The organism is Acinetobacter puyangensis (assembly GCF_900096995.1).
GTDB classification, from domain to species: domain Bacteria; phylum Pseudomonadota; class Gammaproteobacteria; order Pseudomonadales; family Moraxellaceae; genus Acinetobacter; species Acinetobacter puyangensis.
On record NZ_OANT01000004.1, the window covers coordinates 230,686 to 346,028 of the forward strand.

Annotated in this window: 105 protein-coding genes, 7 tRNA genes and 1 other RNA gene (2 of these 113 only partly in view); 74 read left to right on the forward strand and 39 right to left on the reverse strand. The window is 40.9% G+C overall.

The genetic code is table 11. The features are described from left to right. Both CRO21_RS09600 and CRO21_RS09605 read left to right on the forward strand, forming a co-directional pair. Positions 1 to 819 carry the end of a hybrid sensor histidine kinase/response regulator gene (locus tag CRO21_RS09600; protein WP_097079096.1) on the forward strand. The gene continues 4,494 nt to the left of window position 1, outside the view, so only the last 819 of its 5,313 coding nucleotides appear in the window; its start codon lies off the left edge, out of view; it ends in the stop codon at positions 817 to 819. A gap of 30 nt (positions 820 to 849) precedes the next feature. Next, a complete protein-coding gene (locus CRO21_RS09605; RefSeq protein WP_097079097.1) occupies positions 850 to 1,305 on the forward strand; it encodes a hypothetical protein in 456 nt (151 codons plus the stop codon). Positions 1,306 to 1,366: 61 nt separating this feature from the next. Here CRO21_RS09605 and dapE read toward each other — a convergent pair whose 3' ends face one another. The 3 genes from dapE to CRO21_RS09620 form a co-directional block, all read right to left on the reverse strand. Continuing rightward, the gene (gene dapE, locus CRO21_RS09610; protein ID WP_097079098.1) at positions 1,367 to 2,500 is read right to left on the reverse strand and encodes a succinyl-diaminopimelate desuccinylase; all 1,134 of its coding nucleotides are present in this window, start codon (positions 2,498 to 2,500) and stop codon (positions 1,367 to 1,369) included. Between the two features lie 149 nt (positions 2,501 to 2,649). Continuing rightward, complete coding sequence (locus CRO21_RS09615) at positions 2,650 to 2,793, reverse strand: entericidin A/B family lipoprotein (protein WP_087621623.1); 144 nt, start codon at positions 2,791 to 2,793, stop codon at positions 2,650 to 2,652. Between the two features lie 149 nt (positions 2,794 to 2,942). Then, the gene (locus CRO21_RS09620) at positions 2,943 to 3,803 is read right to left on the reverse strand and encodes a DUF1853 family protein (RefSeq protein ID WP_097079099.1); all 861 of its coding nucleotides are present in this window, start codon (positions 3,801 to 3,803) and stop codon (positions 2,943 to 2,945) included. A 99-nt stretch (positions 3,804 to 3,902) separates the two neighbouring features. On the opposite strand from CRO21_RS09620, the gene CRO21_RS09625 reads away from it, so the two are divergent. The 7 genes from CRO21_RS09625 (at position 3,903) to CRO21_RS09655 (ending at position 5,274) form a co-directional block, all read left to right on the forward strand. After that, positions 3,903 to 4,289: a YbaN family protein gene (locus CRO21_RS09625; protein ID WP_097079100.1), complete on the forward strand. Its 387-nt coding sequence runs from the start codon at positions 3,903 to 3,905 to the stop codon at positions 4,287 to 4,289. Positions 4,290 to 4,453: 164 nt separating this feature from the next. Further along, positions 4,454 to 4,529: transfer RNA gene (locus tag CRO21_RS09630), tRNA-Val, on the forward strand. Between the two features lie 26 nt (positions 4,530 to 4,555). Next, positions 4,556 to 4,632 (forward strand) — tRNA-Asp (locus CRO21_RS09635). Positions 4,633 to 4,669: 37 nt separating this feature from the next. Next, positions 4,670 to 4,746, forward strand: a tRNA-Asp gene (locus CRO21_RS09640). 141 nt (positions 4,747 to 4,887) lie between these two features. Then, a tRNA-Val gene (locus CRO21_RS09645) sits at positions 4,888 to 4,963 on the forward strand. A 61-nt stretch (positions 4,964 to 5,024) separates the two neighbouring features. Further along, positions 5,025 to 5,101 (forward strand) — tRNA-Asp (locus tag CRO21_RS09650). 97 nt (positions 5,102 to 5,198) lie between these two features. Continuing rightward, positions 5,199 to 5,274: transfer RNA gene (locus CRO21_RS09655), tRNA-Val, on the forward strand. Between the two features lie 448 nt (positions 5,275 to 5,722). On the opposite strand, the gene CRO21_RS09660 is transcribed toward CRO21_RS09655, so the two are convergent. From CRO21_RS09660 to yccS, 3 genes are all read right to left on the reverse strand, one after another. Then, positions 5,723 to 8,413, reverse strand: a complete 2,691-nt coding sequence (locus tag CRO21_RS09660) for a PepSY domain-containing protein (protein WP_097079101.1) — start codon at positions 8,411 to 8,413, stop codon at positions 5,723 to 5,725. A 138-nt stretch (positions 8,414 to 8,551) separates the two neighbouring features. Next, a complete protein-coding gene (locus CRO21_RS09665) occupies positions 8,552 to 9,109 on the reverse strand; it encodes a hypothetical protein (protein WP_097079102.1) in 558 nt (185 codons plus the stop codon). 71 nt (positions 9,110 to 9,180) lie between these two features. After that, the gene (yccS, locus tag CRO21_RS09670; protein WP_097079224.1) at positions 9,181 to 11,307 is read right to left on the reverse strand and encodes a YccS family putative transporter; all 2,127 of its coding nucleotides are present in this window, start codon (positions 11,305 to 11,307) and stop codon (positions 9,181 to 9,183) included. Positions 11,308 to 11,602: 295 nt separating this feature from the next. Between yccS and CRO21_RS09675 the strand changes: the two genes are divergently transcribed. Beyond that, positions 11,603 to 12,817 carry a multidrug effflux MFS transporter gene (locus CRO21_RS09675; protein ID WP_097079225.1) on the forward strand — a complete coding sequence of 405 codons (1,215 nt, stop codon included), beginning with the start codon at positions 11,603 to 11,605 and terminating at the stop codon, positions 12,815 to 12,817. Positions 12,818 to 12,915: 98 nt separating this feature from the next. Here the strand turns inward: CRO21_RS09675 and CRO21_RS09680 are convergent, their stop codons facing one another. Continuing rightward, entirely contained in the window at positions 12,916 to 13,620 is a 705-nt protein-coding gene (locus tag CRO21_RS09680) for a nitroreductase (RefSeq protein ID WP_097079103.1), read from the reverse strand. Between the two features lie 446 nt (positions 13,621 to 14,066). On the opposite strand from CRO21_RS09680, the gene CRO21_RS09685 reads away from it, so the two are divergent. Beyond that, positions 14,067 to 15,359 (forward strand): DcaP family trimeric outer membrane transporter, encoded by a 1,293-nt coding sequence (locus tag CRO21_RS09685; RefSeq protein ID WP_097079104.1) that lies wholly within the window; start codon positions 14,067 to 14,069, stop codon positions 15,357 to 15,359. A gap of 130 nt (positions 15,360 to 15,489) precedes the next feature. Here the strand turns inward: CRO21_RS09685 and CRO21_RS09690 are convergent, their stop codons facing one another. Continuing rightward, entirely contained in the window at positions 15,490 to 16,779 is a 1,290-nt protein-coding gene (locus CRO21_RS09690) for a L,D-transpeptidase family protein (protein ID WP_097079105.1), read from the reverse strand. Positions 16,780 to 16,969: 190 nt separating this feature from the next. Between CRO21_RS09690 and hemE the strand changes: the two genes are divergently transcribed. The 3 genes from hemE to CRO21_RS09705 all read left to right on the forward strand — a co-directional run bounded on the left by hemE (position 16,970) and on the right by CRO21_RS09705 (position 19,606). Continuing rightward, positions 16,970 to 18,043, forward strand: coding sequence for a uroporphyrinogen decarboxylase (gene hemE / locus CRO21_RS09695; protein ID WP_097079106.1), 1,074 nt, complete (start codon positions 16,970 to 16,972; stop codon positions 18,041 to 18,043). A 19-nt stretch (positions 18,044 to 18,062) separates the two neighbouring features. Further along, a complete protein-coding gene (locus CRO21_RS09700; RefSeq protein ID WP_228150411.1) occupies positions 18,063 to 18,860 on the forward strand; it encodes a DUF817 family protein in 798 nt (265 codons plus the stop codon). A gap of 125 nt (positions 18,861 to 18,985) precedes the next feature. Then, positions 18,986 to 19,606, forward strand: a complete 621-nt coding sequence (locus CRO21_RS09705; protein WP_097079108.1) for a phosphoadenosine phosphosulfate reductase domain-containing protein — start codon at positions 18,986 to 18,988, stop codon at positions 19,604 to 19,606. Positions 19,607 to 19,700: 94 nt separating this feature from the next. On the opposite strand, the gene CRO21_RS09710 is transcribed toward CRO21_RS09705, so the two are convergent. Together CRO21_RS09710 and CRO21_RS09715 are read right to left on the reverse strand one after the other, a co-directional pair. Continuing rightward, complete coding sequence (locus CRO21_RS09710) at positions 19,701 to 21,896, reverse strand: TonB-dependent siderophore receptor (RefSeq protein WP_097079109.1); 2,196 nt, start codon at positions 21,894 to 21,896, stop codon at positions 19,701 to 19,703. A 140-nt stretch (positions 21,897 to 22,036) separates the two neighbouring features. Further along, positions 22,037 to 23,446, reverse strand: a complete 1,410-nt coding sequence (locus CRO21_RS09715) for an aminotransferase-like domain-containing protein (RefSeq protein WP_097079110.1) — start codon at positions 23,444 to 23,446, stop codon at positions 22,037 to 22,039. Between the two features lie 217 nt (positions 23,447 to 23,663). Here CRO21_RS09715 and CRO21_RS17570 point away from each other — a divergent pair, with 217 nt between their 5' ends. Further along, complete coding sequence (locus CRO21_RS17570) at positions 23,664 to 23,816, forward strand: hypothetical protein (protein ID WP_171294023.1); 153 nt, start codon at positions 23,664 to 23,666, stop codon at positions 23,814 to 23,816. An 88-nt stretch (positions 23,817 to 23,904) separates the two neighbouring features. Here the strand turns inward: CRO21_RS17570 and CRO21_RS09720 are convergent, their stop codons facing one another. Beyond that, positions 23,905 to 24,528 carry an arylesterase gene (locus CRO21_RS09720; protein ID WP_213064418.1) on the reverse strand — a complete coding sequence of 208 codons (624 nt, stop codon included), beginning with the start codon at positions 24,526 to 24,528 and terminating at the stop codon, positions 23,905 to 23,907. A 40-nt stretch (positions 24,529 to 24,568) separates the two neighbouring features. Here CRO21_RS09720 and CRO21_RS09725 point away from each other — a divergent pair, with 40 nt between their 5' ends. The 4 genes from CRO21_RS09725 to hemL all read left to right on the forward strand — a co-directional run bounded on the left by CRO21_RS09725 (position 24,569) and on the right by hemL (position 29,843). Then, the gene (locus CRO21_RS09725; RefSeq protein WP_097079111.1) at positions 24,569 to 25,342 is read left to right on the forward strand and encodes an ABC transporter ATP-binding protein; all 774 of its coding nucleotides are present in this window, start codon (positions 24,569 to 24,571) and stop codon (positions 25,340 to 25,342) included. 2 nt (positions 25,343 to 25,344) lie between these two features. Further along, positions 25,345 to 27,774, forward strand: coding sequence for an ABC transporter permease (locus CRO21_RS09730; protein ID WP_097079112.1), 2,430 nt, complete (start codon positions 25,345 to 25,347; stop codon positions 27,772 to 27,774). A 146-nt stretch (positions 27,775 to 27,920) separates the two neighbouring features. Next, entirely contained in the window at positions 27,921 to 28,532 is a 612-nt protein-coding gene (thiE, locus tag CRO21_RS09735) for a thiamine phosphate synthase (protein WP_097079113.1), read from the forward strand. Positions 28,533 to 28,547: 15 nt separating this feature from the next. Continuing rightward, positions 28,548 to 29,843 carry a glutamate-1-semialdehyde 2,1-aminomutase gene (gene hemL, locus CRO21_RS09740; RefSeq protein WP_097079114.1) on the forward strand — a complete coding sequence of 432 codons (1,296 nt, stop codon included), beginning with the start codon at positions 28,548 to 28,550 and terminating at the stop codon, positions 29,841 to 29,843. Positions 29,844 to 29,960: 117 nt separating this feature from the next. On the opposite strand, the gene CRO21_RS09745 is transcribed toward hemL, so the two are convergent. From CRO21_RS09745 to mrdA, 3 genes are all read right to left on the reverse strand, one after another. After that, positions 29,961 to 32,396 (reverse strand): membrane-bound PQQ-dependent dehydrogenase, glucose/quinate/shikimate family, encoded by a 2,436-nt coding sequence (locus CRO21_RS09745; protein WP_097079115.1) that lies wholly within the window; start codon positions 32,394 to 32,396, stop codon positions 29,961 to 29,963. A gap of 321 nt (positions 32,397 to 32,717) precedes the next feature. Beyond that, positions 32,718 to 33,263, reverse strand: a complete 546-nt coding sequence (gene rsmD / locus CRO21_RS09750; protein WP_097079116.1) for a 16S rRNA (guanine(966)-N(2))-methyltransferase RsmD — start codon at positions 33,261 to 33,263, stop codon at positions 32,718 to 32,720. Further along, positions 33,260 to 35,239: a penicillin-binding protein 2 gene (gene mrdA / locus CRO21_RS09755; protein WP_097079117.1), complete on the reverse strand. Its 1,980-nt coding sequence runs from the start codon at positions 35,237 to 35,239 to the stop codon at positions 33,260 to 33,262. Before mrdA ends, rsmD begins: the two co-directional genes overlap by 4 nt. 238 nt (positions 35,240 to 35,477) lie before the next feature. On the opposite strand from mrdA, the gene CRO21_RS09760 reads away from it, so the two are divergent. The 3 genes from CRO21_RS09760 to adk all read left to right on the forward strand — a co-directional run bounded on the left by CRO21_RS09760 (position 35,478) and on the right by adk (position 38,147). Beyond that, on the forward strand, positions 35,478 to 36,011 hold the full coding sequence (locus tag CRO21_RS09760; RefSeq protein ID WP_378234987.1) for a hypothetical protein: 534 nt from the start codon (positions 35,478 to 35,480) through the stop codon (positions 36,009 to 36,011). 52 nt (positions 36,012 to 36,063) lie between these two features. Beyond that, positions 36,064 to 37,380, forward strand: a complete 1,317-nt coding sequence (locus CRO21_RS09765; protein WP_097079118.1) for a hypothetical protein — start codon at positions 36,064 to 36,066, stop codon at positions 37,378 to 37,380. Between the two features lie 107 nt (positions 37,381 to 37,487). After that, a complete protein-coding gene (adk, locus tag CRO21_RS09770; protein WP_097079119.1) occupies positions 37,488 to 38,147 on the forward strand; it encodes an adenylate kinase in 660 nt (219 codons plus the stop codon). Between the two features lie 287 nt (positions 38,148 to 38,434). Here the strand turns inward: adk and CRO21_RS09775 are convergent, their stop codons facing one another. Together CRO21_RS09775 and CRO21_RS09780 are read right to left on the reverse strand one after the other, a co-directional pair. Then, complete coding sequence (locus CRO21_RS09775) at positions 38,435 to 39,556, reverse strand: phospholipase A (RefSeq protein WP_228150412.1); 1,122 nt, start codon at positions 39,554 to 39,556, stop codon at positions 38,435 to 38,437. 72 nt (positions 39,557 to 39,628) lie between these two features. Then, positions 39,629 to 42,568, reverse strand: coding sequence for an insulinase family protein (locus CRO21_RS09780; RefSeq protein WP_097079121.1), 2,940 nt, complete (start codon positions 42,566 to 42,568; stop codon positions 39,629 to 39,631). 286 nt (positions 42,569 to 42,854) lie between these two features. Between CRO21_RS09780 and CRO21_RS09785 the strand changes: the two genes are divergently transcribed. The 3 genes from CRO21_RS09785 to CRO21_RS09795 all read left to right on the forward strand — a co-directional run bounded on the left by CRO21_RS09785 (position 42,855) and on the right by CRO21_RS09795 (position 44,890). Further along, positions 42,855 to 43,850, forward strand: a complete 996-nt coding sequence (locus CRO21_RS09785) for an adenosine kinase (protein ID WP_097079122.1) — start codon at positions 42,855 to 42,857, stop codon at positions 43,848 to 43,850. A 72-nt stretch (positions 43,851 to 43,922) separates the two neighbouring features. After that, positions 43,923 to 44,255: a Rieske (2Fe-2S) protein gene (locus CRO21_RS09790; RefSeq protein ID WP_097079123.1), complete on the forward strand. Its 333-nt coding sequence runs from the start codon at positions 43,923 to 43,925 to the stop codon at positions 44,253 to 44,255. Continuing rightward, positions 44,255 to 44,890, forward strand: a complete 636-nt coding sequence (locus CRO21_RS09795; protein ID WP_097079124.1) for an OB-fold-containig protein — start codon at positions 44,255 to 44,257, stop codon at positions 44,888 to 44,890. The genes CRO21_RS09790 and CRO21_RS09795 overlap by 1 nt, the downstream gene beginning before the upstream one ends. A gap of 59 nt (positions 44,891 to 44,949) precedes the next feature. Here CRO21_RS09795 and CRO21_RS09800 read toward each other — a convergent pair whose 3' ends face one another. The 3 genes from CRO21_RS09800 to ilvA form a co-directional block, all read right to left on the reverse strand. Continuing rightward, entirely contained in the window at positions 44,950 to 45,174 is a 225-nt protein-coding gene (locus tag CRO21_RS09800; RefSeq protein WP_097079125.1) for a DUF1653 domain-containing protein, read from the reverse strand. Positions 45,175 to 45,187: 13 nt separating this feature from the next. After that, positions 45,188 to 45,556 (reverse strand): diacylglycerol kinase, encoded by a 369-nt coding sequence (locus tag CRO21_RS09805; protein WP_097079126.1) that lies wholly within the window; start codon positions 45,554 to 45,556, stop codon positions 45,188 to 45,190. A gap of 85 nt (positions 45,557 to 45,641) precedes the next feature. Continuing rightward, on the reverse strand, positions 45,642 to 47,183 hold the full coding sequence (gene ilvA / locus CRO21_RS09810) for a threonine ammonia-lyase, biosynthetic (RefSeq protein ID WP_097079127.1): 1,542 nt from the start codon (positions 47,181 to 47,183) through the stop codon (positions 45,642 to 45,644). Positions 47,184 to 47,302: 119 nt separating this feature from the next. Between ilvA and rpiA the strand changes: the two genes are divergently transcribed. Continuing rightward, entirely contained in the window at positions 47,303 to 47,974 is a 672-nt protein-coding gene (gene rpiA / locus CRO21_RS09815; RefSeq protein WP_097079128.1) for a ribose-5-phosphate isomerase RpiA, read from the forward strand. A gap of 3 nt (positions 47,975 to 47,977) precedes the next feature. Continuing rightward, on the forward strand, positions 47,978 to 48,667 hold the full coding sequence (locus CRO21_RS09820; RefSeq protein WP_097079129.1) for a M48 family metallopeptidase: 690 nt from the start codon (positions 47,978 to 47,980) through the stop codon (positions 48,665 to 48,667). Between the two features lie 60 nt (positions 48,668 to 48,727). Here CRO21_RS09820 and CRO21_RS09825 read toward each other — a convergent pair whose 3' ends face one another. Further along, entirely contained in the window at positions 48,728 to 50,227 is a 1,500-nt protein-coding gene (locus tag CRO21_RS09825; protein WP_097079130.1) for a hypothetical protein, read from the reverse strand. Between the two features lie 190 nt (positions 50,228 to 50,417). Here CRO21_RS09825 and argC point away from each other — a divergent pair, with 190 nt between their 5' ends. The 6 genes from argC (at position 50,418) to CRO21_RS09860 (ending at position 56,299) form a co-directional block, all read left to right on the forward strand. Next, positions 50,418 to 51,467: an N-acetyl-gamma-glutamyl-phosphate reductase gene (argC, locus tag CRO21_RS09830; RefSeq protein WP_097079131.1), complete on the forward strand. Its 1,050-nt coding sequence runs from the start codon at positions 50,418 to 50,420 to the stop codon at positions 51,465 to 51,467. 97 nt (positions 51,468 to 51,564) lie between these two features. Continuing rightward, positions 51,565 to 52,320 carry a DUF6776 family protein gene (locus tag CRO21_RS09835; RefSeq protein WP_097079132.1) on the forward strand — a complete coding sequence of 252 codons (756 nt, stop codon included), beginning with the start codon at positions 51,565 to 51,567 and terminating at the stop codon, positions 52,318 to 52,320. Positions 52,321 to 52,333: 13 nt separating this feature from the next. Beyond that, on the forward strand, positions 52,334 to 52,789 hold the full coding sequence (gene clpS / locus CRO21_RS09840) for an ATP-dependent Clp protease adapter ClpS (protein WP_097079133.1): 456 nt from the start codon (positions 52,334 to 52,336) through the stop codon (positions 52,787 to 52,789). A 10-nt stretch (positions 52,790 to 52,799) separates the two neighbouring features. Beyond that, positions 52,800 to 55,073, forward strand: coding sequence for an ATP-dependent Clp protease ATP-binding subunit ClpA (gene clpA / locus CRO21_RS09845; protein WP_097079134.1), 2,274 nt, complete (start codon positions 52,800 to 52,802; stop codon positions 55,071 to 55,073). A gap of 3 nt (positions 55,074 to 55,076) precedes the next feature. Continuing rightward, positions 55,077 to 55,424: a YnfA family protein gene (locus CRO21_RS09850; protein WP_097079135.1), complete on the forward strand. Its 348-nt coding sequence runs from the start codon at positions 55,077 to 55,079 to the stop codon at positions 55,422 to 55,424. A gap of 467 nt (positions 55,425 to 55,891) precedes the next feature. Further along, a complete protein-coding gene (locus CRO21_RS09860; protein ID WP_097079136.1) occupies positions 55,892 to 56,299 on the forward strand; it encodes a VOC family protein in 408 nt (135 codons plus the stop codon). Positions 56,300 to 56,347: 48 nt separating this feature from the next. Here the strand turns inward: CRO21_RS09860 and argF are convergent, their stop codons facing one another. From argF to glnL, 5 genes are all read right to left on the reverse strand, one after another. Continuing rightward, entirely contained in the window at positions 56,348 to 57,274 is a 927-nt protein-coding gene (gene argF, locus CRO21_RS09865) for an ornithine carbamoyltransferase (RefSeq protein ID WP_097079137.1), read from the reverse strand. Between the two features lie 103 nt (positions 57,275 to 57,377). Further along, on the reverse strand, positions 57,378 to 58,025 hold the full coding sequence (locus CRO21_RS09870) for a TetR/AcrR family transcriptional regulator (RefSeq protein WP_097079138.1): 648 nt from the start codon (positions 58,023 to 58,025) through the stop codon (positions 57,378 to 57,380). A 109-nt stretch (positions 58,026 to 58,134) separates the two neighbouring features. Then, positions 58,135 to 58,755: an aminotransferase gene (locus CRO21_RS09875; RefSeq protein ID WP_097079139.1), complete on the reverse strand. Its 621-nt coding sequence runs from the start codon at positions 58,753 to 58,755 to the stop codon at positions 58,135 to 58,137. A 120-nt stretch (positions 58,756 to 58,875) separates the two neighbouring features. Then, complete coding sequence (gene glnG, locus CRO21_RS09880) at positions 58,876 to 60,357, reverse strand: nitrogen regulation protein NR(I) (protein ID WP_097079140.1); 1,482 nt, start codon at positions 60,355 to 60,357, stop codon at positions 58,876 to 58,878. Continuing rightward, complete coding sequence (gene glnL / locus CRO21_RS09885; RefSeq protein ID WP_097079141.1) at positions 60,354 to 61,460, reverse strand: nitrogen regulation protein NR(II); 1,107 nt, start codon at positions 61,458 to 61,460, stop codon at positions 60,354 to 60,356. The genes glnG and glnL overlap by 4 nt, the downstream gene beginning before the upstream one ends. A gap of 346 nt (positions 61,461 to 61,806) precedes the next feature. Here glnL and rimO point away from each other — a divergent pair, with 346 nt between their 5' ends. The 12 genes from rimO to lpxA all read left to right on the forward strand — a co-directional run bounded on the left by rimO (position 61,807) and on the right by lpxA (position 74,178). Then, on the forward strand, positions 61,807 to 63,144 hold the full coding sequence (gene rimO / locus CRO21_RS09890; protein ID WP_097079142.1) for a 30S ribosomal protein S12 methylthiotransferase RimO: 1,338 nt from the start codon (positions 61,807 to 61,809) through the stop codon (positions 63,142 to 63,144). A gap of 126 nt (positions 63,145 to 63,270) precedes the next feature. After that, on the forward strand, positions 63,271 to 64,008 hold the full coding sequence (gene pyrH, locus CRO21_RS09895; RefSeq protein WP_097079143.1) for a UMP kinase: 738 nt from the start codon (positions 63,271 to 63,273) through the stop codon (positions 64,006 to 64,008). 71 nt (positions 64,009 to 64,079) lie between these two features. Then, on the forward strand, positions 64,080 to 64,634 hold the full coding sequence (gene frr, locus CRO21_RS09900; RefSeq protein ID WP_097079144.1) for a ribosome recycling factor: 555 nt from the start codon (positions 64,080 to 64,082) through the stop codon (positions 64,632 to 64,634). 22 nt (positions 64,635 to 64,656) lie between these two features. Then, positions 64,657 to 65,400 carry a polyprenyl diphosphate synthase gene (gene uppS / locus CRO21_RS09905; protein WP_265734861.1) on the forward strand — a complete coding sequence of 248 codons (744 nt, stop codon included), beginning with the start codon at positions 64,657 to 64,659 and terminating at the stop codon, positions 65,398 to 65,400. A gap of 4 nt (positions 65,401 to 65,404) precedes the next feature. Next, on the forward strand, positions 65,405 to 66,238 hold the full coding sequence (locus CRO21_RS09910) for a phosphatidate cytidylyltransferase (protein WP_097079145.1): 834 nt from the start codon (positions 65,405 to 65,407) through the stop codon (positions 66,236 to 66,238). Beyond that, positions 66,238 to 67,446 carry a 1-deoxy-D-xylulose-5-phosphate reductoisomerase gene (gene dxr, locus CRO21_RS09915; RefSeq protein WP_097079146.1) on the forward strand — a complete coding sequence of 403 codons (1,209 nt, stop codon included), beginning with the start codon at positions 66,238 to 66,240 and terminating at the stop codon, positions 67,444 to 67,446. The genes CRO21_RS09910 and dxr overlap by 1 nt, the downstream gene beginning before the upstream one ends. Further along, on the forward strand, positions 67,443 to 68,798 hold the full coding sequence (rseP, locus tag CRO21_RS09920) for an RIP metalloprotease RseP (RefSeq protein WP_097079147.1): 1,356 nt from the start codon (positions 67,443 to 67,445) through the stop codon (positions 68,796 to 68,798). The genes dxr and rseP overlap by 4 nt, the downstream gene beginning before the upstream one ends. Positions 68,799 to 68,886: 88 nt before the next feature. Further along, positions 68,887 to 71,274, forward strand: coding sequence for an outer membrane protein assembly factor BamA (bamA, locus tag CRO21_RS09925; RefSeq protein WP_409449483.1), 2,388 nt, complete (start codon positions 68,887 to 68,889; stop codon positions 71,272 to 71,274). Positions 71,275 to 71,312: 38 nt separating this feature from the next. Further along, complete coding sequence (locus CRO21_RS09930; protein ID WP_097079149.1) at positions 71,313 to 71,819, forward strand: OmpH/Skp family outer membrane protein; 507 nt, start codon at positions 71,313 to 71,315, stop codon at positions 71,817 to 71,819. A gap of 10 nt (positions 71,820 to 71,829) precedes the next feature. Continuing rightward, on the forward strand, positions 71,830 to 72,906 hold the full coding sequence (gene lpxD, locus CRO21_RS09935; RefSeq protein WP_097079150.1) for a UDP-3-O-(3-hydroxymyristoyl)glucosamine N-acyltransferase: 1,077 nt from the start codon (positions 71,830 to 71,832) through the stop codon (positions 72,904 to 72,906). Further along, complete coding sequence (gene fabZ / locus CRO21_RS09940; protein ID WP_378234996.1) at positions 72,899 to 73,390, forward strand: 3-hydroxyacyl-ACP dehydratase FabZ; 492 nt, start codon at positions 72,899 to 72,901, stop codon at positions 73,388 to 73,390. Before lpxD ends, fabZ begins: the two co-directional genes overlap by 8 nt. Beyond that, positions 73,390 to 74,178, forward strand: coding sequence for an acyl-ACP--UDP-N-acetylglucosamine O-acyltransferase (lpxA, locus tag CRO21_RS09945; RefSeq protein WP_097079229.1), 789 nt, complete (start codon positions 73,390 to 73,392; stop codon positions 74,176 to 74,178). Before fabZ ends, lpxA begins: the two co-directional genes overlap by 1 nt. Positions 74,179 to 74,238: 60 nt before the next feature. On the opposite strand, the gene CRO21_RS09950 is transcribed toward lpxA, so the two are convergent. After that, positions 74,239 to 75,033: a tetratricopeptide repeat protein gene (locus tag CRO21_RS09950; protein ID WP_097079152.1), complete on the reverse strand. Its 795-nt coding sequence runs from the start codon at positions 75,031 to 75,033 to the stop codon at positions 74,239 to 74,241. 219 nt (positions 75,034 to 75,252) lie between these two features. On the opposite strand from CRO21_RS09950, the gene ffs reads away from it, so the two are divergent. Then, positions 75,253 to 75,349, forward strand: an RNA gene (gene ffs / locus CRO21_RS09955) — signal recognition particle sRNA small type. Positions 75,350 to 75,359: 10 nt separating this feature from the next. Here the strand turns inward: ffs and CRO21_RS09960 are convergent. From CRO21_RS09960 to CRO21_RS09975, 4 genes are all read right to left on the reverse strand, one after another. After that, positions 75,360 to 75,845, reverse strand: coding sequence for a regulatory protein RecX (locus tag CRO21_RS09960; RefSeq protein ID WP_097079153.1), 486 nt, complete (start codon positions 75,843 to 75,845; stop codon positions 75,360 to 75,362). 70 nt (positions 75,846 to 75,915) lie between these two features. Continuing rightward, positions 75,916 to 76,971, reverse strand: coding sequence for a recombinase RecA (gene recA / locus CRO21_RS09965; RefSeq protein ID WP_097079154.1), 1,056 nt, complete (start codon positions 76,969 to 76,971; stop codon positions 75,916 to 75,918). 204 nt (positions 76,972 to 77,175) lie between these two features. After that, positions 77,176 to 77,628 (reverse strand): RNA-binding S4 domain-containing protein, encoded by a 453-nt coding sequence (locus CRO21_RS09970; protein ID WP_097079155.1) that lies wholly within the window; start codon positions 77,626 to 77,628, stop codon positions 77,176 to 77,178. A 14-nt stretch (positions 77,629 to 77,642) separates the two neighbouring features. Continuing rightward, positions 77,643 to 78,350 carry an HAD-IA family hydrolase gene (locus CRO21_RS09975; protein ID WP_097079230.1) on the reverse strand — a complete coding sequence of 236 codons (708 nt, stop codon included), beginning with the start codon at positions 78,348 to 78,350 and terminating at the stop codon, positions 77,643 to 77,645. 19 nt (positions 78,351 to 78,369) lie between these two features. Between CRO21_RS09975 and CRO21_RS09980 the strand changes: the two genes are divergently transcribed. Further along, positions 78,370 to 79,245 carry a 3'(2'),5'-bisphosphate nucleotidase CysQ family protein gene (locus tag CRO21_RS09980; RefSeq protein WP_228150409.1) on the forward strand — a complete coding sequence of 292 codons (876 nt, stop codon included), beginning with the start codon at positions 78,370 to 78,372 and terminating at the stop codon, positions 79,243 to 79,245. A 90-nt stretch (positions 79,246 to 79,335) separates the two neighbouring features. Continuing rightward, a complete protein-coding gene (locus tag CRO21_RS09985) occupies positions 79,336 to 80,064 on the forward strand; it encodes a phosphoglycerate mutase family protein (RefSeq protein WP_097079232.1) in 729 nt (242 codons plus the stop codon). 63 nt (positions 80,065 to 80,127) lie between these two features. Here CRO21_RS09985 and rpsT read toward each other — a convergent pair whose 3' ends face one another. The 4 genes from rpsT to CRO21_RS10005 form a co-directional block, all read right to left on the reverse strand. Beyond that, the gene (gene rpsT / locus CRO21_RS09990) at positions 80,128 to 80,403 is read right to left on the reverse strand and encodes a 30S ribosomal protein S20 (RefSeq protein ID WP_087621565.1); all 276 of its coding nucleotides are present in this window, start codon (positions 80,401 to 80,403) and stop codon (positions 80,128 to 80,130) included. Positions 80,404 to 80,541: 138 nt separating this feature from the next. Next, positions 80,542 to 81,273 (reverse strand): hydroxyacylglutathione hydrolase, encoded by a 732-nt coding sequence (gene gloB / locus CRO21_RS09995; protein WP_097079156.1) that lies wholly within the window; start codon positions 81,271 to 81,273, stop codon positions 80,542 to 80,544. A gap of 46 nt (positions 81,274 to 81,319) precedes the next feature. Beyond that, entirely contained in the window at positions 81,320 to 82,018 is a 699-nt protein-coding gene (locus CRO21_RS10000; RefSeq protein WP_097079157.1) for a putative quorum-sensing-regulated virulence factor, read from the reverse strand. Between the two features lie 20 nt (positions 82,019 to 82,038). Beyond that, entirely contained in the window at positions 82,039 to 82,659 is a 621-nt protein-coding gene (locus CRO21_RS10005) for a rhomboid family intramembrane serine protease (protein WP_097079158.1), read from the reverse strand. A 202-nt stretch (positions 82,660 to 82,861) separates the two neighbouring features. Between CRO21_RS10005 and CRO21_RS10010 the strand changes: the two genes are divergently transcribed. Beyond that, positions 82,862 to 82,938, forward strand: a tRNA-Met gene (locus CRO21_RS10010). An 84-nt stretch (positions 82,939 to 83,022) separates the two neighbouring features. Here the strand turns inward: CRO21_RS10010 and CRO21_RS10015 are convergent. After that, positions 83,023 to 84,045 (reverse strand): hypothetical protein, encoded by a 1,023-nt coding sequence (locus CRO21_RS10015; protein ID WP_141398127.1) that lies wholly within the window; start codon positions 84,043 to 84,045, stop codon positions 83,023 to 83,025. Beyond that, positions 84,038 to 85,663 carry an NAD+ synthase gene (locus CRO21_RS10020; RefSeq protein ID WP_097079160.1) on the reverse strand — a complete coding sequence of 542 codons (1,626 nt, stop codon included), beginning with the start codon at positions 85,661 to 85,663 and terminating at the stop codon, positions 84,038 to 84,040. Before CRO21_RS10020 ends, CRO21_RS10015 begins: the two co-directional genes overlap by 8 nt. Before the next feature lie 262 nt (positions 85,664 to 85,925). Here CRO21_RS10020 and CRO21_RS10025 point away from each other — a divergent pair, with 262 nt between their 5' ends. Continuing rightward, positions 85,926 to 86,396 carry a type IV secretion protein Rhs gene (locus CRO21_RS10025; protein WP_097079161.1) on the forward strand — a complete coding sequence of 157 codons (471 nt, stop codon included), beginning with the start codon at positions 85,926 to 85,928 and terminating at the stop codon, positions 86,394 to 86,396. Between the two features lie 84 nt (positions 86,397 to 86,480). Here the strand turns inward: CRO21_RS10025 and gltA are convergent, their stop codons facing one another. Beyond that, entirely contained in the window at positions 86,481 to 87,755 is a 1,275-nt protein-coding gene (gene gltA / locus CRO21_RS10030) for a citrate synthase (RefSeq protein WP_097079162.1), read from the reverse strand. A gap of 626 nt (positions 87,756 to 88,381) precedes the next feature. Between gltA and sdhC the strand changes: the two genes are divergently transcribed. The 10 genes from sdhC to CRO21_RS10080 all read left to right on the forward strand — a co-directional run bounded on the left by sdhC (position 88,382) and on the right by CRO21_RS10080 (position 101,375). After that, complete coding sequence (sdhC, locus tag CRO21_RS10035; protein WP_171294025.1) at positions 88,382 to 88,783, forward strand: succinate dehydrogenase, cytochrome b556 subunit; 402 nt, start codon at positions 88,382 to 88,384, stop codon at positions 88,781 to 88,783. After that, a complete protein-coding gene (gene sdhD, locus CRO21_RS10040) occupies positions 88,783 to 89,148 on the forward strand; it encodes a succinate dehydrogenase, hydrophobic membrane anchor protein (RefSeq protein ID WP_087621556.1) in 366 nt (121 codons plus the stop codon). The genes sdhC and sdhD overlap by 1 nt, the downstream gene beginning before the upstream one ends. Before the next feature lie 12 nt (positions 89,149 to 89,160). Further along, positions 89,161 to 91,059: an FAD-binding protein gene (locus CRO21_RS10045; protein WP_097079163.1), complete on the forward strand. Its 1,899-nt coding sequence runs from the start codon at positions 89,161 to 89,163 to the stop codon at positions 91,057 to 91,059. A gap of 14 nt (positions 91,060 to 91,073) precedes the next feature. Continuing rightward, the gene (locus tag CRO21_RS10050; RefSeq protein WP_097079164.1) at positions 91,074 to 91,784 is read left to right on the forward strand and encodes a succinate dehydrogenase iron-sulfur subunit; all 711 of its coding nucleotides are present in this window, start codon (positions 91,074 to 91,076) and stop codon (positions 91,782 to 91,784) included. A 579-nt stretch (positions 91,785 to 92,363) separates the two neighbouring features. Beyond that, complete coding sequence (locus CRO21_RS10055; protein ID WP_213064419.1) at positions 92,364 to 95,204, forward strand: 2-oxoglutarate dehydrogenase E1 component; 2,841 nt, start codon at positions 92,364 to 92,366, stop codon at positions 95,202 to 95,204. Then, complete coding sequence (gene odhB, locus CRO21_RS10060; protein WP_097079166.1) at positions 95,204 to 96,433, forward strand: 2-oxoglutarate dehydrogenase complex dihydrolipoyllysine-residue succinyltransferase; 1,230 nt, start codon at positions 95,204 to 95,206, stop codon at positions 96,431 to 96,433. Before CRO21_RS10055 ends, odhB begins: the two co-directional genes overlap by 1 nt. A 140-nt stretch (positions 96,434 to 96,573) precedes the next feature. Beyond that, on the forward strand, positions 96,574 to 98,016 hold the full coding sequence (lpdA, locus tag CRO21_RS10065) for a dihydrolipoyl dehydrogenase (RefSeq protein ID WP_097079167.1): 1,443 nt from the start codon (positions 96,574 to 96,576) through the stop codon (positions 98,014 to 98,016). 159 nt (positions 98,017 to 98,175) lie between these two features. After that, positions 98,176 to 99,342, forward strand: coding sequence for an ADP-forming succinate--CoA ligase subunit beta (gene sucC / locus CRO21_RS10070; RefSeq protein ID WP_097079168.1), 1,167 nt, complete (start codon positions 98,176 to 98,178; stop codon positions 99,340 to 99,342). Between the two features lie 12 nt (positions 99,343 to 99,354). Beyond that, positions 99,355 to 100,245 (forward strand): succinate--CoA ligase subunit alpha, encoded by an 891-nt coding sequence (gene sucD / locus CRO21_RS10075; RefSeq protein WP_097079169.1) that lies wholly within the window; start codon positions 99,355 to 99,357, stop codon positions 100,243 to 100,245. A gap of 95 nt (positions 100,246 to 100,340) precedes the next feature. Beyond that, positions 100,341 to 101,375, forward strand: coding sequence for a hypothetical protein (locus CRO21_RS10080; RefSeq protein ID WP_097079170.1), 1,035 nt, complete (start codon positions 100,341 to 100,343; stop codon positions 101,373 to 101,375). A gap of 565 nt (positions 101,376 to 101,940) precedes the next feature. Here CRO21_RS10080 and trpS read toward each other — a convergent pair. Next, entirely contained in the window at positions 101,941 to 102,954 is a 1,014-nt protein-coding gene (gene trpS, locus CRO21_RS10085; RefSeq protein WP_097079171.1) for a tryptophan--tRNA ligase, read from the reverse strand. 157 nt (positions 102,955 to 103,111) lie between these two features. Between trpS and CRO21_RS17575 the strand changes: the two genes are divergently transcribed. From CRO21_RS17575 to CRO21_RS10135, 11 genes are all read left to right on the forward strand, one after another. Continuing rightward, positions 103,112 to 103,285: a hypothetical protein gene (locus tag CRO21_RS17575; RefSeq protein ID WP_171294026.1), complete on the forward strand. Its 174-nt coding sequence runs from the start codon at positions 103,112 to 103,114 to the stop codon at positions 103,283 to 103,285. After that, positions 103,242 to 103,514, forward strand: a complete 273-nt coding sequence (locus tag CRO21_RS10090) for a hypothetical protein (RefSeq protein ID WP_141398128.1) — start codon at positions 103,242 to 103,244, stop codon at positions 103,512 to 103,514. Before CRO21_RS17575 ends, CRO21_RS10090 begins: the two co-directional genes overlap by 44 nt. A gap of 92 nt (positions 103,515 to 103,606) precedes the next feature. After that, a complete protein-coding gene (locus CRO21_RS10095) occupies positions 103,607 to 104,551 on the forward strand; it encodes a DUF808 domain-containing protein (RefSeq protein WP_097079173.1) in 945 nt (314 codons plus the stop codon). A 21-nt stretch (positions 104,552 to 104,572) separates the two neighbouring features. Next, complete coding sequence (gene ypfJ / locus CRO21_RS10100; protein WP_097079174.1) at positions 104,573 to 105,481, forward strand: KPN_02809 family neutral zinc metallopeptidase; 909 nt, start codon at positions 104,573 to 104,575, stop codon at positions 105,479 to 105,481. A 67-nt stretch (positions 105,482 to 105,548) separates the two neighbouring features. Then, positions 105,549 to 106,283, forward strand: coding sequence for an HAD family hydrolase (locus CRO21_RS10105; RefSeq protein ID WP_097079175.1), 735 nt, complete (start codon positions 105,549 to 105,551; stop codon positions 106,281 to 106,283). A gap of 304 nt (positions 106,284 to 106,587) precedes the next feature. Beyond that, positions 106,588 to 107,241, forward strand: a complete 654-nt coding sequence (locus CRO21_RS10110) for a YqiJ family protein (protein ID WP_097079176.1) — start codon at positions 106,588 to 106,590, stop codon at positions 107,239 to 107,241. A gap of 54 nt (positions 107,242 to 107,295) precedes the next feature. Next, positions 107,296 to 108,996 (forward strand): flotillin family protein, encoded by a 1,701-nt coding sequence (locus CRO21_RS10115; protein ID WP_097079177.1) that lies wholly within the window; start codon positions 107,296 to 107,298, stop codon positions 108,994 to 108,996. A 251-nt stretch (positions 108,997 to 109,247) separates the two neighbouring features. Then, entirely contained in the window at positions 109,248 to 109,493 is a 246-nt protein-coding gene (locus CRO21_RS10120) for a type II toxin-antitoxin system prevent-host-death family antitoxin (protein ID WP_213064420.1), read from the forward strand. Then, positions 109,490 to 109,924: a type II toxin-antitoxin system VapC family toxin gene (locus tag CRO21_RS10125; protein ID WP_097079179.1), complete on the forward strand. Its 435-nt coding sequence runs from the start codon at positions 109,490 to 109,492 to the stop codon at positions 109,922 to 109,924. The genes CRO21_RS10120 and CRO21_RS10125 overlap by 4 nt, the downstream gene beginning before the upstream one ends. Before the next feature lie 45 nt (positions 109,925 to 109,969). Continuing rightward, entirely contained in the window at positions 109,970 to 111,997 is a 2,028-nt protein-coding gene (gene ligA / locus CRO21_RS10130; RefSeq protein ID WP_378234978.1) for an NAD-dependent DNA ligase LigA, read from the forward strand. A gap of 10 nt (positions 111,998 to 112,007) precedes the next feature. Beyond that, the gene (locus CRO21_RS10135; protein WP_097079181.1) at positions 112,008 to 112,559 is read left to right on the forward strand and encodes a DUF2799 domain-containing protein; all 552 of its coding nucleotides are present in this window, start codon (positions 112,008 to 112,010) and stop codon (positions 112,557 to 112,559) included. A 54-nt stretch (positions 112,560 to 112,613) separates the two neighbouring features. On the opposite strand, the gene CRO21_RS10140 is transcribed toward CRO21_RS10135, so the two are convergent. Beyond that, entirely contained in the window at positions 112,614 to 113,666 is a 1,053-nt protein-coding gene (locus tag CRO21_RS10140) for an SDR family oxidoreductase (RefSeq protein ID WP_097079234.1), read from the reverse strand. A gap of 373 nt (positions 113,667 to 114,039) precedes the next feature. On the opposite strand from CRO21_RS10140, the gene ftn reads away from it, so the two are divergent. From ftn to CRO21_RS10155, 3 genes are all read left to right on the forward strand, one after another. Continuing rightward, complete coding sequence (gene ftn, locus CRO21_RS10145) at positions 114,040 to 114,504, forward strand: heteropolymeric bacterioferritin subunit Ftn (protein ID WP_087621520.1); 465 nt, start codon at positions 114,040 to 114,042, stop codon at positions 114,502 to 114,504. A 146-nt stretch (positions 114,505 to 114,650) separates the two neighbouring features. Next, on the forward strand, positions 114,651 to 115,172 hold the full coding sequence (locus tag CRO21_RS10150) for an RNA polymerase sigma factor (protein WP_097079182.1): 522 nt from the start codon (positions 114,651 to 114,653) through the stop codon (positions 115,170 to 115,172). A gap of 4 nt (positions 115,173 to 115,176) precedes the next feature. Next, on the forward strand, positions 115,177 to 115,343 hold the 5' portion of the coding sequence (locus CRO21_RS10155; protein WP_097079235.1) for a FecR family protein. It continues 724 nt past the right edge of the window; 167 of the gene's 891 nt are visible here — the first part of the coding sequence; it begins with the start codon at positions 115,177 to 115,179; its stop codon lies beyond the right edge, outside the window.

The following is a 115,343-nucleotide window of genomic DNA, read 5'->3' on the forward strand; positions in this document are numbered from 1 at the left end:
GCTTTACCCCTTGCACAAATTGAACGTATTGTTCGGGTATCACCAGTGGCATTGGCCGAATATTACGACAGCAAGGCTGAACAGTTTGAACTGGATCAGACTTCTTATCGCTTACGTTATGTCGGTGAGTTTGTGACCGGACAAGCAAAACCTGTATTTAATAATATGGGTTCATCCGTCCCGGTAATTATTTTTAATAGTGCTGGTCGTTCGGTTGCATTACAAGTGGATCAACTGGTCGGTTCTCGTGCGCAAATTGTAATTAAACCTATTGGTAAGCAAATGTCATCTGTCGGTTCAGTCGGCGGTGCAACCATTCTTGCCGATGGTCGTGTCTGTCTGATTCTGGACGGACAGAATATTGCACGACTGGTATTGACTACTGCCCGGGCACATCGGGTTGAACAGATTGTGCAACAGCCTGCGGAAATTCGAGCATCTCGTAGAACCGTGATGGTAGTCGATGATTCGGTGACTGTACGTAAAGTGACATCACGCTTGCTAGAACGTAATGGCTTTGATGTTGTGACGGCTAAAGATGGTGTAGAAGCGATAGAAAAACTGGCATCGATTACACCAGACTTGATGCTATTGGATATTGAAATGCCACGTATGGACGGTTTTGAAGTGGCAAATTACATCCGTCATGATTCACAACACAAGCATTTACCCATCATCATGATTACTTCACGTACTGGTGAAAAACATCGTGAACATGCCTTTAGTCTGGGTGTAAATGATTATATGGGCAAACCTTTCCAGGAAGCAGAACTTCTGGACAATATCCATAAAATTTTGGGTATGGAAAAAGTTTTTTAATTTAAAAGATTTATTTGAAAGGAGCCGATAATGCAACAGGATATTGTGCATGATTCAGCACTGGATTTAACACAGGAACAGATTCAGCGTCTGATTGCGACATCGACAGGGTTTATCGAAGCTTATGTCATTCCTGCGTACGGCGATGCAGCAATCCTTTTACCACAGAATATGGTGCTATCCGCAATGAATGTGCCGGCAAATGTGAATGAGGTTGAGTGGCATGATAAGCATCTGCCTACGTATATAGTGCACCGTCCAGAGCTACATGAAGTGACTGCACTGGTGATTGAGGGGGAAGATGAGTCGACACGTTTTGCGATCCTATGTGATGCAATGCCGGAGAGTATGCGCTTGCGTATTTCAGGGGTATTGGATGTGGAGAGGGAAACACCAAAATTTGTTTATCAATACGTTAAAGTGGATGAGCAACAATATCAAATTCCACATTTAAGCAATATTCAAAAAGATTTGTTTCAGGGCTAAAACTAAATAAAAACTTGCTGGTGTATTGATACTACCAGCAAGCGCTTTAAAACAAATTCTATTAAGTGAGTAAGTTGATTAGGATCTGTTCATAGATTTCGGCTAATGGTTCCAGATCATTGACATTAACATGCTCATTGATCTGATGGATTGTGGCATTTAATACACCGAGTTCAATCACCTGTGCGCCTGTGGGTGCAATAAAACGACCATCAGAAGTACCGCCACTAGTGGAAAGCGTGGTTTGTCTGCCTGTTATGGTTTCAATTGCCTGTTTCGCTGCATTAACCAATTCGCCCACAGGGGTTAAAAATGGCAGTCCCGATAAAGTCCAGTCAATATGATAATCCAGTTGGTATTGATCTAAAATAGCATACACACGTTGTTGCAAGACATCTGATGTGACTTCGGTAGAATAGCGAAAGTTAAATGTCACTGTTAATGTATCTGGAATGACATTGGTTGCACCAGTTCCTGCCTGAATATTGGAAATCTGGAAACTGGTGGCAGGAAAGTATTCATTGCCATTGTCCCATACTTCTTTGCACAGTGTGTCCAGTGCACTTGTCGCCAGATGGATTGGATTGCGCGCCAGATGAGGATATGCGACATGCCCTTGTTTGCCTTGTACCGTTAATACGCCATTGAGCGAACCACGACGACCATTTTTGATAATATCGCCCAATTCATTGGTGCTAGAAGGTTCACCCACTAAACACCAGGTGATTTTTTCTTGTCGTGCTTCTAGTGTTTCGACTACCTTCACTGTGCCATTAATTGAAGGGCCTTCCTCATCAGAGGTAATTAAATAGGCGATGGAACCTTGATGATCTGGATATTTTGCGACAAAGCGTTCAGTTGCGACTACCATTGCGGCCAATGCAGTTTTCATGTCTGCACTGCCACGTCCATATAATTTTTGATCTCGGATTTCCGGTTCAAACGGCGCAGAATCCCATGCTTCCAGTTTTCCGGTCGGGACAACATCGGTATGTCCTGCAAAACAAAAGAGAGGTGATGTGGTGCCTTTGCGTGCCCATAAATTATCGACATCTTCAAAACGCATGGGTTCAATCTCAAAACCGATCTGAGTCAATCGATCTGCAATGATGGTTTGGCAATGGTGATCTACAGGTGTAACGGAAGGCTGTTTGAGGAGTTCTAAACTTAAAGCAAGCGTATCTGAATGTTGCATGGAGAAAGGCTATATATAATGAATTATTGTAATAGTATAACAATTTTAAGCTGGAAATAACGAAAACTGCATAAAAAAATACCCCTTACAATGAATGTAAGGGGTAATGCATCTACGATGTTATCAAAGATTACTAGATCACATGTAGATTACAGTTTTTTCTGAGTATCCGTTGCAGCTTGTGAAACTTTATCACCAGCTTTTGAAACGTCTTCTCCAACACCTTTAAATGTGTTACAACCAGTAATTACAACAGCAGATAGAATTGCGAAAGTTGCTAGCATTTTCTTCATCAGCTTACTCCATATATTTCAATATTTGTTTGTTATGCGGATTTGTCTAGGACATGATTAGAATGCTTGATTTAATGCGATTTTTCAGTGAAGAATAGGTTATATCTTGTTGCTTTACTGTGTAAAACACAGGTTTTATGCAAATGTCACTATACTTTTATATTAAAAAGTGATTTACGGTTTGCTAACCGTAGCATTAAAAAATGATTTTGTGCGGCGTCATAATATAATCCGTCTGTCCACCAGCGAATTAAATCTATATCGCTATGATGAATTTCCTGGAAAGGGCATAGCCACTCCTGTCTATACAACCGTCGCCATTTGCCATTATCAGGAATATGATCTAGCCATTTTCCCAACTGACGAGCGCAGTTTAACCAACTTGGAATATTGGCATGATGCGGAGGTAAATAGAGTTGACCTTTAACAATGGCATAGCGATCTTCAATCGGATAACCGAGTGCATGATCAAACTGAAATTGCTTTTGAGTAAGATGATTGAGTTTATGTACAAAAGTATCTTGTGGATTTAAACCAACCCATTGATTTAAACTTAAATCGGGTGCAGCCAAATAATATTTTAAACAGACTTCCCAGTGTTCAATACGATGATTCATTTTATTTTTTAATAAAAAATCGATTTCTCCCAGCGTTTTTCCACCGCAATGACTTTGAATGCTATGTCCTAATAACTCGAAATAATGATTTTGAGCATCCTGTAACCAGAACCATAGTAATGCTTCAAATCTTAAACCGAGTCGGGTACTTTTAATTTTTGACAAAAATGCAATTAATTCCTGCGGGTGATGATCTAAATCATGGAGACGGGGCTGATAGGCAGCATAGTAATCCTGCCATGCCTGATCGTCATGGAGATCAATGGTACGGCTGGAGGTAATTTCTTCTGGAAAATGGTGAATAAGGTTGGGACTGGCAATTGCAAATGCCAATTGCCTAACAACAGGCGTTTTGAAATTGAGCCAAGGCTCAAAATAATGGGAGGAAGACATGAGTAAAAGGACTTTTTGAGAAAAATCTCATTCGGAAAATATACATACTATAGGATGAAAAACTTTATACTAGCATCATTCCTCTTTTGAGCAACTTTCATGCGTGTAATTTTTTGGCGATGCTTGGTGATTATTTTTATCACACTGGGTGTGATAGGCGCAATTTTACCGGGAATGCCAACGACAGTATTTTTAATTCTGGCCGCATGGGCAGCATCAAAAGGGTGGCCAAAAATGGATGCTTGGTTGCTCAATCATCCTAAATATGGCCCTACGCTAAAAGACTGGCGGGAAAATGGTACTGTACCCAGACGGGCAAAATGGATTGCTTCTAGCATGATGTTGATCAGCGGTGTAATCATGTTATTTACCACTGCGCCATGGTGGGTCAAATTGTTTACAAATACGGTAATGCTGGTTGTTGCCATCTGGCTATGGTGTCGTCCGGAACCGCAAGCACAAAAGAATGGGCAAATTGAACGTTAAATTTTACTGCTAAATTGGGGTTGTTTAAAAAAACAACGAAAGCAAACTATTTGATCTTTAAAATATTTATTTTTTAGACAATTGAACTGAAATTTAAAAAAAATGCGTAAAAGCGTTTGACAGGCGATAAAGATTCTCTATAATGCACCTCACAAACACGCTATGGGCGCTTAGCTCAGTTGGTAGAGCGTCTGCCTTACAAGCAGAATGTCGGCGGTTCGATCCCGTCAGCGCCCACCATAGTTTGTTTGAGTACAAGACTAAATGCAGCGGTAGTTCAGTTGGTTAGAATATCGGCCTGTCACGCCGAGGGTCGCGGGTTCGAGTCCCGTCCGCTGCGCCATTTGAGTTTTGTATGTGATTTAAGTTTTTTGTGAAGTGCAGCGGTAGTTCAGTTGGTTAGAATATCGGCCTGTCACGCCGAGGGTCGCGGGTTCGAGTCCCGTCCGCTGCGCCATTTTATAAAGACTTAAATTGATGAGTCGAATGTAAGTCTGAAAATTAAAATTTTCACTTATATTCAAAAAAGTGTTACAGCATATGCTACGCACTTTGTTTGTCTTGCACTTCGTTTAAAACAATGTTTTAAACTCGTTCAGGGCGCTTAGCTCAGTTGGTAGAGCGTCTGCCTTACAAGCAGAATGTCGGCGGTTCGATCCCGTCAGCGCCCACCACTTATCCTTTGAGTGGTTAAATAAAAGGGAATGACCTGAATTTATGCAATAAATTCGAGATGCAGCGGTAGTTCAGTTGGTTAGAATATCGGCCTGTCACGCCGAGGGTCGCGGGTTCGAGTCCCGTCCGCTGCGCCATTTTATAAAGACTTAAATTAATGAGTCGAATGTAGGTTTGAAAATTAAAATTTTCACTTGCGCTCGGGCAAAACAATGTTTTGCTAATCCTCGCTCAGGGCGCTTAGCTCAGTTGGTAGAGCGTCTGCCTTACAAGCAGAATGTCGGCGGTTCGATCCCGTCAGCGCCCACCATATTCGAATTAAAATCATAAAAAATTATATCTTCGATTTCCTAAGTCTATTAAAATCTCATGTTCAAAATAAACAATATTTGTTTTTTATCAAGCAAACTGTCTAGTAATAGCTTTTATAGTATTTCGATAATACGTTGGTCTTGACGGTTTCGATGTGGCAGTATATGACATCTTTTCCAGCATGCTTTCCTGGTTAGTCGAGTGAAATCAATGCTAAATGATGTTTCTTTAGGAAGAGCAGGATCTCAAACTACTAAAAATAATTTTGCAGTTTTTTATACAAAAGATTTCTCCTGATATGATTCATCGTGATGATGCTCCAACAATAAATTGCCCAATGGTTTAATCATGATGATTGGAATATGTCGATATTCATTGAAAAATAAAAAGGCTCTCTAATTGTGAAATTAGAGAGCCTACAATGCCTAAAGTAAATTTAAATGAACTTAATAGACATCCCGACGATAACGATCCGTTTGCCGTAGTTCATTGAGTTTCTCTTCCCCCAATATGTCAATCAGTGCCTGTTCCACGCTACTTGCCATACCATCGATGCTACCACAGATATAAATGACAGCACCGCGTTCAACCCATTCAATCACGCGTTGTTGTTGTTCGAGCAACTTATCTTGGACATAGATACGTTGCGCCTGATCACGAGAAAATGCAAGATCAACATATTGCAAATGTTCGGTTTGTTGCCATAATTCAATCTGTTTTCGATAGAAATAATCGACGCTATGTTGACGTTCACCAAAGATTAACCAGTTTTGTATAAAGCCTAATTGTTCACGTTGTTTTAATAGACTGAGTAAACCGGCAATCCCTGTCCCGTTGCCAATAAACAGGGCGGGGCGATTATCATCAATGAGGTGGAATGATGGATTGGTACGAATGCGTGCTGGCAAGGTGATGCCTTGTTCGGCATATTCAGTTAGCCAGCCGGATCCTAAACCGAGCCCGTCAGCAAGTTGTTTTTGACGTACCACTAAGCGTAACAATCCTTCATTGCTAATACTGGCAATAGAGTATTCGCGTGACGGTAGATCACTCAGTTGCAGAAGTTGTTGCTCCAGATCGGACTGGAGATTGATTGGCTGCGTGAGATTCTTATAGCGTAACGCCTCGTAGGTCGCAGCATTATTTTCCAGTTGATGTTGCTCGATAAAGTCGGCAATACGTTGCTGGCTATTTCCCGGCTGAATTTCGGCAATATCGCCAGCATGCCAGGATTGGTCATGTAAAGGTTTGAGCATCACTTCAAATGCAGGTTCCCCCAGACTGCCCTCATTGAGCAGATGGCGGGATACCAGTTGCCAATCATCAAAGATTTTTTCGTTAATGATCACCTGTACATCTTTATGAGTAATGTTTGCCAGTGCAGTGTACCAGCGCTCCAGATCGGTTTTATGACTATTGTCAACTTCGACCAGATTAAAGGCGGGTGAAGCCTGATTTTCTTTCAGCCAGTGATTCAGACGATGACCAAAAGTACAATAGGTTTCTGGATATTCTTTTGAACCTAGCGCCAAAACAGCATATTTAAGCCCATCTAATGGAATAGTTTGGGCCATATATTTTTTGACAAAGCTGACTGCCAGATCAGGTGCATCACCAGTACCATAGGTGCTCACCACAAACAAAACACGTTGATCATTGCGGATATCATCTGCACTACAATCTTTTAATGCTTTGACTTGTGTCGGTACGCCTGCTTGTTGTAAGGCACTTGAAGTATTATAAGCGATTTGTTCTGCTGTGCCGGTTTGGCTTGCATAGAGAATAGTCCATGCTTCGGCATTTGCATCAAGGTGGACTACATTGGATTGTTGACGGGCTGCTTTGGTCAGTTTTTTCTGTTTACGACGTTTGAGATAAAGCATCCAGCCGGTCACAAAGAATAATGGCATTGCTAATGATGCCAGCATGGCGAAAAACTGATAAATCGGCCCCATAAAACTACCACGATGCACCGGTAGCATGCTGCTCATGATTTTTTCATTGAGTTTTTTATCTGCATATAATTCCATTTTTTCAATAGCGGAATTTTGATAATCATAGGTTGCACTATTACGCGCACGTTCATGCTGCGGAATAGCGTCAACAAATGAAAGCTCAATTTTGCCATCGGCTTGTTTGGGAAGATTAAAGGTAATACTTGAATAATCTCGTTGTACTTTTTCCGGGAATTCTACCCATGCTGTACTCAATGCATGACTGATTTGTTGTGATGATATTGCTGTTTCATTATGTTGTTCGCGGCCAAAACTCGCGTTACGGCCCTCGCCACGTTGGGCATTTTCAGGATTTTCAGCTCGAACACCTTGTTCGCCTTGAGCTTCGCCTCGTTGCGGACTGTCATTTGTAGGGCGTTGTCGATCACCATTGTTGCCTTGTGCAGGGGGACGTTCACCGCCTTGTCCTTGTGGTCTTTGACCTCCGGGACCACCTTGCATCATTTGTGGACGTTCGACACCCAATACTTTAAACATGCCATCGCGCCACCAGCCATAAGACCAATACAACCCTGTCATGGCAAAAATCAGATAAAATACAATGACCCAGGTTCCGACCACAGCATGTAAATCCCAGATAAAATTACGACCTTTTAATTTTGGTTTAACAAATAACCATTGTCGTACAGAATGTTTTTTCGGCCAGCGCAGGTAAATACCACTTAATACAAAGAAGATCAGCATTAAGGTACAGGCACCTGTGATTTGTTTACCCACAGGCCCAACCGTTAAATTACGGTGTAATTGCTGGATAAACTGGAAAAAAGCACGGCCTTTAATTTCAGGCAATACTTCTGCTGTATAAGGGTTGACCATCATGTTATAGCCACGACGTTCGCCTTCTTTGACGATATTGACTGTGGATGAGGCATCTGTTGCCTGAGCAATGGTAATGCTGTTGATCTTTAAATCGGGATCTTGCTGGATAAAATGCTGATACAGTTCGTTGGGGCTAAGTTTTGGTTTATTTTGTATCTCAACGATATAGCTATCCTGATTGATCCATTTGAGGATTTGTTGTTCATAGGAGTAAATCGCTCCTGTTACTCCCATCAGAGACAGAATTAAGCCTGCTGTGATACCCAAAAACCAGTGTATCTGGAAAAAAGTTTTCTTAAACATGGCCGTAAATAAAAGGTCAGAAATATTGCGGAAGATTATACCTGAACATTTTGCAGATAATATGGATTTTCATTTAATATGTATTCTCATTTTTATACTATGAAAAAGCCCTCATTTTAATGTGAGGGCTTGAATTTTCTATATTTTTTTGGCTGTACCGACTGTTTCGGTTAAATGTTTACGAATTGTCGCAAATGGAAAGTTTTTAGAATCCATGCGTTTAGGTAAGAAAAAAGAACCTTGCTGCCCTTTAGTGGTAAACGTCATCAGTAAGAACTGTGGACTATCATACCATTCTGATACTTCTTTCCATGCAATATTGGCTACACCTTGCTGCATGCCCATTTTTTGTTGCATCACCATGCCATGCGGTTGAATACCAAGTTTAATGCCTTTGATTTCCTGAACCGGAAATTCATTCATTTTGCGTTTCACATACCATTCATAAACAAAGGTACGAATGAGCAGGAATAAAGCAACACAGACTAAAATTACCCAGCAAAAAACTGTGGAATAATTTTTGATAAAAATAAGCCCCAAAATAGCCAAAACAGTGAGTACAGCTAAAATCGCCCAAGTTCTCGGACGGATTTTATTGGTACTACGCCACATCATCATCTGAGCGGTACGTTGTTCTTCGGTGGAGACTTCATAAGGAACAGTCTGTAACGTGTATGCGTAAGTGGTCGATGTCATAAATCTATACAGCTAACAAAAAATTGCCTGTATTTTAGCATTAATGTATCCCAAAAAGTGAATCTTTAGTACTATAAAGATGCAAGTGCAGTTGAATCCGGATCGTGGTCATAGGACAAATTCTGTTTTAGAAAGCTTAATTCTGGTAACAGATTTAAAATCAGTGCAAGCTGTTGCAGAATCACCGTGGCTTGATCATCCAAGGTCTGCTCTTGATCTATGATACGATCTCGTAGGGTTTGAATAGTCGATTGCGCTTTTAATTCAGGGGCTTCATCATGCAATAATGCGCCCTGGATATCTTCTAGTGCATGGTCAAGAATCAACAAAATTTCCTGATCCTGAATCATATTGCGATGTGCGCCCAAAGCAGCAATATAACTGAGCAAGGTATGATTCAAACATAAGAACCTAAATGCATGCTGTTTCTGATCGTTGTCAAAGTCGGGTTCGGTGGCCAGCGTGGAAATTAACGAGGCTAGTTCTGCATCCATAATGTGCGCTTTACGACGTACGGTGCGATAGTCCAGACCATTGTTTCGACCTACGTGATATTGCTTCACAATTTCGGCAAGATAGTTACACTGGCTGGTTAAGGTGTTTTGTAACACTTTAGGTAGACGGCGGAACTTCCAGTCAGGCCAGATAAACATGATACCAAGCCAAGCCAAAAAACATCCGGCAATGGTATAAATTGCCCGTGGTAGAGCAGCATTAAGCTGTGGATCGGCCAGATGAAAATTAATCAGTGCCAGCATGGTAATAAACATGGTGGCCTGTGCATATTGCTGGGAACGCAATTGTAAAAACAATACGCCGCTGATCACCAGTAATACCAATTGCCCTTCAACCGAAGGAATAAAATGAATAATAAATGTACCGACTAATACGCCGCCCAATGTCCCCATAATCCGTAGTTTTAAACGGCGTTTGGTGGCATTAAAGTTGGGCTGACAGACAAACAGTACCGTAAGCAGAATCCAGTAACCATATTCCAGATGGGTCAGTTGTACAATAATATGTGATACCAATAACAAAATGGAAAGACGGGTTGCATGCCGGAATAAACCAGATTCAGGGCTTAAATTCTGGCGCATCCGTTGCCAGATATCTTTTAAACCGTTTAAATCGTCATTTTGTAGTGCATCATCCTGGCTGGGTGCTTTGTTATTCAGAAATGCACGTTCAGATTCAAGATTTTTAAGCTGGGCATCAATTTCTTTTAAATTACGTTGTAATGAACGCAGTGCTTTAAGCCAGACCAGATCATAATGTTGTTCCAGCTCCAGTTGATCCAGAGAAAGATCTAGATTTTTAAAGGCATGTTTAAAACGACTATTGTGAATATAGGGCTGTCGTTTTGCAATGGCATGTGCCATATCCTGACAGGCTTTGCCCTGTAAACTTAAAATCCGTTGGAAGCGAAATAAAATATCACGATGCTGAAAAATTTTGGATAATTTTAGATAATCTATATGTGCTGAATCTGCACGTTCATGAATATCTTGTGCAATAAAATAATATTGTAGACTGCGACGGGTATCTTTTTGTCCTCTATCACCCTTAAGACGTGTGACCAGAGAAATTCGGGTGTCATTAAAAGTCCCCACCAGTTTTGCATTATTTAAGGACAGTTCAATCATAGCCTGCTGATAGCTTTCAGGGGTCATATCGACATCGAATAAATTGGATTTTACAAACAGAAAATTACCCAGCAAACGATAGCATTGATCGAGTTGATCCTGTACCAGGCGCACAGGAAACAATAAAAAGCTAATGGTGGAAAGACAGCCATACCATGCAGCACCCAATACCAACAATACAGGCTGCTCATACCAGTTGGGAAAAATATCTACACCAAGCATAGTATAGACAGAAACTACCAGACAGCCGTAACTGATGGTGGCATATCGCTTGCCCAGTGATCCTAAAAGAATCAGGCAGAAACAGGAAACAATTAAGGCAATACCAAATAGCACCGGATGGGGAAAAAGCAATTCTACTGCGGCAGCGGTAGCAAAAAAACCAACATAGGTCAGAACTAGATTGCGAATGCGAACAGAAAAGCGATCATCAATATCACTCAGTGCCGCAGCAACCACGCCCAGCGTCAGGGGAATAGTCAGAAGTTGCTGATCAAGAAGATAGGGAATAAATGCTGTACCCACAAACGCAATCAGCATGCGTATGTTATACATCAGACTTGAATTATAGCTGACACGCTGTAATGCCGATAAAGCACCCACTGATCAATTTTCCACAGATAGAATGATAGAGTTTAAATTATAATGAATTTTCTTTTTAATAATTGATATTTCTGCATCATTTTAAAAAATTTTGCTATCGCAGAATCTATATAACACCAATGATGGGCATAATTTTGATGGTGATCCACTGAACAAGATCAACAAGACATTTAATTCTCTTGCCATCTGACTTTAATTTTAATTCGGGACTTGCTACTCTTGTGGCAATTCCGAAATGCAGAAAAAAATGTCAACGTCTTCTTTTACACAAACCAGGCAATATTCTTTACAGTGGATTGCTTTACTTGGACTATTAACCGCTTTGGGGCCATTGTCGATTGATATGTATTTGCCTGCTTTACCCAGCATGGCCAAAGATTTTCAAACCACAACAGCCAGTATTTCCAGTTCTGTTCCCGCTTATTTTCTTGGATTGGCAATTGGACAGTTGATTTATGGTGCCTTAAGTGATCGTATCGGCCGTAAAAAACCACTCTATATTGGATTGATCATTTATATTGCGGCATCATTTTTATGTGCGATTGCACAAACCGAATGGTCTTTAATTGTTTTTCGGGTATTACAGGCTTTGGGTGGCTGTGTTGGTGTAGTGATTGCACGGGCTGCCATTCGCGATTGCTTTGATGTAAATACTTCAGCACAGGCACTGGCGCATATGGCAATGATTCTTGGCATTGCACCGATTATCGCACCCATGATTGGCACAGTGATCATCTCCTTCTTTAGCTGGCACAGCATATTTATATTATTGGCTGTTGTTGGCAGCCTTGCATTATTGTGTGTACATTTACTTTTCCAAGAAACGTTACCAGTTGAACGACGTCTGCATTTAACCTCCAAACAATTGATGATTATGTATGGGAGTGTTCTACAGGATTTCAGTTTTCGTACACCGATGCTGGCAATGTCTTTATTCTCGGGCATGATGTTCTGTTATATCACTGCGGCATCTGCATTATTTATCGAGCATTATCATTTTTCCCAACAGCAGTTTGCGCTTGCATTTGGTATGAATGCCTTCGGTATCATGTTGTTCTCATTTTTGAATAGTAAAATTGTACGTAAAGTTGGACCTTTACCATTGCTCCAATTTGGTGGCACCTTGCAATTTGTTGGTGCAATTATCGTGGCAGGGGCTGCATTTTATTTCCCTGAAAATATTCAGTGGGTACTTATCGGCTTATTCATCGTGGTTGCAAGTATTGGTTTAACGGGTCCAAATGCAACGGCTTTGGCATTATCCAGACAAAAGCAACGTGCAGGTGTGGCAAGTGCTTTACTGGGTAGCATCCAGTTTGCAATTGGTTTGCTGGCAGGGGTAATTTTATATCATCTAAATGGTGGTATTTTGCAAAATATTGCCATAACCATGCTGATCTATGGTGCACTCGGATTAATCTGTGTTTATATTCTACGTATTCGTACAAAAAAAGCTGCTTAGCACTGGCTAATGGTTAAATTTTTAAGTGAGCCAATATTTTAAGGGGGAAGTTGCTATCTTCCCCTGTATCAACTTTAATTTTTTACGTGTTCGAAAACTTAATCCAGAAACACCGTGAATTCTTCTACTGGCAGGCGTGGGGTAATGAAGGTATTTACAATATGATCCGGATCAGCATAGCCTAGAGCGACGGTACAGACCAGTTCTTCATCATCCGGCGCATTTAAGACGTCCAGAACAATTGGGTGGAAATGGTTCCATGCGGCTTGCGGACAAGTATCCAGACCACGGGCTTTCGCGGCAATCATCACGTTTTGAATCATCATGGAAATGTCCATTTTTGATCCCACACCCATAGCCTTGTTGACAGTGAAATACAGTGCAACTGGTGCATCAAATAATTGATAGTTACGTAATTGCTGGGCAGCCATTTTTTCTTTTTCGCCTTTTTGAATATTCAGCAGGCCATATAATCCCCAACCATTTTCACGGCGACGATCAATAAAAGGGGAGATCCATTTTTCAGGATAATAAGCAAAAGTTTCTGTATATTGTTTTGCAAGTTCTGGATTTTGAGACACTTCTAGTTGTGCTTTGCAGACCCGGTCAATCATTTCCTGACGTTTTTGTCCTGTCACCACATAGACTTTCCATGGCTGTGTATTGGTGCCTGAGGGTGCACGGCTGGCCACAGTCAGGATATCTTTAATAGTTTGTTGATCGACAGCTTGATCTAAAAATGCACGTACAGAATGCCGTGAAGTGATGGCTTGATCGACAAGTTTGATCTGATCCAGACTCATAATAACTCCTTGATGAATTTTCTTTGTCGCCAACTATAACGGAATTTTGAAGAGAAACGAGTAGATTTCATTTGTACCGGGAAGTTTTTTTTGCTGATTTTAGGCAAAATTAGATTAAAGCATAGTCAGTTAAATTTCAAAAAAATCACGTTTAAAACTTTCCTATAGCCTTTTATGTGAACAAAAAGCATTTAAATATGGCTTTTTATGGCAATTACGCGAGTAAAAATCACATTTTACGTATATAGATATCGTTATAATACTTTTGGCTAAGAGAGCTAAAAAAAGTTTAACAAATTGTTCACAATAGATGCAGACCTTATACTAGGTTGAGTCATTATGGATGAGACGTATGTTTTTGGTCTATTTTTTGCTTTAGAGGTTATCGGAAGTTAAAAGTGTGACCTGTAATACATATTATCGCTTTAGATATTTAGGAGAAGAGAATGAGCTTTGCTCGTATCAATAAAGGATTGGTTAAAACCGCCTTGACCATCGCAGTTGCAACATCAATGGTACAAGTTGTACATGCCAACTCACAGCAAGATGAAATTCAACAGTTACGTGCAGAAATTCAGGAGCTCCGTGCTTTAGTACAGCAACAAGCAGCACAGCAAAAACAAATACTTCCACCACCAGCGCCTGTTGGTGCACCACCTGCAATGCATGTGCAGCCTAAAGATTTAAAAGTAACGACTTCAAAAGGGGCAGAAGTCAAGTTGTATGGTTTTGTACGGGGTGATGCAAACTATATTATTGAAGGCGCTGACGATGATTTTAACAGTGTTGCCAGCTCTACCGGTGCAACCAAAGATAAACTACGCGCAACTGCAAAAACCACACGTATCGGGATTGACTTTAAAACACCAATCGCTGGGGCAGATGTAGGTGGTAAACTGGAAGCAGATTTTGCCGGGAATGGTACAGGAGAAAACCTGCGTATTCGTCATGCATATTTGACTTATAACAACTGGTTATTTGGGCAAACGACTTCTAACTTTCTAGCAGGTCATGCGCCTGAAATGATTGACTTCAATACCAATATCGGTGGCGGTACAACACGCTTGCCACAGGTTCGTTATGGTTATAAATTCTCACCAGCGACACAATTATTTGTTGCATTGGAAGAAGGTAATAGTACTGGAAGTCTGCTGACATTTAATGCTTCTGGTGAGCGTAATAGTGCATCTACTAAATACTCAATTCCAGCAGTGACTGCAAAAATTGTCCAAGGTTTTGCTGATGGGAAAGGTTCTGCTTCATTTCGCGCTTTAGCTGAAAACTACGAAGCAACAGGTACAGATGATAAAACTGGCTGGGGCGTAGCAGTGGGTGCAAATTATCAAATTGCAGATCCGTTAAAGATTTTTGGTGATTTTTCTCATATCAAAGGTAACAGTAATTATTTATATGGTGCAAATAAAGCCTATGCTGTCGTAGGGAATGACTTGAAACAAAATGAGTTCAATACATTCCAGATTGGTGGTACCTATCAGATTTTACCAAACTTGCGTTCGACTTTAGCGTTTGGCGGTATGTATGCTGATGATGATAATGGATTTGCAACAGCAGTACCTGAAGCGAATAAAGAAGTTCAACAAGCTTGGATTAACTTGATTTATTCACCGGCTAAGCCTATTGATTTAGGTCTTGAATACATCAATGGTAAACGTGAAACCTTTACGGGTACAAAATACGATGATAATCGTTTAGGCTTGATGGCGAAATACAGCTTTTAAGTTTTAGTCTTTAATGCATCAAATAATAAGAGCAATCCTTCGGGGTTGCTTTTTTCATGGATAAAGATTTGAAATTAAAAAAATGCGTAAATGATAAATCACTTACGCATCCGAAATTAGAACGATTAGTTTATTCCAAGAATTTCACTGTAATACCTGTTTTAACCCGTTTGGCCAAATCATTGGCGTCCCAGTTGGTTAAGCGAATACAGCCATGTGATGCAGTTTTGGAAATGGTTGACGGATTAGGCGTGCCATGAATACCAAAAGAAGGTTTGGATAGGCCAATCCACATATTGCCCACTGGGTTATTCGGTCCTGGTGGTAAAGATAAGGGTTTCATATTACCACCCTGCACAAAGTTTTTGGGATTATAACCGTACCATGGATTGGGTGCGATATTTTTAATGGTATAGGTTCCGGTAGGTGATGGCGTGTCGGTACTGCCGATGGTCGCAGGGAAAGAAGCGATCATTTTGTTTTTACTGTTAAATAAATACAATTGTTTTGCACCTTTATGCGCAATAATCAGATGAATATCTTCTGGTAATTCATTTCGTACATTGGCAACAATGATTTTTTCACCCGCATTTTTAAAGCTTGCTTTAGGATTAAGTTTCTTTAAGAAATTTTCATCCATATGAAACTTTTCACCCAGCATTTCGGTGACGCGAGTGTAGTACAAACCTTTCATTTTGGCTTGTTCTGCATAATTTGCTGGAATCGATTGCGCATAGGGGCCTTTCAGGTCTTCTGCTGTAATAGTATATTCGATAAAAGCAGGTTCGGTTTCACCACTGTTTAAGCTTTGCCAAGTTGCTTCATCCAGTACACCGTTGGTGCTGAGATTATTCATGGTCTGAAAGGTTGAAATGGCTTTAAGCGTATTTTTACCTGTTGTACCATCAATGGCGCCCGGTGATGCGTGCTTGCGGTTTAACAATACCTGAGTTTTGGCATAAATTGGGAATTGCCCCCGTTGTAAATCGCTTGACCATTCTGCATTGTTTAATGCATCCAAACTCCAACTGCCTGCGCTGGTAGGTATACTGGTCGTCGTTGGCGTGGTTTTTGCTGATGTGATTGGTGCAGTGGTTTGCGGTGTTGCAGGTTGCTGTGGTATTGCAATGTCTTGCTGAGGCGTGTTCTCAACTTCTACAGAGGGTGGCATACTGTCTACCGCAGATGCATCAACCTGATCCTGCTCATCAGAACTTTCAGCTATTACTGCTGGATTGTCTGTTGATGGTGTCGGTGTAACTGGTTGTGCAGCTTTATTTTTGCTGAGTGAATATGATTCAATTGGCACGCTTTTATTGGCTGGAATCGTTTCTAATTGATTGGAAACAGTATTTTCTGCATTTACCACAGAAGAAATAGCACAACCTAGGCTGATGGCGAGTATTGTACGTGCAAACATAAATTATCCTAAAAAAATAAATTTAAATTTTCTAATGCTAAGCCTAGTATGACAAAGGAAACAAAGAATTACAGTAACTCTTTTGTATAATACGACGCATGATTTCGTAATATGCTGCTGATAAATACTTCGCCTGATGCACGTCATTTTGCTATGATGCATGCACATTGTATGCAATGACAGGAACAACATGTCTGCTTTGAAAAATGACCGTTTTATTCGTGCCTTATTAAGACAACCTGTAGATACCACACCGGTATGGATGATGCGTCAGGCAGGGCGTTATTTACCAGAATATCGTGAAACTCGTGCCAAAGCAGGGGATTTCCTTTCATTGTGCAAAAATACCGATTTTGCTTGTGAAGTTACATTACAACCATTGCGTCGTTATGATCTAGATGCAGCCATTTTATTTTCCGATATTTTGACTGTACCTGATGCGTTGGGTTTAGGTCTTTATTTTGAAGCCGGGGAAGGGCCAAAGTTCAAAAAAACTGTGCGTAGCGAACAGGATATTGCTGCCTTACCCAAGGTCAATATTGGGTCTGATTTGGATTATGTGGTTAACGCCGTCAAAACCATTCGCAGCGCCTTGGGTGGTCAAGTGCCTTTGATTGGTTTTTCCGGTAGTCCGTGGACATTGGCGACTTATATGATTGAGGGCGGCTCTAGTAAGGATTATCGTTATAGCAAAGAAATGTTATATGCCAGACCTGAGCTATTACATGCCCTGTTAGACCATCTGGCAGATACGGTGATCGATTATCTTAATGCGCAGATTGAGGCTGGGGCGCAGGTGATTCAGATTTTTGACAGTTGGGGCGGGGCATTGGCGCATCGTGAATATGTCGAATTTTCCTTAAATTATATGCAAAAAATCGTCGCAGGTTTAATCAAGGAAAAAGAAGGGCAGAAAATTCCGGTTATTCTGTTTACCAAAGGTGGCGGGCAGTGGTTAGGGCAGATGCTGGACACAGATGCAGATGCATTTGGACTGGATTGGACCACATCTTTAAATACTGCGCGTCAAACTGTCAATGGTCGGGCTGCATTACAGGGTAATCTTGATCCGTCAACCTTGTATGGCAATACACAATCCATTGAAAAAGCAGTCAAATTAATGCTTGATGATGCCTATGCGCATGGCGAAAAAACAGGTTATGTGGCAAATCTTGGACATGGGATTACCCAATGGGTTGATCCTGCCAATCCAAAAGTATTTATTGATACTGTGCATGAATATAGCCAGAAATATTTGCGCTAATTCGGTTTAGTCCTTGCGTATTTTATTTTTCTCTCTGCTCGAGTTTTTGTGTAAGGCTGTTTCGGCGGCCTTATTTGGTATCCTGTTATTGCTGGCTTTTGCTATCACGGCACCGATGGCGCATGACGCATTTTGGGGCTTTTATCGCTACGATTATCTGTTATTTTTTGCGTTGCTTATTCAGGTTTTATTGCTGTATTTTAAATTGGAAAGCTGGACTGAAGCTCGCGTGATTGCGTTATTTCATCTACTGGCGATGGTGATGGAAATCTTTTTGACGCATCCATCAATTGCTTCATGGCAATATCCGCAGCCGGCTGTATTTAAACTTTGGACTGTGCCGTTATTTGCTGGTTTTATGTATTCGGCTGTAGGTAGTTTTTTTGCCCGCAGTCTTAGATTATTTCAGGTCAGCTTTATCAATTTACCTGAGTTTAGGTTAATGCTGTTATTGGCGGTGTTATCCTATATTAATTTTATGAGCAAATTTTTTGTACCCGATATTCGCTATCTTTTATTTGCTTGTTCTATTTTTATCTTCTGGAAAACCAAATTATTATTTCAGGTACAACAACGTACTTATCAATTGCCCATGTTGTTGGTGTTCGTGATTTTAGCCTTTTTAATCTGGATTGCCGAAAATATCAGTACTTTTTATCAAATCTGGTTGTATCCAAGTCAGGTTGATACATGGCATATGGTCGGTTGGAGCAAGCTCGGTTCATGGTATTTATTATTGCTGCTGAGTCTGGTACTGGTGCTACGTATTTTAGGTGTACAGCAGCAAGGTAAATGGCAACTGAAAGTTAACAAATAAAAGAAATTGATGATTTAATTTTGTGATGCTTAGGATCATGTTTTTCATTGAGCGCAATGTTATTTCTGATCCTGAGTCATGTTAAGATAAGCCCAGTTAAAGTAAATATATTTTAAGAGGACGTGATGAGTCTAGATTTGCAGAAAGTAAATGCCGAAATCGGTCATGATGCAGAAAAACTGGTTGAATGGGCATTAGGACTGAATAAAAAAGCGATTGTGACCACCAATTTTCGTCCGTTTGAAGCCGTGATTCTACATATGTTGACTCGTGTTCAACCCGACATTCCAGTGGTGTGGATGGACAATGGTTATAACACTGAAACCACCTATCGCTATGTTGATGAACTCACCAAACTATTGAACCTGAATCTGATTACCTATTTGCCCAAGCGTTCCCGTGCGCATCGTGAGGCCATTGATGGGACTGTGCCGGCTTTGGATGATCCACGTCATGCTGCATTTACCGCAGAAGTAAAACTTGAACCATTTAATCGTGCTTTAGCTGAAATGCAACCTGAGGTTTGGTTTACTGCTTTACGTGCCACAGATACAGCACAACGTGCTCAAATGGAAGCTGTCAGTATTAATCCCGATGGTTTGATTAAAGTTGCGCCATTATTGCACTGGCATGCCAAAGATCTATGGACGTATATGCAAAAACATAATTTACCAGATAATGAAGATTATTTTGATCCAACCAAAGCCGAAGAACATCGTGAATGTGGTTTGCATTTGGAACATTAAGACTGTTTTAATTATTGTGTGATGTTGAATGAATAAAAAACGCTGCCTTGGATTCAAAGCAGCGTTTTTTATTAGACTCAAGATGGAATGTGCTTTAATAATTCCATTCCAGACTCAGCAGATAATTGCGTGGGGTACCATAGAAATTATTCATACCATTAACACGAGCCTTTTGATTCTCATAATAACGCTTATCCGACAGGTTTTGCCCGATCAAATTCAAGGCGAAATTTGGATTAAATCGATAACGTAAGTTGGCATTATATAAAGTATAACCGCCTTGTTTTACATTATATAAACTATCGGTTCCAGTTTGTGCAGTAACACCAGCACCCACGGTTAGATTTTCTAAAGCACCACTGAATTGATAGCTGCTATAGGCTCTAAACATATGTTCGGGCGTATGTTTGCTAAAGTTTGTGCCATTCTCATATATCGTTCCTTCTGTTTTGAGATATTTGCTTTTGTTATAGGTATAACCAGCAAACAGCTGCCATTCGGGTAAAATTTTTCCCGAAATTTCCAGATCCAGACCGCGACTACGGACTTTACCTTCGGGTGCATAAAAATTAGTTCCGGCAACTGCGATTGCACGATTTTCCTGTTTTACCTGAAAAAGTGCGGCAGCAAGCTGAAGATCGCCACTAAACAGTTCGGATTTTATGCCCAGTTCCTGATTGCTGCCAATCAGAGGATCTAACATGCTACCATTCATGCCTCGGGCACTTTGTGGTTTAAAGATTTCGGTATAGCTGACATATATGCTGGTTGACGGTGTGAAATCAAAGGTTAATCCGGTATAAGGAATAAATTTTTTCTTTTTAACATCAGCACTTTTGATATAATCTCTATCTATTTGTCCTTGATATTTATAATATTGTATAGATCCTCCAGAATTAAAATCGGTATAACGTCCGCCTGCAATCAGATGTAGACGATCCAGTAGGTTAAAACGAGTACCTAATGCAATTGCTTTTTGCTTAATCTTTCTTTTTGATAAATTGTCGTTATGTATTATTGAATTATCATTCCAATCAGGTTCAGTGATTTGTGAGGGTTGAAAGGTATAAATGTTGTACTGAGTTGAATTTAGATGTTGTTTCCATTGAGAATTTTGATTTTCTTTACTATAGTTAAGTGTCCCGAATAAGTCATGGTCACGACCTAATAGCTGATATTTGCCTGATAACGTAGTGTTAAAGATGAATTCATCACCATCGTTATCATAAAATTGCATATTATTGAGCTGTAATAATCCATCATTCGCCACACCAACATAGTTGCTATTGCCATGCCCTAATGCTGCAAATTTTTGAGTTGAGTCATACCATGTGGCATTGACTTTACTATTAAGTTTCCAGTCATCATTAAAATTATAGATCAGCTCTGCAAACAAATTGGATTTTTTAAAATTGTCTTCTGACCAGTCAGCACCAAGAAAGGTATTTTTATTTAAATTCAGGCTCTTACTGCCAATTCCCATGGGGAGACCGAAAATGTCCGGCATATCCTCAACCTGTTGATAGAGTCCACCGACACGGAATAATGCTTGATCGTTCAAATCAAAATCCAATACGCCATAAAGGGTCTGATTATTCTTTTCTATTGATGTTTTGAACGATTCACTATCACCTGCAACTGCCACCACACGCCCACGAATATCATGATCCTGATTTAAGCTGCCAGATACATCAACGCTGGAACGAATATTGTCCCAACTACCATATTGTAGTTTGCCATTTGCCTGAAATTCTTCAGTCGGTTTTTTCCGTACCGCATTGATGGTACCGCCCGGTTCACCATTGCTCTGAGTTAATCCAGATGCACCCCGTAAAACTTCGATATGTTGGTAGATTTCCAGATCGGTCATACTTGAGGCAGAGCGATAGGGATTACCTGAGGCACCAGAAGCGACAGTACTGCTCATACCATCTTCTTCAATTTGATCAATATAAAAACCACGTGACTGAAAACGATAACGGCCAGAATCTCGAATCACATTAATGCCTGTGGTTTGTTTGAGTGCATCAGCAATATTATTGAGCCCAAGATTGCTGATTTGTTCCTGACTAATCACGCTAATTGATTGTGGTGTTTCTTTTAGACTTAATTGCATACCAGTGGTCGTGCTCATGACAGAAGATGGCATTGCAGTGATGACAATAGTTTCCAGACTTTTTACCGGAGATTGTTCTGGTGTTGATGAGGGATTGGTTTCGGCAAAAATCTGTGTACTTTGTACAGCAACAATCGCCAGACAAATTTTTTGCAAAGAAAAAATAGGATTCATTGTGAATACCTTAACTAAACAGGGAGATTAAAGAGAAAAGTATTAAATTGTTATCGTATTGTATAGATATTGATAATCACTACCAATGGCAAATTATTTATTTTTGATTCTTATTTGCATTTCTACATCATTGATAAAATTCAGGACGGATGTGTAATTGTCTGGATTATGGTAGCCAGCGAATGTTGGGTTTGATCGTTTAACTCAAAGGAGCAATTTAAACGAATAAAATGCTGTTGCTGGCGATTGACTGTAAACAACTGACTCGGTGCGATACCGATATGATGTGTCAAAAGTGTTTGATACAGTTGGGTACTGTCTATATGTTTGGGCAGTTTAATCCAGATAAAATAGCCACTTGGATAATAATATACATCACATTCTTCGGGCAGGTGTTGTTTTAAATAACGATAAAATAATTTTTTATGGCGTTCTAGTTGTAAACGCAAGGATCGTAAGTGTTTTTCATAATGATGTGTGGATAAAAAATCAACCAGTGCATGTTGTAGCAGGGGACTGACAGCAATGGTACTCATCAACTGTAAATGTTGAATTTGATTGGAGAGTTTTCGGTGATGCACCCAGCCGACCCGAAAACCGGCGCCTAATGTTTTGGAAAACGACGAGCAGTGCAAGACTCGATGATCTTGATCAAAATATTTTACCGATAATGGTTTTTTACTGCCAAAATAAAGTTCCTGATAGACATCATCTTCAATCAGATAAACCTGATAGTGTGCCAGCAATTGTGCAATTTTTTGTTTGATGTCATCGTTTACACTAAAGCCAATCGGATTATGACTATTGAGCATTAGCCAGCAGACTTTGATCGGATACATCTGTAGGCATTGTTCAAATTTTTCCAGATCAAAACCATATTCGGGATGTTCCGGCAAGGTAATTACATTTAAGCCCAAACGTTCCGCTGCCTGCCATGTGCCATAAAAAATAGTTTGTTGTAATAAAATATAGTCGCCGGGTTTTGCTACAGCCTGTAAGGATAGATTTAATGCATCCAGACAACCGGAGGTGATGACAATATCCTGTGGTTCTGTGGCAATGCCTTGCAAACTATACCGACGTGCAATGATTTGCTGTAATGTCAACAGACCAGGTGGCATACTGGCGCTACTTTCATAGCTTTGTTTACGCCGGGCATGTTGTGCCACGATTTGTAATAATTTGGGCTGATGGAGCAATGCGGTATTGGGAAACGCAGATCCAAATGGCAAGATATTGGTTGGTTGAATTGATTTGAGATAATCAAATACAAAGGAATTCATCTGGATGTTGGATTGCAATGTGGAATCTTCAATACGATCCAGTGCTGTGGGCTGCATGTTTTGATCGGCAACATAATAACCCGATTTTTCTCTGGCAAAGACCAGTCCTCGTGCTTCGAGTTCCTGATACGCATTTAAAACTGTCATCAAACTATAACCGGAGGTCTGCGCCTGTTCCCGCAAGGAAGGGAGTTTTTGATGTGGTTTCCACACGCCCTGTTCGATGAGTTGATGCAAGGTCTGTGCGAGTTGTTCAGCTTTAAACATACGGGCTTTGGGGCAATAATACTAAAATAGAGTGAAGATCATCATGCTTATGCATTTGCTCAGGCAATACCAGATACAAAATACTGCATAAAAAGTATAACAGTTTTAAGGTAAATAAAATCTGTTATGTTTTTTTATCTAAAATGTATATCTGTTATTTAATTGACAACCCTTTAATAATGGAGCTGAGATAAGGCATAAATGCAGGTGATTGAATATGAATGATGAAAAACGTCCTCAACCAGCAAAAAAATATGCAGATAGTGGTATGTCAGACAAGGCTTTTAAGAATATGATCTTTTATGGTTCGATTTATGTGCTGTTATTTTGTATAGGTGTATATTTTGCAGTATTTTATGATTTAAGTTAATGATTCTAAAATTTTTTAGTTGTGGATTGATGCTTTCTTTTTGATCGTGTACAAAACATTCTATTGAAAGCATCCCGTTAAAGCATTTTTACTTTTTCAGACTAGGTTCGATATATTTCCACGCAGAATCAAGTAATTTAGTCTGTGCTTTCGCATTAGGATGCACTAGATCTGCTTGCATCAAGGCATTATTGCCGGCAATACCCTCAAGAAAAAATGGCATCAGTTGAATATTATGCTGCTTTGTCACCACCTGATAATTATTTTCAAAGGCTTTACTATAGCTGGTGCCATAATTAGGTGGAATTTTCATACCAAATAATAATACCTGTGCTTTACTATTTTTACTGAGCTGAATAAGTTGTGATAAATTTCTTTGGATTAACTGTGGCGGTTGTCCGCGCAAGCCATCATTGCCACCCAGCTCAATCACCACAATCTCTGGTTTATAGGTGCCAAGTAGCTTTGGTAATCTAGCCAGTGCGCCACTGGTGGTTTCTCCACTGACACTGGCATTGACCACACGATGCTGTTTAGGGTACTTTTGTTCAATACGTTGTTGTAGCAGTTTCACCCAACCCTGTTCAGGCGACATGCCATAAGCTGCACTAATACTATCACCCACAATTAAAATGGTTTTGGCCTGCAAGGACATACTTGCCACGCCGCCGAGTGTGAATGTGATCAGAATTAAACGCAGTTTGGCTAACATCCCATGACTCCACAAATAAATAGTTAAGGCTTCTATCATCATGCCACAAAGTTCTGAAAAAACAGTGATAAAAACCAAAAATCTCTCACAAGTGATACAAATTCATGACCAAAAAATACATGTCTTAAAAGAGATTAATCTGGAAATATTCGCTCGGGAACAGGTGGCCATTACAGGCCGTTCGGGTTCTGGTAAATCCACCTTGCTAGGGCTATTGGCTGCACTGGATCGGCCTTCTAGTGGAGAGGTTTATCTGTGTGATTATCCGATCTATCAAATGAATGAAGAACAACGGGCTAAAGTTCGTCTGGAAAATATTGGTTTTGTCTTTCAGTCTTTTCAGCTGTTACCACATTTAACTGCTCTGGATAACGTCATGTTACCAATGCGCTTGCAAGCACAATATCAGTATGCTGATGCAAAAAAACGTGCAACTGAAATGCTGGAACAAGTTGGACTATCCCGTCAAATGCAGCAAGCTCCCAAAGTTTTATCTGGTGGTGAGCAACAGCGTGTGGCCATTGCCCGTGCCTTGGTAACACAACCGAAAGTGGTTTTTGCCGATGAGCCAACAGGCAATCTCGATGGCGAAACGGCAAAAGAGATTGAGCATTTGTTATTTCAGATGAATAAAGAACTGGGTACAACACTGGTGTTGGTCACACATGATGCAAAACTTGCGGCACAGTGCCAAAGACAGATTCAACTGGTCGATGGCAATCTCCATGAACTGAGCATGGGTGAGATCAAAACACAAGCATCCAATACATCGCAATTTGAACCAAACCAATCTATACCGCATGGAGCTTTGTAATCATGTTTCGGCTTTTTTCCAGTCTGTTTCGACAAAGTTTACATAGTGGTGGGATTACTTTACTGATTGTTTCCTTGTCATTGGCGATTAGTGCCACCACAGCACTTAAGTTTAGTAATCAGCAAATTCAATATGCGATTGAGCAGCAGGCAGGGGAGTTATTGGCAGCAGATCTGGTGCTAAGTTCAAGTCAGCCCATTGAGCCTATTTGGCTGGATCGTGCCAGAGAAACACAATTACAGACCTCACAAAACTATGTTTTTAGTTCGATGGCACATACTGGTGAACAATTTGTCATGGTCAATGTCAAAGCCATTGATGATGCGTTTCCATTGCGTGGCGATTTAAAAATTGCACCTGAGGCAAAACAGATTCAATCGGGACAGATCTGGCTGACCCCAAGAGTATTTGATTTATTAAAGGTAAAAATTGGTGATCGCGTTTATATTGCCGATGCAGAATTTAAGGTCACTGGTGAGATTGAACATGATGCCAATCAGGAAATGGGTCTGTCAGGCTTTTCACCTACAGTCATTATTCATCTTCAGGATGTAGCAAAAACCAATGCGATTCAAATTGGTAGTCGGATTGATTATCGCGTGCTAATGTCAGGCGCACCGAATCAGCTTAAAGCATTTGAACAACATTATACGCAGTACGTACAGGAACCTTTAAAGCTACGTTCGGCCAGTGATAGCAATTCACGATTAATGGGACCGATTCGAAATCTTGAAACCTATATGCAACTGGCAAATTTATTGACGCTATTGTTGTGTGGTATTGCCATTGCTTTAACCAGTCAACGCTATGTGGCACAAAATCAGGATCATATTGCAATGCTACGGTGTTTGGGTGCTTCCCGCAAACAATTACTGGGTGCATTTGTGGCATTGCTGGCTGTTGTGGCATTGCTGGCCACATTACTCGGTAGCATTTTCGGTGTGATTTTTGGTTTTGCTTTGCTTAAGCTTATGCTCACGACCATTCCGCATATCAGTTTGCAGTTTTCGCTATGGGCGATTGTTTTGGGACCATTACCTAATGCGGTATTTACTTGCTTAATTGTACTTGCTGGTTTTGTTTTACCAAGTATTTTACACCTTGCCAAAGTGCCGCCGATTCGTGTTCTGCGTCAAAGCCAGTTTGATCAGGTTGCGATATGGATTGTGATTGCTTCGGCATTGCTCAGTTTATCGTTATTCACCTTATATCTCACTGAAAATATTGGCTTAACCTTATCCGTCATTGCTGCAATTTTTGTATTATGTTTTGTATTGTTTGCTGTGGTTTGGCTCATATTAACTACTTTAAGAAAAATGCATTTTCGCTTTGAACAATGGGTACGTGAGCCTGCCAAAGTCAGCTTGCAAATGACAGCATTGGCATTGGGTTTAAGCTTAATTAGCGTACTATTTTTACTGCGCAGTGACATGTTCGAGCGTTGGCAACAGCAGTTGCCGGCAGGTACACCGAATCAGTTTGTTTATGGCTTACCACCGTTTGACAAAGCGCCATTTGAACAGGCTTTGGCGGAGCGGCAGTGGCAATCGACAACGTTATATCCCAATATTCGTGGTCGCTTGATTACCAAAAATGGGGAAGCATTTAATGAACAAATCGTCAAAGAAAATAACAGTCTTAAACGTGAGCTAAATTTGACCCAAAGTGCAGCTTTTCCTCAAGACAATCGTATTGTGGCAGGAACAAAAGATTTTACAGCAACACATCAGGTCTCGGTTGAAAAAGACACTGCGGACAGTCTGGGGATTCAGCTTGGTGATCAACTTGGTTTCGAATTGCCCGATGGTAATATCGAAGCCAAAGTGGTCAGTTTTAGAACTGTCGAGTGGGAAAGTTTTAGTCCAAACTTTTTCTTTATTTTTTCACCCCAGACGCTGGATGAAAATGCGGGAAGTTATCTGGGTAGTTTCTATCTGCCACCACAGCACAATCAACAGATGGCTGAATTGATTAACCAGTTTCCAACCACGGTATTTATTGATATCGATGGCATTATCGAACAGATCAAACAACTGGTTAAAGTGATTGCACAGATCATTAGTATTCTGGCATTTCTGGTATTTGCTGCCGGTGTACTGGTGCTATTGGCTTGTTTAAATTTATTGATGGACGAGCGTAAACATGAAGTTGCCTTGTTACGTGCGATTGGTATGTCACAAGCACAGTTAAAACGCTACCTGAGCATTGAGCTTGCCTGTATTGGCGCTGGTGCAGGGGTGCTGGCGATTGCCTTTGCCGAAACAGTATCCTATATCGTGTCATGGAAAATGGAAATTCCATGGACATTACACTGGCAATACTGGTTGATTCTGCCTTTGTTGATGGCAATGATATGCGGTGTGATTGGCCGCTATCGCTTGCAAAAACTTTGGCAAATTGCACCGTTGCTGAGTTTGAGGAATATTGGCTAGGTTGATGATAGGGTAATATAATATGCTATTGCCTTATCTTATCTATGCGTAATCATTATCAGCAGAAATCTTCAGGACTATCAATGGGCTGAAATATTGGTCATACAGCCTATTACGTATAATGAAATATTTTAGGAATCAGGAATATGCAAGGACTTTATCTCATCACCAACGATGATCCATTCAGACTTTTATTACAAAAGCTACAGGCTGCGTTGGCAACCCGAAAGGTTGCATTATTACAATATCGACGTAAAAAAGTAGCAAAGGCTGATCAATCTCAAGAAATCGAACAGATTCTTAAGTTGTGTCATCAATATACGGTGCCTTTGATTATCAATGATGATCTTGAACAGGCCAGACAGTTTGGTGTGCATGTGCATCTGGGGCAGGATGATGGTTCAATACAGCATGCCAGACAGGTGTTGGGTAAAGATGCCATCATTGGACGAACCTGTTTAAATTCGCTGCAATTGGCCGAGCAGGCAATTGCCGATGGTGCCAGTTATGTGGCCTTTGGTGCAGTCTATGCTACTAGCACCAAACCGGAAGCGGGCAATGTCGGGATTGCTGTGATTCAACAGGCAAAACAGCAATTGAATGTCCCAATCTGTGCGATTGGTGGGCTAACGGTAGAAAATTCACAGGTGGTGATCGATGCCGGAGCAAGTCTTTGTGCGGTGGTCAGTGATATACTAGGTTTAGATCCAGAGCAAATTCCCGGGCGTGTCGATGCTTGGGCAAAGTTATTTCAATAATTGCGAGAAAGTTTTATGTTCATTTCTGCAAAACAGGCACAACTCTTTGAAGAAGCCAGTAAACATATCCCGGGTGGGGTAAATTCTCCTGTACGCGCATTTAAAGGGGTGGGTGGGACACCAGTCTTTATCAAACGTGCCAAAGGTGCATATTTGTGGGATGAAGATGACAATCAATATATTGATTATGTCGGTTCATGGGGACCGATGATTCTGGGCCATTCTCATCCTGATATTGTTAAAGCGGTACAGGCGGCAGCCGAAGATGGCCTAAGCTATGGTGCACCAACAGTTGCAGAAACCTCCCTTGCCGATGTGATCTGTGACATCCTGCCCGCAGTAGATTTGATCCGCATGACCAATTCGGGTACGGAAGCTACCATGACGGCAATTCGTCTGGCTCGTGGCTATACCAGACGTGATCAAATTATTAAATTTGAAGGCTGTTATCATGGTCATTCCGATTCTCTACTGGTTAAAGCCGGTTCGGGGTTACTCACTTTTGGTGAACCCACCTCAAAAGGTGTGCCTGAAGATTTTGCTAAACATACCATTGTCTTGCCCTATAACGACATTGATGCGTTGAAAGAATGTTTTGCCAAGTTTGGCAGTCAAATCGCAGGGGTGATTGTTGAGCCTGTGGCGGGCAATATGAATTTGGTGAAACCTAAAGATGGCTTTTTACAGGCAATTCGTGCGTTATGTGATGAATACCAGTCCGTCTTTATTATTGATGAAGTAATGACTGGCTTTCGTGTTGCCTTAGGTGGTGCACATACACTCTATGATGTGAAACCTGATTTAGTGACGCTGGGTAAAATCATTGGTGCTGGTTTACCTGTCGGTGCTTTTGGTGGTAAACGTGAAATCATGCAATGTATTGCACCGCTTGGCGGCGTTTATCAGGCAGGTACATTATCAGGTAATCCACTGGCAATGCGTGCTGGTCTGGAAATGTTTAAGCATATTCGTCAAGATGGTTTTTATGAAAAGCTGGAAGCACAATTGGCAAAATTACTGGCTGGATTAGAGCAGGCAGCAAACGATGCCGGTATTGCTTTTAAAACCCAACAGGTGGGTGGCATGTTTGGTCTGTATTTTACCGATCAGGACGATATTTCCAGTTTTGATTCGATGCTGAAATGCGATGTAGACGCCTTTAAACAATTTTTTCATGGCATGTTGCGTCGTGGTGTTTATTTTGCGCCTTCGGCATTTGAAGCGGCATTTATTTCTTCTGCGCATTCTGATCGGGATATTGAAAAAACCATTCAGGCTGCAAAAGAGACTTTTGCTGAAATGAAAGCCTAAATTTTAGGGATTTGAGAAAATGGCATGTCTTTGGATATGCCATTTTTTATGTTTGGGCATAAAAAATCCCTAAACCTATGTGCATAAATTTAGGGAAGTATTTAATTTAATCAATCTTTATTTTTTTATTAAATTGTCCGGTAAGGCATAGGCAATAATATAATCACCAACATCTTTGGAATGACTTGCACCACCTGCGGAAATAACGACGTATTGTTTACCGGTCTTAGGTGACTGATAAATCAATGGCGCAGCAACCGCAGCAACAGGGAGAGCCGCTTTCCAGACTTCTTTCCCGGTTTTCGAATCAAGCGCACGAAGATAATAATCTTGTGTACCTGCAAAGAAAATCAGACCAGATGCTGTAGACGTCGGACCGCCCAAAGTTGGCATACCGATTGGCATTGGCAGATGTGATTTAATGCCGAATGGACCAAGCTCTTTTGCAGTACCCATTGGTACTTGCCAGATCAGTTTTTTACTATTCAGATCAATCGCACTCATGGTACCAAATGGTGGGTTGTTACATGGAATACCGAGTGGAGACTGTAAAATATCGATACGGACACCACCATAAATACCACCAATTTGCGGACGAATGGTTCCCATAAATCCGGGCACTTCATCAGTCGAAACTTTATATTTTTTCGCTTCTTCCTGACTTACCAGCGCCATCCGAAGTGGCATGCGCATATCATTGACATACATAACATTGGTACGCTCATCAATGGTAATACCACCCCAGTTCATACCACCCAATAGACTTGGCCATTCAATATAAGGCTTTTCGGTTGGCGGGGTGAATGGACCCTGATAAATCGAATCTTTAAATTTGATGCGACAATACAATTGATCAAAAGTACTGACACCCCACATGCTTTTTTCGGTTAAAGTTTCTGCACCAATGATTGGCATACCGACTGAGAATGGTTGTGTTGGAGAAAGTTTTTCACCCACCGCATGTGGAGAAGTCGGTACTGGACGTTCTTCCACTTTAGTTACAGGTTGACCAGTACGACGATCCAGCACAAAAATATGTCCCATTTTTGTGGTCTGGATTAACGCAGGCACTTTTTCACCCTGATCATTGGTGACATCATAAAGTACGGGTTGTGATGGTAAGTCATAATCCCATACATCATGATGCACAATTTGATATGACCATTTGGTTTTACCTGTTGATGCATCTACAGCAACTACAGCCGAACCAAATTTCTCTTTTGCAGGCCCACGATCACCACCCCAATAATCTGGTGGTCCATTACCTGTGGGTAAATAAACCAGATTAAGGTCTTTATCATAAGTGGGAATAGTCCACATATTCGGTGTTTCAAGTGTATAGGTTTTATCTGCCGCTGGCGCACCTGTATCATTTGGATTACCAACATCCCAAGCCCAAGCAAGAGAACCATCCAAAACATTATAGGCACGGACTACACCTGATGGCTCACCATGCATGATGTCACGTACCCAGCCGCCAATCACTGCATTATGTCCCATTAACACCGGAACAGAAGTCGGGTGGTAGCGTTTACTTTTTTCTGTGGGACCCATTTGATGATCAAGATCAACAAAACCATTGTCACCAAAACCTGCACACAGCTCACCAGTATGGGCATCCAGTGCGAATAAACGTGAATCAACCGAAGACACCACGATACGTTGCTGACATTCACCAGTGGTATATTTTGCCTTGTCTGTTGCCGATAAAGTTGTATCTTTATTGACATCATAATAGGCAACTGCACGACAGGTCACATGTTCAGCAGTACGGGATTTCGGATCGAACTTCCATTTTGCCTGACCAGTATCACCATCAATTGCAGTAATAATGTTTTGTGGCGTACAAGAATAAAGTGTATCGCCAATTTGTAGCGGTGTGTTTTCATCTACGCCGATACCTGCGCCTGTGGTTTGACGACCAGTCCGATAGGTCCAAGCAACTTGTAATTGGTTAACATTTTCCGGCGTAATTTGATCATAAGGGGCGAAACGCGTACCTGTTGCATTACGGCCAAAATGATCCCAGTTTTCAGGATTATCTGGATTGATAGTTGCTTTACTTTGGTCAGGTACAATATCGACTGGATTATAAATTTTTCCGTGTGGAAAAAATGCGGCAACGAGTGCAGCAACACAACCTAGAAAGCCAGCAAGACCAATATAATTGGCAACTCTTCCTGCTCCTACGGTCACTGTTTTAAAGATAGGGTTTAACCATAGACTGAGTACGACAATAATTGTTGGAATCACCAGACGGGGTAATAATTGCCAGTAATCAAATGCTTGAACTTCATAGAATGCCCAGATGACTGTGGCAATATAGGTAATAATCGATAGCCATAAACCTATTTTGTTGCGTAGCAAATAAAGTACTGCAATTGCAAGATATGCAACACCAGCAATTAAGTAATAACTAGAGCCACCAAGACTCAGTAATTTTATGCCACCAAAAATAAGTGCAACAGCAATAATTAATGTGAGTAAAACAAATAAAAGTCGAAACACATTAAGATAGACTGCCTTTTTATTGGAAACAGCGTTATTTGTCATATATTTTCACCTTAGGGTTAAGGTATGTGCAATATAAATGATCTTAATTAATAAAAATAATGCCTTTACCAATGAAGATCATTCTAAGTGCTGAATAAATTGATATTTTTGATGATTTCCTATGAATCACCAAATCGAGTTTGCTATTCTCAATTTAGAACACATAGTACTTTAGTCGCGTATTTTAATCCCTTTTTCTTAATTCGTATAGATTTAAGTCGATTTATTCGAAAAGTATAATATGGGATATTTTATGGAGAGATTAGGGGCTGAAGAAATTTTAGCCTACAACGCAATCTATTTATCAAATGTCAATAGACCCTATATTTTTTGGAATAATCCAGCTTTAACCACACCAGCTTTGGTATTTTTAATGAGTTTCCAGTCTACGGGTAATGTCAGGGTATTCAGATCTTGGTTAGCTTCAACATAGATTAGTGCATCTTTATTTAATTTTGGATTGACTTGTTCAGCCAGTTCCTGCCATAAATTTAACGCATAGGGCGGATCTAAAAAAACCAGATCAAAATTTTCATGCAGTGTTGCCAAAGCCTGTTGCGCAGTGGTTTGTATAATTTGCACCTGTTCGGTTTTGAGGACAGCAATATTCTGTTTTAAAAATTTGCTTTGTTGTGGATTTGGTTCGATCATCACCACTTGTTTGGCACCCCGTGATAAGGCTTCAAAACCTAATGCACCAGAACCGGCACAGAGATCCAGAACTTTTGCACCCTGAATATCCCACATGAGCCAGTTAAAAAGCGTTTCACGAATGCGATCTGGCGTAGGACGTAAGCCATCTAGGGTGGCAAAAGGTAACTGGCGCCGTTTAAATTCACCGCCAATAATACGCAACTGATTTTTCATTCTTCATCCTCAGCAGCAGGTGTATGACTGGCTGGCGTTGTTGGTGTGTCTTGTAGTAAACCATTGGTGGGTAATTCGGCAGGCTTAGCACCCGCTGTCATCAATCCACCATTGACTGCAAGAGGAGCCGGTTTGATTGGATCTTTTTCACGTTTTAATAACCAGTAGTCAAAGATCGGTTTGGCAATCTTTGCTGCCGAACCACCATGTCGACCATTTTCCCAGATCACGGCCACAGCAATTTTCGGCTGATCCGCAGGCGCGAAACCGACAAACAAACCGTGATCATATTCACGCTCTTTAAGTAAAGCTTCATTATAGCGTTTACCCTGTGCAATACTTTTAACCTGTGCCGTACCGGTTTTACCTGCAATCGAATAAAGTGGCGTACGTATGCCTTTACCTGTACCGCCATTGATTACCGCAACCATGGCGTCATGCATTTTGTTCCAGTCATCCTGCGTCCCATTAAAATCGATCTTATAATCACTGCCATGCAGCACTTTTAGCACTTTTTCGCCTTTGGTTTCTCTCAAGACATGCGGTTTAACATGCTGTCCATAATTAGCAGTGATAGCAGTTGCAAGGGCAAGTTGTAAAGGCGTGGCGGTAAATGCGCCCTGACCAATACTGACCGAGATGGTTTCACCTTTTAGCCATGGTTTATTGCGGGTACGCATTTTCCATTCCGGAGATGGATATAGTCCGGAACTTTCGCTAGGAAGATCAACGCCGGTTTTCTGTCCAAAACCAAATTGCGACATCCATGTGTGCATTTTATCAATGCCCATCTGATAGGACAGCACATAAAAGAATGTGTCACATGATTGTACAATCGCTTTATGAATATCGACCACACCATGACCGCTTTTTTTCCAGTCACGGAATTTATGGCTATCGCCGGGTAAATGAAAATAACCCGGATCGAAAATTTTGGTATTCCAGTCGATATATTTATAATGCAGACCGCCCATGGCTTCCATCGGTTTGATGGTTGATCCCGGTGGATAAGACCCTTGTACAGCACGGTTATAGAGCGGCTGATCCAGATTGTCACTCAGCGCACGGTAGTCCGTGTGGCTAATTCCCGTGACAAATAAGTTGGGATTAAAGCTCGGACCTGAAACCAATGCTAAAATTTCACCTGTATTGGGGTCTATGGCAACCACAGCACCACGCTTTCCAACCATTTGTTCGGAAGCAACCATTTGTAGACCATAGTCCAGAGAAAGGTAGAGATCGTTGCCGCGTATTGCTTCCTTGCGTCCCAAATGCCTTAAAATATTGCTATGTGCATCAGCTTCGACAGATTCATAACCGGGTTTACCATGCAGTAAATATTCGTAAGATTTCTCAACGCCGATTTTTCCAATTAGATTGGTACCGGCATAGAGGTCTTTATCTAATGTCTTTAATTCTTTATCATTAATTCTGCCGACATAACCAATCACATGTGCAAACAAGTCGCCATGCGGGTAATAACGAGTCATTTGCGTTTCAATACGTACCCCGGGGAAGTTTTGTTTTAATTCACTGAATTTGGCAATTTCCGCTTCACTCAAATTCATTTTAATGGACAATACTTCGGTTTTACGCGCAGTTTTGGCTCGTTTTTGAAATTGTTCGATGTCTTCATCGGTTAAATGAAAAATTGGAATGAGTTGGCGTATTGTGTCTTCCACATCTGCAATATCGGCACGGCTAATAACTGCACTAAAGACCGGGAAATTATCGGCCAGTAAAATACCATTGCGATCATAAATATAGCCACGGGCAGGCGGTAATGCTTGTAGGCGAATACGATTACTGTCGGAAACAGTCTGGAAATGTTCGTGTTGATACAGTTGCAGATAGCCGTAGCGAAGCACTAAGATCAGGATAAAAACCGACACCAATCCAATAGCAAAATAAATGCGGCCACGAAAAATCTTTTTTTCTTGCTGTATGTTTTTTATGGGCGTAGGGTACTTGCTCATGATGGTATGCAAAATCGAAACAGAACTATTCTATCTAAACAACTACACAAGGTATATATCTTTTTGCTTTAGTTTAAGCCTCAATCTTGCTTTATTTGACTCTACAGACAGATGATTTAAAAGGTTTAGTCCTATAGCTTTGCTCTGTTTTCTGCTACATTCTCATTGAAAGGGTGTGTTAGATTGAATAATAGACAATATTTCACCTTGTGCTTTAGGGAAAAAGCGGAGATAAAAATTGAAGAAAACAGGTTTATTGTTGCTGGGATTAATGGTTGCAGGAGTGACACAGGCAAAATTAAGTGATTTTTTACCTACTTTGCCCGAACCAAAATTAAAAGAGCACAGTGTGAAAACCAAACAAGGATATGTCGGTTTGGGTTTGACGCAAAAACTATTACATGTCAATGCCGAATGGGTCAATCCTTATGGCATTGCTTATGCTAAAGTAGGTGCATTCGTCAATGGCGACAATGAAGTGGGCGCACAACTGGGTTTTCGCTATCCCTACTTTCTCACAGGCACAGATTTAAATGGCTATTACTTTGGCGTTTATGCCGGTCATCTTGATAATGTCAGTGTCGATGGCAAGTACTATCAAAGATTGGGCGGAGGCGTAGATTTGGCCTATGTGCTGTTGGATAGAGAACGTATTAGTAGTTTTAGTGTTGGCGTTGGTGCTGCGGAAAAAGTGGTTGGAAAGAATGGTAGTAAGAAATCCACAGAACCACAATTACAGTTTGCTTATAGTTTAAGTTTTGATGTGTTTTAACGTGAACAACTGGGCAAAGTTTTAGCCATGAAACAATAATTGAGAGAGATCGATGCTAGAGTATATAGCAACCGAATGGCAAATATTTGCTAGTCGACCTGATTTTTGGGCTATTTTAAGTATTGTGCCTGTTACGGCGTTTGTAACCTGGGCACATGTCTGGATGGCACTTAAAATGGTGTTTTACCCCATTCAGTTTTGGGGTTTTCATATCGGTTCATTGCCAATCGGATGGCAAGGTATTGTGCCCCGCAAGGCCGGGCGGATATCCGGCATTATTACTGACAATACGTTGTCTAAACTGGGTTCATTGCGCGAATTTCTTGAAGCAATGGATCCACAGGATATGGCTCGTATCATTGGTGAGCAAGTAGGGTTTGAACTTGAGCACCTGATTGATGAAGTCATGATGGAGCGCAGGGCTGTACTCTGGGAAAACTTACCTTATTCGATTAAACGCCGTATCTATGCGCAGGCTCATAATCAATTGCCTGTAGTTTTAACTGATCTGGTCACAGAGCTGACCTATAATGTCGAAAATCTGGTTGATATGCGTAGCATGGTGGTCAATCAGATGGAAAACGACCGTCGGCTCATGGTGCGGATGTTCCTTAAAGTGGGACAGAAAGAAATTAACTTTATCTGGCATATCAGTGCTTTGATTGGTTCATTTTTTGGTATTATCCAGATGTTTGTGTATATTTTTATCCCGCAGCACTGGACGGTTCCTTTCTTCGCTGCGATCTGGGGCTTTTTGACCAATTGGATTGCAATTTGGATGGTATTCAATCCGGTTGAACCGCATCCTGTTCGTTATCCTCAATTTTTTGAAAGAACAAAAGATCATAAGTTTCCATGGATTAAACCTGTTGTGCCGCGTATAGGAACCTATAATATTCAAGGTGCATTTATGAAGCGCCAAGATGAGGTTTCGGTGGTTTTCTCAGAAGTGGTCACCACCGATTTAATTACTTTAAAGTCAATTATGACTGAAATGATGTATGGTGAAAAAAGTATAAAAACACGTCGTATTATCAAAAGGCATGTCAATCAAATCATGGAAACCCCGATTGTCCGCACCTCTTTGCAATTGTCAATTGGCCCAAGTGAATACGCAAAATTAAAAACAGACTTGATTGATCGCTCAATTGAAATTACGATGGTTCCAATTTGTGATCCAGGGTTTAATGCGAGTCGGGCTCAAAAGATCTTTGCGATGTTTAGGGATCGGATTCGTTTGCTTACCCCAAAAGAATTTCAAAATTTGTTACGTCCTGCATTTCAGGAAGACGAATGGATTTTGATTTTATTAGGTGGCGTAACTGGCTTTGCTGCTGGTCTGATTCACTTATTTATAGCATTTTTATAATTGGGGCTTTAAAATAGCATATCCCAAAATGCCTTGCAGTTAGTCTTTTGGCTAATGTTCCACATGCAAAATTTTGTTAATTACTCTTGTTTATGAGGATGTTTTTTATGCGCATTATATTACTTGGACCACCTGGGGCAGGAAAAGGAACTCAAGCTCAGTTGATCTGTAAGCGCTACAATATCCCACAAATCTCTACAGGCGACATGCTTCGTGCTGCGATTCGTGAAGGGACGGAGCTTGGTTTACAAGCAAAGTCTGTAATGGAAAATGGTGGATTGGTTTCTGATGAACTGATTATTGGTTTGGTAAAAGAACGTATTGCGCAGCCTGATTGTGCAAATGGCTGCATCTTTGATGGTTTTCCACGTACCATTCCTCAAGCAGAAGCATTGGAAAAAGAAGGGATCAAGATTGATCATGTGATTGAAATTGAAGTACCGGATGAAGAAATTGTAAAACGTCTTTCTGGTCGTCGTCAGCATCCGGCATCTGGTCGTATTTATCATACCATTTACAATCCGCCAAAAGTGGAAGGCAAAGATGATGAAACCGGTGAAGATTTGGTACAACGTCCGGATGATCTCGAAGAAACAATTCGTAAACGTCTGGCTTCCTATCATTCCGAAACCGAGCAACTGGTTGGCTATTACCAAGGTCGTACTCATGCAACTGATAATGCACCGACTTATGATAAAGTCAACGGTTTAGATGCCATCGACAATGTACAGGCAAAATTGTTCTCTATTTTAGATCAAGCAAAATAATATTGTGCTTTAGCACTAAAAGCTCTATCTTCATGATAGGGCTTTTTTATGGTGGGATTGAAAGATAAATGAAATTTTTAATTATCGCGTTGTTGCTTGTCAGCATTTTTGTTTTATTCATTTTATTTCGTTTAAGTTTTAAATTGCTGAGAGAAACACAGCATAAGAATAAACCCTAAGATATGTAGGATTCATATTTTATTTTTTTGTATTGATTTTTATATATAAAAAAAACCTACCGATTGCTCGATAGGTAGATCAAGATTTTTTATTAATGTTCTTTGCGATTAGAACCAGTTCATCAGTGAAACGCCTAAACCCACATACGTCGCCCGATGGTTGTAATCAATCAGGCTTTCTCCATAGCCATCAAATATCTGTAAATGTCCACGCAGTGAACCTGATAATGGAAATGCCCAGTCAAATTGTGCCGCGCCATGGCTATCATCACCGCCTTTTAAACTATGACGTAACATCAATGAAAATTGATGGTCTTTCCATTTGTAGTTTGCGGTTAAATCACCACGACCAATATAGTTTTTGATATCAGGGTTATTGTCATCATCGGCATCTTCTTCAAAACGATACCAAGGACGTAGCATCAAAGCAAAATTATTTTTTTCAAAGCCAATATTCAAAATCGCCCGATTCCAGCTACGTGAAAATGGATCTGATCGGCCATTGGATTGATGATTCAATGACAGACCAAGTAAACGACCATGTAGACCAAGTAAATTATAGTTGGTACGGAAAATAATACTGGCTTCAGGCTCGTAGTTGGTTTCACGAAACGGACGTGATGCTTCACTGTTATAGACTTGCCAGCGTGAAGATTGGGTGTACCCGATCCATACATCGCCATTGTCACCAAAAATATTTTCCACAGCTTTAGTTTTTAAAGAAAGCTGAAATTTAGTTTCAGTACTTTTTAGATTTTGTGGCTCGGTAACCGTGTTTTGTGGATTTGGGCTATAAGGGGTTTCATTTTTATCAGAAGTCCACATTGCTGGTAATAAATAAACCGGCTGATAGGCACGCAGTTGCCATGTGCCCAGTTTTGACTTTTCTGACAATTCCCAGCGTTGATCTAATAAGGAACTAGTCGGATCAAACTGTGGCGCTGCGCCAAATAAATCATAATTTCGAATGGCTTCTGCAATTTTTTGTGTTGTCGGTTGCGCCTGTTGCTGCTCGGCAGTTTTTACGCGACTCGCATCAACCGCAGCCTGTTCGCTAATACTTAAGGTTTCAGGTTGCACAGGCACAGGCCGAAAGATCGCATCATAACACGCCAGACGGTCATTATTGGAGGGCAGACCTACACACGCTTGCGGCGCGGCAGGTTGTGGGGCAGTAGGTTGTGCGACTGTTGCGACTATTGTTTCGGCATGTATATGAGCTGTACTCATGACGCCCAGTACAGTGGTCATGTATAACAACGGTTTTTTCAATATGAATTGAGTCTTCATATGCGATCCATTTTAATTAATTTTCTGAATGTTAAAACCAAGTTGCAATAATTCTTCCTGACGGGAAGCTGGTGCAACCACTGCACGGACAGGGTGTTGATCAAGTAAATATTGTTTGGTGATGCGTCTTAAATCACTTAAAGTCACAGCGAGAATAGACTGGCGCAGATGTTGTCTAAAGTCATGATCACGACCATGTAAGGCAGCATAACATGCGGTAATGGCTTCGCCTGCGGGTGAGCCTGGTTTATCCATACTGGCAATCAGGCCTAATATAGCTTCTTCCAATTGATAATCCTGCTGTTCGCTATTTAACAGCCAGTCAATAGCGCGATTGAAGTCATCAAAGGTTTCACTTAGACGTGGATCACGGTAGCTATAGAATCGGAATGCGCAGGCATTACTATCGTAGCCTGCACCGCCACCATACGCACCGCCTTGTTCACGAATAGCGCCATGTAAATAACCATTGCGTAAATATGGACCCAGCACCATAAATGCGGCTGCATCGGGATGCACAATATCGACAGCAGGGTATGCACTGGCACAGAATTGTACATTGGTCTGAATTAACCAGGCTTGATCCTGTTGATCTTCTACAAATTCGGGATTCTGAATTGCTGTTGTCTGTTCAATGTGTTGCTGTTGTGACCAGACCTGTTGCAGATGTTGCAAAAGCTGATCACTTTGTTGTGTTTCACAGACCAGAAGGAATGATTTAGAAGACTGTAAAATCCGTTGATGGATCTGCTGCAACTTTTGAACGAAATCATGATAACGCTGCTCATCCTGTTGAATGTCTTCAATCAACTGGCTTAACCAGCGCAGTGCAGGTAAACCGGTATTTTGATAATCACGTTTGGCCAGTGCGCTCATATTGCGTTGTGCGGTCTGCATGGCATAACTATGCCCAGAACCAGAAATCCGGGATTGCCAGCGTGCTTTACGTTGTTGTAATAGCTCAAGAATACGGTCTTTTTCATCAAAACGCATTTCGGTAAATGCAGTTTTTAATAAATCCATTGCTGCAACATGATGGTTGAGTGCTTTGGTGGTCAGGGTAAGAAAGGCACTGATCTGGTTTTTATCATCGATTTGACTACGCAGACTTAAGCCCATACCTACACCGCCACTAATTGCGGTTTGTTGCTGTTGTAATTGCAGATAATCATATTCACCTGCACCGACTTCGCCCATCAGCATACTTAACAGATTAAAATAGGGTGACAGCACCACATCATCAGGTAAATGAATCAAAACCTGTTGATAGAATAAACCATTGGTCCCAGCATGGTACAAATGTACAGGAACAGTTTGACCATCAAGATCAATCTGTTCGGCAATGGCATCGGCATGTTTAAGCTCGGCTGGGATGTCTGCCAGTGTAACTTTTGGTAATAATTCGAGATCATCCGGCGTGGCCTGATGCTGTTTTAAGGCTTCGGTCTGTTGAATGATCTGCTCACGTTGTTCGGGACTTAAGCTGCGGTCAAGTTGATCAAGACGTGCCTGTTCTTCATCCCGGTCACGTTGAGATTGCTGATTGTCTGGAATCAATGTGAGTCGAACCCGATGTGGATTATCAATCAAATAGGTCTGGATTAATTGTGATAACCACATTGGGTCTTCCAGTTCCTGTTTGACATCGGCAAGGGCTTGATCCACATCCCAGACGGTAATCGGATCGCCATGATGGATTGCACCACTCATACCGTTAAAAATCAAGCTTAAACCATAAGGTGTTCCATCACCATCCACTTCACGCTGATGCAGTTCAATCTGGTGTAAAATCGCATCAATGGTATCGCGGTCAATCGGTTTAGATGCAACATCCTTCAAGATTGCCATGACCCCTTGTTCAAATTCATCGGCTTTGTCTGCTTCAGAACCTTGAATACCACAATAGAAGGTCATCTCGAAATTACTGTCATCGGTCCCCATCAATGGGCCGGTGGATTGACCAAGTTTACTGGTTTCCAGATAGTTTCTTAATGGTGCAGCAGAATTTTCCAGTAAGATCCCTTCCACCAGCCGCATGCCTAGACGTAATTTGACATGATTGGTTTCAGGCAATAACCATGACAGCACATGATAGGTTTTTTGACTTAAGTCGTCTTCATCCATGGCATAGTGTTCATTCACTTGAATCGGCTGAGTCAGACGTTTTTCTGGAACAGAATAAAGGGTATGGCCTTTTTCAAAATGTTTTAGTGCCTGTTGTTCAAACTTTTCATGTAAATCATAAATGTCTGCATCACCAAAGGTCATAAAGACAGCATTGGACGGATGGTAATGACTTTTATAAAAATCAAGCAGTTCCTGATAGCTAAGATCCAGAATATCTTTGGGATCACCGCCGGAATTATAATGATAGGTAGTTTGCGGATAAAGATGCTGTGCCAGTTTATGATAAAGCTGATCGGTTGGCGCACTACATGCACCTTTCATTTCATTAAACACAATGCCTTTAAATACTGGTTTATCATTTTCAAATTCAACCCGAATGCCTTCTTGTAAAAAGTCCAGTTGATTTAAATTGGCAAAAAAAGCTGCATCGAGATAAACCGATAATAAATTGTCAAAATCTTTTTTATTTTGGGTCGCAAATGGATAAGCAGTCCAGTCTGCTGCGGTAAACGCATTCATAAAGGTATTGAGTGAGCGTTTAATCATGGAAAAGAACGGATCACGGACAGGATATTTTTTTGAACCACACAGCGCAGTATGTTCAAGAATATGTGCTTCGCCTTTGGAATCCATCGGTTGGGTACGAAATGCCACCAAAAACACGTTTTCATCATTATCATTGGCAAGATGATAATGCACTGCACCAGTGACTTTATGCCGAAATTCATAAACAGTGGTTGAGAGGGCATCGATAAATTGTTGACGCACCAATTCAAAAGCAGGGTGAATGGTATTCTGTGCCAGGTTTGAACAGGTGTTGGTCATAAAAACTCCATAGCTTAAATCATGATGCAACATAAAAAATTGCACAGGACGATATTTGATATTGCAGGAAAGTATAGCGAATTAATTGGATTAATTCCTTGGGCTTTGTTGATATTTTTTTTATGCGTATTATTCGGACTATTTTTTATACCGAAACTTGTGTGCGAATGCAAGCTAATGGATAGAATCTCAAATTTGCTTTTTTAGATGAAATGCCTGGATCACTATTATAGCCTTTGAGCTTTCGTGCTACTCTAGGCAAAATTTTTTATCGGGATCTGTTGCTATGGCAAGTGTTGAGCTTTTTTCTATTGGTAATGCATTGGTAGATCAGGAATTTTTGGTGGATGATCAATTCCTGCAAAATGCACAATTGGTCAAAGGAACCATGCAACTTTGCGATGCCGAGCAACAAGCCCAGCTGGTTAAAAACTTATCTCAAGCCACACATAAAGGGCAAGCGAGTGGCGGTTCTGCTGCAAATACCACGGTTGCATTTAGCGCATTGGGTGGCACAAGTTTTTATGCCTGTCGGGTGGGTAATGATGCACTGGCAAACTTTTATTTGCATGATTTGCAACAAGTAAAGGTACAGACCCATCAAAAATCGCTGAGTGAAGGACAAACCGGAACCTGTATTGTCATGGTTACGCCAGATGGCGAACGTACCATGTACACCTATTTAGGTATTACAGCTGAACTAAGCCCCGAACAAATTGATTATGAACCGCTGAAACAGGCAAAATGGCTGTATATTGAAGGCTACTTGGCAACCAGCCCGACTGCACATCAGGCCGTTGCAGAGGCTCGTCAGCTTGCCAAGGCACATGGCGTAAAAATTGCAATTTCACTTTCAGACCCAGCCATGGTGCAATATGCCAAATCCGGTCTGGATCAATTGATTGATGATGGCGTCGATGTATTATTCTGTAATGAACAGGAAGCATTGATGTACACCAAGGCGTTAAGCATTGAACAGGCATCAGAAGCTTTGTTGAATATCGCGCAAACCGTGGTGATTACGCTGGGCAGCAAGGGCGCATTGATCGGGGCGAAAAATCGTAGCATTCAAATGGTGGTCGGTGAAGCTGTCGAGGCACTGGACAGTAATGGGGCAGGTGATGCCTTTGCCGGTGGATTTTTATATGCACTGACACAGGACAAAACTGTGGAACAGGCTGCCAAAATTGGTAATATAGTTGCAGCCAAGGTAGTGAGTCAATATGGTCCGCGCTTAAGTTATCAACAATATCAGGATATTGCCGGGCAGCTTGAGTCGTGATCATCGCCAGCAGAGAATAGTTGTCAGTAAAGATAATTGTCAGTAAAGATAATCAATAGACAAGAGGTCGCCATGTATTTAATTTGCCAGACAGATGATGTACAGGAGCGTGAAGCTCGTGGATTTGACACACCGCTGGGAGAAATTCTGATCACCCAGCGTGATGGTTCTTTTTTTGCCTATAAAAATATCTGTCCGCATTTACAGGTCAGTCTTGAGTATATGGAAGACCAGTTTCTGGACATGGACAAAGAATATATTATCTGTTCGACCCATGGTGCTTTGTTTAATGTCGAAGATGGAGAATGTATTTGGGGACCTTGTCAAGGTGAATCATTGACCAAGGTCGATATCGAAATTCATTCTGATGGCGGCATTTATCTAAACGATTCGGATCATTCATAATGTTACCCGAGTTGTTTTTCGATTCTGCATTATTGCCATTTCATTTTTGTGTGGTGGCAATTTTTGTGTTGATTATCGGGGAAACCATCGGGATTTATATTGGATATCGTCCCTCTAATTTTATTCGCACAGTGATTCCATCGTGGATTAAAGATTCGCCTTTACTGAAAGTACAAATTTCCCGTTTTATCATTCTGTTATTTTTTCTGATTAATTTAAGCTATGCCGGTTATTTTATTCAGCTGAGTTTTTTTGCATTTCATAAAGCATTTATCAGTTCCAGCCTGATTTTTATTCCCGCTTTTATTATGGCGTGGTTTTTCACCCTGTTTATGATTCATTGTCTGGATCAGGTGATTCAGCCCAGTCAAACCAGTTGTCAGGTTGATCTGGTCGGGCGTTTTGCCACCATTGTCAGTGGTCAGGCAAAACCGGGTGCCAGTGCCAATGCGCAAGTGAAAGATCATATGGGTGGCGTACATTATGTTCAGGTTGAGCCGGAATTTGGCGAACTGGAATTACATGCCCATATTATTCTGGTGGGTTATAATGATTCGCATTATATTGGCAAGAAAATTACGCCACAACGTGATGAACATGCGCTCCAGTTTTATCAGAATAAATATGATGAATGATTTAACAATGAAAAAATATTCAAAATAACTTAAAACGAAAGGCATTATTTTGTGTCTGTTTAAAAATTTTCCTGAATAAATTCAAAACGTGGGACGACATTGCCATTATCGAGTGTTACGTTTTCTATAAACATGTCGAATGGTCTTAACCATAATTGATATTCACCATACAGACATTGATAGACTACCATCAACTCTTCTGTTTCGCTGTGCCGTGCAACACCAAACACCTGATAAAGCTGGCCTTTATAGTGACGGTAGATCCCTTTTTGAATATTTTGCATATAATTTAACCTATTATTTCAATAGAATAATAACCCAAGTGATAAAAATAATACTCAGCGAAACAAATTGGGCTGCACTACCCATATCTTTGGCACGTTTTGATAATTCATGCTTATCCAGCGAAATACGATCCACTACGGCTTCAATAGCAGAATTAAACAGTTCAACAATGAGTGAAAGCAAACATACGATGATTAATATCACATGTTCAACGGGTGAAACATCAAGAAAAAAAGTTACTGGAATGAGGATAAGGTTAATCCAGACCACTTGACGAAACGCTGCTTCATTTTGAAACGCTGCTTTAAATCCAGACATAGAGTAGGACCAAGCATTTAAGATGCGGATCAGACCGGTTTTACCCTTTTGTGGCGAGTACATAAATAAATCTCTATATCTGGAAGCAATCGAGATGATCTTAAAATGAAAGCTGAATCAAGCATACATTCAGCTTTCATCCTACAATTTATTTTAAGAAGCGTTTATAGCCTTCGTTTTGACTAATTTCCACAAATGGATAATTAATTTGCTGTAGCGTATCAATTAACGGATCTGTGCCATTGCTGCTTTTGACGCCCGATTCCAGTCCCATCAATACACGACCTTCTGCTGCACCATGATTGCGATAGTGGAACAGGCTGATATTATGATCCGGGCCCAGACGTTCAAGGAAGGTCAACAAGGCACCGGGACGTTCCGGAAATTCGACACGGAACAGGCGTTCATCATTAAGATGTCCATGACCACCAATTAAATAACGAATATGCAGTTTTGCCACTTCATCATCAGATAAATCGGACACATCATAATTTTGCTGTAAGCGGGCAAAAATATCCTGCCGTTCCTGTTCACCACCTTTTAGACTAATGCCGACAAAAACCTGTGCGTCATTACTGCCATTATAGCGATAATTAAATTCGGTAATATTACGACCCTGCAATGCCCTGCAAAATTGCAGGAATGCGCCTTGTTGTTCCGGCATGGACACTGCAAAAATGGCTTCCTTGTGTTCGCCCAGTTCGGTACGTTCGGCAATATAACGCAAACGGTCAAAATTCATGTTGGCACCACAGACAATCGACACCATGTTTTTATCGTGCAGTTTATGCTGTGCCACATATTTCTTAATACCTGCCAGTGCCATGGCACCCGATGGTTCGACAATGCTACGATTCTCATCAAAGGTATCCTTGATGGCAGCACAGATTTCATCGGTGTTAACAGTGACTACATCGGGTTCGACGATTGGTCCGGAATTATCAGATTTAGGTAAACGAATCACTTCAAACGGTAATTCACCGATTTGTGCAACTGCTGTACCATCGGCAAATAAACCGACCGAAGGCAACACCACACGTTCGCCACTTTCCAGCGCTGCTTTTAAACAGGCCGATTCATCATATTCCACGGCAACCACTTTGACATGCGGTGCCACTTCACCCAGATAAGCTGCAACCCCTGAAATCAGACCACCACCGCCTACCGCAACAAAGACATAGTCAACATCGCGCCACTGCCGAAGGATTTCATTGGCAATGGTGCCTTGTCCTGCAATCACCAGTTCGTCATCATAAGGTGGAATAAAGACCAGACCTTCATCTTTGGCACGTTGCTGGGCATAGCGATTGGAAACATCAAAACTATCACCATGTAACACCACTGTGCCGCCCAGACGTTTTACCGCTTCGATTTTGATATCCGGTGTGGTACTTGGCATCACGATGATTGCCGGCACCCCCAGTTTTTGTCCGGACAGGGCAACACCTTGCGCATGATTGCCTGCCGAAGCACAAATTACACCCCGTTGTAATTGATCTTTTGGCACTTGGCTAATACGGTTGTAGGCACCGCGTAATTTAAACGAAAAAACCGGTTGTAAATCTTCTCGCTTAAAACGAATGTTATTATTTAAGCGTTGACTAATTTTTGGTGCTGCTTCGAGAGGGGATTCTATTGCGACATCATAGACAGTGGCTTGTAAAATTTGTCTAACCCAACGAGACAACATGACATTCTTCCATTTTTAACAGTAAAATATGCGCCATTGTAGCAAAACAAATCAGCATCCGTTGCATTTTGCATGATTTAAATCATCGATCACCAGAGCCTAATACAGAGATTAGCACTATGAGTTTATATCCTTCTCAGGACGCCAAAAAACAAGCCGCTGCCGAAGCTGCCATTCAGCATCTACCTAAGGGCGGAATTTTGGGTGTAGGAACAGGCAGTACAGTAAATTTTTTGATTGATTTATTGCCTCAGTTGCAACTTGAAGCTGCTGTTGCCAGTTCCAAAGCAACCGAAGATCGTCTAAAAAAACTGGGCATTGAAGTGGTTGAATTAAACCATGTGGGTAATCTGGATGCCTATGTGGATGGTGCCGATGAAATTGACCGTCATTTGCATATGATTAAAGGTGGCGGTGCAGCGTTGACACGGGAAAAGATTGTAGCATCGGTGGCCAAAGAATTTATCTGTATTGTTGATGATTCAAAATGGGTGACGCAGCTGGGGCGTGATTTTCCGTTACCGATTGAAGTGATTCCGATGGCACGTTCGGCAGTTGCCCGTAAACTGGTGTCTTTGGGTGGTGACCCTGCCTATCGCGAAGGGGTGGTGACAGATAACGGCAATGTTATTCTTGATGTATTTAATTTAAATATTCTGAATCCGCTGGAACTGGAACAAACCATTAATAATATTCCCGGTGTGGTCACCAATGGAATTTTTGCACTACGTCCTGCCAATCTTGCCATTGTGGCAACCGATCAAGGCATTGACGTGCGTTCTGCTCAATAATACATGATTATTGATGCCGATTTACCGGAAATTGCAGTGGTTAAGCATGCTCGGGCCAAGCGTTTAAAACTTGCCGTATCGCCAAAAGGCATACGGCTGACTATTCCGCCATTGACCACACAGCGACAAATTCATTTTTTTGTTGCACAAAGTAAGGACTGGCTCAAACAAACTTGGGCGAAATATCAGTTACAAGCTGTTTCGGTACAACAAACGGCTTTACCCGATCAAATTCACTTATGTTATCTGGATCAGGTGATTGATGTATCTTATCAACCGATCAGCAAAGCCTATCAATATCAAGCGAAAAGCCAGCAGTTAATTGTGAATGAAGCCTGTGCAGAACAGGCTTTAACTCAGTTTATTATCCGACAAGCCGAGCAGATTTTGCCCGGTCAACTATTAAATTATGCTGAACAACACCGTTTAACTGTGAATAAGGTTCGTATTGCCAGACCTACTACACGCTGGGGCAGTTGTAGTCATGATCAGTGTATTATGCTGCATGCAGGTTTATTGTTAATGTCTAAGCAGGATGCAGATTATGTGTTATTGCATGAGTTAGCACATACCAAGCATATGCATCATCAGGCCGATTTTTGGTTTTTTTTGGAACACCTTTATCCGCATGCCAAAGCAGGGCAAAAACGGGTGAAAGCATTCCGATTGCCGGCATGGTGGCAATCGAAATAAGAGAGACTTACATGTCCGCATATGCTGTGGTATGTAGATACGGCACTTTGCAAGATGACGTTATGTACAACTCATTTCAGTGGTGCTTAATTCGGTTGGATAAAACCCATCTGCATTTCCGGTTTTGGCAGAAATAATGTGTACATTTTTAATTTCAAGCTGCATGAAATAGGGTGGCCTGTTCTCACCGGCACCAATATTTAAAATATAATGTTGTGATGCTTGATCAAGGCGCAATAAATTATCGGAAATATCTCGGTTGATACTGGCGTTATACACCTGATTATTCTGGGTTAGGCGGACATTGCCATTGGGGAACATTTCAATTTTACAGGAACCGACCTGATGGGTTCCGATTAAATAATCAATTGCTGAAATTTCATTACCAGTGTCATCTGCATTCAATCCCTGTTTACATGGATAGGCGCTGATGCCTTGACATTTTTCATCGCTGGAAAAGCCGAATGCACGATGATAATCGCCTGCACCATTCCAGCGTACAGTGTTCGCTGTATCGACTGTATAGCCCGTACTATAATAAGAAAAGTTTTGTAATGCTTTTAAACCTTCGGAATTGATAATGCTTTGAAAGTTGGTATTTGCATAATCGAGTGTTGCAGTTTTTAGTGCGTTACCAAAACTTTCCCGAGTCGTTTTTTGCGTTTCACCAATGCCCAATAAAGTATTTAATGCGGGGTCAGTATTTTTAGGCGCAGTGATCAGTGGCGAAAAATCGGTGTTATCGCCCGTAAATGTCCGTCCATCTAGCGATCCATCACGAAGATCTGTGCCTAGACTTTGCGCCAGTTCCAGATAGGTATTTTGACTCTCGGGATATTGCTTGAACCAGTAATTCAATAATCCCAATCCAGTGAAAATATTGATGTAATTGCGTGAGGACATTGTACTATATTGCACCAGCCGGATGCTTTGATCGGTATTGAATAATGGGAATTGTGTTGCATCAAATGCACCATTTAAGCTGGCATTTACTTCGGAACGGGCTTTGCTTAGATGCTTTGCTTCAATCAGGGTTAAATCTGCATGGCTAGGATCAAGATTACCAGCACGAACCAGCGTGCGTTGATAAATGGCTTCAGAGAACGGACTAAGGGTTATATCAATCGTACTCCCTTGAATCATCGCAATGGCATTGATTTCACCATGGAAGGGAACCAATCGTTTTAAAATCGGGTCGAACATGGTGCTATGATCCAGTCCTGTGAGTTTGACGGATAGCAGCTTATTACTATAATTTTTGACTGACAGATTATCAACCAAGGCATCAAAGTCGGAGAAATTCTGATTGTCATATAATGGGGTACTATCGCCCACCACCTGAATATGCAAATGTGCATTTTTAACCTGCATCGGCATTCTGACAGAGATTTTAAACACACTTTCCGGTGTTGTGGTCCCAGGTTGTGTATTGTCATCACTGATACGTGTGGTACCAGAAGATCCTCCACCACATGCGATCAAACCACTACATAGCAGTATTAAAACTGATTTAGAGCATAAACCTGTAGACACAGATTGTTTTGTTTTTATCGAAGGCATCCCGCACTCCATGTATTATTTCGGTAATATTCCATTACCCTGATGTATTGTTATTCCGGGGTGGAAATAGCAACAGCTGTTGACATTAAAAAGTAAAAATAATTGCACGTCTAGTAAAATACATCGTTTTGTTTAAATCAACATCCTGTCATACTGTAGCATATGCTTTTTGGACGAGAAGGAAAAGATTGTGGTTGAAGTCGGTATTGTCGGTGGCACTGGTTATACAGGAATAGAACTGATTCGTTTGTTGTTACAACATCCCGAGGCTCACCTCAAGTTGCTTACCTCTCGAACAGAAGCAGGCCTGAAAGTTTCTGATATGTTCCCGAGTTTACGCGGTGTATTGGATCTGGCGTTTAGTCCGCTGGATATCGAACAACTAAAAACCTGCCATGTGGTATTTTTTGCCACACCGCATGGCGTTGCCATGAAATATGCCCAAGAATTGGTCGATGCAGGTGTGAAAGTCATTGATCTGGCAGCAGATTTTCGTTTACAGAATCTGGATAAGTTTCGTCATTGGTACGGCATTGAACATAGTTGTCCGGAATTATTAAAAAAATCCGTTTATGGATTGTCAGAACTGAATCGTGAAAAAATTAAACATGCCGATGTCATTGGTAATCCGGGATGTTATCCGACCACTGTGCAATTGGGTCTGGCGCCACTGTTAAAAGCTGGTCAGGATTTGATTGAATATGGCAATATTATTGTCGATGCCAAGTCTGGTGTATCTGGCGCAGGGCGTAAAGCCAGCATGTCGATGATCTATACCGAAAACACCGATAACTTTAAAGCGTATGCTGTGGGCGGCCATCGTCATCATCCCGAAATCGTTGAAGCATTGGAAAATATTTCCGGTAAAAAAGGTGCGTTTGATGGTTTGACTTTTGTACCGCATTTGGTGCCGATGATTCGTGGTATGCTCAGTACCATTTATGTCAATCTTACCGCAGCCGGTCAGGAAACAGATTTACAACAATTATTTGAACAATTCTATCAAAATGAAGCATTTGTTGATGTGATGCCTGAGGATAGCCAGCCGGAAACACGCAGTGTACGCGGTGCAAATTATTTGCGCATTGCCTTGTATCAACCTTTGCCAAATCGTTTGGTCATCGTGGTTGCACAGGATAATCTGGTTAAAGGTGCTTCAGGTCAGGCGATTCAAAATATGAATATTATGTTTGGCTTAAATGAATCTTTGGGTTTAAATCATATCGGGCTTTTACCTTAAAGCCTCTTTTTTTGATAACATTCATTCGCCATAATATGATTATCGTAACGTATAATCGTTTACGGATTTAAAAATATTTTAGGACATATGCGTTCTCATGAAGAATACCGAACAGTCAGAGCAAATCCCTGTGCTAGAGCAGCGCTCGAAACAGTCTTTTGTAAAAAGTAACTATCCGTTGGTCATTGCTGCCGTTTTACTGGCTGGCGGCGGACTTGGGCTAGGGTATGCGGTAGGGCATAAACAAGGCTTAACTGTGGTAGGTTTTGATGCGGATGCAGAAGAGTTATCGGAAATTGTCAATAAACAAAAAAAATCGCTTGATGCAGTGAGTGTGGCTTTAAATACTGCAACTCAGGAGCGAGATGTTGCCATTGGCAATGCCAAAGAACTCAATGTTGCCTTAAATACGGCAAAACAGGATAAACGGCAGGCAGAGTCCTTAAGCGCAACCTATCGTGAAAAGCTGCGTGAACGCGGCGGTTTAAGTTTATCCATTCAGAATCTGGCAATACGTCCATTACCAAGTAATGCCTATGAATATGTGCTGGATCTGGTACAGGTTAGTCCAAATCGTCGTCGTGCGGCAGGTAAAGTGGAAATCCGTCTGGTGCAAAACAGTGAAATATTGACTGTACCACTGGACAGTGCCAATTATAATTTTGATGATTTTGAGCGATTGACAGGACGCTGGACCATGCCAAGTGGTTTTACACCGCAATATATCGAAGTGCATTTAAGCGGTGCAGGTAATCCGGTGATTCAACGCTTTGCATGGCAAAGAGGCAAGGATATGATCGAATCACCTGCTTTTCTTTCTGAAATTCCACAAGCTGAAGCAAATGCAAAATAGAAGTTAGAAATTTATGTATTATTCATGGTTAAAGCAATTTAGTAAATTAAAGCCCGAAGCTTTAGAACATATAAGACAAAATTTTATTGCCTCCGGCGTGGTCGACTGGCATATTCAAAACACGGCTGTATCTGTACAACCTATTGAATTACAAGAACAAGATGATGATGGTGAGCATGGCGTTGATGTCATGCTTGCACCGCCAGAAGTTAAAAAACCGCCCCAATATGCGGTTGTGTTACTCAATGACGATTACACACCGATGGATTTTGTTATTGAAATTTTACAACAATATTTTGCATTAGACCTTGACCGAGCCACCCAAGTAATGCTAACTGTACATCATGAAGGTAAAGGTATTGCTGGCTTATATCCACGCGATATTGCCGAAACAAAAGCAAACCAAGTCAATAATTACGCTCGATCACAAGGACATCCTTTGCTCTGTCAGATTGAGCCACAAGAATAGAGGTTACAGCATGCTCAGTCGTCATTTAGAGGTATCATTACGTTTGGCTGTTAGCATGGCCCGCCAAAAACGTCATGAGTTTCTAACTGTTGAACATTTACTTTTGGCTTTGTTGGATAATGATTCTGCGGTAAATGCCCTAAAAGCATGCGGCGGAGACATTGTTGCGCTACGTAAAGAATTAGAAGAATATATCGACTTACATACGCCAAAACTCCCAGAAAACAGTGAACAGGCTCCCCATCCGACAGAAAGTTTTGATCGTATTTTGCAAAGATCAATTTTCCATGTGCAATCCAGTGGTGGTGATCGTGCGGTTGAGGGTGCTGATGTCCTTGTGGCCATGTATTCTGAAAGAGATTCATTTGCGGTTTATTTGTTAAAACGTCAGCAAATTAACCGCTTAAACCTGACCCAATATCTTTCTCATGGTGCGCATAAAGAAGATGCACCAATAGAAGAGCAGGAAGACACCGAACAGGATAGCAGTGCAAGTTCAGGTAATGCGGGTCCCCTTGAACTCTACACAGTTAACCTGAATCAGGAAGCACAAGCCGGAAAAACAGATCCGTTGATTGGCCGCCAGAAAGAAATTGAACGTACTGCACAAATCTTGTGTCGTCGTCGTAAAAATAATCCTTTGCTGGTCGGTGATCCCGGGGTCGGGAAAACCTCGATTGCAGAAGGTTTGGCATGGCTGATTGTTAAGGGACAAGCACCAAAACCACTGGCTGATGCAGAAATTTACAGTCTGGATATCGGAGCACTGGTTGCCGGTACCAAATACCGTGGTGATTTTGAAAAACGCCTGAAACAGCTGTTAAATGCTTTAAAGAAAAAAACACATGCCATTTTATTTATTGATGAAATTCATATGATTATTGGTGCAGGCTCTTCTATGGGCAGCACCATGGATGCATCAAACCTGATTAAACCAGCATTGGCAAATGGGTCCTTACGTTGTATTGGTTCAACAACATTTCAGGAATATCGTCAGGTTTTTGAAAAGGATCACGCCTTATCAAGACGATTCCAGAAAGTTGACGTGGTTGAGCCGACCATTTCAGAAGCGATTGATATTTTAAAAGGTTTGAAATCTAAGTTTGAAGAGTTTCATAATGTTAAATACGACGACGCTGCATTAACAGCTGCGGTTGAATTGTCGGTAAAATATATTCATGAACGTTTCTTACCGGATAAAGCCATTGATGTGATTGATGAAGCGGGTGCACAACAACGCTTGCATGCCAATGGTGAAACCAAACAAATTGGTGTAACCGAAATTGAAGAAGTGGTTGCCAAAATTGCACGGATTCCGCCAAAAACTGTTTCTAAAGATGATAAATCTGTACTTGAGCATCTAGAACGTGATTTAAAACGTGTGGTGTTTGGGCAAGATGAAGCAATTACTGCCTTGGCTTCAGCCATTAAACTCTCCCGTGCAGGCTTAAAATCTCCGGACAAACCGATTGGTAGTTTTATTTTTGCTGGTCCGACTGGTGTCGGTAAAACCGAAGTTACTCGCCAATTGGCAAAAGTGCTTGGCGTAGAGCTGGTGCGTTTTGATATGTCGGAGTACATGGAGCGCCATGCAGTTTCACGTTTGATTGGTGCACCTCCGGGCTATGTTGGTTTTGATCAGGGTGGTTTATTAACGGATGCCATCAACAAAACACCGCATTGTGTGTTATTGCTGGATGAAATTGAAAAAGCCCATCCGGAAGTGTTTAATCTATTATTGCAAGTCATGGATCATGGCACCCTGACCGATAATAATGGCCGTAAATCTGACTTTAGAAATGTTATTTTAGTCATGACTACCAATATCGGTGCAGAAAGTATTTCTAGAGCCAGTATAGGCTTTACTGAGCAAGACAATAGTCTGGATAATACTGATGCCATGAAACGTGCATTTACACCAGAATTCCGCAATCGTCTGGATGGCGTGATTCAATTCAAACCATTGCAAACACAGGTGATTGATTCTGTGGTAGATAAATTCCTGACCGAGTTACAAGCGCAACTGGATGATAAAAAAGTGGTGCTTGAAGTGGATCAGGATGCTCGTGAATGGTTGGCAGAAAAAGGTTATGATCGTTTGATGGGCGCGCGTCCAATGCAACGTCTGATTCAGGATCAACTGAAAAAACCATTGGCCGAGATGATCTTGTTTGGTGATCTGGTGAATGGCGGAACAGTCAGCGTGTCGCTGCAACCTAAAGACAGTGATCATGACGGTTTAAAACTTACGGTGATTGAAGAACATCGTACAGAACCTGTTTAAGATATGGATCTAAGCAGATTATTGATTACATTCTTTTTATTTGTTTGTACGGCAGTAGCAGAGATTTTGGGTTGTTATCTGCCGTATCTGATTTTACGAGAAAATAAATCAGCATGGCTTTGGTTACCCACGATGATTAGCCTTGCGCTGTTTGTTTGGTTGCTTAGTTTGCACCCCACTGCAACAGGGCGCGTTTATGCAGCATATGGTGGGATTTATATCAGTGTGGCATTGATCTGGCTACGTTATGTCGATCATGTGTCTTTAACTTGGTGGGATTTGGCTGGCGGGGCAGTGGTTTTATGCGGTGCAGCCATTATTATTCTACAGCCGCATGCTTTTATACGTTAAGTTTAACCTGATTAATCTTTTTAACGTATTTTCTCAATACTATTCTAAACATTAAAATTGTTCTAAATTTTTTTTTTAAGTTTTGCAATATCCTTTGATGGTGGCAGGCCAAAAGAGCGTGCATATTCTCGACTAAACTGATGAGAACTTCTATAACCTACCTCAAAAGCAACAGTTTTCACACTCCCTTTTTTGTATCCCATCTTGAGCTTTTTGAATAAAGCAGAATTAGGCAAATTTAAAAGAGAAAGTAGAGTGTAATATAAGTTATTTCAGTTGAAAATATTTTTATGGCGAAGTAGTGGATTGTGAGGATTTTTGCCACATTATGATGTGGTGCAATCGCTGGCTGTCATTAATTTAGATGCTCAAAAAGTAATGTTGTTCGAGAAATAACATTCACTGATAGTGAAATTTATTTAATTCATCAAGATGAACTATCTACAAGATTTACAGGAAAAATTTAAATGCTCGATCATATTTTTTTAACAGTAAGTGATTTGACACGTTCAATTGTTTTGTATGAAGCTGTTTTACCTACACTGGGTATTTCTGTACGCCACGATTATGATGGTAAAGATGGTCCTATAGGACATCCGGATTTAAAAGGCTTTGGAAGCAATGGACGAATATTTTTTTGGCTTAAGCAAGGTATGCCACATCCAGATGCAATTCATGTAGGGTTTATTGCACATAATCAGGCAGAGGTTGATGCTGCTTATGATGTTGCAATTACCTATGGTGCGAAACCGAATGAAGTGGCTGGAGGAAAGCCTGGGGCGCGGTTGCATTATGATCCACGCTATTATGCTGCCAATGTTTTGGACCCAGATGGTTACAGTTTGGAGTTTGTCTATAAAGACTGGCAGCATTGAAGTATAGACCAACCACTGCATAGAGAGGACTAAGCAGTGGTAAGGCTATTAGATTAAAACTCTATTTTTGACTTGGTTCAATAAAAACTCAACCAGTGCTTTTTGGGCATGCAAACGGTTTTCTGCTTCATCCCAGACCACAGCATTTGGATGGTCTAACATGGTTTCAGAAATTTCTTCACCACGATGTGCCGGTAAACAGTGCATAAATAAGCAATCTTTATGTGCCAGAGACATCAGCTTTTCATTGACTTGATAGTTGGCAAAAGCTTTTTCTCGTAGTTTTTGTTCTTCTTCTTGTCCCATGCTCGCCCAGACATCTGTGACGATCAAATCGGCATTGGCTGCGGCATCTTCCGGTGTGTCAACTAATTCTACACAATGTGCAAATTCGCTTAAGAATTTTTCATTTGGTGTATAGCCTGCTGGTGAGGAAATTTTAAGCTGAAAACCCAGCATATGCGCAGCTTCCATATAGGAATTACACATATTGTTGCCATCACCAATCCAGGCCACTGTTTTGCCTTCAATACTGCCACGATGTTCAATATAGGTTTGCATATCGGCAAGTAGCTGACATGGATGGTGATCATCAGTTAAACCGTTAATCACAGGGACAGAAGAATACGCTGCAAATTTTTCGACAATGTCGTGTCCAAAGGTACGGATCATCACAATATCCAGCATACGGGAGATGACCCGAGCTGAATCTTCAATCGGTTCTCCACGACCTAATTGCGTATCTCGTGGAGAAAGAAAGATGGCATCCCCCCCAAACTGGCTCATTCCTGCTTCAAATGAAATACGTGTTCGGGTGCTTGATTTTTCAAAAATCATGCCCATGACTTTACCGACAAAAGGCTGATAAATTTCGCCTTTGTGCTGTAAACGCTTCAGTTCGGTTGCTCGTGCAAGAAGTTGTTTGAGTTCGAATTGGGTAAGATCACGTAAGGTTAAGAAGTGACGCAGAGCCATAGCTACTCCACAAAATTGTTGTTAACAAACAATTAAGTTTGAGAGGGTTGATGAAAAAAAGAATCGAATAGTTTATAGGCTTTTAAAGGTCAATTGCAAATATTTATTGAATTTTTTCTGGTTTTTGATGTCCTTCGATAAAACGATCTACGACATAATGGATGTGGTCCTTGATGTTTATATCCAGATTTGAGATGGGTAGGTTAACCATAGTACGCCAGTGTATATCATGAAAGAAACCGAGAAAATATACAGCCGAATCAAGTGGACGAGTACAATAGATTTGGCCACATTCATGTGCTTGCTGTAACAAATCTGCAAGCAACTGGTGGGCACGTCTTGGACCAAAACTATAGAGTTGCTGTGCAAGGTCTTGATCATTTTGGGCAATTAATAAAATTAAGCGGCCAAAAGCAGTGCTTTTGTCGTCTGAGAAAATACTATATAAATCAAATAATAATTCGGATAGGTTCTGGCGAATATCGATGGAATCACGTTGGCAGGCCAGTTCAATCTGATGGGTGAATTTATTACATCTTTCCTGACAAATCGCAATGAAAAGACCTTTTTTACTGCCAAAATACTTATATATGGTAGCTTTCGAACCACCTGCATGTTCAACAATCTGATCTAAACTAACTTTTTCATAGCCATAGCGTAGAAATAAATCTGTAGCAACTTCAAACAATAATGAACACCGATCAGCGCCGCGTTGTGTACAGGGTAATTGTTTGATCGCACTAGATTTCATAGATGAGTATTCAAGCCTTTGCAGTATTTAATTGATTTTAACATAGTTAAAAAAGCTCTTATAGAAGATATCTGTTAAACCATATTCTCAATGACGGGTAAGCTATATGCTATTTTGTTTTAGGACTCAACAGAATTGGATCTTCCATGTTATAACCGCTTTCAAACGGAATACCGAGATATTCTATCGTGACTAAAATTTTATTTTGTCTTGGAATCCGAAAAGCCTTTTTGATTTTGAGTTCTGGTTTATAGCTAATGGCTTTTTGTGGCTGACTTTGATAACTTGAATCATGAACATGATATTCGTAATGGTATTCTATCGCCTCTTCATTGGGATCGTGCCAGCTTGGAATAGACTCTTGTTGCTGTTGATTAATTTGAACAGAAAATACTTTTGGATTGAGTGGATAAAGTGAGCTTAAGCGACGTTTGATTTTATGTAATTCTTTATTAAAAGCAACGTCATTATTATCGTAATCGGCTTTGCCTGTTTTAGGGTCGATATAAATTGATGTAACCTCAATCAGTTTATCGTTTTGTTTGCTGCGCAAGTCAAAATAATAGAGCTGTGGTAAACGAGCACGACCATCTTCATAATGTCTTAATACATAAACTTTTTGATCCTGAGTGTCATAACCTAGAAGTTCGATATGTTGCTCGCCACCTACAGTCGCAAACGCAGACAATGGACTCAGCAATAAAATACAAGGTAACAAAAAGCGATGCATTATAAACTAATCCTTATATAAGTAGACTAATCATACGATACATCGCTTAAAAGTGCATCTGTCAAATAAAAGACCGTTCTGCTAGACAGAAAAAATTTACAATTTTAGCGCTGCCAAAATTTATTCTTCCTCATCATCACTGGAATCCATGCCAAGTTCTTTGAGTTTACGGGTTAGGGTATTACGGCCCCAGCCTAGTAATTCCGCAGCATGGCGTTTACGGCCTTTGGTTTGAAATAAGGCTGCTTCGATCAGTGTACGTTCAAAAATCGGGGTGGCAATGTCCAGAATTTTCATTTCGCCACTTTGTAGCTTGGTCATGACCCATTCTCTTAATAGTTCATCCCAGGCAAAGTTACTGATGTTTTCACTATGAACGGGTAGGGCATTGGCCGTACTATATGAAGGCGTTGAAGTTTTACTTTCAACCGGAATTTGTTTTAATTCCGCGGGTAAATCATCCGGATATACTTCACGACCGGTGATCATGACGGTCAGCCAGCGACAGGTGTTTTCCAGTTGACGAACATTGCCGGGCCATGGCAATTGTTGCAGGTATTCAACCGTTTCGGATTTTAAAATTTTCGGACTGACCGCCAATTCTTTTGCGGCTCGAACCAAAAAGTGTTGCGCCAGCATGGGAATATCTTCACTACGATGCGCTAATTTCGGAATATGAATACGAATCACATTCAAGCGATGATATAAATCTTCACGGAATTTACCCGCCTGTACCAGTTTTTCCAGATCCTGATGTGTTGCAGCGACAATACGCACATTAACTTTGACTGGGATATGTCCCCCTACCCGATAGAATTCACCATCGGCCAAAACACGTAATAAGCGGGTTTGAGTTTCAAATGGCATATCGCCAATTTCATCCAAAAACAGCGTACCACCATTGGCTTGTTCAAAACGACCCTGACGTTGCGTGTTGGCGCCAGTAAATGCCCCTTTTTCATGACCAAATAATTCTGTTTCGATCAAATCCTTCGGGATTGCAGCCATGTTTAATGCGATAAAAGGCTTGCTACTACGTGGTGAATGGCGATGAAGTGCATGTGCCACTAGTTCTTTACCGGTACCTGACTCACCATTGATCAATACCGTAATATGTGATTGTGATAAACGCCCAATGGCACGAAATACTTCCTGCATTGCAGGCGATTCGCCAATAATTTCAGTAGAGGGCAAAGCAATACTGGCTTTGGTGCTTTCCTGTTGTTGCAATTTGGTGATGTGCAATATGGCACGATTGACCAATGCTAAAGCTTCATCAATATCAAAAGGTTTAGGCAAGTATTCAAATGCACCAGTTTGATAACTTGAAACCGCAGATTCAAGATCAGAATGTGCAGTCATGATGATGACAGGTAAATCCGGATAGCTACTTTTGACCTTGGACAGAAAATTTAAACCGTCCATGCCGGGCATGCGGATGTCGGTTAAAATCACATCCGGTTGATTGCTGGGGAGTAAATCCAACGCGCTTTGTGCTTCTTCAAAGCTGGTCACATCGAAGCCTTCTTCTTTAAAAGTTTTTTCTAGGACCCAACGCATGGCACGATCATCATCAATTACCCAAATTTTATTCCGTGTCATGATTTGCTCTCCCAAGGTAAATATAAACTAAAAACGGTACGCCCAACTTCGGAATGACACTCGATCATCCCCTGATGCTGGCGCATAATATTTTGTGCAATGCTAAGTCCTAGTCCAGTACCTTTTGCGCGTCCCGTCACCATTGGATAGAAAACAGATTCCACAATTTCTGGTGGAATACCAGGACCATTGTCTTCAATATCGACACGAATCGCACTGCGATGATGTACACCCTGAATGGTGACAAGACGTTGAATTCGGGTACGGAAAATCAGTTGCGGTTTATGCTCAACAAAGAACTCTTTGTTCTCTGTCATTGCCTGTACTGCATTGACACTAATATTTAAAATCACTTGAATGAGTTGATCGCGGTCAGCAATAACATCTGGCAAGGACAGATCATAATCACGCTGTACTGGAATTTTATTTTTGGTTTGGCTCAGTACCAGAGAGCGCACTCGTTCTAGCGGTTCATGGATATTGACTGCTTCATAACTGGGCAATTGTCTGGAACCCAGCATGGTGTCGGCCAGATTTCTCAGCCGATCAACTTCATTAATAATAATTTCAGTATATTCGCTGATATGTGGATCTTTGACATTGCGGGCCAGCAATTGTGTTGCACCACGAATCCCGCCTAATGGATTTTTAATCTCATGGGCGACACCTCGAATCAGTTGCCGTGCAACCAAGTGTTGCTGATCCTGTAATTCTTCTTTGGAAATCCGTAATAGCCGATCAATCGGCTGAAATTCGATCAGCAGTAAAGGACTTAATTGTTGGGTTGGCAAGGGGGTTAATAGAGAAACAGTATAATCGACATAACGGTCTTTTAAACCAATATTGAGTAAAGCCTCACGATGGGTATAAGGTTGACCTGTTTGTAGGGTCTTATTTAATGCCTGCTCCAATGTGATGCTACTGTCGGATAACTCAATAAATTGTGTCACGGATTGCTTATGAACTCGCAGGAAACTCATTTCAAATAACGTTTCACAGGAAGAATTCATATAATAGACAGTTAGGTCTGGGTGTACCAACAACACAGCTGTCGTTAAATGATCAACGATGGTTTTGTAGTCTATATTGGTGCGCACATCCATAAGTTATCGATTCCGAGAGTTAAAATAGCGCATAAATCAAACAACACCTTAAATGCTTATCATGAGACTGTAACTTGGAAGCAAAAAATAAGCCAACTATTCTATAGTTTTATAAATATGCACTAAAACAAGACACTATAACGGAGACCAGTGTTTGAGTGATTTTTATTGAATCAATGTCGAATTAAAGAATACCGCCTAAGATTTATTTTTGCACCAATTTGAATCATATTCTTGTAAGATAAAATTATGCACTATAATGTATCATATCGGCTTGTGCATGCTTTGACTATTTTTCTGTGATAAAACGCCTTACAATATGCGCATTCTATCGGAGTGTGTGTAAATGAAATCCCCCAAAGTAGGCTTTGTCTCTTTAGGTTGTCCTAAGGCGCTGGTTGATTCTGAGCGTATTTTGACGCAATTAAGAACTGAAGGTTATCAGGTTGCGCAAGATTATGAAGGTGCAGACCTTGTTGTTGTGAATACCTGTGGTTTTATCGAATCGGCAGTGCAGGAGTCATTGGACGCAATTGGGGAAGCCATTAGTGAAAATGGTAAAGTCATCGTTACAGGATGTTTGGGTAAAGACGAAGACAAGATTCGTTCCATGCATCCCAATGTCTTAAAAGTCACTGGCGCTGCTGCCTATAGTGACGTGATGGACGCTGTACACGAGTATGTGCCACCACCGCCAAAACACAATCCTTTTGTTGATCTGGTGCCGGAACAAGGCATCCGTTTGACGCCAAAACATTATGCTTATTTAAAAATTTCCGAAGGCTGTAACCATCGCTGTACTTTTTGTATCATTCCGAGTCTACGGGGTGATCTGGTATCTCGTCCAATTGGCAGCGTCATGGATGAAGCACAGGCATTAAAACGTGCCGGTGTCAAAGAATTATTGGTGATTTCACAGGATACCTCGGCATATGGTGTAGATACCAAATACAAGTTGGACTTCTGGAACGGGCAGCCGCTTAAAACCAAATTTCTGGATTTATGTGAAGCATTAGGTCAACTTGGGATCTGGGTACGTCTGCATTATGTTTATCCTTATCCGCATGTTGATGCAGCCATTGACCTGATGGCAAAAGGCAAAATCTTACCTTATCTTGATATTCCTTTTCAGCATGCCAGTCCGAGTGTTCTAAAGAACATGAAACGACCAGCTCATAGTGAAAACACATTGGAACGAATCAAAATCTGGCGTGAAAAATGTCCGGATCTGGTGCTGCGTTCCACTTTTGTGGTGGGTTTCCCAGGTGAAACCGAAGAAGATTTCCAATACTTACTGGAATGGCTCAAAGAAGCACAACTGGATCGTGTGGGCTGTTTTACTTATTCTGCGATTGAAGGTGCGCCTGCTAATGATTTGCCTGATCATGTACCAGAAGACGTTAAACAAGATCGTTTTGAACGCTTTATGCAGGTGCAACAGGAAATTTCTGCGGCAAAACTGAAAAAACGTATCGGACAGAGAATGACTGTGCTGGTGGACGATCTGGAAGATGAATATCCGGTTGCAGTGGCCAGATCATATGCCGATGCACCAGAAATTGACGGCAATGTCTTTGTTGAGGACATTGATCGTAATGCTATTAAAGCAGGTGATCTACTCGAAGTGGAAATTACCGATGCTGATGAGTATGACTTGTTTGCAAGACTCATCAGAACATGCTGATCGTCTAGACATCAATGATTGTCTATACCTTTTAGTAAATTTTGATATATGACCTGATACAGTGCCATCTATACAGATGGCAACATTATAAATGATTTTTAAGACATCCCACTTTGGAGTAGAAATATGAGCGAAAAAAGTCCACGTTATGCACGTATTCTGTTAAAGCTGTCTGGCGAAGCGCTTTCCGGTAATCGTGAGATGGGTATTGATGCAACTGTGCTGGATCAAATGTCGCTATCGATTGCACATCTGGTTGGTCTGGGTGTACAGGTTGGTATCGTTGTGGGTGGTGGTAACCTGTATCGCGGCAGCCAATTACAAAAAGATGGATTGGTCGGACGTGTCACAGGCGATCAAATGGGCATGCTGGCAACCGTAATGAATGGTTTGGCGATGCGAGATGCTCTGATTCGTCGTAACATCAAAACCCGTCTGATGTCTGCACTGGAAATTGGTACAGTGGTTGAGCCATATTCCAGTCGTGATGCGATTCGTCATTTAAATAATGGTGAAGTCTGTGTGTTTGTTGCCGGAACAGGTAATCCATTTTTCACCACTGATACCGCAGCATGTTTACGTGGTATCGAGATCGAAGCTAAATTGATTCTGAAAGCAACTAAAGTGGATGGCGTCTATAATAAAGATCCTAATAAATATGACGATGCTGTGAAATATGATCATTTAACTTTTGATCAGGTGCTGGATGAAAAATTAGGGGTGATGGATTTGACCGCAATTTGTTTATGTCGCGATCATGATGTGCCGTTACACGTCTTTGACATGAATAAGTCTGGCTCATTACTGTCAGTGGTGATGGGGGAAAATGAAGGTACTCGGGTGAGTAACCACACAATCAGATAAATTTAGTCACACTTTTCTGATTAAATCACTTTATAATAGTTAAATTTTGAAAAACCGAAGCGGAATTAACCATGATTAATGACCTGAAAAAAGATGGTGAACTACGTATGCAAAAAAGCATTGAGTCTTTGGAACAAGGCTTTGCAAAAGTGCGTACTGGACGAGCACATCCTTCGATGTTAAATGGCGTAATGGTGCCTTATTATGGTTCGGATGTTCCTTTAAACCAAGTTGCAAACGTTGGTGTTGAAGATTCACGTACACTGATCGTTCAACCTTTTGAACGTACCATGGTATCAGCAATTGATAAAGCCATTCGTGAAGGCGATTTAGGTTTAAATCCAATCACTGCCGATGCGATTCGTGTCCCACTTCCTGCACTGACCGAAGAAACACGTCGTGATATGCAAAAGCTGGCGCGTGCTGAAGCGGAGAATGCCAAAATTGCGATTCGTAATATTCGTCGTGATATTCTGGGCGATGTGAAGGATTTGTTAAAAGAGAAAGAAATCTCCGAAGATGATGAACGTCGTGCAGGTGATGATGTGCAAAAATTAACAGACAAATATATTGCTGAAGTAGATAAGCGTCTGGCAGCCAAAGAAGCTGAATTGATGCAGGTGTAATGCATTGATTGCTCAACCTTTATTGTCACCACATTTGCCTCGGCATGTTGCCATCATTATGGATGGCAACAACCGCTATGGTAAAAAGCATCAACTTGCTTCGGGTGAGGGGCATCGGGCGGGTAAAGACTCGCTTGATCCTATTGTAGAACATTGTCGAAAAACAGGTATTTCTGCGCTCACTATTTTTGCATTTTCAAGTGAAAACTGGAATCGGCCTGTTGTAGAAGTCGAATTGTTGATGCAACTACTGGAAGAGGCGATTCATCAGCAAATTCCACGGATGCATGCACATCAGATTGCCTTGCGTTTTATTGGTGATCGCGCCCAGCTGTCCGAGCAGTTGCAACACCTGATGGCCGATGCTGAATCTCAGACTGCCCATTATTCGAGTATGACACTCACCATTGCGATTAGTTATGGGGGGATGTGGGACATTACGCAGGCTGCACAAAAAATCGCAGAGCAAGTACAACAAGGTATCTTGCAACCTGCCCAAATTGATGTGAATTTGTTTAACCAGTATGTGTGTTTAAGTGATTTACCCTCTGTAGATGTATTGATTCGTACAGGTGGTGATTATCGGTTATCAAATTTTTTAATGTGGCAATCCGCTTATGCAGAATTGTTTTTTACAGAAACATTGTGGCCGGATTTTACAATTAAAGAATTTGATCAAATATTAAAAAAATTTGCACGAAGAGAGCGTCGGTTTGGTAAAACTTCCGAACAAGTCCAGATGATGCAGTATCCACAAGAGAATTAGAATTATGTTAGAACGGATCGTTACCGCATTAATTCTGGTTGCGGTCGTTTTAAGTTGTATGTTTGCAACGACTGCACCTTACCCAATGATTGTATTGATGTCTTTGGCAGCGCTCGGAGCCGGTTACGAGTGGTATAAGTTAATGCCACAAAAAAATGAAGTTGAACCGGCAGTAAAATCCATGGCTTGGTTGTCAGGCATTGTGGTTGCTGTGATTGTACTCATTTCGATTATTTATTTAAAAGATGTATGGATTTTATTGTGGCTGGCATCGATTGGGGTGTGGATTGTCAGTGTGACTTGGGTGCGCCGATATCCACAATATGATGGTTGGTATAACGCCATATTGTATTTTCTGGGTGGATTACTCATTATTGCAGCGGTTACGGCAATATTTTCACTCTGGCAATTTTCGCCATGGTGGTTGATGTATGTCTTCCTGTTGGTGTGGGGGGCAGATAGTGGTGCTTACTTTGTTGGTAAGAAATTTGGTATGCGTAAACTGGCACCCTTGGTCAGTCCGAATAAATCGATCGAAGGCCTGATGGGTGGTCTGGGGACTTCAGGGATTATCATCATTATCATCTCAAGTTTATATCTGGATTTATCCTTCTGGCCATTTGTGGGCTTTATGCTTTTGTCGCTGATTACCGTGATTGCATCGGTATTGGGAGATCTGGTCGAATCCATGGTCAAACGTCGTGCCGGTATTAAAGATTCCGGACGTATTCTGCCGGGTCACGGTGGTGTACTGGATCGTGTCGATTCCTTACTTGCTGCTGCGCCTGTTTTTGCTGCTGGCATTTATCTATTTAAATTTTTAGGGTTTGATCTTTAATGAAACAGTCTGTGGCAATTTTAGGTGCAACGGGGTCAATTGGTCAGAGCACACTTAAAATTTTGGCTGATCATCCGGATAAGTATCATCTCTATGCGATTTCTGGTTTTCATCGGATTGCCGAACTGGTCGATATTTGCCTGCAATTTCAACCAGAAGTCGTGGCACTGCCGCAAGGTTATGTTGGATTATTTAAAGATATTGCTGCTCAAAAAGGATTGAAACAGTTGCCAGAGCTGTTGCTTGATGAAGCAGGACTTGTTGCAATTGCTTCTGCATCAGAGGTTGATGTGGTGATGGCCGCTATTGTCGGGGCTGCCGGTTTATCTTCGACATTGGCAGCGGTAAAAGCGGGCAAACGGGTTTTACTTGCCAATAAAGAAGCCTTGGTAATGGCCGGCGAGATCATGCTTGCCGAAGCTGAAAAATCAGGTGCATTGGTTTTGCCAGTAGATTCTGAACATAATGCAATTTTCCAATGCTTACCCCAACAGTATTTTTCACATCGACAACACAATAAACAACCGCAACTTGGAGTGTCCCGTTTATTACTGACTGCTTCAGGCGGCCCTTTTTTAAATTTTAGCCTTGCACAAATGCAGCAGGTGACACCAGCACAAGCCTGTAAACACCCCAACTGGTCGATGGGACAAAAAATATCTGTAGACTCTGCAACTTTGATGAATAAAGGCTTAGAATTAATTGAAGCCTGCCATTTATTTGCAATATCAGAACATTTTGTTACAGTTGTCATCCATCCACAAAGTATTATTCACTCTATGGTGCAATATATTGATGGTTCAACACTGGCACAGATGGGAAATCCTGATATGTGTACACCCATAGCGCATGCGCTGGCTTGGCCGGAACGTATTTCGACTCAGGTTAAAATGCTGGATTTATTCGATGTGCAAAAACTGGATTTTTGCCCGCCTGATCTGGAAAAATTTCCTGCATTGAAACTCGCTAGACAGAGTATGAGAGAGGGTGGTACTGCACCGAGTATTTTAAATGCAGCGAATGAAATTGCTGTGGCAGCTTTTTTACAGGAAAAAATTGGATTCTTGGATATTGCAAATTTAGTTGATGCTGTTTTACAACAAAGTCAGTTTGAATCGGCAGATGATTTGAACGTGGTTCTGGCTGCGGATCAGTGTGCTCGTGATAACGCAGCACACTGGATTAGACAATACGGAGTGCAAGCATGAGTATTCTATTTATTATTGTCGCAGCAGTTTTGTTATTGGGCCCATTGATTGCTATACACGAGTTTGGTCATTATTGGGTGGCGCGGCGTGTGGGGGTAAAAGTACTGGTTTATTCAATCGGCTTTGGTCCCACATTGATACAATGGACGTCAAAAAAATCCGGAATTCAGTATCGGCTGGCTGCATTGCCACTAGGCGGTTACGTGCGTATGCTGGATGAACGGGAAGGCAATGTCCCCGAAGATCAGCTACATCTGGCCTTTAATCGTCAATCGCCATGGAAAAAAATTGCAATTGTGGCGGCTGGTCCATTGATTAATTTATTACTGGCTGTGATTTTATTCTGGATCTTAAGCTTACCTGCCAGTGAACAATTAAGTACCCGTATTGGCAAAGTCATTGAGCAAAGTCCTGCGGCTCAGGTTGATTTGAGGGTAGGAGATAAAATTACTGCGATTGATGCGCAGACGACACCGACTTGGGAAAAGTTAAATTACGCTTTACTTGGCCGTATGGGTGAAACAGGTACTGTTGATATTACGGTTGAGCGTGACGAACAGGTGCTGCAAAAACAGTTACCGATTAAGAACTTTATTCAAGATCAAAATCAATCCCCCTTACAAAGTCTAGGCTTTATGCCCTATCAACCACATATTCAGCCAATTATTGGCGAACTGTCAAAAGATGGCGCAGCTTTACGTCAGGGCATGCAGGTCGGGGATAAAATTACTGCCATGAATGGGCAGGCTGTACAAGACTGGTATCAGGTGGTGGAAAAGATTCGCTTATCCCCTGAAAAGTTAATCACCTTTACGGTTTTACGGGATCAACAATCCATTGATCTACAGGTTATGCCTCAAGCACGAAAAGATGCAATGGGTAATGAAACAGGATTTATAGGTGCTGGAATTAAGCAAGAGCATTACAAAATTCCAGATGAATTTTTAATGAAAGTGCAATATACACCCTTGCAGGCTTTTGCTGTTGCAGTTGATAAAACATGGCAACTCTCGGTAATGACTGTAACGGGTATCGTGAAAATGGTTAAGGGGTTGATTGGTCTAGATAATTTATCTGGTCCGATTACCATTGCCAAAGTTGCTGGACAAAGTGCAGAAATGGGCTGGCAAACCTTTTTATCCTTTATGGCATTGATGAGTGTAAGTCTTGGTGTGTTAAATTTGTTACCGATTCCTATGCTAGATGGTGGACATCTAGTATATTACATCATCGAAGCTTTGCGTGGTCGTCCTGTATCTGAACAAGTTCAATTGTTTGGATTAAAAATTGGCATGGCGCTATTGGGCACAATGATGCTATTGGCTTTATTTAACGACATTATGCGTTTGTAATGAACTTCAACCTAATTGATTGAAAATACTGGAAATGAACAATATGCGGCACAATCCTTTTTTTATGCCTTTAGCTTTAGTGAGTGCGATGGCAGTTGTCCAGACAGCACACGCAGAAAGTTTTCAAGTGAGTGATATTCGGGTTGAAGGGTTAGTCCGTTTAACACCAGCAAATGTATATAATATTATTCCAATCAGTAGTGGCGACCAGATCGACGAGGCAGCAATCGCAAATACTGTCCGTGTGTTATTTAGTTCTGGTAATTTTGATGATGTTCAGGCCGAACGTAACGGCAACAATTTAGTCTTTAAAGTTGTTGAACGTCCTGTAATTGCCAAAATTGAAATGGAAGGCAATAAGCTTATTCCCAAAGAAGCGCTGCAAGATGGCCTAAAAAAAATGGGCATCAGTGAGGGCGAAGTTTTACAGAAATCTGTTTTACAAAATATTGAAAACGAACTGGAACAGCAATATACCCAGCAAGGTCGTTATAATGCAGATGTACAGGTTGAAACGATTGCCCGTCCGAATAACCGAGTGGATTTAAAGCTCAAATTTGCAGAAGGCACTGCGGCTAAAGTTGTTAGCATTAATGTGATTGGCAATACTGTATTTAAAGAAAGTGATATCGAACGTGCTTTTGCGGTAAAAGAAAGCTCATGGTCTTCTATCCTGACACGTAATGATCGTTACGCAAAAGAAAAAATGACGGCCAGTCTGGAAGCCTTACGGGCGATGTATCTTAATGATGGTTATATTAATTTTACTGTGACCAACTCCCAACTGGATATTAGTGCAGATAAAAAGAATATTTTTATCGAAGTCGGTGTTGATGAAGGTGAGCAATTTAAATTTGGAGAAACCAAGTTTTTAGGTGATGCCTTATTCCCTGATAAAGATTTACAGGCTTTGCAACTGTTCAAAACAGGTGAAACTTATTCCCAAGCCAAAGTGAATGCGGTCAAGCAATTATTATTACGTAAATATGGTAATGCTGGCTATTACTTTGCCGAAGTCAATGTTGTACCTGAAATCAACGGTGAAACAAAAACTGTTGATCTAAATTATTATATTAATCCAGGTCAGCAAGTGACAGTACGCCGTATCAATTTTAGCGGTAATAATAAAACGGCCGATGATGTGTTACGTCGTGAAATGCGCCAAATGGAAGGTGCATTGGCAAGTAATGAAAAAATTGATTTATCCAAGGTGCGTCTGGAACGTACCGGTTTCTTTAAAACGGTGGATATCAAACCTACGCGCGTGCCGAATTCACCCGATCAGGTCGATCTGGATGTTGCAGTTGAAGAACAGCATTCTGGTACAAGTACTATTGCAGTAGGTTATTCGCAGGGTGGTGGTGTGACCTATCAGCTTGGTTTGAGTCAAACCAACTTTATGGGAACCGGAAATCGGGTATCGATTGATTTATCCCGTTCCGATACGCTCGATTATTATAATTTAAATATCTATGATCCATACTTTACCCTTGATGGGATTAGTCGTGGTTATAACATCTATTATCGTAAGACCAAGCTTGATGATGATTATAACGTCAGCAATTATGTGACGGACTCCTTAGGTGGTTCATTAACCTTTGGTTATCCACTTGATGAAAATCAAAGTGTTAGTGCAACGCTGAATGTGGATAAAACCAAGGTTACAACGGGGCCTTATGTCTCGACCTATGTACGTGATTATCTGTTAGCCCATGATGGTAAAGCCACAGGACAAGGACGTTATTGTCCAGACAATATTTGGGATTCTACAAATTCTACTTGTGGTCCCAATGATGATCAATGGGTCAGCTATGAAGATGAATTTCAAGGTGAGTATTTAAGCTATAACCTGAATTTATCATGGGCTTATAACACGCTGGATCGACCTGTTTTCCCAACTAAAGGGGCTTATCATCGTGTCAGCCTAGATGCGGCATTGCCTGGCAGTGATGTTGAATACCAAAAAGTAACTTATGATACACAGGCTTATTTGCCATTATGGCGTAATTTTGTCTTACGTGGTTATGGTAAGTTGGGTTATGGTCATGACTTGCCATTTTATAAAAACTTCTTTGCTGGTGGTTATGGTTCTGTGCGCGGTTATGATTCCAATACATTGGGACCAAGATATCCCTCAGTGATATACGAACAAACCAATCAAGAAGATCAGGATCCGGAAGAAGTGGGTGGTAATGCTTTAGTGCAAGCGGGTATAGAACTGGTATTACCGCTACCGACCAAAGGTGACTGGGCACGACAAGTTCGTCCTGTGATGTTTATTGAGGGCGGTCAAGTTTTTGATACAAATTCAAGTCAATATGATTTTGATTTAAATGAAATGCGTTATAGTGCAGGTATTGGCTTTACGTGGATTACCATGATTGGACCATTATCATTAAGTTATGCTTATCCGCTTAATGATAAAGATGGCGATGATACTAAATCGATTCAATTTGAAATCGGGCGTACTTTTTAATCAGAAGATGATTGAAATTAAAAAACTAGGAGTGAAGTATGCGTAAATTATTTATTTCTTCAATGTTGGCTGTGGGATTAATGACATCTGCGGCTGCATTTGCAGAAAAATATGCGGTAGTGGATATTCAGAAGGCAGCTTCTGATACCACTTATATGAAATCTCAAATGGCAAGTCTGGAATCAGCGCTTAAGCCTCAGCAACAAAAACATGAGCGTTTAACCAAAGAGATTACGGCCTTACAACAAAAAGCGCAAACTGATGCTAAAGTCATGAAAGAAGCTGATTTGAAAAAGCTGGAACAAGACTATGCATCAAAAATGAATGAATATAATTCCAATGCAGCGGGTATGCAAAAACGTGCGCAGGATACACTGGAAAATATCAATAAAACACTGGCACCTAAAATAGAGCAAGCCACTGAAGATTTACGTAAATCCGGTGGTTATAGTGCGATATTAAATCGTAGTGCAGTGGTGAGCTTGGATCCTTCAATTGATTTAACTTCTCAGGTTACACAAAAGGTTAATGCATCTTTGAAATAAGGTTGGATTCGTGAATCTAAGTGTTGCTGAAATTAGTCGTCATGTACAAGCGATTGTGCATGGCGATTCTCAATTTATCGTGAGCCACCTCAAAAGTCTTGAACATGCTGAGGCAGTAGATATTTCATTTGTAAATGGTGAAAAATATCTTGCTCAGGCATTGGCTTCCAAAGCAGGCGTACTTATCGCACCGTATGCACTGGTTGAACAATTAACACCGCATTGTATTGTGCTTGAAGTTGCTTCTCCTTATCTTGCTTTTGCACAACTCACGCATCTATTTGCCCGCCCTGTTTCTATTCAAGGTATTGGCGAAACAGCAAAAATTCATAAAACAGCAAAAATTGGTGAGAATGTTCACATAGGCGATTATGCAGTGATTGGCGAACATGTGGTGATTGGTGACAACAGCATTATTTTTCCACATGTACATATCGACAGCAATGTCACAATTGGTCAATTTGCTTATATCGAATCGCATGTCACGATATTGGCTGAGGCGCAAATTGGTGAATATGTTCGTATTCATGCCAATACCTGTATTGGAAGTGAAGGCTTTGGTTTTGCACCTTATCAGGGGCGATGGCACCGCATTGCACAAATTGGTAGTGTGCGCATCGGTAACAATGTTCGTATCGGTTCTAATTGTAGTGTAGACCGCGGAGCTTTGGATGATACGGTCATTGACGATGGTGTAATTATTGATAATCTAGTACAAATTGCACATAACGTGCAAATTGGTAAGCATACTGCAATTGCTGCAAATACTGCGATTGCGGGTAGTACGACTATTGGACAGCATTGTATCTTTGGTGGTTGTTGTGCCGTGGCAGGACATCTTACTATTGCAGATCATGTCCAACTCACAGGTATGTCGATGGTGACAAAATCGGTAAGTCAATCAGGTACCTATTCATCCGGCACAGGTTTGCTGGAAAATAGTGCTTGGAAACGAGCAGTGATTGGGCTTAGGCAGCTTTCTGAAACGCCTGTTAGTAAAATTGTAAAGCAACTTAACAGTTTACATAGTCGTATTGAACAGCTTGAATTATCAAAACCTTTTATAAAACCTTCAAATGATGAATAGTGAACAACATAATATAGATGCCGTGACACTGCCTGAATTACCCATGCAGATCCAGACAATCCGTGAATATCTCCCACACCAGTATCCATTTTTACTTGTTGATCGCGTTATTGCAATTGAAAATATGACTAAAATTCAAGGTTATAAGAATTTGACCATGAATGAGGAATTTTTTCAGGGACATTTTCCGCATTATCCGATTATGCCGGGTGTATTAATTATGGAGGCATTGGCACAGCTTTCTGGTATTCTAGGCATGATTATTTTGCAGAAAAAACCGCAAGATGGTGATACATTTTTGTTTGCGGGTATGGAACATGTACGTTTCAAGAAACAAGTTGTACCAGGGGATCAACTTATTTTGAATTCTGAGTTGATATTAAATCGGCGTGGAGTCTTTAAATTTCACGCAACAGCTTGTGTTGATGATAAGATTGTCGCGCAAGCTGAAATTATACTTTCTAGACAAACATTACCTTCATGATGACGAATGCACAGTTAATTCATTCAACCGCAATCATTCATCCAAGTGCGGAGCTCGCTTCGGATGTCAGCGTTGGCCCATATTCGATTATTGGGCCAAATGTTAGTATTGAGAGTGGTACAAAAATACATGCTCATGTTGTGATTACAGAGAATACACGTATTGGCAAACACAACCAGATTTTTCAGTTCTCAAGTGTTGGGGAGCGGTGTCAGGATTTAAAGTATCAAGGTGAAGAAACCTGGCTCGAGATTGGTGATCATAATACCATTCGTGAGCATTGTACTTTGCATCGTGGTACTGCACAGGATCAAGGCCTAACCAAAATTGGCAGTCATAATTTATTGATGGTGAATACCCATGTCGCACATGATTGTCGCATAGGTGATCATAACATCATTGCCAACAATGCCGGTATCGCAGGCCATGTACATATTGGTGATTATGTCATTTTGGGAGGGAACTCTGGCATCCATCAATTTTGCCGAGTTGATTCATACAGTATGGTTGGTGGCGCATCCTTAATTGTAAAGGATGTACCTGCATTTGTGATGGCATCGGGGAATCCGGCACATGCGCATGGCATGAATTTTGAGGGTATGCGCCGTAAAGGTTGGTCTAAAACGACCATTGATGGCTTGAAACAGGCATTTAAAATTCTTTACCGTTCAAATCTCACCACACAAGAAGCAATTACTCAGATTTCCACGGAAATTTTACCGAATGTACCTGAAGCGCAATTACTGCTAGATTCGCTCAATCATTCGACACGGGGTATTGTGCGTTAAACCACTACAGTATTACGATAAAAAGAGGCTGTATCATTATCAATGATACGGCCTTTTTTATTAAAGATTTATCGAGGTTCTTGCTGTTTTGGCATCATTTGAATCAGGATATTTTTGAATCAGTCTTAAATAATATTCCCGGGCTTTAGGGGTATCTTTATCAATATTTTTAGCAATTTCACTGAGACGATATAAGGCAGAGGGTGCTTTATTGGATTGCGGATAATTACCTGCCACGATAGCAAAATTATCTTTGGCCTGATTATAGTTGGGAGGGGTAAGCGATAAATTAAACTCCCCCAGCCAGTAATAGGCATGGCTGACATATGGACTATTGGGATGATTTTTAATGAAATTTTCCATTGGTGCAATGGCTTTTGCCGCACCGCCTTGTTTATAGGCTTCATAAGCCATGTTGTAGGCAGCTTCATCAAGTTGCGTGTTTTGTGCTCCAGCAGTTGATGTGGTCGTGTTTTGTGAAGATGGCGTCTGACTCGGGTTCTGCTCAGTTGATGCTGCTTCACCGTCCTGCGCAGTTTCTGTGTCTGTATCAGGATCGATTTTTTGATTAAGTATTTCCAGTCGTTGATCCAGATCGGTATAACGATTTTTTAGATCGTTATTGAGTTGATCGATTTGATTGTCCTGTTCTTCAATCTGACCACGCAACTGTCGAATTTGGGTTTGTAGTTGTTGAATTTGCTGATGAAGTTCCCAGAACTGTGTACTTTGCTGTGTGGCGGGTACATTGCCGACTGCATTATTATTGCTGGATAAATCTCTTTGCTCAATCTGAATCGCAAAAAGAGGTGTGGATACACAGAGGATACTCGTTAGCAAAACAATCTTTTTCATAGTTAGCCCGTGGTTGCGCATCGAAAAATATTTGATTAAAGATAGCTCTAGTATAACGTCGAATGTAGTGTTTAACGATGATGTAAATCGTGATTGTTTATCAGTTTTATGTAAATTAAGCAATTATTGTGGAGAAATTATACAATGGATATCTGGCAGTGGCTTTTTTACTTGCAAGAAAATAAAAAATCTCTATACTTTGCAGTGCAATGGTAGCCCTGCTGGTGACTTCGCAATTGTGCTCTATGAACCCCGCCAGGACCGGAAGGTAGCAACGGTAATAGAATCATGATGTGCCGAAGTATTGCTAGTGGGGTTGCCACCATCTAATAAAAATCTTCTTCTCCTTTATAGTTCACCACTTTCATAATGACATCCATTGCAAAACCACGGTATTGCAAGAAGCGTATTTGTCTGGCTTTTTGTTTGGGATCGGTTGCGATTTCTGAACCAAATTTTTTAATTTTTAAGCTTAAAGCTTGCTGAAACCAGTCCACCTCATCATATTCTTGTTGGGCAAGTTCTGGGTCAATATCATGTTTTTTAAGTGCTTGTTTAATACGGGCCGGGCCACGTCCCTGACGAATCTGACTACGTAATAGCATACCCGCCATACGCTCATCACTTTGATAATGTTGTTGTGCCAATTCTTCTACCAAAGTTTCCACTTCATCGAGATCTGCGCCATAGGCCAGAAGTTTTTGCTTGAGATCACTTCTGGAATATTCTTTTTTTGCCAGCAAGGCAAAACCAAGTGCACGTAGCCTATTGCCTGTAGGAACTTTTTTGGCTGGGTAAGGGGAGTCTTTCATAAGAGGATTAATTGATAATTATTGCAAAACTCTCTCAGATAGAGAGCGTTTTGCATGAAGTTTATAAGGATTAGTTCTGTAAACCAAGCGATAACTCATCGAGTTCTGCAACAGTTTCTTCTTGCTCAGGCGCAACTGTTTTAACCAACATACGTTCTCGAATGGTGGTTTCGATTTGTTCGGCAATCTGAGAATTTTCCTCAAGATAACGAATGGTATTATTTTTACCTTGACCGATTTTATTGCCTTGATAAGAATACCAAGCACCTGCCTTTTGTACGATATCCTGTGCTACAGCCAAATCAATGACTTCACCGAGAATATTGGTACCTTGGCCATATAAAATCTGGAACAGTGCTTCTTTAAATGGCGGTGCCATTTTGTTTTTCACCACTTTGACTTTGGTTTCATTGCCAATAATCTCATCGCCTTCTTTGACTGCACCGATACGGCGAATATCCAGACGAACAGAAGCATAGAATTTTAAGGCATTACCACCAGTAGTCGTCTCCGGGCTACCGAACATTACACCAATTTTCATACGAATCTGGTTGATGAAGATCACCATACAATTTGAACGCTTGGCATTACCGGTAATTTTACGCAAGGCCTGACTCATCAAACGGGCTTGTAGACCCATATGAGAATCACCCATTTCACCTTCAATTTCTGCTTTTGGTGTTAATGCGGCAACGGAGTCAATCACGATCATATCAATTGCACCTGAACGCACCAGCATGTCGGCAATCTCAAGGGCTTGTTCACCGTTATCCGGTTGAGATACCAGCAAGTTATCGATATCTACACCAAGTTTTTTGGCATATTCTGGATCAAGCGCATGTTCTGCATCGATGAATGCACATGTTCCACCATTTTTTTGACACTGGGCAATCGCCTGTAATGTCATGGTGGTTTTACCAGAAGATTCCGGGCCATAAATCTCAACAATACGACCTTTTGGTAGACCGCCAATACCTAGAGCAATATCCAAGGTTAGGGAACCTGTTGAAACTGCTTCTACCGCTAGTACCGTGTTAGCACCTAGGCGCATCACGGTGTTTTTACCAAATTGTTTTTCAATCTGGCTTAGTGCAGCACTTAGTGCCTTTGTTTTGTTATCATCCATCTCAAAACCTCAATACTGTGAAATGTTTCGGGTATCTGGCAGCACATCAAGAGGCTTGATATGCTTTCATTCTCCCTTTTTTGACCAAAGTGGATGCCTTGTTTACGTTAGGATCGGCAGATCTTTGTAGTCGTAATCATGGCAGAATTTGTACAACAATGCGAGTGCTGATATTGTTCATGCGACAAACTCTGTCGCACAAAATTAAACCTGATCATCAAACCATGCATCATCATGACCTAGGCTATTTTCTTGTTGAAATCTATGAATTTGTCGTCGATCCCTTTTATTTGGTTTATGTTCTGGCCGTGCCATATTATTGAGTTTCCGTTGAGCAGAAATGAGTTCATGTCTGGCAATACTGACTTCGGTTTCATCATAGAGTAATTGCGCCTGTGGGGCACCACCCCGAATTCCCGATAGTGCTTTTACCACAACAGTTTTTTTATCAAAACCTTGTTGAATGGTCAACTCCATTCCGACGCGTACATCTCTGGAAACTTTAACTCGATCACCTTGATGATGAACCTTGCCGCCTTCAATTGCTGCTTTGGCAATGGAGCGGGTTTTGAAAAAACGTGCTGCCCAAAGCCATTTATCAATACGCATAGCTTCGAGAGATGGTTTCTCCGATGATGGATGCGTTTGTTTTTTCATAGACAGTGCATATCCTAAAATATTGAATGGAGATGGATCAAGTCGAGTAAATCTGTTAATTGATCGAGATGGATAAATTCATCTTTCATTAGGCGCTGTGCTACAGCTTGAGGCTCGGAAGAATCAGGCTGTGCAATACTGATGAGTTGACGAATACCAAATTGTTTGGCACTTGCTAATACATCATAATTATCATCAATAAAAACGCTCTGTCGAGGATCAAAATCGTGACGTTGTTGTAAAGCGTGCCAAAATTCCTGTTGTTCCTTTGCCGCGCCTAAGCTTTCACTACTGACAATATGTTTAAAATAAGGGCGCAATGCGACATTTTCAAGTTTAAGGGTTAAGGTTGCTTGGTCAGCATTGGTGACTAGCCAACATTCAATTTGACGTTGCTGCAATTGTTCGAGTAACTCAAAACAATACGGCCTAGCTCGGATAAGATGGCGATGTGCATATTGCAAGGCTAGAACATCAATGCCGAGTTGTTTCTGCCAGAACTGACTTGAATACCAGTGTAAATGACCTTGGTTGTCGAGATAAAACTGATAAAGCCGCTGTTTTGCGGTTGCGATATCGCATTGGTTTTGTTTGGCCCACAATTTTGGGACCAGTTGCATCCAGATATAATTATCAAAGGCCAGATCAAGTAATGTACCATCCATGTCAAATAGTACACATTGTGGCGTTGTGTCATGGACAAAATTTGCTACATTAGACATAGACAGAGGAGAGACCAGCATGTTTAAAGATGTTGCATTACAACAAATGCCACAGAAATTGCAACACCTATGCGAAATTTTACGGCAGGCAAGTCAGATCCTGTGTCAGGAATATCAGTCATTCATAGGCGGCCAACAGTTTAATATTGAAGAGAAAAAAGATCACTCTCCAGTGACACAGGCCGATATAAAAGCCAATGATTATATTACTGCGCAATTACGACAAAATTTTCCGGATTTGCCGATTTTATCCGAGGAGGGGCTGCATCAAGTGCGGCAGAATTGGCAAACATTCTGGTTGCTTGATCCGCTTGACGGTACCAAAGAATTTATTGATCAAACCGGCGAATTTACCATTAACTTAAGTTTGATCAATGCTGGTGAATCAGTCATTTCGGCGATTGCGGTACCCTTGCAGCATACCATCTATATCGGTGAACAGGGCGATTTACCTTTTAAGTGGCAATGGCAGCAAGAACAAATTTGTTTAATGAAATTTGAACCTTCAATTTCGCAACAAGACAGGACAGTATTGCATATTGCCATGAGCCGACGACCTGAAAGAAGTGCTTTGTATGCCGAATTTTTACAATATTTGCAACAACATCAGATTAAATATGAAAAAGTCGCCGCAGGCAGTGCTTATAAATTTTGCATGATGCTAGAAGAGCAAATTGATGTCTATCCACGCTTTCATCCAACCAGTGAATGGGATACCTCGGCAGGACAGGGCTTGCTACAAAGTATTGGTGGTGATGTGTTTGATTTGAATCATCAACCTTTTCGATATAACCAACGGACGAGTCTACTCAATGGCAATTTTATTGCACTGCGTCAGATACAGGATTGGTCAATATTGGCAGACTTTTTACAGGGAAGAGTGTTAGCAGATTGAGTAATCATATGAACATGGTATAGTTGAGTCTCGTTATCAAAATTTCATGTCATCATTATCGTGAGCGCATTAAAACTTTTACCGCAAAGTATGTTGCAGGCAGTGGATTTATTGCCAGACACAAACACTTCCGTGATTTTATTTACCCGACATTCGCTTCGGGAAGTGGTGCGTGGTATTGGTCTAGCCGGTTATGACCTGCAATTGACCGATGAAGGACGGGAGTTGGCTTTCGCTTGGGGAAAATATCTAACCCATAATTCAGATCGCCATATTGTCAATTGTATCAGTAGTCCCATCCAGCGCTGTATCGAAACCGCAGAATTGATGATTGCTGGTGCTGATCAGGTTCATGTGGAAAATACCCACAAGATCGATATTCTTGAACAAAAGTTACTGGTTGAACCAGGTAGTTTTGTGGTGGATATCAAACAGGCTGCACCACATTTTCGTGAGCAAGGTGCTGTGGGTTTTATCAATAGTTTTGTACAGAATGCTTTGCCCGGTATGAAACATCCGATTAATGGTGTTCTCGATGTCTTGGAGCTGTTATACAACTCTCATTTGATCCAGAATCATCCATATCAATCTGAGGCGAAATTAAGTCTGGCAGTGAGTCACGATACTATTCTGGCAGCATTTATTGCCGTGATTGCGGGACATTTTCAGGTAGAACAGAAAGACTGGCCAGAAATGATGGAAGGTCTATTTGTTTGGTTCGATGTGGCGGATGAATTTAAACATAGCCGTGTACACTGGGTTTGGAGAGGACAGCATCAACAACTGGAGATTCAGCAGTTAGTTGGAAATATGATCTAAACATTTCATTGAAATGCAAGACACAAAAAAAGCCCTTAACGGGCTTTTTCTATATACAACAAATTAGTTTGCAGCAGTTGCCAGCGCTTTAATTTGTGCATTCAAGCGGCTCTTATGACGAGCAGCTTTATTTTTGTGGATAATACCTTTATCAGCCATACGGTCAATGACTGGTACAGCTTTTTTGTAAGCTTCAGTTGCAACCGCATGTTCACCAGCAGAGATCGCTGCAACAACACGTTTAAGATAGGTACGAACCATAGAACGCAAGCTTGCGTTATGTTTGCGTGCTTTTACGTTTTGACGAGCACGTTTTTTTGCTTGAGCAGAGTTTGCCACTCGTGCACTCCTTGAAATTAGTTAGTCTGGGGCGGGCTTGATTAAAATATGTATTGGTGAATAAACCACAACACAAAACCAGCCCGTAAACAAGTCGCATATTTTGAAGAAAGCCAAGGCTTAAGTCAAGTCAAACCATCAAAATTGATCTTTCAATTGACGTACTTTTTGAAATTCTTCCACACTTTCGCAGCGCAGGAAGGGATTTGTCTGTAATTCTAACGCAATTGTCGAGGGTAAAGTAATTTTATTGTGCTGACGTAAATTCTGTACTTCTTGATAGCGTTGTTGTAAGGCGACATTATCTGGCTCAATTGTCAACGCAAATCTGGCATTGCTCTCGGTATATTCGTGTGCACAGTAGACGTTACTGCGTGGTGGAAAGGCTGCCAGACGATTGAGCGAATGATACATTTGCGTATATGTGCCTTCGAATAAGCGTCCGCAACCCATTGCAAATAAGGTATCTCCGGTAAACAGTGCATCGAGGGCATCAATGAAATAACAAAGATGTCCGAGTGTATGTCCCGGTGTGGCAATGACATCAACCTTCATTTCAGCAAAGTGCAATGTATCACCATCTTGTAAAAAATGATCAACCTCGGTGATCTTGTCTCGTTCTGCCAAAGGCGCGTAGACTTTGGCATAGGTTTGCTGGCGTAATTCTGCCACGCCACCAGTATGGTCGGGATGTTTATGGGTAATCCAGATCTGGGTGAGTTCTAATTGTTGTTTTTCACAATACTCAAGTACAAGGTCTGCCTGTGTCGGATCAATCACGACTGCCTGTTGTTGATGTGTATCAACCAGCATCCAGATATAGTTCTGTAAGGCATTGCCGACCTCAATTGCTTCGATTTTAAAGTGCATGAATTTAGCCAGTCCTTATACTTGCATCATGGGGATGTCCCTGAAATTAAAAACATTGTTCTAATGCTTCTCTTAAGTAGGGGTCTATATCACTCTGACGGAGTAGCCATTGAACATAGTCGATAGGCACCTGTGCCAGCGGTGTGCCTTTATATTTACCAAAGGGCATGAATTGGGGCAAACGTGCTTGCTGGGATTGCTGATAGAGTTGTTCAATATCAGTAATTTGATAATGCTGGATAATTTTATCCAGTAAATTTGCTGTAAGCAGAATATCCGTTTTGGCATTATGGGCATTTTTAAGCTGTTGCCGAGTTTGTTCAAGATTATCTGAAATTACATAGCTGAGTGTACTTAAAGAATGGCTATCCAGATTCGGCCATACATAACGTGCCAGTGCTAAGGTACAAATTGGTTTGATATGACGTACATCTTGACCACAACGGGCAATGGCTTGAATATCATAATCAATATTGTGGCCGATTAAATAAATCGTATCCTGAGGCAGGCGAAACTCTCGAAAATTAGCCTTACCGACTAGATCTTGCGGCAAAATATGGTGGATTGCCATGGAGGAGAGTTGAATCTCCGTGTCCTGATCCAGACTAAAATATTCATCATAAATCAAACTTTCATTGACCATAAGGCCACGCTGATCCAGTTGAATAGGGGCATAAGCAATTTCAATCGGATTACCATTTAAACGATGGGTTTCCGTATCAAGAACAAGACTGCTAAAAGACATAATATGGGCTACCTAATAAACTATCTAAAGCTAGGATTGGTCAGCTGATGGAGGAAAATCGATAAAACCTCAGGCTGTAGCGCAATGGTTACAACGATACCATAGGCAGCACCCCATAAATGGGCACCATGATTAATGCCGGATTGTCCTCGTTTTTCGGCCCAAATGCTATACGCAACATAGAGCACAGCAAAAATAATGGCAGGTACAGGAATAAAAAACACGTAAATAATATTCCATGGACGAAACAGAATAAAGGCAAATAAAATGGCAGATACTGCGCCTGAGGCGCCTAAGCTAAAATAATTGACATCATTTTTATGCTTAAAATAGGTGGGTAAAATAGAAACAATCAAGCCGCCCAGATAAAACAGGGCAAAGCCCATATCAAAGGCATATTGACGATAAAATTGTTCGATAAAGCTACCAAAAAAGAAGAGCGTAATCATGTTAAACAACAAATGAAAGCCATCTGCATGAATAAAGCCATAGGTAACAAAACGATCATACTGACCACGACCAATTGCAGGTCCCCAGAAAATGAGACGATTCATCAATTTTGGTTGATTAAATGCCAACAGCGACACTACGACGGTAATGATTATAATGGCGATGGTATGATTAAAGGGTAAACCGAGCATAGTCAAATATCATCATAAATAATCAATAACCTTAACGGCTTAGGCTGTGATCGGTCAATTACTTTTATGTTGAGAATGATAAAAAAGAAATTTGGGCAAAGTGATCAGGCAAAAAAATACAAAAATTGAACGCAGAATAAACAGTCGAGAGATAAAGACTTGACGTGCTGCCTTGAAAATATATAATGCTCGCACAGTTTACGGCTATGTAGCTCAGTTGGTTAGAGCACAGCACTCATAATGCTGGGGTCACAGGTTCAAATCCCGTCATAGCCACCATTTTTATAGACCATACATCCCAGTATGGTCTCTTTTTTTGTGTGTTAAAAAATCTTTTTTTACCGAAGTGATCCTATAAAAACGCTATTCGGCCTGATGATCCAGAAACGATGCGATTTGATCGAGTGTAGTCTGTTGCTGAAAAAAGGGCGCGATGATTAAGTCGATAAATTGATCAAGTAAATCTAGTTGATCCAGACGTTGTAAAATTGAGGGTGCAAAACGCTGGGCTTCAGTTTGAATATCGTTAACTTTCAAACCCGTGGATTCAAATAAATAAAATAAGGATTCATTTTCAAAGGTGTGGTAGAAGTACTGGATACTGCGATGAATCATGTCTTGTACGCCGCTATTATGTCGATAATCTTTCCAGAATTCATAAGCAAGAATGAAGATTTCTTCGGTATCTAACGGTGAAATTTTTGAGGCAAATTCAGAAATGGGCTTTTGTTTTAGATTGTCCCAAAGGCTTAATGCCAGTGCAAGATATTCCTCCTGCTCCAGACTGAATAAAAATAATAATTGTTGTTGAAATAATTGTGCAGTCTTTTCCTCAAGTTTTTCTTCCAGTTTTTGTTGTTGTAGCTGAATAAATTGCTGAATACGTGGTGGTAGTTTCGCTTTAGTTTTATCTGAAAGTGTATGGACCGGTTCGGGCGTATATTTGGCAATATTTTGATGAATCCAGTATGCACATAAAACACGAATTTGTGGCGTTTGTTCAATATAATTTTTGATGTAATCGAATACATTTTCTAGTTCGAGGATTTTACGAATCCAGTGTTCCACCTGTTGATCAGAAATTACGCTTTTTAATGGGGCATGATTCTTAATCAATTGTTGATGCTGGTTCTGGGTTATTTCACCAATGACGCTGAGCAGGGGTGGGGCAAGATTGATTTTAAATGCTTGCTCCCGTACCACACCGGTGAGCTGTTGCAAATCAATGACCTGATTTAGGGTAATCTGATCGGCGATTTTAAAAATATGCTCGATAAATTGTTGCTGATGCTGCTGGGATTTTTCACCGAGCAGCATGTTTTTAAGATAAGCTTTTTGTAGCTTATACAGTTGTTCTGCCAGTTGAGCAGATTTTTTTTCAGGCACCAGCATTCCATCCATTGACAATCGGATAGCGACGTTCACGTCCAAATGCTCTAGAGCTAATACGTGGGCCAATCGCACCCTGACGGCGTTTATATTCGTTTCTATCGACAAGGTGAATGACTTTTTTCACGACTTCCGCATCAAAACCTTTTTCGATAATACTATCTTGGCTTAAATCTTCTTCAATGTACATATATAAAATTGCATCGAGAATGTCATATGACGGCAGTGAATCCTGATCTTTTTGATCCGGACGTAGTTCGGCAGAAGGTGGGCGGGTAATTACACGTTCTGGAATGACGGGTGTTTTTTCAATGGCGTTGCGATATTTTGCCAATTCAAAGACGATGGTTTTATAAACATCTTTTAGTGGCGCAAAACCACCGACCATATCACCATATAAGGTACAGTAACCCACTGCCAATTCGGATTTGTTTCCGGTCGAAAGCACCAGATTACCAAATTTGTTGGAGAGAGCCATCAACAATGTACCACGAGAACGGGCTTGCAAATTTTCTTCCGTTGCATCAGCCGGACCATCACCAAAGAAGGGATAGAGAGTTTTCATAAAACCATTGACGATGGGATTGATTTCTGCAACACCAAAGGTAATGCCTAGACGTTTTGCCTGTGCTGCGGCATCTTCCACACTGATTTGTGCTGTATAAGTATAAGGCATCATGACCGCTTGTACACGATTTGCCCCTAACGCATCAACTGCAATCGCCAGCGTAAGAGCAGAATCGATACCGCCAGATAAGCCAAGAATCACACCGGAGAAACCTGAATGGTTGACATAATCCCGAACCGACATCACTAGAAGTTGATAAATTTCTGGAATAGTGTCTAATGCAGGTGGTTTTTTCTGTACCAGATAGGCTTTTGCTTCAGCATTATATTCAATGAGTAGTAATTGTTCATCAGTGAGTTTGGCACGAGCAGCAATTTCACCATCAATATTGGTGACCGTAGAGGCACCATCAAAGATTAAATCATCTTGTCCACCGACCTGATTGACATAGACAATACGCACGTTATAGGTTTTGCTGAGTTTGCTGACTAGATTTTGACGGGTTTGTGGTTTACCTGCTTCATAAGGTGATGCATTGAGTACCAAAATCGTTTCTACACCCAGTTGGGTCAGTTGCTGAGTATTTTGTTCAATCCAGATGTCTTCACAGATTAAAATACCGAATTTATGGCCGGCATGTTCAAAAATCAGATGTTGTTGACCTGGCGTAAAATAGCGTTTTTCGTCAAATACACTATAGTTGGGTAAATTCTGTTTATGATAAACACCCAGTACTTCACCATTTTTAATTAATGCAGCAGAGTTATAACGTTGGCCTGCTTCATCAATATGTACATAGCCTGCTACGACAATAATATCCTTGATCTGTTGCAGGGTGCTTAAACCTTGTTGGGTGCGTTTAACCAAACTTGGACGCAATAATAGATCTTCTGGTGGGTAACCAATTAAGGCAAGTTCCGGAAAAACTACAATATCAGCACCTTGTTGTTGGGCTTGCTGTGCCTGTTCCAGCATTTTTTTTGCATTTAATGCAATATTACCAATGGAAGGACAGTATTGTGCGAGGGCAATTTTAAAATTACGCATTTGAATGATTTTCCTGTTTTTAGGGATTATATGATGCCGTTGAGATCAACTGTTATGCTTTTATATTGATCACAACCATCATAGTAAAATATACATTTAGTATCGGTATCGCTGTGTATTACACTAAAATAGCATACCAAGTATCGTGATTTTGGTTGAGAATTCAAATCTTGGCTATTGTATTTTAAAATTGTAAAGAAAACATAGTATTTTAGATAACTTTTTGTTTATTTAACCCGATTCTGTACAAATGTGAGTAGATATGCGGCGTATTGGTTTTCAATCCCTCTCTTCTTTGTGGGTTTTAAAGAGAAGATCGCTGACAATAGGCGAAAAAGCGTTGGCCTATTCTGTTTTTGGACAGCAGTTAAAGCTGGATGATATTCAAATTATTGCGCATAGACTGGTATTACAACATTATGCAATAAGTCCCAATGGGAATATTTATTTTAATCAGAAAGATTGGAAAGATGATTTTGCTCAGGAAAGTATAGCATTGCAATCATGGTTAATTCATGAGTTAGTACATGTCTGGCAATTGCAACAAGGTATTGCAGTGGTCAAAAAAGCACTTTTTGATCGACGATATCAATATGTGATACGGGCTGGTAAATCATTTTTACATTATGGTATTGAGCAGCAAGCACAGATGGTGCAAGATTATTTTCTAAAATCGAGAACAGGGCAGAATTGTGACGATTTAAAAACCTGTATTCCTTTCCTAGAAGAATAAAATTTTCTAATTAAAATGTAGTCGATATTTGGTTCATAAAAAAGGACGCTCTAGAGCGTCCTTTTTATAATATTAAACTACCGATTAACGCTCAATGTTGCGTTGCGTATGACCCGTATAAAGCTGACGCGGACGACCAATCTTATAGGGTGCAGCGTGCATTTCTAACCAGTGGCTGATCCAGCCAACAGTACGTGCAAGCGCAAAGATTACCGTAAACATTTCTGTTGGAATACCTACTGCTTTTAAGATAATTCCAGAGTAGAAATCCACGTTTGGATAAAGGTTGCGTTTGATGAAATATTCATCTGATAAGGCGATACGTTCAAGTTCCATGGCCAATGCAAGTTGTGGATCATTGATACCCAATGCTTCCAGAACTTCATCACACGTTTGTTTCATGACTTTTGCACGTGGATCGAAGTTTTTATACACACGGTGACCAAAGCCCATGAGTTTCACTTCTTTACGTTTTACTTTTTCCATGAACTCGGCAACATTTTCTACGCTACCAATTTCATCAAGCATTTTAAGTACCGCTTCGTTTGCACCACCGTGCGCTGGTCCCCAAAGTGCTGCAATACCTGCTGCGATACAGGCATATGGATTTGCACCAGTAGAGCCTGCCAGACGTACGGTTGATGTTGATGCATTTTGCTCATGGTCAGCATGCAGGGTAAAGATACGATCCATTGCTTTTGCAAGTACTGGATCTACTTTGTAATCTTTGTCCGCAGGCGTTGCAAACATCATGTACAGGAAGTTTTCTGCGTAACTTAAGTCGTTACGTGGATACATGAAAGGTTGGCCTACAGTATATTTGTAGCTCCAAGCTGCCAGTGTTGGAATTTTTGCAATCAAACGAATTGCAGTGATTTCACGGTGATCAACATCTTCGATATCGAGGTTGTTGTGATAGAACGCAGATAATGCACCAACCACACCGACCAAGATCGCCATAGGGTGTGCATCACGACGGAAACCATTGAAAAAACGACTCACTTGATCGTGAACCATGGTGTGTTTACGAACTTTTGCGTCAAAATCTTGTTTTTGTTCAGCAGTTGGTAATTCGCCATTTAATAATAAATAACAGGTTTCTAGATAATCTGTCTGGGTTGCGAGCTGGTCAATCGGATAACCACGGTGTAACAAAATGCCCTTGTCACCATCGATAAATGTGATTTTTGATTCGCAAGCTGCGGTAGACATGAATCCAGGATCAAAAGTAAAATGTCCTTCTTTTAATACACTGCCAACATCAATTACATCTGGACCTAATGTGCCGCTGTAAATTGGAAGTTCAATTCTTTTGCCATCAAGTTCTAAAACGGCTTTTTTACCAGTTGTTTCAGACATTCAAAAGCTCTCCTGTCCTGGTGAATGTAAAATCTGATTTGTTTGGAAGATGAAATTTCTTAAAATCAATCAGACTGCTGAAATTTGCTATAAGATTAGTGAGTGTTGAGATTTTGTCAATTCTCATTTAGCAGAAAAAACTCGCCAGTTCGCTAATTTTTGTACAATTTAGCTAAAAAATTATAAAACCTCACACGCCACCCAAGGTAATGATATAATGTCCTAGTCATATTTATTGATCAGTAACACGTATCAAGCTTACTGCAAAACATACTATTTTCACTCAAACAATTGTAAGAAGATTTGTATATCTCATTGTTTGATGTTTTGCGCGGATCTTTTTATATCGCTAAAAGGGGATATAAATAAATTGCACCAAAGTCTTATTTGTTACAAATTTAAGAATGATTAATGTACATTATATCAACAGGGCTTCTTGATCATTTCTTAATGAAAACAATTCTCAATTAAGTAATTTTAAAGAAGTTTTTTGCAAACGTATTTGTATTTTTATGTGGTGCGTTTTATAATTCCCTGTCATTTGAGTTGGGCAAGCTTTGCCTAATAATGCCAGCTTTCCTTCGAATTAATTCATAAACTCCTGTTTTTGGAGTTGTTACTACAGGATGCCCGCTGTGAAAAGCAACAGACCTGTCAATTTGTCCATGGGTCAAGTTTTAGCTGTAAACTTAAAATCACCCGTGGCTATTGCATCGATTTTACACCGTTTGTCAGGTGTCATTGTTTTCTTATTAGTGCCAGTTCTCTTATGGATCTTGGATCGATCATTATCTTCGCCCGAAGGTTTTGATTATGTCAAAAATGTCGTATTTGGTAATTTCTTTGTACGTTTTATCGTTTGGGTATTTGTTGCAGGTTTATATTTTCACCTTGTGATGGGTATTAAACACTTACTGGCAGATCTTGGCCTTAATGAAGAATTAAACAGTGGTCGCATTGCAGCATGGGTTGCCTTTGCAATTGCTGCAATTGGTATTGTGGCTTCATTTATCTGGGTGGTGCTGTAATGAAAAGTGCAACTGGTTTAACAGGTTCGGGTTCACGCGACTGGTTTATCCAACGCGTAAGTGCAGTCGTGTTGGCTGTCTATACTTTTGTTGTATTTGGTTGGATATTGTGTCATGGCGATTTTAGTTATGAACAATGGTCTGGCTTTATGATGACTTTACCGATGAAAATATTGTCATTGCTTGCGGTATTATCATTGGTTGCGCATGCATGGATTGGAATGTGGCAGGTATTCACCGATTATGTCACGACTCGTCAAATGGGTCCCTCTGCATCAGGTTTACGCCTAGTTTTAACATCGGCAGTGATTATTGCGGTGTTTGTTTATGCAATCTGGGCAATCCAGATTTTCTGGGCGAATTGATAGGAAAAGATCATGGGTGCAATAACTCCTAAAGAAGATTATTCAAATATTCAAACCCTCTCTTTCGATGCTGTAATCGTTGGTGGCGGTGGTTCTGGTATGCGTGCATCTTATCAGCTTGCACAGGCAGGTTTGAAAGTTGCAGTATTGACCAAAGTATTCCCGACACGTTCGCATACCGTTGCAGCACAAGGTGGTATTGGTGCATCTCTTGGTAATATGCAGGAAGATAACTGGCATTACCACTTTTATGACACCGTAAAAGGTGGCGACTGGTTAAGTGATCAGGATGCTTGTGAGTTTATGACTCGCGAAGCGCCAAAAGTTGTATATGAACTTGAACATCTGGGCATGCCATTTGACCGTAATAAGGATGGTACGATTTACCAACGTCCTTTTGGTGGTCACTCTGCAAATTATGGTGAAAAAGCAGTTCCTCGTGCCTGTGCTGCTGCTGACCGTACTGGTCATGCCTTATTGCATACCCTGTACCAAAGCAATGTAAAAATGGGTACTCAATTTTTCGTGGAATGGATTGCACTCGACCTAATTCGTAATGAAGAAGGTGATGTCGTGGGTGTAACAGCGATTGATCAGGAAACGGGTAATATTGCCGCATTTCAGGCCAAAGCAACTTTGTTTGCAACTGGTGGTGCAGGTCGTGTTTATCGTGCATCAACCAATGCCTATATCAATACTGGTGATGGTCTGGGTATGGCAGCGCGTGCAGGTATTCCATTACAGGATATGGAATTCTGGCAATTTCACCCAACAGGTGTGGCAGGTGCCGGCGTGCTGTTAACTGAAGGTTGTCGCGGTGAAGGTGCGATTCTTCGGAATAAGGATGGTGAACCATTTATGGAGCGTTATGCGCCCACATTAAAAGATTTGGCGCCTCGTGACTTTGTATCACGTTCCATGGATCAGGAAATTAAAGAAGGTCGCGGTTGTGGACCTAAAGGTGATTATATTCTGCTGGATATGACCCATCTGGGTGCAGACACCATCATGAAACGTTTGCCATCGGTATTTGAAATTGGTAAAAAATTCGCAAACGTGGATATCACGAGAGAGCCTATTCCGGTTGTACCAACGATCCATTATCAAATGGGTGGTATTCCGACCAATATTCATGGACAGGTTGTTGTGCCAGTTCCGACAGAAAATCCACAACTGATTACCAATTATAATAAAGAAACCAAAGAGTATTCATATGAAGGCAATTGCCCTGATTATGTGAAAGTGGTTAAAGGCTTTTATGCAATCGGTGAGTGTTCTTGTGTATCTGTACATGGTGCCAACCGTCTAGGCACAAACTCATTGCTTGACCTTGTGGTGTTTGGTAAGGCAGCTGGTGAACATATCATTGATTACGTTACCAAGCATCATGGTGATGATTATGCACCTTTACCGAATGATGTATTGGAAAAAACTTTGGCACGTGTGGTTCATCTGGATAATACGGTAGAGGGTGAAAATGCACAGGAAGTTGCCGATGCAATTCGTGAGGTCGTGCAAAACCATGCTGCTGTATTCCGTACTCAGGCCTTGCTTGATGAAGGTGTAAAACAGATTCTTGCACTTGAACCGCGTGTACGCAACATTCACTTGAAAGACAAATCTAAAGTATTTAATACAGCCCGTATTGAAGCCCTTGAAGTTGAAAATCTATACGAAGTAGCAAAAGCGACCCTGATTTCTGCTGCTGCTCGTAAAGAATGTCGTGGTGCACACACAGTGGTAGACTATGAGTTACCACCAGATCACCCAGATTATCCTTATGGTCGTCGTGATGATGAATGGATGAAGCATACTTTATGGTATTCATCTGACAACCGTTTAGAGTACAAGCCAGTGCGTTATCAACCATTGACTGTTGATCCAATTGAACCTAAGCCACGTACATTCTAATTGGGAGAATTAAGATGAGTAGAGGTACTCGTACGTTTCACATCTACCGTTATGATCCTGATAAGGATAAAGCGCCGTATATGCAAACCTATAAACTTGAACTTAACGATAAGCATCGTATGTTGCTTGATGCATTATTGGCATTAAAAGTTCAGGATGAAAGTTTAACTTTCCGTCGTTCGTGCCGTGAAGGAATCTGTGGTTCTGATGGTGTGAATATTAATGGTAAAAATGGTCTGGCATGTCTATGGAATTTAAATGATTTGCCTGAAGTCATTACCATTCGACCATTACCAGGTCTGCCAGTGATTAAAGATCTGGTTGTGGATATGAACCAGTTCTATGATCAATATGACAAGATTCAACCCTTCTTGATTAATAATCAGCCGGCTCCGCCTAAAGAACGGTTACAGTCTCCCGAAGAGCGCGAACATTTAAATGGTCTGTATGAATGTATTCTATGTGCTTGTTGTTCAACAGCATGTCCATCATTCTGGTGGAATCCTGATAAGTTCCTTGGGCCATCAGCATTGTTAAATGCATACCGCTTTATCATTGATTCTCGTGATACTGCAACACAAGAGCGTTTGGGGCGTTTAGATGATCCATTTAGTTTGTTCCGTTGTAAGGGTATTATGAACTGTGTGTCTGTTTGTCCTAAAGGTTTGAATCCAACCAAGGCGATTGGCCACATCCGTAGCATGTTGCTGGATCAAGCAGGTTAATTTGCTTAATTAAGCAAAAAAGCGCATCCTGAGGGGTGCGTTTTTTATGCTTGAAGATTTTGTAAGACTTTTGTCTAGAGCTATCGAGAAAATATAAGAAAAAAGGTATGGTAAGCATAATATTTAAAGATAGTATTTAATTTATTTATGGGTAGTATGTTGCGAATAAATCAAGAGAAGTGCAAAGACATGTTAGCATTTATCAACTTATATGTTTTGCCTGAGTATTCTGGTCTTTAAGAGGTGAAATATAAAATTTATCTGTGTTCATTGATGAGCATGCGCAGATTAAAAAGGTCTTATGAATAAGAGTAAAAAAGTTGTTTTATTTTTATTCATACGTCTTGCAGAAATGCTCCAAGTTTGGAGTAGTACCGGAATAGGTGTTGTGTTGTTGCGAAATTTTAGCATACAACATGACACACTTATTTCATCGTCAGATTGTCTGACATCGTGTAAAACGCTTGGTTGAAAGAATTGATCAAGGGTCTTGGACGCTTATCTATCAATAAGTGTTCCAGTGTAGGTGTGTCTACGAGATCACCAAACTTGTTTTTGCAATAGGAAATGGGTCCACTCATGCAAGATGTTGCTGACGCATTGCGTCTTGACACAGAACTTTCCGCTGATAGTGCAGCGTATATTGAAGAACTTTATGAAAATTATTTAACTGCGCCAGATTCAGTCGGTGAAGATTGGCGTCAGTACTTTGACCGGTTTCCTAAGGGAGATCAGCCCCATAGTAATGTCCGTGAGCAATTTTTATTACTTGCTCGCAATTCCGGACGTGCTATGCCAATGCAGCAAGGTGAGGTCAGTACAGAACACGAAAGACGTCAAATTGCTGTATTGCAGTTGATTGCCGCATATCGTAATCGTGGTCATCAAAAGGCAAAACTGGATCCATTAGGTTTGGCTAAACGTGAAGATGTGCCTGATTTGGCTCTTGATGCACATGGTTTATCAAAATCCGATCTGGATACAGTGTTTAATACAGGTAATCTGGCAATTGGTAAAAGCGAAGCGACACTGGGTGAAATGGTCGCTGATATGGAAGCAACTTATTGTGGTTCCATTGGTGCAGAATATATGCATATCGTTGATACCAAGGAAAAACGCTGGATTCAACAACGTCTGGAAGGTACAAAAGGAAAATTTAATTTTTCTGCTGATCAGAAAAAACATGTTCTGGAACGTTTAACTGCTGCCGAAGGTCTGGAAAAATTTCTGGGCAATAAATATGTTGGTGCCAAACGCTTTGGTGTAGAGGGTGGTGAGTCCTTTATTCCGATGGTGAATGAGCTGATCCAGCGTGCCGGTGCTGTTGGCTGTAAAGAAGTTGTGATTGGTATGCCGCATCGTGGCCGTCTCAACCTTCTGGTCAACATCATGGGGAAAAATCCACAGGATTTGTTCGGTGAATTTGAAGGAAAAACTTTAACCCAAAAAGGTTCTGGTGATGTGAAGTATCATCAGGGGTTTTCATCGAATGTAATGACACCAGGTGGTGAAGTGCATTTGGCATTGGCGTTTAACCCGTCACATCTGGAAATTGTTGGGCCTGTGGTTGAAGGTTCAGTTCGCGCACGTCAGGTACGTCGTAAAGATATTGGTGGTGATGATGTATTACCATTAATTGTGCATGGTGATGCTGCATTTGCGGGTCAGGGTGTGAATATGGAAACTTTCCAGATGTCACAAACTCGTGGTTATAGCGTAGGTGGTACAGTTCATATCATCGTCAATAACCAAGTCGGTTTTACCACATCTGATCCACGTGATGCCCGTTCGACTGAATACTGTACTGATGTTGCAAAAATGATTCAGTCACCGATTTTCCATGTCAACGGTGATGATCCAGAGGCTGTGATTTTTGTAACACAACTGGCACATGATTTCCGTCATACTTTCCGTAAAGATGTGATTCTTGATTTGTTCTGCTACCGCCGCCGTGGTCATAACGAAGCTGATGAGCCAGCAGCAACTCAACCGATCATGTATCAAAAAATTGCCAAACAACCGACAACGCGTACTTTGTATGCAGACAAGTTGATTGCAGAAAATATCATCGATCGTGCCAGAGCAGATCAGTTGATTGAAGATTACCGTGCCGATCTTGAAGCTGGCAAGCATGTTGCCAATGCCTTGGTTCGTGAGCCGAATAAGGCATTATTTGTCGATTGGGCACCATATCTTGGTCATGATTATACTGATGTATGGGATACAACAGTTGATATTGAGCGCTTAAAAGAGCTTGGTCAAAACATGGCGAAACTTCCAGAAGGTTTCAAAATGCAGCGCCAAGTTTCAAAAGTGATTGATGACCGTTTTAAAATGCAAACAGGTGAACTTCCACTAAATTGGGGTGCTGCTGAAACACTGGCATATGCAACCATTCTGGACGAAGGTTATCTGGTTCGTATTACTGGTGAAGACGTAGGACGTGGTACTTTCTCACATCGTCATGCAAAATTGCATAATCAGGTTGATGGCTCGGTTTATATTCCACTATGTCATGTCAAAGAAAATCAACCGCGTTTTGTGGTCTGGGATTCTTTACTGTCAGAAGAAGCAGTACTGGCATTTGAATATGGTTATGCAACCACAGTACCTAAAAGTCTAATTATCTGGGAGGCACAATTTGGTGATTTTGCCAACTGTGCTCAGGTTGTGATTGACCAGTTTATCGCCTCGGGTGAAACGAAGTGGGAACGTGTCTGCGGTTTAACCATGCTGTTGCCACATGGTTATGAAGGTCAGGGTCCAGAACACTCTTCTGCACGTCTAGAACGTTTCTTGCAACTTTGTGCCGAAGACAATATGCAGGTGCTTACACCAACTACACCAGCACAAATCTTCCATGCTTTACGCCGTCAGGTGATTCGTCCGATTCGTAAGCCTATGATTGTGATGTCACCAAAATCATTGTTACGTCATAAGCTGGCGACATCGACGCTGACAGAATTGGCAGAAGGTACATTCCAGACTGTGATTGATGAAATTGATCAAATCAATAAAGAAAATGTCAATCGTTTGGTGATTTGTGGTGGTAAGGTTTATTACGATTTGCTGGAAAAACGCCGTGAGCTAGGTTTGGATAATGTGGCAATTATTCGTGTTGAACAATTGTACCCATATCCAGCCGATGTCTTGAATGCGATCATCGAAACATATCCAAATATTAAAGATGTAGTCTGGACACAGGAAGAGCCGAAAAATCAGGGCGCCTGGTTGTTCATTGCTCCACGTCTTTATGAAGAAATTTTACCGTTGGGTCGAAACATTAGCATTAGTTATGCAGGACGTGAAGCATCGGCTGCACCTGCATGTGGTTCACCTTATTTGCACGCAAAACAACAGGCTCAACTTGTACAAGATGCATTGGGCGTACAGGTTGAAGTAACAGGAGATAATCAATAATGGCAACTGAAATTAAAGCACCGGTATTTCCAGAGTCGGTCGCGGATGGAACAATTGCAGCTTGGCACAAACAAGTTGGTGAGGCTGTATCACGTGATGAAGTCATCTGTGATATCGAAACTGATAAAGTTGTATTGGAAGTTGTTGCTCCTGCTGATGGCGTGATTAGCAAAATTATCAAAAATGAAGGCGATACTGTACTTTCTGCTGAAGTGATTGCAGATTTTGAAGCAGGTGCTGCGGGTCAAGCGGCATCGGGTGCTGACAGTACACAAGCAGTGAATGATACAGCGCATGTTGAAGAAGCTGTAGAAAAAACTGAAGCAGGTGCTGCACCTGTGGTTGAGCGTAGCCAAGCACAGGGCAGTGTTCAGGATCAGGCACCGGCTGTTCGTAAGGCATTGACTGAAAAAGGTCTTGATGCAGCGAGTGTTGATGGTACAGGTCGTGGTGGTCGTATCACCAAACAAGATGTTGTCAATCATCAAGCCAAACCTGCGGTAACACCATTGAGTGTGGCTGTTGGTGAGCGTGTTGAGAAACGTGTACCAATGACACGTTTGCGTAAACGTGTTGCAGAACGTCTCCTGTCTGCTACACAAGAAACTGCAATGCTGACGACATTTAACGAAGTCAACATGAAACCAATCATGGAACTTCGTAAGCAATATAAAGACCGTTTTGAAAAACGTCATGGTGCACGTCTTGGCTTTATGTCGTTCTTTATTAAAGCAGCGACAGAAGCCTTAAAACGTTATCCAGCGGTGAATGCATCTATTGATGGTGATGATATTGTTTATCACGGGTTCTATGATGTTGGTGTAGCAGTATCTTCAGATCGTGGTCTGGTTGTTCCTGTATTGCGTAATACAGATCAAATGAGCTATGCAGAAATCGAAGGTGGTATTGGTGCTTATGCTGCCAAGGCTCGTGAAGGTAAATTAAGCCTTGAAGACATGACAGGTGGTACTTTTACCATTACTAACGGTGGTACTTTCGGTTCATTGTTATCTACACCAATTATCAATCCACCACAAACTGCTATTCTGGGTATGCATAAAATCCAGGATCGTCCGATGGCAGTCAATGGTCAGGTCGAAATTTTACCAATGATGTATCTTGCACTGTCTTATGATCACCGTTTAATCGATGGTAAAGAAGCAGTGGGTTTCTTGGTGACGATCAAGGAATTATTAGAAGAGCCAGCATCATTGTTGCTTGATTTATAATATATTGAATTAAATCCCCCTAAATCCCCCTTGTATCAAAGGGGGACTTCCTGTGAATTCTATTACAGCATTGATTCAGGGGTAGTTCTCCCTCTTTTAAAAAGAAGGGTTAGGGGAGATTTAAAAATGGAGAGAAAATAATGTCTCAACAGTTTGATCTTGTTGTAATCGGTGGCGGACCTGGTGGTTATGAAGCAGCGATTCGTGCTGCACAACTGGGTTTCAAAGTTGCCTGTATTGAAAAACGTATTCACAATGGCAAACCTTCTTTAGGCGGTACATGTCTGAATGTCGGATGTATTCCTTCAAAAGCCTTACTTGATTCTTCCCATCGTTATGAAGCAACCACGCATGATTTAGCTGAACACGGTATTAGCACGGGTGAAGTGAAGTTTGATCTGGATACTTTATTGGCGCGTAAAGATAAAGTTGTTGATCAATTAACAGGTGGTGTTGCTGGTCTGCTCAAAGGTAATGGCATCGAATGGTTACAGGGTTCAGGTAAATTACTGGCCGGTAAAAAAGTAGAATTCACACCATTTGAAGGCGATGTTCAGGTTCTTGAGCCAAAATATGTGATCCTTGCATCCGGTTCTGTGCCAGTGAATATTCCTGTTGCGCCTGTTGATGAAGATTTGATCGTGGATTCGACTGGTGCATTAAAATTCCCTGAAGTACCAAAACGTCTGGGTGTGATCGGTGCCGGTGTAATTGGTTTAGAACTTGGTTCAGTCTGGCGTCGTTTAGGCAGTGAAGTTGTTGTATTCGAAGCACTGGATGCATTCTTGCCAATGGCTGATAAGGCACTTGCCAAAGAATTCCAGAAAATTCTGACCAAACAGGGTCTGGATATTCGTATTGGGGCAAAAGTTGCTGCCACTGAGGTCAATGGTCGTGAAGTGACCATTAAATATAATCAGGCTGGTGAAGATAAAGAGCAAGTATTTGACAAAGTCATCGTCTGTGTGGGTCGTAAACCTTATGCAGAAGGTTTGCTTGCCGAAGATTCCGGGATTAAATTGACTGAGCGTGGTTTTGTTGAAGTCAATGATCAATGCCTGACTTCTGTAGATGGTGTATATGCGATTGGTGACTTGGTTCGTGGTCCAATGCTTGCACATAAAGCCATGGAAGAAGGTGTAATGGCAGTAGAACGTATTCATGGTCATGCTGCACAAGTCAACTATGATACGATTATCAGTGTCATTTATACCCATCCGGAAGCTGCATGGGTGGGTTTAAGTGAAGAAGCTGCTACTGAAAAAGGTTATACCGTTAAAGCAGGTCAATTCCCATTTGCTGTAAATGGTCGTGCTTTGGCAGCGGGTTCTGCCGAAACAGCCGGATTTGTAAAATTCGTTGCTGATGAAAAAACTGATCGTTTGCTGGGTATGCATGTGATTGGTCCAAATGCATCAGATATCGTGCATCAGGGTATGATTGCCATGGAATTTGTCTCTTCAATTGAAGATTTACAATTGATGACTTTTGGACATCCAACTTATTCAGAGGTTGTACACGAAGCCGCACTTGCTGTTGATGGTCGTGCGATTCATGCCATCCAAAGAAAGCGTAAAAAATAAGTTTTGAGATAAAACTTGTAAAGACAATCCTTTTGCAATGAAGGGATTGTCACTTTAATGTAATAACAAAGTGTAAAAGTCTAGACAAAGATCTATGGTTGGGATTAGATAGATTGGCTAGCGTGAAAAATCAGAATGCACAACGGTTAAGGAAAAACAATGAATCTACATGAATATCAAGCAAAAGCGCTGTTAAAGAAGTATGGATTTCCTGTCCAAGACGGACTCCTTGCAACAACGCCAGATGAAGCCGCAGCAGCATTTGAAGAGCTGGGCGGAAAATTTGCTGTCATCAAAGCCCAAGTTCATGCCGGTGGTCGCGGTAAAGCTGGTGGTGTAAAAGTTGTAAAATCAAAAGAAGAAGCTGCTCAGGTTGCCAAAGATTTAATTGGCACACGTCTTGTTACGTATCAAACCGATGCCAATGGTCAACCTGTAAATAGTGTATTGGTTTGTCAGGATGTTTATCCTGTTGAGCGTGAATTATATCTTGGTGCAGTAGTAGATCGCTCTAGTCGTCGTGTGACGTTTATGTCATCTACAGAAGGCGGTGTTGAGATTGAAAAAGTTGCCGAAGAAACACCAGAAAAAATTATTAAGACTACCGTAGATCCGCTGGTTGGCTTACAACCTTTTCAGGCGCGCGAAGTTGCGTTTGCACTGGGATTAAAAGATAAACAAATCGGTCAGTTTGTAAAATTGATGACAGGTGCCTATCAGGCATTTGTTGACAATGATTTTGCATTATTTGAGATTAATCCGTTATCGGTACGTGAAAATGGCGACATTCTTGCAGTAGATGCCAAAGTAGGTATCGATTCCAATGCACTCTATCGGTTGCCAACACTTGCCGCAGAACGTGATAAATCACAAGAAAATGAACGGGAATTAAAAGCATCTGAACATGAGCTAAATTATGTTGCTTTGGAAGGTAATATTGGCTGTATGGTCAATGGTGCCGGTCTTGCCATGGCGACTATGGACATCATCAAACTCTATGGTGGACAACCTGCAAACTTTCTTGATGTTGGCGGTGGTGCAACCAAAGAGCGTGTGATTGAAGCGTTTAAACTTATTTTGGCGGATACTTCTGTACAAGGTGTATTGATTAATATCTTTGGTGGTATTGTACGTTGTGACATGATTGCTGAAGCCATTATTGCAGCGGTTCAAGAGGTTCATGTTTCTGTACCCGTTGTTGTTCGTTTGGAAGGCAATAACGCAGAACTGGGCGCAAAAATTCTTGATGAATCAGGTTTAAAATTAACGTCTGCCAATGGTCTTGCCGATGCAGCAGAAAAAATTGTTGCTGCTGTGAAGGCTTAAGGAGTATCAATCATGAGCGTATTAATTAATAGAGACACACGAGTATTGGTACAGGGTTTTACTGGCAAAAATGGTACTTTCCATTCTGTACAGGCACTGGAATATGGCACCAAAGTTGTTGGTGGGGTAACACCAGGCAAGGGCGGGACGACACATCTAGATTTACCCGTATTTAATACGATGAAAGATGCTGTACGTGAAACCCATGCAGATGCTTCGGTGATTTATGTACCTGCACCTTTTGTGCTTGATTCAATTATTGAAGCAGTTGATTCCGGCGTTAGCCTGATCGTTGTGATTACCGAAGGTGTACCAACACTGGATATGCTTAAAGCCAAGCGTTATTTGGAAACCAATGGTAATGGCACACGTTTAGTCGGTCCCAATTGTCCGGGTGTCATTACACCGGGTGAATGTAAAATCGGTATTATGCCGGGACATATCCATACCCCGGGTAGAATTGGTATTATTTCACGTTCTGGTACATTGACCTACGAAGCAGTGGCACAGACCACCAAGCTTGGTCTGGGGCAGTCTACTTGTATCGGTATTGGTGGTGATCCAATTCCGGGCATGAATCAGATTGATGCACTGAAATTATTTCAAGATGACCCAGATACCGATGCAATCATTTTGATTGGTGAAATTGGTGGTTCTGCCGAAGAAGAAGCGGCTGAATATATTCAATCCAATGTGACTAAACCAGTCGTGGGTTATATCGCAGGCGTAACAGCACCGAAAGGCAAGCGCATGGGACATGCAGGGGCAATCATTTCTGGTGGAAAAGGGACAGCAGAAGAAAAATTTGCTGCTTTTGAAAAAGCGGGGATTGCTTATACACGTAGTCCTGCTGAACTAGGTTCGACCATGCTGCAAGTTCTGAAGGAAAAAGGACTAGCATAATAAAATATTTAAAAAAAACCCTCTTTATGAGGGTTTTTTATTATAAAATGTGATGAATATTATATTTATTATTAATTTTGTGATTAATTACACTTATGCGAAGACAAGAATTAGACCTAATACGAAACGAATTTAAAACGACGAAAAATTTTCAGGTATTTATACTCAAGTATTTTGCAGTACCTCATAGAGAAGTACAGTACCTTGTTGCACAGGCGCAGTGGAAACAGATACAGCAAGAAACTGAACTTATTAAATATAATCGGGCAACTCAGAATTTTATTCAAAAATACAAGCTCCATCTACATGTAGAAATTCGTATTTTAGTGCTAAATGCAATGTATGCTCAGATAAAGAATCATCAGCATCAGTGGGCGCATGTGGCATTGAACGATGCTTATAATGAAGTCATTGAATATGCTAAAAATTTAGATCAGCACGATACTACAGTTTGCCGAGTCCTTATTTATGCATACTGGTTCAAGACTATGAGTTTAAAGCATAAAGATCAATTTAAGGCACAATATTTTTTGCATAAAATCAAGGCTCTTGATCAATCTCTGCAATTGGATGACGTTACTAAACAATATATATTGCAAGCGGATATCCTGTTGATGTTCATGCTGATTGAGAAACAGCAGACACAATTTCCGGCTGAGCATTTTTATCGAATATTAAATCAATTTGATCGTCATCAGGATGTCGGTCTACATATTCAATTTAAGAACTTAATTGGTGTTTATATTTATCAAAAGATTGATCTGGCTCGACCGATCAAAAATTATGGTGAAATTAAAATTTTTTTAGACTATCTTGATGAGCACAGCGCATTAAATATGATGCTATTGCAATTGGATGAACCAAAAGTTGAACAGCTTGTATTAATCAGAATTGCGTTCTTATATTGGTTATCGGGTAAATCCGACGAAAGTGAAGCATTTATATTGGCTTATTTTCATCATTTACCCTCCGCAATTGATTTAATTGCATTGGTGAAACAACGCTATTATTTTTCTTCACAAGATGCTCAGTATAATTTTATTGAGCTTATTCAACTAACTTTTGAAAAATATAAAAATTTAAATAAATATAGGCAATTGTTTAAAAGTTATAAAGATCGTGACGAGTAGTATCCAGAGTAAAGTGATATGGAAAATGGATATAAATGAATGAAGTGGGCAGGTAAATTAGGGTCTGTTGACATTTGATAAATAGATTGCGTTGTAGGCTAAAATTTCTTCAGACTAGGCACAAAGCGAAGGCAATGGCTATTCCCTTGTCGAGCTTTGTAACGACGTATGGGGGAATTTTAACCACAACCCTTTGGGACAGGGTTGTTTTTTGACACTACTGCGTTATGAATAGTTCATTTAGAATAACTAAATTTCACTATTCATGCCTTGTATTACCTAAAAAACAACCACTGTCGCAATCATAGACGAAATGTCAACAGACCCTATATTTATAAGAAAATAAGTTGTGAATTGTGTAGATAAAAAAAACGCAATGATTGGGGTGATCATTGCGCCATAATAACTTGCTTGGGGTATAAAATTAAGTCTTTGCTTAACTTGTTAAAAGTATTATGTAGCAACATCTAAAAAATTACTTTGGTAAACGCGTAAACGAATGTTAAAACAGGTAATTATTGTGATTAAACTACCTGTTTTGTTACTTAATTAACGCAGTGCAACATTAAAAACGAAAAAGCCCTAAACCTGCTTTAACTTCATCGAGAGTTTGCTGGGTAATCTGGCGGCATTTATCGGTACCATCATGTAATACATCCATCACATAGGTTGGATCTTTGGCCAGTTCGTTACGGCGTTCACGAATGGGTTCGATCAATTCTTTTAGTACTGCTTCTAGACGTTTTTTCACTGTACCATCACCCAAACCACCACGCCGATAGTGGGCTTTTAATTCTGCAACTTCTTCTTTATTGGGATCAAATGCATCTAGATAGGTAAACACCACATTGCCTTCAACTTGGCCTGGATCTTCAATACGTAAATGATTGGGATCGGTATACATGGCATTGACTGCTTTTTTGATGTCTTTATCGGTGGCATTCAATACAATAGTATTACCTAGAGATTTGGACATTTTGGCCTTACCATCGAAGCCGGGCAAGCGTCCAACTGTTGATAACAGTGCCTGACATTCTGGTAAGACATTCTGGCCAATCTGACGATTGACACGGCGCACCACTTCATTGGTCTGCTCAATCATCGGAATTTGGTCTTCGCCGACAGGAACGATTGTGGCTTTAAAGGCGGTAATGTCTGCGGCTTGTGAAACTGGATAGCAAAGAAACCCGGCAGGAATATCCCGTTCAAAACCACGCATTTGAATTTCAGACTTAATGGTCGGGTTACGTTCTAGACGGGCAACCGTGACAAAATTCATATAGTAGCTGGTGAGCTCAAACAAGGCGGGTAAGCAGGACTGAATACAGATGGTGGTTTTATTGGGGTCAATTCCAACTGCGAGATAATCCAGTGCAACTTCGATAATATTACGCTGTACTTTTTCAGGATTATCGGCATTGTCGGTCAATGCCTGTGTATCTGCCAGTAATAAATATTGTTGATGGGAATCCTGTAATCCGACACGCGTACGTAATGAACCTGCAAAGTGTCCCAGGTGTAATTGTCCTGTTGGACGATCTCCCGTTAAAATGATTGGACGTTCTACAGCTTGATTCATGACGACTCCCATTTTCGATATATAATAAATATGTTGGCATTGTAATTAGAGTTGCTCTGAAAGCCTAGTTATTCTTTTGCAACAAAAGTAAAAATAGCAAAAATTATGAATTGGGCTACACTTTCTAGGAGTCAATGGTAAAGATGAGGATAGAATAATGAAAAGAATCATGCTAACTGCCATATTACTGTCGTTATATGGCATCACCTTGAGTGCACCTGTAACCTATAAATCGGTATATAAAGAACCTAAAAAAACAGCTACCCAGCCAAATTATGTTGCACCTGATGACCGATATCCCAATCGCACCCATCTATTCTTATCCGCCTAGACAGCCTTTGCCTTCACAGCGGCCTCAAGTTGCTGTGGTTACACCGAATGTTCAGGTTTATATTGCAGCTCAACCGCAGTATCATTATCAAAGTAGTGAAGAAGTCTATTTACCTTATGGTGGAACCTATAAAAAAACCACAGAATATTTGCCACAATATCCGATCCATACTGCACCGCCACCACGAGATGCGATAATTATTCATCAGGGATATTATGATGCCCAATAAAATACCAAAAAAGTGCATTTATTGACAAAAAAGCTATCTGCTGACTAAATTTTAAAATTACAATGATGCCAAACACAATCAGGATAAAAGTTATGGCAAGTAGTTTGTTACTACTGTTGGATGATATTGCAACAGTGCTAGATGATGTTGCCGTGATGAGCAAAATGGCTGCCAAAAAAACTGCTGGGGTATTGGGTGATGATCTGGCACTCAATGCACAACAGGTGAGTGGGGTGCGCTCGGAACGGGAGTTGCCGATTGTCTGGAAAGTTGCAAAAGGTTCTTTTGTCAATAAATTGATATTGGTGCCCTTGGCATTGTTTATTAGCTGGATTGCGCCAGCTTTAATTAATCCATTGCTGGTGATTGGTGGTCTATTTTTATGTTATGAAGGCGTAGAAAAAATCATTCATACCATTCAGCATAAAAAGAATCCTCAGGCAAAACAGGATGTCCAAGTGGCACAGCAACAATTGCTAAAGGACGAAACATCATTAAGGCAATTTGAAAATGATAAGATTAAAGGTGCAATACGTACCGATTTTATTTTATCGGCTGAAATTGTTGTGATTACTTTGGGGACTATTTCGATAGCAGCACCTTTCCTGACTAAACTCAGTGTATTATCTCTCATTGCAATTGTTATGACGATCGGGGTTTATGGGCTGGTGGCATTGATTGTTAAAATTGATGATATTGGTCTGTACCTGAATGAAACCAAACAGGGTATTCAGGCGGCATTTGGTCGGGGCCTATTAAGTTTTGCCCCAATTTTAATGAAAACCTTGTCAATTGTCGGCACGATTGCTATGTTTCTAGTGGGTGGTGGTATTATTAGCCACGCTGTACCATTTTTACATCATATGACAGAAGATGCTGTGGATTACTCCGAGCATTTGCCTGCGGTGGGGAGTATTGTCGGGGCATTAACGCCTACGCTGATTAATTTTGCCATTGGCGCAGTCGCGGGTTTAATTGTTGTGGTCATCGTTAGCTTGTTGAAGAAAGTTTTTTCTAAAAAACAACAATCACATTAACTTTGTAGATAAGGTGTCGTTATGCGCTGGAAAGGTCGTCGGGAAAGTAACAATATTGAGGATCGTCGTGGTGGTGGCGGTGCCAAAGTGGGTGGTGGCATTAGTATCATTGGATTGGTGGTGGCTTTTGTCGCCTGGAAATTCTTCGGTGTGGATCCGCAACAGGCTTATCAGGCCACGCAGCAAGTGACACAACAGGCCAGCAGTCAATCACAAACAGCACCGACAAATGAAACAGCGGATCAGCAGGAAGCCAGACAATTTGTGGCGACTATTTTGGCCGATACCGAAGATACTTGGACTGATATCTTTAAGCAACATGGTGAAACCTATGTAAATCCCGGTTTGGTTTTATACAACAATGCAACCCCAACAGGCTGTGGTACTGGGCAATCTGCCATGGGGCCATTTTATTGTCCCGCAGATCAAAAAGTATATATCGATACTTCATTTTTTCAAGAAATGCGTAGCCAAATGGGGATTACCGGTGACAAAAATAATTCGGAGCTTTCCCGTAATGATCAGGCCGGAGATTTTGCTCTGGCTTATGTGATTGCACATGAAGTGGGTCATCATGTACAAACTTTATTGGGCATTTCGCAACAGGTCAATCAGGCACGTGCCAGTGCCAGTCAGGCACAGGGCAATCAACTTTCTGTGCGTCAGGAATTACAGGCCGATTGTTTTGCCGGACTCTGGGCGAATCATACCCAGCAACGTACCCAATTTTTAGAGCAGGGGGATATTGCTGAAGCTATGGATGCCGCAGAGAAAATTGGTGATGATTATTTGCAACGCAAAGCACGAGGTGCAATTGTACCAGACAGCTTTACCCACGGGACCAGTGCACAGCGCCAGCGCTGGTTTGAGCGTGGCTATCAGTCAGGTGATATCAATCAGTGTGATAGCTTTAGCGCTCAACAGCTTTAATCAACTTTTTACGATGAATAACAGATTGTAAAAGATCCTCTTTGTCCGGATAGACTGAGCCAGAACAATGCTTAAACACCAGTTACGCGCCATATTATTTGATCTGGATAATACCTTGACCCATCGGGGGAAAAGTATCCGGCGCTTTAGTGAATATTTTTCTCAGGTTTATCAAACAGACTTGGTACAGATTGATATTGATGTGATCGAAAAAATTATTCATCGTATAGATCAAGGCGGTTATCCCAAGGTTGAGTTATTAACCCATAAAACCATTGGTCATTCGGTTGCGTATGCTTTAGTTCAGGAATTGCATTGGCAGCGAAAACCGGATTTAGATGAGTTGGCTGAATTGTGGTTTACTCAATTTGGCTTGTGTGCGGTATTAATGGCTGGGGCAGAGCAAGTCTTACAACAATTAAAATCACAGGGTTTTAAACTGGCAATTGTCTCCAATGGCGGTCATGCCACACGGCTTAAAATTATCGAAGGTTTAGGCATACAACATTATTTTGATATGATTGTTAGTTCGGAATCTGTTGGCATTAAAAAACCAGCGCCTGGAATTTTTCAATATGTTGCAAATAATTTACAGGTTTTACCGCAACAATGCTTATTTATCGGTGATCATCCGGTGAATGATATTTTTGGTGCTCGTCGGGCAGGCATGCACGCCTTGATGCTGCAAGGATTTCATGATCAGGTTGATGACCAAGTGGTTTTGATTGAATCCCTCGATGAAATTTTACAGCATATCGAATTTAACGCTGCCTGTTGGTATGACCAAGGTGATCGTGGGTAATATGAAAAAAATCCATTCATTTTTTAACGATCAAAATAATTGAAATGATCATTTTCCTATTATAAAAGACGCCGTATTCTTCCTCCAAAGCCACCGTTTGTTACGGTTTGCCTGACTAAACTGCCATTGGCTTTATATTGCCAAACAATGTTTAAATCCCAATCAAGCCTAGTTATTGAGAATGATTTGTGTTATAAAATAACTTAAAATAAATCATTGATGTTGTTTTTAGAATTCTGATTTTACTACATTTATTTATAACGATTTGATGAATTATCCAGTTCATTTATAAAGAGGGCCTCTGATGTGGGAATTAATTACACAACCTGCAAATCTCTGGTTTTCCGTTGCCTTAACCATCATGCTGATGTTGGGTATTCTTGAAATTATCAATTTATTTGTGGGCGGTATTAGCGACTGGCTGGATCAACTTTTACCTGAAAGTCTGGCTGATCATGCCACACCCGACGTTCATCTTGATGCGACCTCCACAGGTGCTTTTGTACAGTTTTTAACTTGGCTCTATATTGGCCGTGTACCTGTATTGATGTGGCTGGTAGTATTTTTAGCCTCATATGGTGTTGCTGGGCTTATTTTACAGCATATTTGGCTGGTGATTTTTAACCAATATTTAGCAGCATGGCTGGCTGGTATCGTGGTATTTTTTCTGGTGTTGCCGATCGTACGTTATGTCTCGATGGGACTTTATCGCATCTTACCGAAAGATTTCACCACTGCCATTTATAGTGATGAATTGATCGGTTCTGTGGCACAAATCGTGATTGGTGAAGCACGTCAGGGTTATCCTGCACAGGCCAAACTAAAAGACCAGTTTGGACAAACACACTATATTATGGTCGAACCGGATCAGGATCAGGTGCTCAAACAGGGCCATGACATTTTATTGGTATCGAAACACAACACAATTTTTAAAGCAATCTTAAAGGATCAGATTTAATCCGGTATAGGGATTGCAAAATTTTAACAACAATTTGAATTGGGACTGTAGCAAATGATTGAAATATTGATTTTGGCCGGTGCGATATTACTCGGACTGATTATTCTTGGGGTGATTTTGGCACGACTATATCGCCGTTCGAGTAAGGAAGTGTCTTTTGTTCGTACTGGCTTTGGTGGTGAAAAGGTTATTTTAAATGGGGGGGCATTGGTTCTGCCGATTTTGCATGAAATTATCCCTGTGAATATGAATACTTTGCGTCTCGAAGTACGTCGTGCTGCTGATCAGGCATTGATTACCCGTGACCGTATGCGAGTTGATGTGATGGCAGAGTTTTACGTGAGGGTTAAACCGACCGCAGAATCTATCGCTACAGCAGCACAGACACTGGGACAAAAAACCATGTCGCCACAGGAGTTAAAGGATCTGGTCGAAGGGAAATTTGTTGATTCCTTACGTGCTGTTGCTGCGGAAATGGCAATGGAAGAATTACACGAAAAACGGGTGGATTTTGTACAAAAAGTTCAACAAGTGGTGTCTGAGGATTTATCCAAAAATGGTCTGGAACTGGAAACAGTATCTCTCACCGGTTTGGATCAAACCAGCTTTAAGTTCTTTAATCCACAAAATGCGTTTGATGCCGAAGGTTTAACCAAACTGACAGAAACCATCGAAGATCGTCGTAAAAAACGTAATGACATTGAACAAGACGCTGATCTTGCCATTCGTGCTAAAAACCTTGAAGCAGAACAAGCACGTTTGCAAATTTCTCGTGAAGAAGAATATGCAAAAATGCAGCAAGAACGTGAAGTGGCGATTCGTAAAGCCGAACAAATGGCAGAAATTGCCTCACAGGAATCAGCCAAAAAACGTGAGGCAGAAGAAGCCCGCATTGCTGCTGAACGTGAAGTGGAATTAAGACGTATTGCCGCAGCCCGTGATGTGGAAAATGAAAATATTCAAAAATCACAGGCTATTGAGCGTGCGACGGTAGAGCAGAAAAAAACCATTGAATTGGCTGAACAGGATCGTGCCATTGCCATTGCGGAAAAATCCCGTGCCGAATCGGAAGCAAAAGCCCAAGCCGATAAAGCCCGTGCCGAAGCAGTAAAAGCCGAAGAAGAAGTCATTACTGTACGGGAAACACAACGTGCCGAACGACAAAAAGCAGTCGAACTGGTAGCAGCGAAACAGGCAGCAGAAAAAGATGCGATTGCGATTACGGTTGCTGCCGATGCAGGGAAAAAGGCCGCCGCTGATGAAGCTGAAGCAGTGCGTATTGCTGCCGAAGCTGAGGCTGAAAAAGTACGCTTAAACGCCAAAGGTGAAGCCGATGCCAAAGTCTTGCTGGCACAGGCATTGGAGAAACAATATCAGGTGGATGCTGAAGGGACACGAGCAGTCAATGAAGCGGCGAATGTCTTGTCTGCCGAACAGGTGGAAATGCAGGTACGTCTGGCATTACTTAAGCATTTACCCGATATTATTCGTGAAAGTGTTAAACCGATGGAAAATATTGATGACATCAAAATTTTACAGGTCAATGGCTTAAATGGTTTTGCCGGAACGACAGCATCAGTTGAAAATAGTGACAATGGCAATAGTAATGCATCATTATCCGATCAGGTGGTGAATAGTGCTTTGCGTTATCGTTCTCAAGCCCCATTAATTGATAGTCTAATGAATGAACTGGGCTTACAGGGTGGCGATATTAATGGTCTGACTCAAGGGTTAAAGCCAAAAGCTGATAAATAATCCAATATGAGAAAAGAGCTTCATTTATGGAGCTTTTTTTGTGAAAATATAATCATATCCAGACCTGAATCGAAGCAAAAGCCAAAAAACAACAGCTCAATTGTATGGTGTATTCGGTGGTGTGTGCAGGGCAAAGAGTTAAAGATAATTCTAGTGATGACATCGTGGTGTAGTGATCTATAATATCACTTGACAGTAATAAAATAACTTTAAATAATAAGCTAGTCTATCTAGCTGAATAAGGTGAAATGATGACAACTTGGGCATTACAGGATGCAAAAAATCGTTTTAGTGAAGTTGTTCGTAAAGCATTATCAGAGGGAGAACAGGAGATTTGCGTAAGAGGACAGCCTGCCGTGACGATTATTGCCACAGAAGAACTGAAACAATTACGTCAGCAACACACCAATTTAGCTGATTTTTTATTAAACTCACCTTTACAGGGATTAGATATTCCAGAACGAGAGCAGGATATGGGTCGAGAGATTGACCTATGAAGTATTTATTAGATACCTGTGTAATTTCTGAATTTACCAAACCACAACCACATTCCAGCGTGATTCAATGGTTACAAGCGACACCAATACAATTTCTCTATCTGAGTAGTCTAACAATTGGAGAAATCCAAAAAGGAATTAGTCAGCTTGACGTTTCTATACGCCAACAACGATTACAATCATGGTTAGATGAAGATATTCCTTTACAATTTAAACAGCGCATTTTAGATGTTGATGAACAGACCTGTCGATTATGGGGACAGCTTTGCGGACAATATGGTAAGCAAGGCAGGAATTTACCTGTGATTGATAGTTTATTGGCAGCGACTGCAATATCCAGACAAATGGTATTGGTTACTCGAAATGAAAAAGATTTTTCTATTATTGCAGGATTACAATTACTTAATCCTTGGTTGTCTATATCAAATTAAGACCTATGTATTGCCATCAATCAAGAACACAGGACAATCAAAGTTGTGAATACTGATCTAGAGATATTAAATAAAATGCGTCAACTCATTCAAATCTTGGCTAAACATAACCATGCTTACTATGTCATGGACAATCCGAGCATTAGTGACGCCGAATATGATCAACTGTTTCATCAGCTTAAACATTTAGAAGAACAATATCCCGATTTGATCCAAAGTGATTCACCGACACAAAAAGTGGGTGGCGAAGCTTTAGCAAAATTTACTACAGTGATCCATAGTGTACCGATGTTATCGCTGGGCAATGTATTTAATTTTCAGGAATTGGAAGCCTTTGACAAGCGGGTACAGGAGCGTTTACCCAATCAACCAGTACAATACGATGTTGAGTTAAAGCTGGATGGTTTGGCGATTTCCTTAGTGTATGAACATGGGGTTTTGGTGCGTGGTGTGACCCGTGGTGATGGTGAAACAGGGGAAGATATTACCCAGAATGTCAAAACCATTCGCAACCTGCCTTTACATTTATTTGGTGCAGGTGTGGCAGTACCGGAATTATTGGAAGTACGTGGCGAAGTATTAATGCCCAAATCAGGTTTTGAAAAACTCAACCGTCTGGCCGAGGAAAAAGGTGAAAAAACTTTTGCCAATCCAAGAAATGCCGCAGCGGGTAGTTTACGTCAGCTTGATCCAAAAATTGCAGCCAGTCGACCACTGGCATTCTATGCCTACGGTATTGCGCAATGTGTACCACATCATGGTTTAAACTCGATGTCGGAAAGTTTGCACTGGTTGACTCGTCTTGGTTTTGAAATTGCCGAACGACAATGGCTGGTGGATAGCATTCAAGGGGTTGAGCAATGTTATCAGGACATCATGCAGGAACGTGCCAGTTTATCGGTTGAAATTGATGGTATGGTGATTAAGGTTGACAGTCTACAACAACAAAAACAACTGGGTTTTTTAAGTCGCGAACCACGCTGGGCAACTGCCTATAAATTCCCTGCACAGGCTGCCTTAACCACCGTTGAAAATATTGAATGGCAAGTCGGGCGTACAGGCACGGTTACACCTGTGGCACGCTTAAAACCTGTATTTGTCGGTGGCGTTACAGTATCTAATGTGACTTTACATAATATCGGTGAAATCTATCGTCTGGATGTGCGTATTGGTGATACTGTCAGTGTTTATCGCACTGGTGATGTCATTCCAAAAGTTGAAAAAGTCTGGTTGGAGTTTCGTCCCGAGCACAGTGAAGTGGTGCAATTACCTGCAACCTGCCCTGTTTGTGATTCGCCAGTGGTAATGCCGGAAGGTGAAGCATTAGCACGTTGTTCAGGTGGATTATATTGCTCGGCACAGCGTATTGAGGCAATTCGTCATTTTGTCGCACGTAAAGCAATGGATATCGAGGGTTTGGGAGATCGCTGGGCAGAGTCTTTACTGCATTTAAATTTATTGGGAAATGTGTCAGATATTTACCATTTGCATGAGCATCGGGAACAACTGCTTGGCATTGAAAAAATGGGTGAAAAATCGGTGCAGAATTTGCTGAGTGCCATTGAACAGAGTAAGGAAACTCAGTTACACCGTTTTATCTATGCTTTAGGGATTCGTGGGGTAGGTGAAACTACAGCAAAAATGCTGGCCAATACTTTTCAAACACTAGACGCCTTGATGGCTGCCGATCTGGAACAATTGAAGAAAACGCCTGATGTCGGAGATATTACTGCCGAATGGATTTATGACTTTTTCCACGCCGAACATAATTTGGAAGTGATTCAACGTTTATTGAATGCTGGGATTCACTGGGAAGCACCACAGGCACCCACTCGTCAGCCGTTAAATGGTGAAAGCTGGGTGGTGACCGGTACACTGGCAAGTATGGGACGTGATGAAGCAACGCAACGTTTACAGGCTTTAGGAGCTCGGGTCAGTGGCAGTGTATCGTCCAAAACCAAATGTGTGGTGGCAGGAGAAAAAGCAGGTAGTAAACTCGACAAAGCAGAAAAACTAGGTATAACGGTAATGAATGAAGATCAGTTTTTAGAATTTATCGCACAATATCAATAGGGGAACATATATGAAAAAAATCATGTGTATTTTGATTAGTCCATTACTTTTATCCGCATGTCAGACCATGACGGTCAGTGAGTGTCAAACAGCCAATTGGTCAGCCTTGGGTTCGCAGGATGCTTTAAAAGGCTATGCCAGCCGTGCTGAATCACGTCAAGACAGTTGTAGCAAACAAGGGGTGAATATTCCGACTACGCTAATACAGCAATATCAACAAGCATATGCGCAAAGTATTCAGCAATATTGTCAGCCGGAAAATATTTTTAACTTATCTTTAACGGGGAGTGGCAGCATTAGCGCCTGTCCAGAGCCGAATCATACCAAGCTAAAACCGTATCATCAGGTCGCATCCAATTATTATCAAACTCAGCAAAGTATCAAATATACTAAACAGGATATTGATCGTCTGGATGATCAATTGATTAAAGAAGAGGATAAGGCCAAAAAAGAAAAACTGATGCAGGATCGTATTTCCAAATCTCGTGAGTTGGAAAGATACTATGATGAATTAAAACAGGCACAAGTGCAGTTGGATGCACTTAAAAATAGCCTGCATTAAAATCAAAAAATGTTGTCTATCGTGATGAAAACGATAGACAACTGAAATCGTGGGTTAACGTTTTTTCACAATACCATCATCAATCAATTGCTGAAAATGCTCAATCAGACTTTGATGAATATCACGGTATTGAATGCCAAGTTCATCAATACTACGTTTATTATTAAAATAAATAGGGTAACCCATATTCAGTTTGACAAATTGACGGGTTAAACCAAATAAAGGCGCAATCAGCGTAAATACTGCTTTAGGTACTTCAAATCGAGGGAACGGATAACGACCACCAAAATGGGCTTTTAACACTTTCCCTATTTCTAATAAACTCAATGTCCCACCGCTGATGATATAACGGCCGCTAGCATCTGGCGTAAATGCAGCTGCAATATGTGCATCAGCCACATCACGCACATCAACAATACCATTCCACATTGGCGGTACACCTGCCAGCGTTGTCCCATCACCAAACTGTTGTAAGACTTCCACACTACCAGACTGAGTATTGGCGGTTAAAGAGGGTCCCATCACCAGTGCGGGGTTAATGCACACCAAATCCCAGCGACTCTGTTCGGATTGCATTTTCCACGCTTCACGTTCAGCTGCAACCTTGGAGTATGGGTAGGGTTGATGATCGGTACTACTGGTCGTATTCCAGTCATTCTCATCAAAACAACGATCTGGTTTTTTAAGAATCTCAATTGCATCACCATAGGTTGCAGCAATGCTAGAAGTCAAAACCACACGTTTGACGCTTTCGGTACGGTTTACAGATTCCAGAACATTTTTAGTGCCTTGAATTGCAGGTTCAATAATATCTTTTACAGCGTCTTTATAATTGCTCACCACAAAAGGCGATGCAGTGTGAATAACAATTTCACAGTCTTGCATTGCAGCATCAAAATCTTTTGGCTGGAGTAAATTTGCTTTAAAGAAATGAATAGCACCGGAAGAGCTTGCAGCAATATCAATTAAATGTTCAATACTTTTTTTATTTGCAGGATTACGCACCGTGGCATGTATGGTAAAACCTTGACGTAGCAAGTTCGCAATGATCCATCCTGCTACATAACCTGTTGCTCCGGTGACCAGAATAGGCTTGGATTTATCCACAATTGTCATATTCGAATTTCCTTTTTTATCGAGAAGACAGCAAGAAATAATACACACTAAAATATTTATCGTCGTTTCTATTGTGCGTATGAAACGGACATCTGACAAGGAATATTGAAAGACTGATGCGAATATTTGTAAATCTTGATAAAGCCATTAGATGAATTAAAACAATATTGCAAAATAAATAATATTATTGAATACAAATTCAACAGCTTAAAGAAAAGATAGTATTTAAATACAACCTGGAGATAAAGTGTAAATGCGTTTGTTTCTCATTTTTAATTATTATAAATCAAACATTTAAATACATTTTTGGCTTTTAAATTATCCTCCAATAGTGCATAATGCTTGAAAATTGAGGAGCAATATTATGAAAGGCAATCCAGCAGTCATAGACTATCTTAATATGTTGATCGGTGGCGAACTGGCTGCCCGTGATCAATATTTGATCCATTCCCGTATGTATGAAGATTGGGGTTTACCAAAAATCTACGAACGCATTGATCATGAAATGCAGGAAGAGGCAGCACATGCGGATGCGATTATTCGTCGTGTATTATTCCTTGAAGGAACACCGAATATGAATCGTGAAGATATTAATGTCGGTACCGATGTGGTGTCCTGTTTAAAAGCAGACCTTGCCCTTGAATATCACGTGCGTGAAAAATTGGCAAAAGGCATTAAATTGTGCGAAGAAAATGGCGATTTTATTAGCCGTGATATGCTGCGTCAGCAATTGTCTGATACCGAAGAAGATCATACTTACTGGCTGGAAAAACAGCTAGGTTTGATTGAGAAAGTTGGTTTACAAAACTATATCCAGTCACAGATGTAATCGTAATGAGATGAAAAGGTCGGCAATTGCCGACCTTTTTTATTCGAATAATTTGAAATAAACATTTAATATACTTTAAGCTTGAGAAAAATTTACTTACAAGTGATAATAATTATTATTTATATATACTTCTGGTGATTTGTACCATGTCACATTCCCCAGCAACAGAACTTGTCCAATATTATGATGAATTAGTGAATTATATCAGTAGAGTATTTGGTAATAGGCAAATTGCCAATGAGATTGTGCAGGAAACTTATTTACGAGTTTTACAAAAACCTGAAAAATTTAGCCAATTAGAAAATCCAATTGCATTTTTGAAAATAGCAAGCTGTAATATTGGACGAGATTATCTTCGAAAAAATCAATTAGAAATTTCTTATGTCGAGCAAGAAATAATAGCACATGAAGTTTTTTCTGAATTTAACAGCTTGTTTACCCAGCAGGAACTGGTCGTTGCAAAAAAACAATATAGCCAGATAATTTTACAAAAAATTCAACGCTTGCCGCCCACATGTCAGGATGTTTTTTTACTGATCCAGTTTTATGGCATGTCACAAGTCGAGGTGGCAGAGCAACTGGGCATTTCCAGAATGATGGTGATTAAGCATTTAACCCGGGCATTACAAAGTTTTCTGCCTGTTTTTATTGAGATTAAAGATGAATAATCCCATGGATCACAAACATTCCAAAAAAAATACAGTGCCATCACAACATAGTCTACAGGACATTCAACGCATGATTTCCTGTTTTGAAGACGAAATTCTGCCTAATATTCCATCAAAAGAGGAGATATTGCAGCGGGCCAAGCAACGCCGCTTGCAACGACAAAAAGTAGG

Bases quoted from the DNA above. Each gene is read 5' to 3' on its own strand.
- sucC (WP_097079168.1), top strand. From the start codon at position 98,176: ATGAATCTACATGAATATCAAGCAAAAGCGCTGTTAAAGAAGTATGGA.
- CRO21_RS09685 (WP_097079104.1), top strand. From the start codon at position 14,067: ATGAGCTTTGCTCGTATCAATAAAGGATTGGTTAAAACCGCCTTGACC.
- CRO21_RS09970 (WP_097079155.1), bottom strand. From the start codon at position 77,628: ATGAAAAAACAAACGCATCCATCATCGGAGAAACCATCTCTCGAAGCT.
- yccS (WP_097079224.1), bottom strand. From the start codon at position 11,307: ATGTATAACATACGCATGCTGATTGCGTTTGTGGGTACAGCATTTATT.
- CRO21_RS09875 (WP_097079139.1), bottom strand. From the start codon at position 58,755: ATGCATCGCTTTTTGTTACCTTGTATTTTATTGCTGAGTCCATTGTCT.
- lpdA (WP_097079167.1), top strand. From the start codon at position 96,574: ATGTCTCAACAGTTTGATCTTGTTGTAATCGGTGGCGGACCTGGTGGT.
- CRO21_RS09860 (WP_097079136.1), top strand. From the start codon at position 55,892: ATGCTCGATCATATTTTTTTAACAGTAAGTGATTTGACACGTTCAATT.
- rseP (WP_097079147.1), top strand. From the start codon at position 67,443: ATGAGTATTCTATTTATTATTGTCGCAGCAGTTTTGTTATTGGGCCCA.
- CRO21_RS09625 (WP_097079100.1), top strand. From the start codon at position 3,903: ATGCGTGTAATTTTTTGGCGATGCTTGGTGATTATTTTTATCACACTG.
- CRO21_RS10090 (WP_141398128.1), top strand. From the start codon at position 103,242: ATGACCGATATCCCAATCGCACCCATCTATTCTTATCCGCCTAGACAG.
- CRO21_RS09950 (WP_097079152.1), bottom strand. From the start codon at position 75,033: ATGAAAAAGATTGTTTTGCTAACGAGTATCCTCTGTGTATCCACACCT.
- CRO21_RS09665 (WP_097079102.1), bottom strand. From the start codon at position 9,109: ATGACATCGACCACTTACGCATACACGTTACAGACTGTTCCTTATGAA.
- CRO21_RS09910 (WP_097079145.1), top strand. From the start codon at position 65,405: ATGTTAGAACGGATCGTTACCGCATTAATTCTGGTTGCGGTCGTTTTA.
- CRO21_RS09605 (WP_097079097.1), top strand. From the start codon at position 850: ATGCAACAGGATATTGTGCATGATTCAGCACTGGATTTAACACAGGAA.
- mrdA (WP_097079117.1), bottom strand. From the start codon at position 35,239: ATGAGCAAGTACCCTACGCCCATAAAAAACATACAGCAAGAAAAAAAG.
- CRO21_RS10105 (WP_097079175.1), top strand. From the start codon at position 105,549: ATGCTTAAACACCAGTTACGCGCCATATTATTTGATCTGGATAATACC.
- CRO21_RS09930 (WP_097079149.1), top strand. From the start codon at position 71,313: ATGCGTAAATTATTTATTTCTTCAATGTTGGCTGTGGGATTAATGACA.
- sdhD (WP_087621556.1), top strand. From the start codon at position 88,783: ATGAAAAGTGCAACTGGTTTAACAGGTTCGGGTTCACGCGACTGGTTT.
- CRO21_RS10125 (WP_097079179.1), top strand. From the start codon at position 109,490: ATGAAGTATTTATTAGATACCTGTGTAATTTCTGAATTTACCAAACCA.
- rimO (WP_097079142.1), top strand. From the start codon at position 61,807: ATGAAATCCCCCAAAGTAGGCTTTGTCTCTTTAGGTTGTCCTAAGGCG.
- recA (WP_097079154.1), bottom strand. From the start codon at position 76,971: ATGGATGATAACAAAACAAAGGCACTAAGTGCTGCACTAAGCCAGATT.
- ypfJ (WP_097079174.1), top strand. From the start codon at position 104,573: ATGCGCTGGAAAGGTCGTCGGGAAAGTAACAATATTGAGGATCGTCGT.
- CRO21_RS09745 (WP_097079115.1), bottom strand. From the start codon at position 32,396: ATGACAAATAACGCTGTTTCCAATAAAAAGGCAGTCTATCTTAATGTG.
- gloB (WP_097079156.1), bottom strand. From the start codon at position 81,273: ATGCACTTTAAAATCGAAGCAATTGAGGTCGGCAATGCCTTACAGAAC.
- CRO21_RS10150 (WP_097079182.1), top strand. From the start codon at position 114,651: ATGTCACATTCCCCAGCAACAGAACTTGTCCAATATTATGATGAATTA.
- CRO21_RS09720 (WP_213064418.1), bottom strand. From the start codon at position 24,528: ATGTTAGCCAAACTGCGTTTAATTCTGATCACATTCACACTCGGCGGC.
- ftn (WP_087621520.1), top strand. From the start codon at position 114,040: ATGAAAGGCAATCCAGCAGTCATAGACTATCTTAATATGTTGATCGGT.
- fabZ (WP_378234996.1), top strand. From the start codon at position 72,899: ATGAATAGTGAACAACATAATATAGATGCCGTGACACTGCCTGAATTA.
- clpA (WP_097079134.1), top strand. From the start codon at position 52,800: ATGCTCAGTCGTCATTTAGAGGTATCATTACGTTTGGCTGTTAGCATG.
- CRO21_RS17575 (WP_171294026.1), top strand. From the start codon at position 103,112: ATGAAAAGAATCATGCTAACTGCCATATTACTGTCGTTATATGGCATC.
- CRO21_RS10080 (WP_097079170.1), top strand. From the start codon at position 100,341: ATGCGAAGACAAGAATTAGACCTAATACGAAACGAATTTAAAACGACG.
- CRO21_RS10055 (WP_213064419.1), top strand. From the start codon at position 92,364: ATGCAAGATGTTGCTGACGCATTGCGTCTTGACACAGAACTTTCCGCT.
- gltA (WP_097079162.1), bottom strand. From the start codon at position 87,755: ATGTCTGAAACAACTGGTAAAAAAGCCGTTTTAGAACTTGATGGCAAA.
- glnL (WP_097079141.1), bottom strand. From the start codon at position 61,460: ATGGATGTGCGCACCAATATAGACTACAAAACCATCGTTGATCATTTA.
- hemL (WP_097079114.1), top strand. From the start codon at position 28,548: ATGTTCATTTCTGCAAAACAGGCACAACTCTTTGAAGAAGCCAGTAAA.
- CRO21_RS09680 (WP_097079103.1), bottom strand. From the start codon at position 13,620: ATGAGTCTGGATCAGATCAAACTTGTCGATCAAGCCATCACTTCACGG.
- glnG (WP_097079140.1), bottom strand. From the start codon at position 60,357: ATGACACGGAATAAAATTTGGGTAATTGATGATGATCGTGCCATGCGT.
- CRO21_RS09615 (WP_087621623.1), bottom strand. From the start codon at position 2,793: ATGAAGAAAATGCTAGCAACTTTCGCAATTCTATCTGCTGTTGTAATT.
- CRO21_RS09785 (WP_097079122.1), top strand. From the start codon at position 42,855: ATGGCAAGTGTTGAGCTTTTTTCTATTGGTAATGCATTGGTAGATCAG.
- CRO21_RS09790 (WP_097079123.1), top strand. From the start codon at position 43,923: ATGTATTTAATTTGCCAGACAGATGATGTACAGGAGCGTGAAGCTCGT.
- CRO21_RS09690 (WP_097079105.1), bottom strand. From the start codon at position 16,779: ATGTTTGCACGTACAATACTCGCCATCAGCCTAGGTTGTGCTATTTCT.
- rpiA (WP_097079128.1), top strand. From the start codon at position 47,303: ATGAGTTTATATCCTTCTCAGGACGCCAAAAAACAAGCCGCTGCCGAA.
- CRO21_RS09730 (WP_097079112.1), top strand. From the start codon at position 25,345: ATGTTTCGGCTTTTTTCCAGTCTGTTTCGACAAAGTTTACATAGTGGT.
- rsmD (WP_097079116.1), bottom strand. From the start codon at position 33,263: ATGAAAAATCAGTTGCGTATTATTGGCGGTGAATTTAAACGGCGCCAG.
- CRO21_RS09850 (WP_097079135.1), top strand. From the start codon at position 55,077: ATGGATCTAAGCAGATTATTGATTACATTCTTTTTATTTGTTTGTACG.
- CRO21_RS09710 (WP_097079109.1), bottom strand. From the start codon at position 21,896: ATGAATCCTATTTTTTCTTTGCAAAAAATTTGTCTGGCGATTGTTGCT.
- CRO21_RS10115 (WP_097079177.1), top strand. From the start codon at position 107,296: ATGATTGAAATATTGATTTTGGCCGGTGCGATATTACTCGGACTGATT.
- CRO21_RS09960 (WP_097079153.1), bottom strand. From the start codon at position 75,845: ATGAAAGACTCCCCTTACCCAGCCAAAAAAGTTCCTACAGGCAATAGG.
- argF (WP_097079137.1), bottom strand. From the start codon at position 57,274: ATGGCTCTGCGTCACTTCTTAACCTTACGTGATCTTACCCAATTCGAA.
- trpS (WP_097079171.1), bottom strand. From the start codon at position 102,954: ATGAATCAAGCTGTAGAACGTCCAATCATTTTAACGGGAGATCGTCCA.
- CRO21_RS09715 (WP_097079110.1), bottom strand. From the start codon at position 23,446: ATGTTTAAAGCTGAACAACTCGCACAGACCTTGCATCAACTCATCGAA.
- CRO21_RS10020 (WP_097079160.1), bottom strand. From the start codon at position 85,663: ATGCGTAATTTTAAAATTGCCCTCGCACAATACTGTCCTTCCATTGGT.
- CRO21_RS10000 (WP_097079157.1), bottom strand. From the start codon at position 82,018: ATGTCTTTTAGCAGTCTTGTTCTTGATACGGAAACCCATCGTTTAAAT.
- CRO21_RS10005 (WP_097079158.1), bottom strand. From the start codon at position 82,659: ATGCTCGGTTTACCCTTTAATCATACCATCGCCATTATAATCATTACC.
- CRO21_RS09675 (WP_097079225.1), top strand. From the start codon at position 11,603: ATGTCAACGTCTTCTTTTACACAAACCAGGCAATATTCTTTACAGTGG.
- lpxA (WP_097079229.1), top strand. From the start codon at position 73,390: ATGACGAATGCACAGTTAATTCATTCAACCGCAATCATTCATCCAAGT.
- thiE (WP_097079113.1), top strand. From the start codon at position 27,921: ATGCAAGGACTTTATCTCATCACCAACGATGATCCATTCAGACTTTTA.
- CRO21_RS10025 (WP_097079161.1), top strand. From the start codon at position 85,926: ATGCGGCGTATTGGTTTTCAATCCCTCTCTTCTTTGTGGGTTTTAAAG.
- CRO21_RS10095 (WP_097079173.1), top strand. From the start codon at position 103,607: ATGGCAAGTAGTTTGTTACTACTGTTGGATGATATTGCAACAGTGCTA.
- CRO21_RS09800 (WP_097079125.1), bottom strand. From the start codon at position 45,174: ATGCAAAATATTCAAAAAGGGATCTACCGTCACTATAAAGGCCAGCTT.
- CRO21_RS09870 (WP_097079138.1), bottom strand. From the start codon at position 58,025: ATGAAATCTAGTGCGATCAAACAATTACCCTGTACACAACGCGGCGCT.
- sdhC (WP_171294025.1), top strand. From the start codon at position 88,382: ATGCCCGCTGTGAAAAGCAACAGACCTGTCAATTTGTCCATGGGTCAA.
- dxr (WP_097079146.1), top strand. From the start codon at position 66,238: ATGAAACAGTCTGTGGCAATTTTAGGTGCAACGGGGTCAATTGGTCAG.
- CRO21_RS09775 (WP_228150412.1), bottom strand. From the start codon at position 39,556: ATGAGTACAGCTCATATACATGCCGAAACAATAGTCGCAACAGTCGCA.
- CRO21_RS10045 (WP_097079163.1), top strand. From the start codon at position 89,161: ATGGGTGCAATAACTCCTAAAGAAGATTATTCAAATATTCAAACCCTC.
- sucD (WP_097079169.1), top strand. From the start codon at position 99,355: ATGAGCGTATTAATTAATAGAGACACACGAGTATTGGTACAGGGTTTT.
- CRO21_RS09805 (WP_097079126.1), bottom strand. From the start codon at position 45,556: ATGTACTCGCCACAAAAGGGTAAAACCGGTCTGATCCGCATCTTAAAT.
- frr (WP_097079144.1), top strand. From the start codon at position 64,080: ATGATTAATGACCTGAAAAAAGATGGTGAACTACGTATGCAAAAAAGC.
- odhB (WP_097079166.1), top strand. From the start codon at position 95,204: ATGGCAACTGAAATTAAAGCACCGGTATTTCCAGAGTCGGTCGCGGAT.
- CRO21_RS10135 (WP_097079181.1), top strand. From the start codon at position 112,008: ATGAAAAAAATCATGTGTATTTTGATTAGTCCATTACTTTTATCCGCA.
- hemE (WP_097079106.1), top strand. From the start codon at position 16,970: ATGTCTGCTTTGAAAAATGACCGTTTTATTCGTGCCTTATTAAGACAA.
- CRO21_RS09820 (WP_097079129.1), top strand. From the start codon at position 47,978: ATGATTATTGATGCCGATTTACCGGAAATTGCAGTGGTTAAGCATGCT.
- CRO21_RS09620 (WP_097079099.1), bottom strand. From the start codon at position 3,803: ATGTCTTCCTCCCATTATTTTGAGCCTTGGCTCAATTTCAAAACGCCT.
- CRO21_RS10120 (WP_213064420.1), top strand. From the start codon at position 109,248: ATGACAACTTGGGCATTACAGGATGCAAAAAATCGTTTTAGTGAAGTT.
- CRO21_RS09975 (WP_097079230.1), bottom strand. From the start codon at position 78,350: ATGTCTAATGTAGCAAATTTTGTCCATGACACAACGCCACAATGTGTA.
- CRO21_RS09725 (WP_097079111.1), top strand. From the start codon at position 24,569: ATGCCACAAAGTTCTGAAAAAACAGTGATAAAAACCAAAAATCTCTCA.
- CRO21_RS10110 (WP_097079176.1), top strand. From the start codon at position 106,588: ATGTGGGAATTAATTACACAACCTGCAAATCTCTGGTTTTCCGTTGCC.
- clpS (WP_097079133.1), top strand. From the start codon at position 52,334: ATGTATTATTCATGGTTAAAGCAATTTAGTAAATTAAAGCCCGAAGCT.
- CRO21_RS09835 (WP_097079132.1), top strand. From the start codon at position 51,565: ATGAAGAATACCGAACAGTCAGAGCAAATCCCTGTGCTAGAGCAGCGC.
- CRO21_RS17570 (WP_171294023.1), top strand. From the start codon at position 23,664: ATGAATGATGAAAAACGTCCTCAACCAGCAAAAAAATATGCAGATAGT.
- CRO21_RS09980 (WP_228150409.1), top strand. From the start codon at position 78,370: ATGTTTAAAGATGTTGCATTACAACAAATGCCACAGAAATTGCAACAC.
- CRO21_RS09660 (WP_097079101.1), bottom strand. From the start codon at position 8,413: ATGTTTAAGAAAACTTTTTTCCAGATACACTGGTTTTTGGGTATCACA.
- adk (WP_097079119.1), top strand. From the start codon at position 37,488: ATGCGCATTATATTACTTGGACCACCTGGGGCAGGAAAAGGAACTCAA.
- ilvA (WP_097079127.1), bottom strand. From the start codon at position 47,183: ATGTTGTCTCGTTGGGTTAGACAAATTTTACAAGCCACTGTCTATGAT.
- pyrH (WP_097079143.1), top strand. From the start codon at position 63,271: ATGAGCGAAAAAAGTCCACGTTATGCACGTATTCTGTTAAAGCTGTCT.
- dapE (WP_097079098.1), bottom strand. From the start codon at position 2,500: ATGCAACATTCAGATACGCTTGCTTTAAGTTTAGAACTCCTCAAACAG.
- bamA (WP_409449483.1), top strand. From the start codon at position 68,887: ATGGCAGTTGTCCAGACAGCACACGCAGAAAGTTTTCAAGTGAGTGAT.
- CRO21_RS09780 (WP_097079121.1), bottom strand. From the start codon at position 42,568: ATGACCAACACCTGTTCAAACCTGGCACAGAATACCATTCACCCTGCT.
- CRO21_RS09705 (WP_097079108.1), top strand. From the start codon at position 18,986: ATGAGTCTAGATTTGCAGAAAGTAAATGCCGAAATCGGTCATGATGCA.
- CRO21_RS10050 (WP_097079164.1), top strand. From the start codon at position 91,074: ATGAGTAGAGGTACTCGTACGTTTCACATCTACCGTTATGATCCTGAT.
- CRO21_RS09985 (WP_097079232.1), top strand. From the start codon at position 79,336: ATGTTGCAGGCAGTGGATTTATTGCCAGACACAAACACTTCCGTGATT.
- CRO21_RS09825 (WP_097079130.1), bottom strand. From the start codon at position 50,227: ATGCCTTCGATAAAAACAAAACAATCTGTGTCTACAGGTTTATGCTCT.
- CRO21_RS09795 (WP_097079124.1), top strand. From the start codon at position 44,255: ATGTTACCCGAGTTGTTTTTCGATTCTGCATTATTGCCATTTCATTTT.
- CRO21_RS09765 (WP_097079118.1), top strand. From the start codon at position 36,064: ATGCTAGAGTATATAGCAACCGAATGGCAAATATTTGCTAGTCGACCT.